General features: G+C 47.3%; 92 protein-coding genes, 1 pseudogene and 2 riboswitches (2 of these 95 running past the window's edge). Of the genes and pseudogenes, 22 read left to right on the forward strand and 71 right to left on the reverse strand.

Annotated elements, in window-relative coordinates; translation table 11 throughout:
- From thyA to NST47_RS34275, 20 genes are all read right to left on the reverse strand, one after another.
- A protein-coding gene (gene thyA / locus NST47_RS34180) for a thymidylate synthase (RefSeq protein ID WP_262682285.1) crosses the window boundary here: on the reverse strand, window positions 1-25 show its 5' portion. Its footprint begins 770 nt before the window's first position; only the first 25 of its 795 coding nucleotides appear in the window; its start codon is at window positions 23-25; the stop codon falls past the left edge of the window.
- Window positions 26-177: 152 nt separating this feature from the next.
- On the reverse strand, window positions 178-4,245 hold the full coding sequence (locus NST47_RS34185; protein WP_341159103.1) for an RCC1 domain-containing protein: 4,068 nt from the start codon (window positions 4,243-4,245) through the stop codon (window positions 178-180).
- 280 nt (window positions 4,246-4,525) lie between these two features.
- A complete protein-coding gene (locus tag NST47_RS34190) occupies window positions 4,526-5,878 on the reverse strand; it encodes an MATE family efflux transporter (RefSeq protein WP_341159104.1) in 1,353 nt (450 codons plus the stop codon).
- A gap of 223 nt (window positions 5,879-6,101) precedes the next feature.
- Entirely contained in the window at window positions 6,102-6,905 is an 804-nt protein-coding gene (locus NST47_RS34195; protein ID WP_341159105.1) for an aldo/keto reductase, read from the reverse strand.
- Window positions 6,906-6,944: 39 nt separating this feature from the next.
- The gene (locus tag NST47_RS34200) at window positions 6,945-7,655 is read right to left on the reverse strand and encodes a cyclase family protein (protein ID WP_341159106.1); all 711 of its coding nucleotides are present in this window, start codon (window positions 7,653-7,655) and stop codon (window positions 6,945-6,947) included.
- A gap of 127 nt (window positions 7,656-7,782) precedes the next feature.
- On the reverse strand, window positions 7,783-8,799 hold the full coding sequence (locus NST47_RS34205) for a Gfo/Idh/MocA family protein (protein WP_341159107.1): 1,017 nt from the start codon (window positions 8,797-8,799) through the stop codon (window positions 7,783-7,785).
- Window positions 8,800-9,022: 223 nt separating this feature from the next.
- Window positions 9,023-10,762: a hypothetical protein gene (locus tag NST47_RS34210; RefSeq protein ID WP_341159108.1), complete on the reverse strand. Its 1,740-nt coding sequence runs from the start codon at window positions 10,760-10,762 to the stop codon at window positions 9,023-9,025.
- Between the two features lies 1 nt (window position 10,763).
- On the reverse strand, window positions 10,764-11,720 hold the full coding sequence (locus tag NST47_RS34215; RefSeq protein WP_341159109.1) for a sugar phosphate isomerase/epimerase family protein: 957 nt from the start codon (window positions 11,718-11,720) through the stop codon (window positions 10,764-10,766).
- A gap of 21 nt (window positions 11,721-11,741) precedes the next feature.
- Window positions 11,742-12,764 (reverse strand): Gfo/Idh/MocA family protein, encoded by a 1,023-nt coding sequence (locus tag NST47_RS34220; protein WP_341159110.1) that lies wholly within the window; start codon window positions 12,762-12,764, stop codon window positions 11,742-11,744.
- Between the two features lie 16 nt (window positions 12,765-12,780).
- Window positions 12,781-13,869 carry a Gfo/Idh/MocA family protein gene (locus NST47_RS34225; RefSeq protein ID WP_341159111.1) on the reverse strand — a complete coding sequence of 363 codons (1,089 nt, stop codon included), beginning with the start codon at window positions 13,867-13,869 and terminating at the stop codon, window positions 12,781-12,783.
- A 249-nt stretch (window positions 13,870-14,118) separates the two neighbouring features.
- On the reverse strand, window positions 14,119-15,828 hold the full coding sequence (locus NST47_RS34230; protein WP_341159112.1) for an extracellular solute-binding protein: 1,710 nt from the start codon (window positions 15,826-15,828) through the stop codon (window positions 14,119-14,121).
- A 57-nt stretch (window positions 15,829-15,885) separates the two neighbouring features.
- Entirely contained in the window at window positions 15,886-16,758 is an 873-nt protein-coding gene (locus NST47_RS34235) for a carbohydrate ABC transporter permease (RefSeq protein WP_341159113.1), read from the reverse strand.
- A 13-nt stretch (window positions 16,759-16,771) separates the two neighbouring features.
- Window positions 16,772-17,695, reverse strand: coding sequence for an ABC transporter permease (locus NST47_RS34240; RefSeq protein ID WP_341159816.1), 924 nt, complete (start codon window positions 17,693-17,695; stop codon window positions 16,772-16,774).
- Between the two features lie 170 nt (window positions 17,696-17,865).
- Window positions 17,866-19,422: a response regulator transcription factor gene (locus tag NST47_RS34245; protein ID WP_341159114.1), complete on the reverse strand. Its 1,557-nt coding sequence runs from the start codon at window positions 19,420-19,422 to the stop codon at window positions 17,866-17,868.
- Window positions 19,409-21,217 carry a sensor histidine kinase gene (locus tag NST47_RS34250; protein ID WP_341159115.1) on the reverse strand — a complete coding sequence of 603 codons (1,809 nt, stop codon included), beginning with the start codon at window positions 21,215-21,217 and terminating at the stop codon, window positions 19,409-19,411. Before NST47_RS34250 ends, NST47_RS34245 begins: the two co-directional genes overlap by 14 nt.
- A 177-nt stretch (window positions 21,218-21,394) precedes the next feature.
- Complete coding sequence (locus NST47_RS34255) at window positions 21,395-22,150, reverse strand: MgtC/SapB family protein (protein ID WP_076229772.1); 756 nt, start codon at window positions 22,148-22,150, stop codon at window positions 21,395-21,397.
- A 162-nt stretch (window positions 22,151-22,312) separates the two neighbouring features.
- Window positions 22,313-23,056: a glycerophosphodiester phosphodiesterase gene (locus tag NST47_RS34260; RefSeq protein ID WP_341159116.1), complete on the reverse strand. Its 744-nt coding sequence runs from the start codon at window positions 23,054-23,056 to the stop codon at window positions 22,313-22,315.
- Window positions 23,057-23,095: 39 nt separating this feature from the next.
- Complete coding sequence (locus NST47_RS34265; RefSeq protein WP_341159117.1) at window positions 23,096-24,472, reverse strand: ABC transporter substrate-binding protein; 1,377 nt, start codon at window positions 24,470-24,472, stop codon at window positions 23,096-23,098.
- A gap of 76 nt (window positions 24,473-24,548) precedes the next feature.
- Window positions 24,549-25,373 carry a carbohydrate ABC transporter permease gene (locus tag NST47_RS34270; protein WP_341159118.1) on the reverse strand — a complete coding sequence of 275 codons (825 nt, stop codon included), beginning with the start codon at window positions 25,371-25,373 and terminating at the stop codon, window positions 24,549-24,551.
- Entirely contained in the window at window positions 25,370-26,296 is a 927-nt protein-coding gene (locus NST47_RS34275) for a carbohydrate ABC transporter permease (protein ID WP_341159119.1), read from the reverse strand. Before NST47_RS34275 ends, NST47_RS34270 begins: the two co-directional genes overlap by 4 nt.
- A 533-nt stretch (window positions 26,297-26,829) precedes the next feature.
- Here NST47_RS34275 and NST47_RS34280 point away from each other — a divergent pair.
- Both NST47_RS34280 and NST47_RS34285 read left to right on the forward strand, forming a co-directional pair.
- A complete protein-coding gene (locus NST47_RS34280; protein ID WP_341159120.1) occupies window positions 26,830-27,639 on the forward strand; it encodes a Cof-type HAD-IIB family hydrolase in 810 nt (269 codons plus the stop codon).
- Between the two features lie 257 nt (window positions 27,640-27,896).
- Window positions 27,897-28,019, forward strand: a complete 123-nt coding sequence (locus tag NST47_RS34285; protein WP_256711237.1) for a hypothetical protein — start codon at window positions 27,897-27,899, stop codon at window positions 28,017-28,019.
- A gap of 75 nt (window positions 28,020-28,094) precedes the next feature.
- Here NST47_RS34285 and NST47_RS34290 read toward each other — a convergent pair whose 3' ends face one another.
- Both NST47_RS34290 and NST47_RS34295 read right to left on the reverse strand, forming a co-directional pair.
- Window positions 28,095-28,742 carry a cell wall hydrolase gene (locus tag NST47_RS34290; protein ID WP_262682310.1) on the reverse strand — a complete coding sequence of 216 codons (648 nt, stop codon included), beginning with the start codon at window positions 28,740-28,742 and terminating at the stop codon, window positions 28,095-28,097.
- 43 nt (window positions 28,743-28,785) lie between these two features.
- Complete coding sequence (locus NST47_RS34295) at window positions 28,786-29,577, reverse strand: CAP domain-containing protein (protein WP_341159121.1); 792 nt, start codon at window positions 29,575-29,577, stop codon at window positions 28,786-28,788.
- Window positions 29,578-29,584: 7 nt separating this feature from the next.
- A riboswitch (cyclic di-AMP (ydaO/yuaA leader) is annotated at window positions 29,585-29,720 on the reverse strand.
- Window positions 29,721-29,961: 241 nt separating this feature from the next.
- Here NST47_RS34295 and NST47_RS34300 point away from each other — a divergent pair.
- Window positions 29,962-31,596, forward strand: a complete 1,635-nt coding sequence (locus NST47_RS34300) for a bacteriocin maturation protein (protein WP_341159122.1) — start codon at window positions 29,962-29,964, stop codon at window positions 31,594-31,596.
- Window positions 31,593-33,536: a TOMM precursor leader peptide-binding protein gene (locus NST47_RS34305; protein WP_341159123.1), complete on the forward strand. Its 1,944-nt coding sequence runs from the start codon at window positions 31,593-31,595 to the stop codon at window positions 33,534-33,536. Before NST47_RS34300 ends, NST47_RS34305 begins: the two co-directional genes overlap by 4 nt.
- A gap of 78 nt (window positions 33,537-33,614) precedes the next feature.
- On the opposite strand, the gene NST47_RS34310 is transcribed toward NST47_RS34305, so the two are convergent.
- The 12 genes from NST47_RS34310 to NST47_RS34365 form a co-directional block, all read right to left on the reverse strand.
- The gene (locus NST47_RS34310) at window positions 33,615-34,031 is read right to left on the reverse strand and encodes a J domain-containing protein (RefSeq protein ID WP_076229762.1); all 417 of its coding nucleotides are present in this window, start codon (window positions 34,029-34,031) and stop codon (window positions 33,615-33,617) included.
- 131 nt (window positions 34,032-34,162) lie between these two features.
- Entirely contained in the window at window positions 34,163-34,888 is a 726-nt protein-coding gene (locus tag NST47_RS34315; protein WP_341159124.1) for an SDR family oxidoreductase, read from the reverse strand.
- Between the two features lie 28 nt (window positions 34,889-34,916).
- The gene (locus NST47_RS34320) at window positions 34,917-35,573 is read right to left on the reverse strand and encodes a ThuA domain-containing protein (RefSeq protein ID WP_341159125.1); all 657 of its coding nucleotides are present in this window, start codon (window positions 35,571-35,573) and stop codon (window positions 34,917-34,919) included.
- A 36-nt stretch (window positions 35,574-35,609) separates the two neighbouring features.
- The gene (locus NST47_RS34325) at window positions 35,610-36,308 is read right to left on the reverse strand and encodes an SDR family oxidoreductase (RefSeq protein WP_341159126.1); all 699 of its coding nucleotides are present in this window, start codon (window positions 36,306-36,308) and stop codon (window positions 35,610-35,612) included.
- On the reverse strand, window positions 36,305-36,817 hold the full coding sequence (locus tag NST47_RS34330; RefSeq protein ID WP_341159127.1) for a VOC family protein: 513 nt from the start codon (window positions 36,815-36,817) through the stop codon (window positions 36,305-36,307). Before NST47_RS34330 ends, NST47_RS34325 begins: the two co-directional genes overlap by 4 nt.
- Window positions 36,818-36,853: 36 nt before the next feature.
- The gene (locus NST47_RS34335) at window positions 36,854-37,315 is read right to left on the reverse strand and encodes a VOC family protein (protein WP_076229757.1); all 462 of its coding nucleotides are present in this window, start codon (window positions 37,313-37,315) and stop codon (window positions 36,854-36,856) included.
- A gap of 308 nt (window positions 37,316-37,623) precedes the next feature.
- Window positions 37,624-38,493 carry a carbohydrate ABC transporter permease gene (locus NST47_RS34340; RefSeq protein ID WP_076229756.1) on the reverse strand — a complete coding sequence of 290 codons (870 nt, stop codon included), beginning with the start codon at window positions 38,491-38,493 and terminating at the stop codon, window positions 37,624-37,626.
- A gap of 1 nt (window position 38,494) precedes the next feature.
- Entirely contained in the window at window positions 38,495-39,454 is a 960-nt protein-coding gene (locus tag NST47_RS34345; protein ID WP_076229755.1) for an ABC transporter permease, read from the reverse strand.
- Window positions 39,455-39,519: 65 nt separating this feature from the next.
- Window positions 39,520-41,049: an extracellular solute-binding protein gene (locus NST47_RS34350; RefSeq protein ID WP_341159128.1), complete on the reverse strand. Its 1,530-nt coding sequence runs from the start codon at window positions 41,047-41,049 to the stop codon at window positions 39,520-39,522.
- Between the two features lie 101 nt (window positions 41,050-41,150).
- Window positions 41,151-42,950, reverse strand: a complete 1,800-nt coding sequence (locus NST47_RS34355; protein WP_341159129.1) for a cache domain-containing protein — start codon at window positions 42,948-42,950, stop codon at window positions 41,151-41,153.
- The gene (locus tag NST47_RS34360; protein WP_341159130.1) at window positions 42,947-43,960 is read right to left on the reverse strand and encodes a response regulator; all 1,014 of its coding nucleotides are present in this window, start codon (window positions 43,958-43,960) and stop codon (window positions 42,947-42,949) included. The genes NST47_RS34355 and NST47_RS34360 overlap by 4 nt, the downstream gene beginning before the upstream one ends.
- A gap of 298 nt (window positions 43,961-44,258) precedes the next feature.
- Entirely contained in the window at window positions 44,259-44,765 is a 507-nt protein-coding gene (locus NST47_RS34365) for a YfiT family bacillithiol transferase (RefSeq protein ID WP_445667427.1), read from the reverse strand.
- Between the two features lie 364 nt (window positions 44,766-45,129).
- On the opposite strand from NST47_RS34365, the gene NST47_RS34370 reads away from it, so the two are divergent.
- Window positions 45,130-45,255, forward strand: coding sequence for a YjcZ family sporulation protein (locus tag NST47_RS34370; protein WP_341159132.1), 126 nt, complete (start codon window positions 45,130-45,132; stop codon window positions 45,253-45,255).
- A gap of 226 nt (window positions 45,256-45,481) precedes the next feature.
- Here the strand turns inward: NST47_RS34370 and iolB are convergent, their stop codons facing one another.
- The 8 genes from iolB to NST47_RS34410 all read right to left on the reverse strand — a co-directional run bounded on the left by iolB (window position 45,482) and on the right by NST47_RS34410 (window position 55,059).
- Window positions 45,482-46,294 carry a 5-deoxy-glucuronate isomerase gene (iolB, locus tag NST47_RS34375; protein WP_341159133.1) on the reverse strand — a complete coding sequence of 271 codons (813 nt, stop codon included), beginning with the start codon at window positions 46,292-46,294 and terminating at the stop codon, window positions 45,482-45,484.
- A gap of 132 nt (window positions 46,295-46,426) precedes the next feature.
- Window positions 46,427-47,470, reverse strand: a complete 1,044-nt coding sequence (gene iolG / locus NST47_RS34380) for an inositol 2-dehydrogenase (RefSeq protein ID WP_341159134.1) — start codon at window positions 47,468-47,470, stop codon at window positions 46,427-46,429.
- A complete protein-coding gene (gene fba, locus NST47_RS34385) occupies window positions 47,467-48,345 on the reverse strand; it encodes a class II fructose-1,6-bisphosphate aldolase (protein WP_341159135.1) in 879 nt (292 codons plus the stop codon). Before fba ends, iolG begins: the two co-directional genes overlap by 4 nt.
- A 139-nt stretch (window positions 48,346-48,484) precedes the next feature.
- Window positions 48,485-49,930 carry a CoA-acylating methylmalonate-semialdehyde dehydrogenase gene (locus tag NST47_RS34390; RefSeq protein ID WP_341159136.1) on the reverse strand — a complete coding sequence of 482 codons (1,446 nt, stop codon included), beginning with the start codon at window positions 49,928-49,930 and terminating at the stop codon, window positions 48,485-48,487.
- A 30-nt stretch (window positions 49,931-49,960) separates the two neighbouring features.
- Window positions 49,961-50,971, reverse strand: coding sequence for a 5-dehydro-2-deoxygluconokinase (gene iolC, locus NST47_RS34395; RefSeq protein ID WP_341159817.1), 1,011 nt, complete (start codon window positions 50,969-50,971; stop codon window positions 49,961-49,963).
- A 98-nt stretch (window positions 50,972-51,069) separates the two neighbouring features.
- Complete coding sequence (gene iolE / locus NST47_RS34400) at window positions 51,070-51,972, reverse strand: myo-inosose-2 dehydratase (RefSeq protein WP_341159137.1); 903 nt, start codon at window positions 51,970-51,972, stop codon at window positions 51,070-51,072.
- Window positions 51,973-52,200: 228 nt separating this feature from the next.
- Entirely contained in the window at window positions 52,201-54,066 is a 1,866-nt protein-coding gene (iolD, locus tag NST47_RS34405; RefSeq protein WP_341159138.1) for a 3D-(3,5/4)-trihydroxycyclohexane-1,2-dione acylhydrolase (decyclizing), read from the reverse strand.
- Window positions 54,067-54,657: 591 nt separating this feature from the next.
- Window positions 54,658-55,059, reverse strand: coding sequence for a hypothetical protein (locus NST47_RS34410; protein ID WP_341159139.1), 402 nt, complete (start codon window positions 55,057-55,059; stop codon window positions 54,658-54,660).
- A gap of 28 nt (window positions 55,060-55,087) precedes the next feature.
- Between NST47_RS34410 and NST47_RS34415 the strand changes: the two genes are divergently transcribed.
- From NST47_RS34415 to NST47_RS34430, 4 genes are all read left to right on the forward strand, one after another.
- Entirely contained in the window at window positions 55,088-56,149 is a 1,062-nt protein-coding gene (locus NST47_RS34415) for a hypothetical protein (RefSeq protein WP_341159140.1), read from the forward strand.
- Between the two features lie 30 nt (window positions 56,150-56,179).
- Window positions 56,180-57,253: a hypothetical protein gene (locus NST47_RS34420; protein ID WP_341159141.1), complete on the forward strand. Its 1,074-nt coding sequence runs from the start codon at window positions 56,180-56,182 to the stop codon at window positions 57,251-57,253.
- Window positions 57,254-57,313: 60 nt separating this feature from the next.
- A protein-coding gene (locus NST47_RS34425; RefSeq protein ID WP_341159142.1) for an IS3 family transposase occupies window positions 57,314-58,455 on the forward strand; the annotation gives its coding sequence in 2 pieces (ribosomal slippage) (window positions 57,314-57,578 and window positions 57,578-58,455; 1,143 coding nt in all).
- 235 nt (window positions 58,456-58,690) lie between these two features.
- The gene (locus NST47_RS34430; RefSeq protein ID WP_341159143.1) at window positions 58,691-59,113 is read left to right on the forward strand and encodes a hypothetical protein; all 423 of its coding nucleotides are present in this window, start codon (window positions 58,691-58,693) and stop codon (window positions 59,111-59,113) included.
- 268 nt (window positions 59,114-59,381) lie between these two features.
- Here NST47_RS34430 and NST47_RS34435 read toward each other — a convergent pair whose 3' ends face one another.
- Both NST47_RS34435 and NST47_RS34440 read right to left on the reverse strand, forming a co-directional pair.
- Window positions 59,382-60,116 carry an MBL fold metallo-hydrolase gene (locus tag NST47_RS34435; protein ID WP_341159144.1) on the reverse strand — a complete coding sequence of 245 codons (735 nt, stop codon included), beginning with the start codon at window positions 60,114-60,116 and terminating at the stop codon, window positions 59,382-59,384.
- Between the two features lie 2 nt (window positions 60,117-60,118).
- Window positions 60,119-60,895 (reverse strand): TetR/AcrR family transcriptional regulator, encoded by a 777-nt coding sequence (locus NST47_RS34440; RefSeq protein ID WP_341159145.1) that lies wholly within the window; start codon window positions 60,893-60,895, stop codon window positions 60,119-60,121.
- Window positions 60,896-61,130: 235 nt separating this feature from the next.
- Between NST47_RS34440 and NST47_RS34445 the strand changes: the two genes are divergently transcribed.
- Window positions 61,131-64,241: a hybrid sensor histidine kinase/response regulator gene (locus NST47_RS34445; protein ID WP_341159146.1), complete on the forward strand. Its 3,111-nt coding sequence runs from the start codon at window positions 61,131-61,133 to the stop codon at window positions 64,239-64,241.
- Window positions 64,242-64,308: 67 nt separating this feature from the next.
- On the opposite strand, the gene NST47_RS34450 is transcribed toward NST47_RS34445, so the two are convergent.
- Complete coding sequence (locus NST47_RS34450; RefSeq protein ID WP_341159147.1) at window positions 64,309-65,703, reverse strand: MFS transporter; 1,395 nt, start codon at window positions 65,701-65,703, stop codon at window positions 64,309-64,311.
- Window positions 65,704-65,897: 194 nt separating this feature from the next.
- Here NST47_RS34450 and NST47_RS34455 point away from each other — a divergent pair, with 194 nt between their 5' ends.
- Both NST47_RS34455 and NST47_RS34460 read left to right on the forward strand, forming a co-directional pair.
- Window positions 65,898-66,530: a hypothetical protein gene (locus tag NST47_RS34455; RefSeq protein WP_341159148.1), complete on the forward strand. Its 633-nt coding sequence runs from the start codon at window positions 65,898-65,900 to the stop codon at window positions 66,528-66,530.
- Window positions 66,531-66,697: 167 nt separating this feature from the next.
- Window positions 66,698-67,759: an acyltransferase family protein gene (locus NST47_RS34460; protein WP_341159149.1), complete on the forward strand. Its 1,062-nt coding sequence runs from the start codon at window positions 66,698-66,700 to the stop codon at window positions 67,757-67,759.
- Window positions 67,760-67,896: 137 nt separating this feature from the next.
- On the opposite strand, the pseudogene NST47_RS37250 reads toward NST47_RS34460, so the two are convergent.
- The 8 genes and pseudogenes from NST47_RS37250 to NST47_RS34495 all read right to left on the reverse strand — a co-directional run.
- Window positions 67,897-68,010: pseudogene (locus NST47_RS37250) on the reverse strand (transposase); the annotation flags it as partial.
- A 262-nt stretch (window positions 68,011-68,272) separates the two neighbouring features.
- Window positions 68,273-68,641, reverse strand: coding sequence for an IS3 family transposase (locus NST47_RS34465; protein ID WP_341159150.1), 369 nt, complete (start codon window positions 68,639-68,641; stop codon window positions 68,273-68,275).
- A 358-nt stretch (window positions 68,642-68,999) separates the two neighbouring features.
- Window positions 69,000-70,493 carry an S-layer homology domain-containing protein gene (locus NST47_RS34470; protein ID WP_341159151.1) on the reverse strand — a complete coding sequence of 498 codons (1,494 nt, stop codon included), beginning with the start codon at window positions 70,491-70,493 and terminating at the stop codon, window positions 69,000-69,002.
- 390 nt (window positions 70,494-70,883) lie between these two features.
- Entirely contained in the window at window positions 70,884-72,200 is a 1,317-nt protein-coding gene (locus NST47_RS34475) for a deoxyguanosinetriphosphate triphosphohydrolase family protein (protein ID WP_341159152.1), read from the reverse strand.
- 115 nt (window positions 72,201-72,315) lie between these two features.
- On the reverse strand, window positions 72,316-72,588 hold the full coding sequence (locus NST47_RS34480; protein WP_341159153.1) for a hypothetical protein: 273 nt from the start codon (window positions 72,586-72,588) through the stop codon (window positions 72,316-72,318).
- Window positions 72,589-72,889: 301 nt separating this feature from the next.
- The gene (locus NST47_RS34485) at window positions 72,890-75,964 is read right to left on the reverse strand and encodes an Ig-like domain-containing protein (protein WP_341159154.1); all 3,075 of its coding nucleotides are present in this window, start codon (window positions 75,962-75,964) and stop codon (window positions 72,890-72,892) included.
- Window positions 75,957-77,816 (reverse strand): motility associated factor glycosyltransferase family protein, encoded by a 1,860-nt coding sequence (locus NST47_RS34490; RefSeq protein WP_341159155.1) that lies wholly within the window; start codon window positions 77,814-77,816, stop codon window positions 75,957-75,959. Before NST47_RS34490 ends, NST47_RS34485 begins: the two co-directional genes overlap by 8 nt.
- Before the next feature lie 150 nt (window positions 77,817-77,966).
- A complete protein-coding gene (locus tag NST47_RS34495; protein ID WP_341159156.1) occupies window positions 77,967-79,019 on the reverse strand; it encodes a LacI family DNA-binding transcriptional regulator in 1,053 nt (350 codons plus the stop codon).
- A 170-nt stretch (window positions 79,020-79,189) separates the two neighbouring features.
- Between NST47_RS34495 and NST47_RS34500 the strand changes: the two genes are divergently transcribed.
- Window positions 79,190-80,548, forward strand: coding sequence for an FAD-dependent oxidoreductase (locus tag NST47_RS34500; RefSeq protein WP_341159157.1), 1,359 nt, complete (start codon window positions 79,190-79,192; stop codon window positions 80,546-80,548).
- A 125-nt stretch (window positions 80,549-80,673) separates the two neighbouring features.
- Here NST47_RS34500 and NST47_RS34505 read toward each other — a convergent pair whose 3' ends face one another.
- On the reverse strand, window positions 80,674-81,498 hold the full coding sequence (locus NST47_RS34505) for a TerD family protein (RefSeq protein WP_341159158.1): 825 nt from the start codon (window positions 81,496-81,498) through the stop codon (window positions 80,674-80,676).
- A 260-nt stretch (window positions 81,499-81,758) separates the two neighbouring features.
- On the opposite strand from NST47_RS34505, the gene NST47_RS34510 reads away from it, so the two are divergent.
- The 7 genes from NST47_RS34510 (at window position 81,759) to NST47_RS34540 (ending at window position 93,388) form a co-directional block, all read left to right on the forward strand.
- Complete coding sequence (locus NST47_RS34510) at window positions 81,759-83,864, forward strand: methyl-accepting chemotaxis protein (RefSeq protein WP_341159159.1); 2,106 nt, start codon at window positions 81,759-81,761, stop codon at window positions 83,862-83,864.
- Between the two features lie 236 nt (window positions 83,865-84,100).
- The gene (locus NST47_RS34515) at window positions 84,101-86,026 is read left to right on the forward strand and encodes an aliphatic sulfonate ABC transporter substrate-binding protein (protein ID WP_341159160.1); all 1,926 of its coding nucleotides are present in this window, start codon (window positions 84,101-84,103) and stop codon (window positions 86,024-86,026) included.
- Window positions 86,027-86,262: 236 nt separating this feature from the next.
- Entirely contained in the window at window positions 86,263-87,186 is a 924-nt protein-coding gene (locus tag NST47_RS34520) for an ABC transporter permease (protein ID WP_341159161.1), read from the forward strand.
- The gene (locus tag NST47_RS34525) at window positions 87,187-88,062 is read left to right on the forward strand and encodes a carbohydrate ABC transporter permease (RefSeq protein ID WP_341159162.1); all 876 of its coding nucleotides are present in this window, start codon (window positions 87,187-87,189) and stop codon (window positions 88,060-88,062) included.
- An 84-nt stretch (window positions 88,063-88,146) separates the two neighbouring features.
- Window positions 88,147-89,682, forward strand: coding sequence for an extracellular solute-binding protein (locus NST47_RS34530; RefSeq protein ID WP_341159163.1), 1,536 nt, complete (start codon window positions 88,147-88,149; stop codon window positions 89,680-89,682).
- Window position 89,683: 1 nt separating this feature from the next.
- Window positions 89,684-91,021 (forward strand): sulfatase-like hydrolase/transferase, encoded by a 1,338-nt coding sequence (locus tag NST47_RS34535; protein ID WP_341159164.1) that lies wholly within the window; start codon window positions 89,684-89,686, stop codon window positions 91,019-91,021.
- Window positions 91,022-93,388 (forward strand): helix-turn-helix domain-containing protein, encoded by a 2,367-nt coding sequence (locus NST47_RS34540; protein ID WP_341159165.1) that lies wholly within the window; start codon window positions 91,022-91,024, stop codon window positions 93,386-93,388.
- A 36-nt stretch (window positions 93,389-93,424) separates the two neighbouring features.
- On the opposite strand, the gene NST47_RS34545 is transcribed toward NST47_RS34540, so the two are convergent.
- The 11 genes from NST47_RS34545 to NST47_RS34595 form a co-directional block, all read right to left on the reverse strand.
- Window positions 93,425-94,132: a hypothetical protein gene (locus NST47_RS34545; protein WP_341159166.1), complete on the reverse strand. Its 708-nt coding sequence runs from the start codon at window positions 94,130-94,132 to the stop codon at window positions 93,425-93,427.
- Window positions 94,133-94,146: 14 nt separating this feature from the next.
- Complete coding sequence (locus NST47_RS34550) at window positions 94,147-94,914, reverse strand: ATP-binding cassette domain-containing protein (protein ID WP_341159167.1); 768 nt, start codon at window positions 94,912-94,914, stop codon at window positions 94,147-94,149.
- Window positions 94,877-95,773: an ABC transporter ATP-binding protein gene (locus NST47_RS34555; protein ID WP_341159168.1), complete on the reverse strand. Its 897-nt coding sequence runs from the start codon at window positions 95,771-95,773 to the stop codon at window positions 94,877-94,879. Before NST47_RS34555 ends, NST47_RS34550 begins: the two co-directional genes overlap by 38 nt.
- A gap of 135 nt (window positions 95,774-95,908) precedes the next feature.
- Window positions 95,909-96,829, reverse strand: coding sequence for an ABC transporter permease (locus NST47_RS34560; protein ID WP_341159169.1), 921 nt, complete (start codon window positions 96,827-96,829; stop codon window positions 95,909-95,911).
- Window positions 96,826-97,806 (reverse strand): nickel ABC transporter permease, encoded by a 981-nt coding sequence (gene nikB / locus NST47_RS34565; protein ID WP_341159170.1) that lies wholly within the window; start codon window positions 97,804-97,806, stop codon window positions 96,826-96,828. Before nikB ends, NST47_RS34560 begins: the two co-directional genes overlap by 4 nt.
- The gene (locus NST47_RS34570; protein WP_341159171.1) at window positions 97,769-99,370 is read right to left on the reverse strand and encodes an ABC transporter substrate-binding protein; all 1,602 of its coding nucleotides are present in this window, start codon (window positions 99,368-99,370) and stop codon (window positions 97,769-97,771) included. The genes nikB and NST47_RS34570 overlap by 38 nt, the downstream gene beginning before the upstream one ends.
- 154 nt (window positions 99,371-99,524) lie before the next feature.
- Window positions 99,525-99,720, reverse strand: a riboswitch (cobalamin riboswitch).
- Between the two features lie 120 nt (window positions 99,721-99,840).
- Entirely contained in the window at window positions 99,841-102,204 is a 2,364-nt protein-coding gene (locus NST47_RS34575; protein ID WP_341159172.1) for a helix-turn-helix domain-containing protein, read from the reverse strand.
- Window positions 102,205-102,232: 28 nt separating this feature from the next.
- Window positions 102,233-103,333 carry a sialidase family protein gene (locus NST47_RS34580; RefSeq protein WP_341159173.1) on the reverse strand — a complete coding sequence of 367 codons (1,101 nt, stop codon included), beginning with the start codon at window positions 103,331-103,333 and terminating at the stop codon, window positions 102,233-102,235.
- Window positions 103,334-103,384: 51 nt separating this feature from the next.
- Entirely contained in the window at window positions 103,385-104,995 is a 1,611-nt protein-coding gene (locus NST47_RS34585) for an extracellular solute-binding protein (protein WP_341159174.1), read from the reverse strand.
- Between the two features lie 30 nt (window positions 104,996-105,025).
- Window positions 105,026-105,910, reverse strand: coding sequence for a carbohydrate ABC transporter permease (locus tag NST47_RS34590; protein WP_076229726.1), 885 nt, complete (start codon window positions 105,908-105,910; stop codon window positions 105,026-105,028).
- Window positions 105,911-105,929: 19 nt separating this feature from the next.
- Window positions 105,930-106,850 carry an ABC transporter permease gene (locus tag NST47_RS34595; RefSeq protein WP_341159175.1) on the reverse strand — a complete coding sequence of 307 codons (921 nt, stop codon included), beginning with the start codon at window positions 106,848-106,850 and terminating at the stop codon, window positions 105,930-105,932.
- A gap of 390 nt (window positions 106,851-107,240) precedes the next feature.
- On the opposite strand from NST47_RS34595, the gene hmpA reads away from it, so the two are divergent.
- Complete coding sequence (gene hmpA / locus NST47_RS34600; RefSeq protein ID WP_341159176.1) at window positions 107,241-108,446, forward strand: NO-inducible flavohemoprotein; 1,206 nt, start codon at window positions 107,241-107,243, stop codon at window positions 108,444-108,446.
- On the opposite strand, the gene NST47_RS34605 is transcribed toward hmpA, so the two are convergent.
- Window positions 108,413-108,934, reverse strand: coding sequence for a Crp/Fnr family transcriptional regulator (locus NST47_RS34605; protein WP_341159177.1), 522 nt, complete (start codon window positions 108,932-108,934; stop codon window positions 108,413-108,415). The genes hmpA and NST47_RS34605 overlap by 34 nt on opposite strands.
- Window positions 108,935-108,996: 62 nt before the next feature.
- A complete protein-coding gene (locus tag NST47_RS34610) occupies window positions 108,997-109,983 on the reverse strand; it encodes a Gfo/Idh/MocA family protein (RefSeq protein ID WP_341159178.1) in 987 nt (328 codons plus the stop codon).
- A 173-nt stretch (window positions 109,984-110,156) separates the two neighbouring features.
- Here NST47_RS34610 and NST47_RS34615 point away from each other — a divergent pair, with 173 nt between their 5' ends.
- Window positions 110,157-110,738: a hypothetical protein gene (locus NST47_RS34615; RefSeq protein WP_341159179.1), complete on the forward strand. Its 582-nt coding sequence runs from the start codon at window positions 110,157-110,159 to the stop codon at window positions 110,736-110,738.
- A gap of 27 nt (window positions 110,739-110,765) precedes the next feature.
- Here the strand turns inward: NST47_RS34615 and NST47_RS34620 are convergent, their stop codons facing one another.
- From NST47_RS34620 to sigI, 4 genes are all read right to left on the reverse strand, one after another.
- On the reverse strand, window positions 110,766-112,418 hold the full coding sequence (locus tag NST47_RS34620; RefSeq protein ID WP_341159180.1) for a leucyl aminopeptidase: 1,653 nt from the start codon (window positions 112,416-112,418) through the stop codon (window positions 110,766-110,768).
- A gap of 16 nt (window positions 112,419-112,434) precedes the next feature.
- The gene (locus NST47_RS34625) at window positions 112,435-113,454 is read right to left on the reverse strand and encodes an aldo/keto reductase (RefSeq protein ID WP_341159181.1); all 1,020 of its coding nucleotides are present in this window, start codon (window positions 113,452-113,454) and stop codon (window positions 112,435-112,437) included.
- A gap of 150 nt (window positions 113,455-113,604) precedes the next feature.
- Complete coding sequence (locus NST47_RS34630) at window positions 113,605-115,278, reverse strand: anti-sigma-I factor RsgI family protein (protein ID WP_341159182.1); 1,674 nt, start codon at window positions 115,276-115,278, stop codon at window positions 113,605-113,607.
- Between the two features lies 1 nt (window position 115,279).
- Window positions 115,280-115,343: the 3' portion of an RNA polymerase sigma factor SigI gene (gene sigI / locus NST47_RS34635; RefSeq protein ID WP_341159183.1), read on the reverse strand. The gene runs 737 nt beyond the window's last position; 64 of the gene's 801 nt are visible here — the last part of the coding sequence; the start codon falls outside the window, past its right edge — the gene reads right to left on this strand; it ends in the stop codon at window positions 115,280-115,282.

Genomic DNA, 115,343 nt, shown 5'->3' on the forward strand with positions numbered 1-115,343 from the left:
TAAGAAGATCTAAATAAGCTTTCATGATTCACCTCGTATGATTGATTGCTTGCACCTTAATACTTCCTCTTATTATATTCATTATTTCTAAAATTGAAAATCCAACCCTGATTAATAAAGAAAAGGAGCTTCCCTGTGCAAGTACTTCTACTCAGGAATAGCCCCATGATAGGTTGGTTATTGGGTAAATTTACTATCGATTAAATTGGCCGTTTCCAGCATCCGCTGAATAATTGCCGCCGTTTCCGCTCTTGTCATTTCGTTTTTCGGCATTAATCCGGTTTCGGAGCCTCTGACTAATTGACCCTTCACGGCTGCAGCAACCGCTCGCTTGGACCATTCGCCAATCGCTGCATTGTCCGCAAATCTGGATAGTATGGTTTCCGTCTCTGCAGCACTTACGCTATCTTCAAGTCCAACGAGCCTCATTGCGCGAGCGATCATAGTCAGTGCTTCTTCACGTGTGATTGTTTTTGTCGGACCGAATGTCCCATCTGCATATCCTTCGATGATTCCGTACTCATGCGCTTTGGTTACCGCACCCACATACCAATCTGTGGACAATAGATCCGTAAAAGCAGTGATTTTTCCGTTTTCGGGTAAACCGAGTGCCCGTATGATAATTGCCGCAAACTCGGCGCGGGAAATGGCTGCATCCGGTCTATAATGGATTCCATCTATTCCACTCACGATCAGGCTCGATGCCAAGTTGTTCACTGCCTCTTTCGCCCAATGTCCTTCGAGGTCCGTAAACGTCATCGGATGCCAAATAAGCGAATAGGTACTATTGGTCAGGCTGCTAATAACCGCAACACGGTTCCCGTCGCGAGCCCCAACACGTGTTGGCACGTGACGGAGCGTTCCGTCTGCTTCCAATACAACGGCAGTTGAGATTTCTCTTGCACTCATATGATCCGGCAGTGGAATTTCCCGCTCCACATAGGAACTAAACGTGCCCACTTCGATCGATTTACCGTTATACAAGGCCGTGACCATAAAGTCGATAGGTGGAACAACAACGGTAAATCGCCCTTGATTTGCCGCGTTATTGATGAGTCGGACCTTGTCGTCATCGCTCCTGGCTATGTCCACATGGATCTCAATATCAGCTAGCGATATTTGCTCTCCCAACTGCTTTGATAATTGATCGATTTGGATTTCCCTTGCCGGCAGCTTATAATTCCCATTGGGCGTTTGGACTTCCAGCAGAGCCTGCTTCTTCTCCAAAGCTTTCACCAGGTCCCCGGTTAGTACTGCAGCAACCTTGTCGACTATTTGTGTCACTGAAATAACGACTACAGGCTGTTCTCCCTCTTTGTCAAGCTGCGCTTTCAATTTATCCGAATCCACTTTAACAGTCATTACGGTTTGCCCATTTTCCTTTGTGATGGAGAATTTCGCCATCCGGTCCTGAAGCTGCCCACTCACAGTCACCCCCAAACCCGTTTGCGTTTCCTGCATGCTCTGCTCCATTCCATCAGATGGGGTGCTGGATGGACTATCGGACGAATCGTCTGATGATCCACCGTCGGACGAGTCTCCTGGCGGACTTCCAGCCGATGAACTCGCCCGAAATACCGTCACCGTGTACTTTATTGTCGTGCTATCCTGCGCGGTTACAACCAGTTCGATCCGGTTGCTGCCCACGCTCATGGGTAACGGATGACTTGCCTGTCCACTTGTCAGGCTAACCTTATCAAGTACAAGCGCATTGGTGTTGTCGTACACATTCGCCGTCACACTGGCATGACTTTCGTAAACCGCCGCGGCCACAGTAACCGACGACATGTTATTCGTCAAACTCGCTGTATATTCCGTCGTGCCTCTTGTTAGCACCGGACTGACTGCTATCTGATTTGTACCTGCATATATATTCAAAGCGATTAAAGTCGCATCACTGCTCGGTGTCGTTGTGTCCGGTCCTACCTCTGTAGTAAAGCTCCAAGCTGCTGCATCGTCAACACCTGCAAAGTGATTACCCGTTAGGTCATTGAACGCACCTTCGTCGATTTGCACGTAATATGCGGTATTATAAGATAAATTCGCTGCTGGATGGACTGTAACCGTATCCCCCGATACGTTAACCTTCGATGTATCGGTTGCTGCAATCGTCTCAACGAGACTATTGTCCAGCACCTTCTTGATCATGATGTTTCTGCCAGCAACCGCCGTTACGTTCTCGCTGAAGGCCAATACGAAACTCGTATCAACCCTCACCCCAACTGTATGATTATTGGGTGCATAGTTAGTTACGGTGGGTGCGGTCGTATCCGCTGCTTCCGACCACATAGCGTAAAGTATGACATTGGATGTACCCATGCCAAATGTCGCATTAGCAGCATAACCCATTCCGCTTCCATCCGCTTGTGTGTTCCACCCTGCGAAGGTGTATCCCGGTCTGCTCAGGTTCCCCGTGTTGCCATATACGACAACCGTCACTCCCTGCTCATAAGCTTTGCTGTCAGTCGGTACGCTTCCTTCTGTTCCACCGTTGGCACTATAGGTTACGGTGTAGGTGTTAATCGGAATGGCCGTCCACTGCGCATATAGCGTAACATTGGATGTGCCCATGCCGAATGTCGCGTCAGCTGCATAACCTGTTCCACTTCCATCCGCACGTGTGTTCCACCCTGCGAAGATGTATCCCGGTCTGCTCAGGTTCCCCGTGTTGCCATATACGGTAACCGTCACTCCCTGCGCATAAGCTTTGCTGTCAGTCGGTACGTTTCCTCCTGTGCCGCCGTTGGCGCTATAGGTCACGGTGTAGGTTGAATTTGTAGTGACCGTCTGCATCGTATAGGCGCTCTTATAACCTACGAGATCTTTGACAATGATGTTGAAGTAGTAGGTCGTGCCCGGCTGTAATCCCGTTACATCCAATCTTCCTATATCCTCAGTATAGGTGCCTAGTGCCGTTCCTTTTCTTTCCATATCGTTTACCGTTTGGATATTGCTGCTCATAGAGCGGTATACCAAATATTGTAGAGCATTCTGCTCACTCATGTTATCCTCTGCTTTCGTCCAACTCAAAGCAGCACTCGTGGTAGTCAAGGAGGATGCAGTGATCACTCCACTGCTCAAGGTTGGAGCTGTTGCATCCATCACTGCCTTACTAAGTACGGGTGACAAACGATTCGTCGATGTATTGTCTCCCAATTGGCCACTGGCGTTATAGCCCCACGACCAGACTGTACCGTCACTTTTCATCGCGTAGCTGTGAAATCCGCCTCCGGCAATTGCCTTTATCTTGCTTAGACCAGGTACCTTCACGGGTGAATTACGTTGGGTTGTCGTCCCATCTCCCAGTTGTCCATAGTTATTATACCCCCAGGTCCACACGCTTCCGTCGGTTGTTATGGCAAGACTATGATAACCACCTCCGGCAATGGTCGTTACGTTGTTAAGACCTGCTATTTGCACTGGAATCGTTCGATTCGTTCTCGTCCCATCGCCTAATGCACTATAACTATTCTGTCCCCAAGCCCAAACATTTCCATCAGCATCGAGTGCGAGGCTATGATTACCTCCTGCTGCGATGGCCGTCACATGACTGAGACCAGATACCTGTACAGGCGAAATCTGCTGCGCGGTCGAGCCTATTCCCAATTGGCCATTATCATTCAATCCCCACGTCCAAACCGTACCGTCATCTTTAAGTGCAAGACTGAAATATCCTCCTGCAGCGACGGCTGTTACATGGTTTATACCGTTGACCTGCACAGGACTTGTCCGTTGGCTTGTCGTCCCATCACCAAGTTCGCCATTATCATTCTTCCCCCAGGCCCATACATGGCCATCTTCATCCAGAGCAAGAGTATGATAAGCGACGCCTCCAGAGACCGCCTTAATATGACTTAAACCCGTTACCTGGACCGGAATAATTCGATCTGTTGTCGTGCCGTCTCCCAGCTGACCATTTCCATTTGAACCCCAAGCCACCACACTCTCGTCATTTAACACCGCGAAGCTGCTTCGTACCCCTCCAGTAATTGTCTTGACGCCGCTTAAGATTGTTGCTTTCCTTGGAACGGCACGACTTACAGTCTCCCCGTTACCCAGTTGTCCGATGTCGCCCCTTCCCCACGACCATACTGTCCCATCACTAATCAGCCCTACACTGTGGTAATATCCTGCTGCTATTTGCGGAACGACCGTACCATCTGCATGCGCCACATTCCCTGGGAACCATGAAAACCCGCCCAGAATGAGTATCCAGCAAAGTAAGAACTTCCCTAATTGCTTCATTTTTCTCTCCTCCATATGTCTGCATCCAATCGCCAGCCTATGAATTCCAACTTGGCCCAGGTTCGTGTCTGTTCATTCTCCGAAAAACCTTACACCACAGACCATGTTAGCAAATAGAAATGATTCCTACTATTAACTAAAGTTAACTCTCGATGCTTTTTCCTCTCCTCACCTATAACGATCCCTCCCAGCTTCCTCATTCTCTGGAAACAAAAAAACGATCGAACCCAGGGATACTGCCTGGATCTCGATCGGTGATTTGTCATCCTATTCGTTAGCGTTAACGGTCAAAAACACGAATCCATTTAAATCGGTTGACCTTGACAATGGCCACAAAGCATTTCAGTATCTGATCGCACTTCAGGAACATAAACGTCACCACTGGAGACAGATTAAATACAAAAGCACAAAGTGCCGAAGCCGGAAGCACAACCAGCCACATGAAAATAAAGTCATTATACAGCACGAATTTGGTGTCTCCGCCACTTCTCACAATACCCGTCAAGGATGGCATCTGATAGGCGGTTCCAATTACGGTGATCGACAGCACTGTCATAAATTGCAGAGCAAGCGCTTTGGCATCATAGGAAATCGCATACAAATTAATCACATAATCCTTGGTCACAAACAAGATGAGGCCCGTACCCAAACCGATAATAACATACAGGATTTGCAAGGTTTTGCTGTAAGCTTTCACTTTATCCAGCTGCCCTTCGCCGATTGTCTTGCCGATCAGTATGGCTGAAGCGCTGGCCGAAGCAAAGATGACTACCGATATCAGCTGGAAAATGGTCGTAGCGATGCTGTTGGCTGCAATAGCCGGACCTCCCATATGTCCCAAAATAGCAGTTTGCATAGCCATCGCACCTGCCCATAATGCATTCGAGAGCAATATCGGCGAGCCGATTTTGATATATTGCTTGAATAAAACCGGGTCGATAGAAAAGAAGTCCTTCAGCTTCAATAAAATTTTGGTATCAATACGCTTGATATACACGCAAACGACTACAGTTTCAATAATTCGCGCAATTAATGTTGCGATCGCAGAGCCGCTCACTCCCAGAGCAGGAAATCCAAAATGGCCGTAGATCAACACATAATTCAAGCACACATTAATAATTAACGTAGATAACGACACCATTAATCCGATCTTGACCGTCTCTACACTCCTTAAGGAGCTAAGCAGAATATTCGTTATTGCGAAAAACACGTAGGAAAAGCAAATAATTTTGAGATATGCCATCCCTTCAGAAATAACACTCTGATCATTCGTAAAAAGCGACAAACAGCCCTCGGGAAAGAAAAAGACGATGGCCAGCATAATCAAGCTCAAAAGAATCGCAAGGCGCATTCCGATACTGATCACCTTTTTGATTGATCCTATATCCTTGGCACCCCAATAACGTGATGCCATAATCACCATGCCCTCGCCCGCTCCCATCACCAGCATCTGCAGCAGAAACTGAATCTGGTTGGCAAGCGCCACACCCGAAAGCGACGATTCACTGTAACCGCCCAGCATCAGGTTATCTGATAGGTTAACCCCCAGGGTGATGATGTTTTGTAATCCGATCATCAGCGTTAACAACACAAATCTTTTGTAAAAAAACGTTTCACGTACAAATAAACTCATTTCAGTTACCTTCTTTATTATTATATATATTTGATAATTGCTTAACGAGACTACCATACATTAGGTTAAAGAACAATAACGCGATTCATTTCATTTCCATTGATCATACTTAAAAAGGTTAAGCAGAAATAGCCCCTGCCCAACCTTTTGTCCTACTCTACAACATTTTCAATTCTTAAGCTGCTTCTTTCACCTTCACCCGGATACCTGAGCAGGATCGAGGTCAGTTCTTGCCCAGACGTTGAACCCAGCTATCCAGCTTATCTGCTTCCTCTCGGCTTAATGCACCACGCTGAAGCGTATCGAGGTTAGTCGCAACCCATTCGCTCTTACGCATGGATACGATCACGAGATCAACAAGCTCGCTATGCGCTGCCCAGCGAAGAAGAATATCGGCCGCCTTTAATTTTTCCTCACCGATCTCATCAAGTTTCCAGCCGCGAACAAATGGCGACATGGCAATCACCTCGAGCCCCATCGTTTTTGCTTTGCGGAATGTATCCTCAGCATCGCGACGGAATGCATTATAGGGAGCGAGCACACAAGAAATCGGAGAATCGCTTTTTACATATGCGAGGTTCTTCAATCGCAGCATACCCAACGCAGCCCGCTTGATTGTACCCTCTCCTATCCAACGACTTGCCAGCTCCAGCTCCATGTTCAGCTTCACTTCATCATCATGCGTATGAATGACTAGTGTATCGATATAATCAGTGCCGAGCTCCTCCAGCATGATATCGATATGATGTGCTTCGTAAGGCGTTGGACCCACCAGATCGTTCTCCTTGCCGAGCTGCTGAAAGAAATTCCAGGTTTGAATATGCGCTTCATTACGGCGTCCGAGCTGCTTCAATACTTTTCCAAGAGCGATACGCTCCTGATAATAGGTCGTATCTATAACATCAATACCATTATCAAGGCAAGCTGCAACGATGCTGCATTGCTCCTCAAAAGATGCCACAGGATCATTGCCCAATGCCTCGATAAATGAATGTCCGCCAAGCCCTAGCTTCGGTTTGTCGTTCATGCTCGTGCTCCTTTTCACATTCAGCTAGATAAAAAACATTTATTTAAACGCCAGCGCCCGCATCGGAGCACCGGAGCCCTGCTTTACTTTTAGCGGAGCAATAACTACAAAAGACTCTCCAATGATTTGCTCAAGCTTGGTCAGATTTTCAACAATATTGACGCCATTGCCTAAAAGTGTATAATGAGCTGGCGCATTCTGTGAAACCTTTCCATCAATGGCAATCGCATCACAACCGACAACCTTGATTCCACGATCCACCAGCAGTTGCGCAGCTTCACCGCTAATACCTGGCCACGCTTTACTAAACTGCAGACTAACCGTCCGTGGTACCCAATACTTATCCCAACCAAAGCGGAAAAACACAATATCCCCTGCCTGAATACGTTCATTGTCCTGTTCCCATTGTTCAATCTCCGCCGCCGACACCAGATCGTTTTCTGTATAATGAGAGAAATCGAGCGTCAGCGCTCTCCCGTAAAATTGCGTGACCGGCGTTTCATCCATATACTGATGAGCCGGATGACCTTCCTGAATAAAATGCGCGGTCGCATCCATATGCGTTCCGCAGTGTTCATTCATGATCAATTGGTAAGCTAGTGCAATACTTCCCGTCTCGAACGAATCCCACAGCGTGTGAAAGTAGCGTGAATGCGAGAGAACAACAGGCATATCCTCCTCATATGTATGGGACAGGTCAATCACCTGCATGGATGACAACAGCGTGGATAGCTGCTTCACTTTGGACATGGATGTACCTCCAATTCAATCTATTCTTTGTATCTTTTCTATGTATCCCACTTATTTTCTATATTATAGAAGATCATGAATTTAAGCGATACCCAAATCGAGCACTTCCGACTTTCGAGTGTATATTTTAAATCCGCACCTTGCAGCCCTCTTTCAAGCTGCGAATCGCGCCGTGCAGCATAGCCAGGCTTTTAATATTATCTGTGCACACCGTAGAAGGAATATGACCCTTGTTCAATGCGTCAAACATCTCATCCAGACATCCCGCATGCTGCTCCTGACCTGCCCATGTCAGCTCTGGTGTGATGCGTCTGTGTTTATTCTCGTGAACGATTTTCTCCGTCGGTATCACAACCTCCGCATAAGGCGCAGTATGTCCGTCCCAAATCACCGTACCCTTGGAGCCGACGACACGCCAGCTGGATTGCCATGAGGTTGGAGCTCCTTCCGCACTGTAGCACCCACGATACGAATAGCAGGACCCGTCCTCATACTCGAAGGTGCAGATCGCTGCCGCAGCACCAGCGAACCAGGAACCGACAGGATTAAACGTTGTACAGTGAACAGCTACCGGATCTTTACCTGTTATAAAACGCGACTGATCGAAGGTATGAATCGCCATATCGAGCAGCAGCGGATTGTCCATCGTTTCACGGTAGCCGCCATTGTGCAGCCCCAGAAAAAAATCCGAGGTCACGAAGCCAATTGTACCCACCGTACCGGATTGTACAAGATCGCGGAATGCCATCATTTCCTTTAGGTAACGCCGGTTTTGCATAATCGCGTAGGTCCGGCCTGAATCGGCCGCCGCCTTGACCATAATTGCGGCTTCTTCCATGGATGACGCCATTGGCTTCTCACCGAAAACAGTACAGCCTTCCTTGAAAGCAGCTGTTGTTATGGCACAATGCGCTTCGGGGATCGTAAGATCAAACACGAGATTAGCCTCATTTTTCCTTATTGCTTCCCGCACATCTGTATAAACAGGACATTCCAGCTTATACTTTGCTTTTGCCGCCTTGGCATGGTCCAGATGCATATCGACGAGTGCGACGATTGAGGAATCGTCTCGCTTCAACGCGTATGCAATCCAGGCCTTGGAAATATTGCCGCAGCCGACAACCACAATACGATGTTTCGACATCCTTTGTTCCTCCCCTTATTCAGAGCTTCCCACATCTATACTATTATAGAAGCAGGGCACCTGCAGATCGTCACAATATACAACCGTTTCCTCATAAAATCCGCTGTACGGGGGAATCGTTGCTACCGGTTAGAGGACAAAAAGAAATAGACGGCCCCATGATGGCAACCGTCTAGTATATAAGCTATTACATGATATGTCTGCTTAAATGTGACCTATCCCCTTACAGCAGCCGAATCGTGAAAATCCGGTCCAGCGGTGTTATTACATTCACATGAACATATTGACAGCCTGGTGGATGATCATCATTGCGAACATCGGGCAACCAGTGCTCGTAAGCACCCGATGAAATTTCAATTGCACTTCCTGCAGCCGTATACGTAAATGATCCGCTTTTCAGCATAAATCTTCCTTGGCCTCGATCTTCAATATCACTGCCCTCGATGCTACCTTCCTCTCCAAGAATAAAGGTTAGCTGCATCATCACATCCTCTCGCTCATCGGAGCGAATATGGATTTTCCACTCCGCAGCACCTTGTGTGATGTCTACCGTTAAGGTCTGATGCTGCATATGCGTGACCGGTCGCTGTTGATGCGGCAGTAAATACCAGGGACTCAGCTGCTCACGATTTGGAAGATCGGGTAATAGAGACTTCGGTATCGGTCCGTAGTAGCCCTTTTCCAAGGTTTGGCTTAATTTGTAAGCGTCTGCCGTCTCACTTAGCTCGTCAAACTTGACGACTCCAGGCGAAAATGAGGTAGACAGCTTGACGCCAAGCAATCGCGCTTTTCCATGACGAAGTGAAAAGAAAGCCGGAGCTTTCGCCATCATCGTCACACTATCTTCAAGCTCCCTGATCCGGATAACCGGAGCACCGAACGCCATATGCATGCTGCTGTGCTCGAGCTGCACATCATTTCCTGCCGCCTTTGCCATATTCAAATGTTCACGTAAGGGATGAGACGCATTAAGGATTTTTTTATAAGATACCGGTAATTCCGCTCTAGCCAGCCCTTCCAGCTCGGATGGAAATAACAGAACACCTGTCATTGGATGGTTATTGACGCCTTCTTTGTATCTGGTCATTAGCGATGCCGCGTAATCGGACATAGCCGCAAAAAGCGGATCACGGTCATAAGCTGCCATCAAACGGTATATTAAGAAATAATTGGACATATCGTACACTTGGCCCAGATCCTGCCGACCGGAATATTCCGTGACCACTTCGCCGGATGGATGAATCAAATAAACCATCATACGCAAATTTCGCCGTACGTATGCTAATAGGTCTGGACGGTTCAAGACGCGGGCAGTATGATACAGCGAAATATCGCTCACGACATTGTAAATACCGTTACTGCGCTCGGTCCATTCCCCACCCTCCGTAATATCCATGCCTTCTGCCAACCATTCTTCCGCACGAGCGATTAACTCAGGTATTGTGAATATTTCGTACAGTTGGGCAAGCGCCGCTGTTATCACCCAACGATGATTAGGTGTATGACAGCCCCCGGTGAGCAGCGCTGGCATGGTTCGCTCCAGAAATAGCTGTATGGGTGTTAACGCGGCCAGCGCCTCAGGCCATTCCTGCTTATGCAGGAGACGATAAATCTGGGTAACCCCGCCCACGACAAATGCTGTATCCGGCGGTGAATTAAAGTTCGTGGAGCCGAGGCTTATGGTGCCGTCGGCATGCTGACGGTTCAGCATAAATACGGCAGCTCGGCTGAGCGCGCGAAGCAGCCCCGCATCACGGAAATACTGTGAGCCCGGATTGACAAGCGCTGCAGTCCATGCTGCCATCACCGCAGGGGTACCGAGATGGTTAGCCTTTGGAATACCGCTACTTAGATCCATGATCCCGCCATAATATTTGGAATTTGCATCGGTAACCTGCATGTTAAGCGAAATTCCCGTCCAATCATCATTCAATTGAAAAAGCTTCGTCACTATAGGATCCATATCAATTAACCCTTTGGGTAAGAGCTGCAATTTTGTGAGTGATGAGATTATGGCTTTCATGGATTTCGTCAGGCTGACATACCGCCTTGAGTTCATAGACCTTCACTTGTGCCAGATTGATCACTTCCAGGAAGTGGTCAAAGAAATGCAGATCCTTGCTGTGCACATACGGGCAATAGTGATCGGACAGCTCCAGCGTTTCATGGATATGGACACCGTAGATATAGCGCTTAACCTCTTGCAAATCCTGAAGATTATCGTACAAACCCATCCGGTCCATCATCATCGCGTGTCCAATATCATACCATAGGGAAACCGGGCTTCCCTTGAGATTATCGCATATCGTTTTGGCTTCCAGCAATGTTGGCATTTGATAACAACGGGCACGCGTTTCGATACCAATAGCCACATTCCATCCTCGCATGGCGGCATGGTTGCTCACTTCCTCCAAGCTGTCTTGAATCCGTCTCGAATAGTGTGCGCTCATGCGTTCGCGTTGGTCGAGCATTTCATTCCACAGCTTTTGGTATTCAGGTGAATCCTTACCATAATCCCGATACAGCTTTTTTAATTCCGAATCGATGTTATAGGCAAAAGGTACTTCTCCCGGATGCACCACGACAGCTTTTGCACCATAACGAACCGCATATTCCATAGAACGAATCAGCAGCTCTACAGAGCGTTTTCGCTTGACTTCATCATCGTATCCAAGCAGCACAGAATCCGTATCGTAATCTTTGTCATTAATAAATGGAAAGACGTTATGGACGCTGGAAATGCCGATCTCCGCTCTTTCAATCATCGGCTCTATCGTGGCCAGCAGCTCTTCAGTTACGTTGTAATTAAGCTCCACATTTTGGAAGCCAAGCTCCTTGATCTCCTCAATCATTTCTCTGCCTACCGTATGTCTCTTAATATTCCAGCACGTAGAAAAAGAATATTCCCCTTTATTCAGCATTCGATGACCTCCACTAGTTTTTTACTCAGTAAGGTGACTGAGCGGACATACAGTACCCGATCGAGCAGATATGATGGAAGCTTCCATTAAACGGGTCAAATCCAGCGCAATTTGTATATTGTCCGTTGCTGTCGTACCCTCCCGAATATGCATTATCCATTGTTCGAATGCGGAAGGGGTCTCAGACGGCATATCTGTTACTTCCTGCCACCCGCTGCCCGCATCTCCCTCAAACCTTGAGCCTCGAACGAACAGCTTATTGTCGCTTCTTGAATACGTTATGCTTCCTTCGGTTCCTTGCACCTCGACGACAAATTGAGAATAACTATTAACAAATCCGGCTTCAACAATCGCGAGTGTTCCATTTGGATATTGTAGGATGGATACCGCATGATCCTCCACCTCTTTTCCAGTGATGTACCCGAAGCTTGCGCTAACGCCTGACGGGACACCCAGGAACCAACGGGCCAAATACATCGGATGGCAGCCAAGGTCGATTAAGGCCCCACCGCCGGACTGCTCCAGATTGAAAAAATGCGCAGGCAGTGATCCATTGGGAGCTTGTTCGGTTGGCAGCGCACCGTTATGAGCAAGACGCATCCGTATAGAAGTAATGGTCCCTATCGAACCCTCCTGGATGATCGCTTGAATCTTCTGCGCAAAAGCCATGTTCAACCGAGGCAGGGAAACCATAAGCTTAACATCGGCGGCATCTACGGCAGCCACAATTTCGTGGCATTCCTTTATAGTCGCAGCCAACACTTTTTCCGTGAAAATATGCTTGCCTGCCTGTGCTGCGGCTAGGATCACCTCACGGTGCATAGTCGTCGGGGTAACCACAATAGCAGCATCAATATGAGGCTGAGCCAGTAGCTCATGCAGATTTTCATAAAAGGTAACGCCCAGTTCCTCAGCCTTGTTCCTGCCCCTCGAATGAACCTCATCCCAGACAGCTACGATTTCCGCATCCGGGTGTTCAACAGCTTGACGCACATAATCCTTGGCATGTACGTGCCAGAAGCTTAACATTGCTAATTTCAGCATACCCGATGGCCTCTTTTCAGTTAGACTCGTCAAAATAGACAGCGCGCCCTGTTCGGTTGGATTCATAGATAGCTTCCAGTACCTCAGATACTACACACGCTTGCTCTGGAGTTACAATCAGCTCCTTATCATCGATGATCGCTTCGATCCACATACGAATTTCCTTATCCGACATGCTCTCCTTCTTGCCATCATAGAAGTCCGCACCCTTGGCCTCAAACTGAAGCTGATTCACATACAATCGACCATACTTTTCACCGTTGATACGCAAGCCATCCTGCATATCGGCCCCGCCTTCGGTACCGCAAAGCGTGCATTTGGCTTCCTTCGTATCGAGTGTGTTTAACGCCCAGCTCGATTCAACCATAATGGTTGCGCCGTTTCTCATGATGACCATCGCAAATGCTGAATCCTCCACCTTGAACTTGTCCGGGTCCCAGGAGCCCCAGGAATTAGCTGCATTATGCTTGCGGGAAAGCTGATGGTAAGTGACGCCGAGCACCACCTTAGGCTCGTAATTGTTCATCAACCACATTGTCAAATCAAGCGCATGTGTTCCGATATCAATGAGTGGTCCCCCACCCTGCTTGTCTTCATCCAGAAATACGCCCCAGGTCGGCACCCCGCGCCTGCGAACCGCATGGGCCTTGGCCAAATAAATATGTCCCAGCTCGCCTTCTTCAACAACCTTCTTTAAATATTGGCTATCCGCACGAAAGCGATTGTTGTAGCCGATCGTCAGCTTTTTGCCCGTGCGCTTGGCGGCTTCTGCCATTCGTCTTGCATCCGCAGCCGTTTTGGCCATCGGCTTTTCACACATGACATGCTTGCCGGCCTCCAGAGCCGCAATAGAAATTTCGGCATGACTATCATTCGGCGTGCAGATGTGAACAACATCAATGGATGGATTCGCCAGCAGCTCGCGATAGTCATCAAATACCTTTGCTCCCGGATGGCCATACTTATCTGCGGCCTGCTCGGCCCTTTCCACAATAAGATCACAAAAAGCCACTATTTCTACCTGATCTATTTTACTCAGGCTGGGCAAATGCTTGCCATTGGCAATACCGCCGCAGCCGATGATGGCTACTTGTAATTTATTCATAACATTAATCCTCCTCATGATATAAACAATCCGATAAGAAAAGCTTCTGATCGAAGCCTATTCGACGAAGATACATCCGTGTTTTATATGTAGCTTTTCTTGCGAGATAAGAATCGTTCAGCTTTGCTGAAAACATATAAATTCTCTTATCTCTTAAGAAAAAGCCGGACACCTAAGCGATTATGGCAAGTGCAGCCAGTCCGCTATTTCATGTCCAGCTCCCCGGTTAATCTCAGCTACTCCGTTTATTTATTTCACTTGCTCCATTTGCTGCTTCACAATTTCATTAACATCCTTAGCCATGAACGCCTTGTCTTTATTTTCGGAATACCACTTGTTCATAAATTCCTCAAGCTTTTTGCCGTCCGCTTTATCCCAGGCAGCCTGTGAATCCTTAATCGCCTGTTCAGGGCTGTATTTGCTTCCGCTAATAATAGCTTTGACAAAAATGTCGCCTTTTTCTTTAAGAATGGTTGTATTGATCAAGTTAAGGTCAGCAGAATACACGGGCATATGATCGCCTAAGGTGATACCTGGGTATTCTCTTGTGGAATCAAAATACATCTTCTGAATGTCTCGATACATGTCCATACCTGCTTTTTGCTCAGGTACTTCAGGGTTAAAGCCACTCAAGACGAACGTGCACTTATCAACACCTGAGGAGAAGAACATCGTATAGTCACCAGCGTAACCAACTTCATTTTTCGATTTGGCCGGGTCAATAGCTTGCGGACATCCATTTGCAGCCTTTTTCCAGTGGGTGCCTTCATCTCCATTAATGATCTTTAATGCATTTTCCGGCTTCATCATAAAGTTCAGATATTGTCCAACCGCCTCCGGGTTTTTCGCATTCGCGTTAATCACGGTTGTCATTTGAATCGGGTTATCGATAGCGCCTGTGAACGTGCCCATTGGTGATTTTGGATAAGCAAGAGGTGCCACTTCCGCCCCGGCTACGTTTTTCTTCAGTGTCGCATAATCATTCATCACAAAATCATACCAACCGCCAGTAAACTTGACGTAGATGCCGATCTTTCCATTTAAAAAGTCCTGCTTCGCCTTGGCCCCGTCTTTATCGTTGATATAATCCTTATCGATAAGCCCTTCATCGTAAAGACGCTTCTTGAAGGTAAGGGAAGCCAGCTCTTTATCCCAGGCACGGACAACCTTGCCATCCTTGATGTCCCAAGCCAACAAAGTGCTGGATGAGCTCTCGCCGAATATTTCATTAATTGCTTGCTCTGAATAAGTGCTCATGTTCAACCCATATGTATCCTTCTTGCCATTACCATCCGGGTCCTGATCGGCAAATGCCTTGGCTACAGCCAATAATTCATCTGTTGTCGTTGGCATCGCCAGATTCAGTTTTTTCAGCCAATCGGTGCGAATTAATAAAATATGCGCAGGCGTAGCTTCCTTCACCTTGCCAATCTCGTATATCTTGCCATCCGGCTTGGTTCCCGCTTTTTTCAACTGCGGATATTGGGTCAGCAGCTTCTGGTATTCAGGCATAGACGGTAAAATATTATCAATAGGCATCAGCTGCTTTTGATCATACAGGCTGCCACGAAACGGCGTATTATATTCGTTAATAATATCCGGGGCAGAACCGGACGCGAACAATACGTTTAATTTTTTCGTTGAATCGCTGCGCAGCACGGGAACGAACTTGACATTGGCAGGCCCGTTTTGGTTAATCCATTTGGTCCAGCGATTATCCTCATAATTCCCCTCCGAAGCAGGTACGGCTCCACGATCATACATCGTAACGGAAATATCTCCGCGTTTGGCCGGCGCTGCCGGAGCTGGCGTTGTCGTCGCTGCCGCCGGTTTATTCGCTGCTGCCCCATCTGTGCTATTGGCCTTTGCCCCTTCTTTATTATCGCTGCTGCAGCCAGCCAGTGCTGTGCCTAATGCTACGACTCCCAAGGTCATTCCCATCCATAACTTTTTGTTCATACAAACGCCTCCTGAAATTATATTGGTTAGTTTTGTTAAACTGGACAACCCTCTTAATCAACCCTTAACGGAGCCGAGCATAACGCCTTTGACAAAATATTTTTGCAGAAATGGGTACACCACCAGCATCGGAACTACCAGCACAACGACGCCTACCGATTTGACCATTTCGGTCGCAACCATCTGCTGCTCATCGGAATTAAGGGAAGGGGAATTCAACAGATCGTTTTTTTGCAGCATCGCTTGGACGACTACCGTTAAATTTTGCAATTGGCTTTTGTTGATGTACATCAATACGCTCATGAACGTATTCCAATAATTGATGCCATAGAAGAGGGCCAGTGTGGCCAGCATCGGAAGCGACAATGGCAGTATGATTCGGATCAGCAGCGATACATCGTTGCAACCGTCAATACGAGCAGATTCTTCCACCTCATGGGGGATATTTTCAAAATAGCTTCGCATGAGCAGCATATTGTACGTACTGATGAATCCGGTAAGCCAGATCGCCCAGTAGGAATCAATTAAGGACAAGTTCTTGACAACGAGATAGGTGGGAATTAATCCCCCGGAGAACAGCATCGTAAACACCATGGCAAGGATAAAATAGCGACGTCCTATTAAATAACCTCTCGACAGGGGATAAGCAGCCAGTACCGTACCCAGCATACTTAGCGTGACGCCGACAACCGTAATAATAATACTATTTTTGAATGCTGTAAAAGCTGGGCTCGTAATGAAAAAAATCTTGTAAGCCGTAAACTGCATGCCTACCGGCCAGAAAAAAACATGTCCCGATTCCACCGATGAACGATCACTTAGCGATAAGGCTATGATATGGATAAAGGGCAGCAGGCAGGTTAAGGCAATTACCGCGAGCAGTACATAGTTGACGGCATAAAAAATGGTTTCTCCTTTGGTTGCTTTCATGCAGTACTCCCTTCTAAAATAAAGCCTGGTCAAATTTGCGGGCAATATGGTTGGCGATCAACACAAGCGTACAGCCAATAATCGACTCGAACAGCCCCATGGCGGTCGTCAAGCTAAACTGCGAGCTACCCAAACCGATTTTATAAATATAGGTGCTAATGACCTCGGACACCTCGGCAACCGCTGCGTTCTGCAGGTTGTACACTTGATCAAAGCCAACCTCCATCAACCGGCCCATAGCGAGAATGAGCAGCAAAATGATGGTCGGGCGAATGCCAGGAAGTGTAATATGCCAAATTTGCCGCCACTTGGAGGCACCATCCATGCCAGCCGATTCGTACAGGGAAGGATCAATCGTCGTCAGGGCCGCCAAGTAAATAATGGTGCTGAACCCCATCTCCTTCCAAATGCCGGAGCCTACGAATATCGTAATCCAGGAATTGGACTCATACAAAAAGGTGATCGGTTCTATCGACAACAGCTTGAGCACCTTATTGATCGAGCCGTAGTCAGTGGCAAACAACGAAAGTACGATACCGGATACAATGATCCATGAGAAAAAATGCGGTAAATAAATGATCGTTTGCACCCATTTTTTAAACCAGGTTTTTCTGACCTCATTAAGCAGGATCGCCAGAAATATAGGGACGGGAAATCCGATGACCAAATTCAAAAAGCTGAGCCAAAAGGTGTTCCATATAATTTGGAGCGTATTGGAGCTGGAGAACAGGATATTAAAATTTTTCATGCCTACCCATGGACTATGCAGGATGCCATCTGCAAAATTATAATTTTTGAAAGCGATAACAAGACCGCCCATAGGCCAATATTTGAATAAAATATAAAAGGCAAACACAGGAACCAGCATCATAAACAATGGGATATTTTGCTTTAATCTTCTTCTTCGGTGCAGGGACGAGGCCTTGCGAAGAGCCATTGTTGAATTGTGGGAGTCTCCTTGGGTACTTCCTCTCACGTATGTTTCACTCCTTCATTCATTCATTTCTTATAATCTAATCATAAGAGATTTAACAAAAAAAACCCTTGAAAAATTATAGAAGAATCTATAATTTCATTGGGTATCTGTTTATATTTGGTTAAAACCCATCATTCGGGTACCCGATAATTGCGATATTCTTTAGGTGTCATTTGATACTGCTGCTTGAACACATTCGTAAAATAGTTCGGTTCATCAAATCCGACAGCACAAGCGATCTCAAAAATTTTCATATCGGTGTTGCGCAGCAGCAGGGCTGCCTTGTCCATACGGGTTCGTGTGACAAACCGGGTAAAGCTCTCACCTACCGTCTTCTTGAACAATACACTAAAGTAGCTAGCATTGAGGTGCACATAAGCCGCTACATCTGTCAGTCTGCAAGCTTCATTATAATATTCTTCAATATATTTGACGGCTTTCTCAATCAAATTGTCATTTTTAAGTGCCTGCCAGTTATTGAACAGCAGCAAAAAGTTCTCTACTTGCTCGCTCGCCCACAGGGTGACCTCTTCTGGAGTCCAGTCAGCCTCCGGCATGTCACTGGGGATTTTGGGCAGCAGGCTGTTTTCATCAGGATCAAATTGCTTCTGTATCGTACCTAGCAAAGCAATGGAAAGGGATAGCGCCCCTATCTTCATCTCTTCCGGTGATTTGCTGGACAGCTCCTTAACCAGTCGATCCAACAGCTGCTGAAGACTATCCTCCTGGCCCATCAATATCGCAGACATCAGCTGAACTTCCAATTCCTTGACTCGGGCCTGGTTGGATGACAGTGTTGTACCATAACCTCCTATGCCCTCGCCTGCAGCGTGCGGGTCTGCTGCTTCGTAATCCAGCCCTTTGAATCTGCTGTATAAGCCAGCCAAATGTTTGGCAGTAGGTGCGGCTCCCATCGAAATCATTTCAATCCGAATTTTTAAATATTGTAGCGATGCATCCCGAATCGCTGCTTTCAAGCTCTCATTCAACATACCCGCTTCGGCGATCAGAACAAAGCGGTTGTGCTCAACGAGCAGTAGTCTTGCGTGAATGGCTGCTTCTTTCACCAATTCCTCGACAATGTTGGAGAAAGCAAACTGAAGCAGACTCATGTCATGTTTCCCGTAATGATGAATGGCTGTGTCCTCATAAATCCACTGCAGCAGCCACAACTCCTGGCCCCTCAGAATTTCGTCCAAACTGCTGGATATAGCCATCGAATAAGGCAAGTCCAATAAAGCCGCACGCAGCTCCTGATCCTGCTGCTGCTTGTGCTGCACATGCTGCTTCTCCAGCAGCGCAATCTTTTCATAAAACCGTTCATACGCTTTGTTCATTACCTGATGCACATCTTGCTCTGTACACGGCTTGATCAAGAGATCGAGCGCTCCATGGCGTACGGCGGCCTGGGCATACTCAAAATTTTTGTATCCGGTCAAAATGACCACCAGCATATCCGGGTAGCTGCGGCGTAAATGCCCGACGAACTCAATACCGTCCATAATCGGCATGCGGATATCGGTAAGCACCAGATCGGGCTTGACTTGGTCCAGCAGCTCCAGAGCAGCCTGTCCATTCCCGGCTTCACCAACAACCTGCCATCCCAGCTGCCCCTCCTCAAACATCTTGATCAGTCCCTTGCGAAAATTAGGCTGGTCCTCCACAATTAGCACTTTACCTTTCAGCATGCTCCTGTTCTCCCTTCTGAATGTTGATGTTGGGCAATATAAGCCGCATCGTGGTCCCGCTTCCGAGTCCGCTAACAATCTCCAGCCGATAAGGCGGACCGTGTATGAGCTCGATTCTTCTAACGACACTTCTCACCCCAAGGCTTTCCCGCCCGTCCGAACGTTGTGGCAAGGAAGTACCTTCCCGTCTAAGCAGCAAAGAAATGACCGATTCCTCCATACCGCAGCCATTATCCGTCACTTCGATCTCCAGAAAACCACCAAGACTGCGTGCTTTGATCAAGAGGATTTTATGGGATACTTTATTGCGGAATCCGTGGACAAATACATTTTCGACAAGCGGTTGAATCAGAAAACGCATAATTTCACATTCGAGGATTTGTTCATCTGCTTGGATAATGGTTTCCAAATCCGCTTCAAACAGCTCCGCCTGCAGCTTGACATAATTACGGATCTGCTGCAAATCCTCTCTCACGGTAGTTAAGGTTTTGACGGGCATTAAAGAATACTTTAACATTTCCGATATCGCTGCGATCAAGGAAGCCGTCTCTTTCTCGTCCTGCAAATACAGCTTCCAGTAGATCTCGTTAAACATATTATGCAAAAAGTGTGGATTCAGCTGCGCCTGCAGCGCTTTAAGCTCAGCATCTCTCTCGCTTAACTGGGTCATATACACTTCCTTGATCAACCGCTCAACCTGCTCCGCCATATTATTAAAGCTTTCCGCGATATAAGCCAGCTCGTCTTTCGTTCGAATCTGGATTCGCGCCTCAAAATCCCCGGACCGTACCTTGCGCAGCCCTTGCAACAAATCTTTAAGTGGTCTCAGCAAATTTCCCGTGGACAGCACAATTAAACCGCTCGTGAGCAGGATGCTGATCAAACCGGAATATACAATTCTTTGGAAAATGTCACGGTTCTTTTTCTGAATTTCTGTCAATGAAGTGCCACTAACCAGCTTGAATGAAGTCGTTTTCGATTCGCCTTGAACAAACATATCATTATGGATAACTTCCGTTTCGTTAAGGCTTCTCAGCTGCTGAAGTCTTGCCTCCGAGTCCTGCGGTGAGTTGCTGTAAAGCAGCTCCTTATTCGGATTGAACAAGTGGACATCACCTGTTCCTTCCTTCGTCAATTCTTTGAGCGCACTGGAAAAGAAAGATTCGTCTATTGTGATGACCAGCACACCGTACGTATTTAAGTTGCTGTTTTTCATCAATCGGGACGTAATAATCGTTTTCCTAAGCCCACTCGGCTCTATCGAGCTTGGCAAAGCCATATTCATCCAGATCAGATCTCCATAGGTATCGTCAAGCTTCGAGCGAATGACTCTAAACACATCTTGATCGAGAGTGTTGATCGCTGAGGTGGTGTATTTGAAATACGTAGAGTTTCCGTCCAGATCATACAGATACATCCCGGTAATGTAAGGCGCATCGGACTTAATCTGAAAAATTTGATCCTCAATTTGCTTTTTATCATAATATACGCTGAATGCGTCAGAGCCCTCATTGGAGTTGATTTGTCTAATCATCTTTTCAATTTGCGGATTAAATACAACCGTCTGCGAAATTCGCATAATCTCCTGTACTTTAAGATCCATCTTGGCCAAAGCCTCTTGATTCGTGCTCGAAAACTGCTTGCTGATTTCCTCCTCAAACAGCCTCATATTATACTGGTACGTCAAATAACCGGTTACGCCAAAAGCCAGCAAGATAATGACAGATAAGTTGAGAATCAGCTTTACTCTGAAGCTTCTGTTGATTCCTAATAATGATCGAATCCAGATCGGCATCGTAAGTACTCCTGTTATTCAAATAGTAAACCGAATTTCCATACATCAACATGCTCTATTAGTTAGCATTCTATCACACAATTTGAATACGATTGTACATAAAAATGCACCTTCCTAAAGATGTGGTTCATCGTTAGGAAAGTGCATGCAAGGGTATGGACAACGTTCAGATTAAGCTTATTCGGAAAAAACACTCATTTTGGACCCCGTGCTTTTAATAGAAGTTATATGTTGAGACTCTAACGAGAGTACGACGTCCAGCTTCGCAATATGCTCCAGAGCAATGACCAGATTCTCCTGCTTTTGAATTTTCAGGCTGAACAGGATTTGCATGGAGGGTACTGCTAATGGATCGTCCGGCGTACTTTCGTTCGGTATCATTTTCAAATTAACGATGGCAAGATCATAGTCCCCCAAGATCGTCGCAATCTTGCCGAGCGAGCCTGGATTGTCGATAATATGAATACCCACTTCATGGTATCTTCGATTGCGAAGCAAATGTTTTTCCCATTTATTCAACAAAAACAAGCTGATCAATACAAGAAACGTGCACAGCAAGGCACCCATATAAAAACCGGCGCCCACACTCAAGCCGATTGCAGCAACAACCCACACCGATGCGGCTGTTGTCAGTCCTTTGATCATATTTCCATTACGAAGGATCGCCCCGGCACCCAGAAAACCAATGCCGCTAATGACTTGTGCCGCCAAACGAGCGGGATCCATTCTCACATTGTATTCATTGGCAAACTGCGAAAAACCGTAGCTGGATAAAAGCATGATGGTAGCGGAGCCGAGACAAACCAAGATATGCGTGCGAAAGCCCGCTGCATGATTACTCCATTCTCTTTCAATACCGATTAAACCACCCAGGACTACTGCCAATATCATGCGAACGACTAGTTCCCAATGACTTATTTCCCAAACACTCATCAAATCCAGTCTCCTCTCTTGGTGAAATGGTTAACGCCGCATAGCTAAAAAAGCCTGTCTCCAGTTCATATTTGGATCAGGCTTTTTCGTAATTAAGAGTGATTTTAACATTGTCTACATAATAAGGGCAACGTTTTTTGGGGCCTGTCAAAGAATATTAGGTTATTGCGATTCCCTGTCTTGGTATAGCGCTCCCAAGCGGCCCGGATAGTCTGTAATAATCCCGGAAACCCCGTACTGGGTCAGCCTCAGCAGATCACTTTCTGCATTCGCGGTATAAGGATATACATAAAGTCCACTTTCTGTGGCTTTCTGTACATCCTCTGCATCCAGCAGTTGATAATAAGGGTGGAGCGAATACACATCGACATCAAAGCTGCGTGCGTAAGCAGTCGGGTCCAATAAATTGGATTGATACAGCAATCCAATTTTGGCTTCGGGCTCCAACAGCTTAATCCGCCTCACACACTTATGGTCGAAGGATGAAATCACAACGTTATTCAGACGACTTCTTTGCTTCAGTAAGTCTAACAGTTTATGCTCGATTTGACCTTCGTATGCATACTTAATTTCCACATTGATCATGATCGTATCGGGCACAAGGTCCATAACCTCATTCAAGGTTGGAACGGTCTCTCCCTTGTATTCGTCCCCAAACCAGGAGCCCGCGTCCAAGGTTTTGATTTCTGACAGCTTCTTCTCCACAATACGGCCTTTGCCGTTGGTCGTCCTATCTAAGGTCAGGTCGTGGCATACTACGATTTCACCATCAGCGGTCAAATGAATATCCAGTTCGATTCCTTGACATCCTTGATCCAAACCAAGCTGGAAGGCACCCAGAGTATTTTCCGGGGCCATCCCTTTTGCTCCTCTATGTGCAATAATCATAGGTTTATTGTTCGACATACCTTGCCCTTTCTGGTAGGGGCCGCAGCCCCTTTCGTTTTATTTTACCGTTTTGTTGTATTGTTGAATTTTCGAGCTGATCTCTTTGGAGGCTCCATCCAAAGCTTCCTTAGGTGACTTCTTGTTGTTCAGCACCTCTTCGATCGCACCCTCGACGATTTGTCTCGCTTCAGGGAATACACCGATGACTGCGCCTTGTGTAGCCGTGTTCAGCTTGGTTTGGTGCAGCTGATCAATAGCGGTCTGGAATTGCGGGAACTTTTTGAGGTTTTCTTTAACCGTATCGTCATCATAAGCCTTTTTAGTGATTGGGAAGTATCCGGTGTTGATATGCCAGTAGGCTTGCTCTTTGGGTGATGTCAGGAATTTAATGAAATCCCAAGTCGCCTTTTGCTCATCATCGGGTCTATTATTCATCATCCATAAGCTCGCTCCACCGACAACGACGCCGCCTTCTTTGGCATCCGCAGGTTTAGGCAGGTATCCGGTTCCGACCTCGAATTTACCGGCCGCACTGTCTACAAGCCCTTTAAGTGCTGCTGTGGATTCCAGAATCATACCCACTTGCCCCGCCGAAAATGCTTTTTTGGAATCATCTGTTTTACGTCCCAGATTGTTGGCGGCTTTCGTATCGACAAGGTCCTTCCACCAGGTCAATGTCTTCACCCCTGCATCCGCGTTCACCAGCGATTCTGTAGCCGGCGAAGTTCTGCCGTTCCCATTGTTTACATATTCGGCTCCCTGGTTAGCAAAAAACTGCTCAATAAACCAGCCATAAATCGCAAAGTTGGCACCGGTAGCTTTACCGGATTTCGTAATTGCATCAGCCGCTGTTTTCAACTCCTCGTATGTTTTTGGAGGTTTGGCGGGATCAAGACCAGCTGCTTTGAACAAATCCTTATTGTAGTACAGGATAGGATTAGACGTATTGAAAGGCATCGAATACAGCTTGCCGCCCAACGTGTAGTAACCAGCAATATTCGGCTCCAGCTGCGAAATGTCCCACTTATCGGCATCAATGAAATTTTGCATCGGCGTAATCGCCTTGGAATCGATCATAAAGCGGCTTCCGATTTCATACATCTGGACAACGGAAGGGCCCTCATTCGTGCCCATCGAAGCTTTCAGCTTACTGAGCAGGTCGTCGTAGCTGCCCTGGTACACAGCCTCTACCTGGACTTTATTCTGGGATGAGTTGTAATCGGTCACCAGCTGCTCAACAACCTTGGTATTCGATCCGCCCATAGCATGCCAGAATACAACTTTTTTCGGAGCACTACTAGCCTTGCTTTCACCTGCCTTGGGCGCTTCTGTTGTTTTTTTAGCACCGTCGCCCTCACCCATATTTACGTTACATCCAGCTAGAAAAATCATAATGGAAGCCATTAGTAAACCCGTAAACCCTTTTTTTCTCATCGTTTTTCCCTCTCCTCATTCAAAGTGATTGCATCTATGATAGGCCTGAAATAACAGCCGGATCATTAAGTCTTGTTTATCCTTTTACAGCTCCTGCGGTAATTCCGCCTACCAGCTGCTTAACGCCCATACCCAGTAAAAGAAAAGAAGGTAAAAGCACCAAGGTTACCCCTGCCAAGATCAGGTTCCACGACATAACCTCAGCATGCTGAAGCATACCGACACCGATTTGCACCGTTCTCATGGAAGGTCGATTCGTAATTAGCAGTGGCCATAGGTAGTGGTTCCAATGCGTCAGAAAAACATAAACCCCAAGGGTTGAAAGAGCCGGTCTCGAAAGCGGTAGAACAATCGAGAAAAAGTTTCTGATGTGTCCGCATCCGTCGATTTTTGATGCATCGAACAGCTCGTTTGGCAGCTGCAGAAAAAATTGGCGAAGTAGAAATACACCGAATGCTCCCGCCATAAAAGGCACAATCAAACCTTGATAGCTGTCCATCCAACCCCAGCTTTTAATCGTCAGGTAATTCGGAATAATCGTGACTTCCCAAGGAATCATCATAGTAGCGAGAAAGATCGCAAACAACGCGTTTTTCCCTTTGAACTTCATGAAGGAAAAGGCATAGGCGGCTAAGCTTGATGTAATGACCTGGCTCACCATGATTGCCGATGACACAATAAAGCTGTTCAAAATGAAACGGATAATGGGGAAGCTTTCGATAGCCTGCTTGAAATTCCCTAAATACAATTGAGATGGGAATAAGGGCGGTGGAAAGTTGGAAACTTCCTTCTCCGTCATGAACGACGATAATATGCTAAATAACAGCGGATACAAAACCGCGAGAGCCATCAAAAGCAGCAGCAGGTACTGAATAACCGGTGTGATTCTCTTTGCAATCATTGATAATGCACCTTCTTCTCCAAAACTTTAAACTGGAACAAGGTCAAGGCCAGGATGATCAGGAACAAAATCAATGCCTGTGCGCTCCCGATCCCGAAACGGAAATTAACGAACGCGTCCTGATAAATCGAATACACGACAACATTGGTTGAATTCATGGGGCCGCCTTTAGTTAAAATGTGAATTTGCCCAAAGGTCTGGAAAGCACCAATTACTGATACAATTAGGGCAAAAAAGATCGTAGGCGTCAACAGTGGCAAAACAATTTGGAGAAATGTCCGCACAGGTCCGGAGCCGTCAATTTTGGCGCTTTCATATATTTCCTCAGGAACACCCTGCAGCCCGCTGGATAACACGATAAACAGGAAGCCCATGTTCATCCATATCGTCATGAGGGAAATCGATACCAGTGCCCAGGATGGGTCGGTTAACCACGGAATGGGACCGATATGAACAAAACTTAAGAAATAATTCAGCATACCCGCCGTCGGGTGGAACAACAAAAACCAGATAATTGAACCAGTACCCACAGAAATAACAATAGGCAATGAAAAAATAAACTGAAATACCTTCATCCCACGCAATTTGTTATGCGTGATCGCTGCCAAAAAAAGGGACCAAATGATCGAAGTAGGTACTGTTAACAAAATGAACAGTAAACTTACTTTCAAATTCGAATAAAATTGACCTGAGGTTAACAAATCCGCGAAATTATCCAATCCAACGAACTCAACGACCCTTCCACGAGGATCTGTAATGGTCATGCTAAGGTATACAGATTTCAGCATAGGGTAAAATAAAAAGGTTATAAACAGAATCAGGGAAGGGGCCAAAAACAAATAGGCTAACAGGTTTTCTCCTAACTTTTTCTTTCTAAGTAATGCACTATCCGCCTTAATTAAAACGCTTTCATTGGATGACAATTTGCATACCCCTTTCTTAGAAAAGTTACGTTTATCAGTTGTGGGAGCGTTCCCTTCTCACTCACAGATGGTACCTCTGCCGAGTTGAAGCTCCCTTCCTTGATCCGGGATACTCAGATGTTCGCTGACACGTTCATTCAGCTTTCTGGGTAACACGGGTACACATTTAGAGAATAAAAAAACACATAAAATGCTTTGTTATAAAACAAGCAGTTTATGTGTATCTCCTATTCTCCTACACAACTATTAACTTGTTTTCATCATACACGGTAGTAGTCAATTTTGTCAATAAAACGTTTACAATTTCTTAACATTAAATTTTTCAACACTTTTATAGTACCCAAACTGGCCATTTTTATTGACCAATGTCTATTTATTTCATGAAATGAATAGCGTTGGATCATGCTTTCTCCAGGATCAAATGGTTTCCCATACCCGTAGTGTGTCATTCATAATCAACTTCCAAGTCAGTGCGATGTTCACGCTTCTCATGTATAATAAGAGCCGTAGACCGACAAAGGAGTGGAACCACGATGTACAAAATGCTGGCAATCGATATCGACGATACGCTGATCAACGACCGTAAGGAAATAACCGAGGGAACCAAGGCGGCTTTGGAAAAGGCTTTGGCGCAGGGCGTTACCGTGACACTGGCAACCGGCCGGATGTATGCATCCGCCAAACAAATGGCTGCCCAGCTGGGCTTGAATGTTCCGCTCATCACCTACCAGGGCTCGTTGGTGAAAAATTCCGAGGATGGCGCAACGATTTATGAACGTACTGTTCCCACTGACGCGGCACATCATATTTTTGCATATTGCGAGCGCAATGAGCTTCATCTGCAAACCTATTTAGAGGATATTTTGTATGTACAAGCAGATAATGATAAAAGCAGAGATTATGCTGCCCTATCGAAGATCCCTTATACGGTCTATCCCGAGTTCCACGAGCTGGCGGATAAGCCATCGACCAAGCTGTTGATTATCGATGATCCCGGACGATTGGATGAAGTAGCGGTTGAGCTTCGCAATGAAATCGGCCATCTCGTACATATTACGAAATCGAAGCCTCACTTCCTTGAAATCGTGAATCGTGAAGGTACTAAAGGGCATGCGATCCGCTTTTTGGCTGAACGATTTGGTTATGAGATGTCAGAAGTTATGGCAATCGGCGACAGCTGGAACGATCATGAAATGCTGGAAGCCGCGGGTTTTGGTGTGGCGATGGGTAATGCCGTGGAATCGCTTAAGGAAATTGCCGATTTTGTGACCTTGTCGAACAATGAGGACGGAGTTAAGCATGTGGTGGAGAAGTTTGTTCTGCAAAATAGCTCTGATCGATAGGCAGGTTAGAGTGCCGTTTTAATGAAGAGAATTATAACGACAAAGACGGACTCCCGAAGGAATCCGTCTTTTTTTGGGGTGATCTATGGGTTAGCATGGGAGCAGTTGGCGGCTTCTCCCACATCATATCATACGTCAATCTATCTATCTTGGAACGACTTGTTCCTCCCCTACAAACGCACATTTTTTATGAGTCCAATCCATTAGCCTTTTGCCTTCATAACATACATTAGGTGAAATGGAAGGGGGTTGGAACTATGGGATATGTAGGTGGAGTTGGCGCTTCTTGTGGCAGTTGTGGAGGTTACGGTTTGGGAACTACCACAGGTGTTATTCTGGTTCTGTACATTCTGCTTGTTATTATTTTGAGAACATTCTAATATGAGTTAGACAATAAAAAGACAGTGACCGAAAAGGGAGCACGCTCCCGTTATCGATTACTGTCTTTCATGCTCTTATTTGGCAAAAATATGATTTCCGATGGTTACGGTCTGGGGTCGAGACCAGATCCACTTGCTGGTAGCGGTTATCGGATTGAAATAATAAAGTGACTGATTCGTAGGATCCCAGCCACGCAAAGCATCCTGCGCCGCCAGATACGCGGTTGCATCAGGGGTCAGCGTATATTGTCCGTCATCGACAGCCGTGAATGCCCCCGGTTGAAATACAACATCATGAATATTATTGGGGAACTGACCGGATTGTATCCGGTTCATAATCACGGCTCCGACAGCAACCTGACCCTCGTAAGGTTCACCACGAGCCTCGCTATAAATAACTTTGGCCATGATATCCAACTCAGCCTGATTTAATGAATAGTTTTTTAGCGATTTCCACGTTTGATCGCCGACAACTCCGTCAGAAGTTAATCCATAATCTTTTTGAAACTGGCGAACGGTTGCCAGGGTTTGTGAACCAAATTGTCCATCCAGTACATGTTGATCATACCCTATTGTTCTTAAACGGAACTGCAAATCCCATACATCTCCGCTTGATATTCCCTTTGTTAGTAGAGCCGCGGCTTGAGCCTGGTCCGTATGCACGGTACCCAGACTCATAAGAAGCAGCGCGATCCCCACAACAAATGCTTTCACTCGCTTCATTCGTTGTTTATCTCCCTTCGCTTTGGCAAAAGGGGTTATATGCTTAATTCGCAATAAATTCCTGAACCCACTCGCCATTATAATAAGACACACCAATTTTTGTATAATTAGGATTCATAATATTTTGTCGATGTCCTTCGCTGTTCATCCATGAAGTCATGACTTCCTGCGGAGTCTTTTGACCCATAGCAATGTTTTCACCGGCATACGTATACTTGATGCCATACGTGTTCATCATATCAAATGGAGAACCGTAGGTAGGCGAATTATGATCAAAATAATGATTATTGTACATATCCTTCGCTTTATCCAGTGCCATAGCCGATAATGCACTGTCACTAGTCAGCGGATTCAGACCTGCCTTCGCGCGTTCCTGATTCACCAAATCGACTACTTGACTGGCAAAGGTGGATTCAGTTGTCCCTTGCTGAACTGTTGAGTCTGTACCTGAACCTGTTTCCACACCTGTTCCAGTCCCTGTATTTGCAGCTGCACCATTACCTGTATCTACGTTAGTACCTGTATCTACATTTGTATCTGTATCTACGTTTGTATCTGCGCCAGTTCCTGAACCGAAGTCCGTTCCGAAGCCTAATCCTTGACCTGTGCCTATGCCAGGAAGATTCAATACCATACCAGGCCAAATGTTATTGCCATTGGTAATCTGTGGATTGGCTTTAAGCAGATCACTTAAATTAATCCCTTGCTGCTTGGCAACCACCGTCATCGTATCGTTACCTGTAGTTACTGTGCATGGAGCAGCTGAAGCAGCTGTGGCTCCAACCACCGTACCCAGAGCGAGTAAACCAGTTAATACAGATTTCTTCAAAATCATTTCGAACATCCTCTCTTTTTTGCGGCCTATGAGGTTAGCTGACGGGTTCGGATCAAAGAGTAAGGACCCGGCCATGAATATGGCTTCACCCCAAATAATAGGTTCCCCCATGCCTCTATAAGAAGCTTCGGCCTGAATGGTGTCTCTTAAAAAAACAATATGCTCAGCTTGGAAACTAGCTGTCTTTTTAAGAGAGTTTCATCTTAACATGGGAAAACCCGAAGTACACTGATCAAAGTTTTCCAATCTATTGGGGTCGAATGCTATCATTCGTCTGTCCTTTTCGTATGTGCAAAATTAAGCATGAAGGACAAACGATCATACATACGATAAAAGATGTAAGTAGGGATGTAGATTTCTAACCTGACATTTCAGGAGGATGATATGAAAAATTCTGAATCGTTCGTCCCCTTAAAACCATATCTTCATACCAAGGTGTTGGTGATCGGCTGCGGTCCTTTTTTGATATCTTTGGCTGACACGTTGCTTGAATCAGGATGGCTCCGTTTCCACATACTAATTACGGAATCCGTACCTACCGATCGTGAACAGCTGAAGGAATTGGTCGAGCATGCTCGTTTAACAGATCCTATGGCCGTAATAGAAGAACTTTGTCTGGATCGCAGCGGGAGAACTGAATGGCACGAGACAGTCGCGCCCTTTCATTCAATTTTGTACGTCTCGCAGGAAGCTCATATCGAGGAGCTTCGGAACTTGAATGCGGTTTGCAAAGTACAGCAGAAGCTGCTGCTGCCGGCTTTCTGTATACAGCAAATAGGACTGGTCGGGCCGCTCGTCCATCCGGACATGGAGGGCTGCTGGGAGTCTGCGTGGCGTCGGCTCCACCAAGCTGCTCTTGGCAGCACCCATCTCTCGTCCGACTTCTCGTCCACGGCAGGAACCATGCTGGCGAACGTCATGGTATTTGCGTGGCTCAAAGCGTTATCGGAAGCGGCTGAATCTGCAGCGCAACAGGCTTTCTTTGTACTTAATCTAAATACGCTGGAAGGCGATTGGCATTCATTTGTACCCCATCCGCTCGTGACCGGACTCCTTACGGCCCCTGATCGTACAGCCTATGTACAAGAATTTGAAATTCCCGATGCGCTGATTAAAGAGGAAAGAGAGCCTTATGGGTGGTTTTCCTATTTCAGCAGACTAACGTCATCCACAGCAGGAATCTTCCATACTTGGGAGGAAGGGGATTTGGGGCAGCTGCCGTTGGCACAGTGCCGTGTTCAGGCTGCTGATCCTCTCTCGGAAGGACCAGCCAAGCTGCTACCCGATGTAATTCGCTCAGGTCTGACTCATGAAGAGGCACGACGGGATGCAGGACTAGCCGGAATTGAAGCATATGTAACGCAATTGTCTACTTTATTCACTTCAGAACTGCCTCCATTCCCGTATGCTCATGGAAATGGGGCTGCAATTCAACCGTTTATCGGTATTGGAGCAGGTGAAACAGTCGCAGAAGGAGTGTGCCGCGGGCTGCTAATTTGCTTGACTGACACATTGACCAAATCGTTGATCAACCGGAAACCTTTTATCCGTCAAGTGCTGCCAGATAACGTCGAGGACGAACGCTGTAAATACTATTTGCAGTCATTGACGCTTATACAGGGGGCGCCAACGATCGGTCTTGGTATGGAATTGTACGGCTTTCCTGTTGTATGGGTCGGTATAAACGGCCTTTGGTATGGTCATGTAGGCTTGAATACGACATTGGCCTTAAGAAGCGTGCTGCAGCAAGCTCTGCGGTTCGCAGCAAACACACAACTGATACTTCCGCCGTCAGTACTCGTTGCAGCCTCTGTGATACTGGAAACAAAAGAACCCTCCCATCTGATCATTCCTTCCACACAAGAGAGTACATCATCTGAAATCTTGGCTGCGGCCTTGCAAATCCTGAAGCGGGACAGCAAGCGACTGCATGTGATGGATATGGCCAATGAGCCTTTTTTGAAAGAAGGGCTTGTAGGGGTTTGGGGCGTTCTTGTGAGAGAGGAGGATTCCCGATGAAATCTGTCATCGCGATTGTCGGAGAGGGAAAGCTTGCGGACCTCGTGTACCGGAGATTGTCTCATTCCTATTCAATCGCCCTACTGAATGATTTCAAGGAGAGTGTACCGGAAGCGGCACAATTGGTTATTGTTCTGCAGGATGAAGCCAGTTCCTTCTTGGTTAACGAAATTGAACAATTGTTGCAGCCGACAGGCATCCCCTGGATCCATGTCTGTGTTCTTGGTGATGAAGGTGTGATCGGACCCTTAGTACGACCCGGCTCACCGGGATGCTCGTTATGTGCGGACACGCGTTATCAGATGGCAGGACGCAATTTGGAAATGTCCGAGCAGCAGCTGAGAAGATTGGTATACGGAGACGAGCTTGATGAATCGGGCATTTCGCTCGCTGGCTTGCTGCACATATCCTGTCTAATTGAAGCAGAAGCACAGAGAATACTCCAGAGTAAGCTGGCTCTCACGGAAGGGCGCATCTATCTCGTTAACTTAATAACTTTGAAAAGCTCCCTACACCCTTTTTTACCTGACCCCCTATGTACCATGTGCGGTCAATTACCCGATGATACTGCTACGATAGCCCAGATTAAGCTCCAGCCAAGTCTTAAGAGCAGTCCCGCTAGCTTTCGCTGTCGTTCGGTTAACGAACTGAAGGATGTATTGATCAAAGATTATTTTGATTCCCGAACCGGACTTTTTAATGTATATCAGCCAGATCTTGCTTCATCCTTTGCTGCTGTCCATGCCAACCTTCTCTTGTTTGCAGGAGACGAGGTGACAGCAGGCCGCACTCATTCCTATGTGACCAGCACGCTGACCGCGATATTGGAAGGATTGGAGCGATATTGCAGTCAGGCACCGCGCGGTAAACGAACCGTAATTCGTGACACCTATCACAATCTCGCAGAGCAAGCGCTCAATCCGCTTGATGTAGGTGTGTATACAGATGAGCAGTATGCGCAGGAGGATTTTCCATTCCAACCGTTTCATCCGAACCATCCCATCGATTGGGTCTGGAGCTATTCGTTTATGCAGGAACGTTCGATTCTCGTTCCGGAGCTGCTGGCGTATTATAGTGTGACTTATGGTGAAGGCTATGTGAATGAAGCCTCCAACGGATGTGCGCTTGGCAGCAGTCTGGAAGAAGCGATTTTGTATGGAATTTTGGAGGTTGTAGAACGTGATTCATTCCTGATGACCTGGTACGCACAGCTTCCAGTGCCCCGTCTTGATCCTTATTCCACTGATAGCAAGGAATTGCGCTTAATGGTCGACCGTTTGCGAGCGGTAGCAGGGTACGAGGTTCAGTTGTTCAACATTACGACGGAGAACGGAATTCCATCTGTGTGGGCATTGGCGAAGAACACCAGGCCAACGGGAGCGAATCTCGTTTGTGCAGCTGGTGCTCATCTGGATCCGATAAGAGCCGCGATAAGCGCTATCCATGAACTCGCCGGCATGATCGGATCGCTTAGCACGAAGCTGGAAGCCAACCGCGAAACCTACCTGCATATGCTCGAAGATTCCTCCCAGGTTCGCCAAATGGAGGACCACTCCTTATTATACAGCCTGCCGCAGGCGGAATCGCGCCTGAGATTTTTGCTCGATAACCATCAGCCCTTGCAAACGTTCGCTGAAGCGTTTAAGCAGGTAACGATCCCACACACAGATTTGACAGAGGATTTAAAGGGCATTCTTATGGTGTTCAAAAAATTGAAGCTGGATATTATTGTCGTCAATCAGACAACACCCGAAACATTACGCAACGATTTGCATGGTGTGAAAGTGATCATTCCGGGCATGCTGCCGATGACATTCGGACATAACCTTACCCGCTTATCAGGACTGGAGAGACTACTGCGTATACCGGCAGAACTTGGATATGTGGAGCAGCCTCTTACATTGGAGCAGCTTAATCCATATCCACATCCATTTCCATAAATTTACAAATGCTTCTACAAGAAAAAGCCGCTCATCTTTTGATGCGGCTTATTAACTATTTATGTGATTAATTTGTATTTATTTCTTACCTGCGTGCTCGGACATCGGCAAATCTGTCGGGGAATACACGCCGATATTGTTCGTTCCTGCCTTAAAGGCCCAATATAACTCGGTAACCCCTACACCTACAGCGAATATGAACAGCACGAGTACAACTGAATACGTAATCTCCATCATATAATTGTCCCGAACATGCTGAACCTTGTCTTTCCAGCCCAGCTCACGAAAAACAACCGGCTGCAGCGGCGCGTACCCGATTAAAAAACGGTACGCTTCATTTATTTTAGCAAAAATAGGTTCCCCAGGGGATGGCTGCTCATCTGCATCCAGGTATTTATACCTCTTCATCAGAAAAAAATATCGGTCCTCAATTTCCTTCTCAATTGCGTCCTCGGTAAGGCCAAGTACCGCGCATGCCTGTCTGCGATCCTGCATAATTTTCCCTCCTTTTGATTTAAAGGTTCTGCAATCAGAAGGGAAATTATGCAAGGGAATATGTAAAAATTTACTGTATAGAAAAAATCACCTGCATGCTTCATGTCAGGTGATCCTCTACATAAATCTGATTAACGATACCAAGGGGTTACCGTGATATTATCAATATGAACACGGGGCGGGAGATTAACCAAATACACAACAAGGCTCGCGATATCGTCGGTCTTTAGCATCGTGGATCGCTCTTCCTGTGTGATCGGCTCGGTTTTATGATTCCAGATCGTACTGTCCACGGCTCCGGGGCTAATGGAGGTCACTCTGACACCGGTACGTCTATTTTCTTCGATGATCGTTTCGGTTAAAGCCCGTGCGCCATATTTGGATGCCACATACAGCCCATTCCCGGAGCCGCTTCGAAATGATGCCGTTGATAAAATATTAATAACGTATCCCAAATCCTGTGACTTCATCACTGGGATGACTTCACGACACATCAGGTACGTACCTGTTAAATTAATATCGATCATCCGGTTCCATTCTGTAACATCCGTATCCTGAAGATTCTGTTTCTCACGCATACTGATCCCGGCCGAATTAATGAGGATATCGATACGTCCATAGGTCGATATGACCTGCTGAACGGCATGGTGTACCTCCGCTTCGCTCCTCACATCCGCTTGAATTCCGGTCACCTGATCCCGATACTGGGGGTCAACTGAATCCAGAGCCAACTTCAAATTATTGGCATCCCGGGAGACCACAGCAACAAAAACCCCTTCGCGCAGCAGTGCGTGCATAATAGCCAGCCCTATTCCTTGACTCCCACCCGTAACCAAAGCTACTTTATCGTGAAACATAGACGTTTCTCCTTTGCTTCATCCTTATTCACAGTACAGCCTGAACCGAGCTTCTGAGCAGCTCAATCATCCTATCGTGAAGCAGACCCTCTTTGTTATGCGCCGGAGTTATGCAGCAAACCTTGCCTTGACCTGACGTATGCTGCCAGCCCGCAATCGAGCTGCCATCGATGGATTCCGATCTCAGAAAAACGCTCGTATTGGCTTCATCACAGCTAACGAAGTAGTGCTCATCCATAATTTCGAATGAAATTTCCTTCGAGTTCCCTTGAGAGTTGTCTGAAGGAAGCGTACCGTGATATTGAACCATTTGATTTTTGGACGGATGGGAAATAAAATAACCGCGCAGCATGTTCACAAATGCCGAATCAGGCGGATAAGAGGCTAAACCCGAATGCCAGTTGAGGAAGCCTCCTCCCTCTTCCACATAACGGACAATAGCTGCCGATATGGGCTCCGTTAACCACTGCTGGACGATTTCATCCTTCGGATTAACCCTGTCTTCCTTGAAGAGAATCACTGCGGCAGGTTTTGTCTGCAGCCGCTCCGTCAATTCCTCAGCCGATATGTACTCCAATGTATAGGAGCCGCTGTCCGTAAGAGGCTTGATTGCCAGGTTCAGAGCTTCCCTGATCGGTTCCTCAGCATGATAGTAATCTCCAACGATTGCATAAATAAGCTTCATTTACTGCTTCCCTCCATCCTTGCCACATGATAAATGTTAGATCGGCATCGGTTCGCCTTTAAAATTAATGAAATAGTGTTCAGGAGCAATCTCCTTTTTCATTTCTACAATATCGAGTATGCCCATAGCGCTTTCCAACGGATCTCCAGGAGCCTTCTCTCCGCCCATATCTGTTTTGATCCAGCCCGGATGCAGCGCATACACGCGGATCTCTTTGGCTTTCACATACTTCTTCAGCTGCTTGGAGAACATATTGATCGCGGCTTTGGAGAGCGCATACGGATAATCTCCACCATAGGCATTGGACAAGCTTCCCGCTTCCGAGGATATGTTCAGGATGATCCGTTGGCCTCCGTCCGGCATCAAGGGCAGCAAATGTTTGACTACCCGCATCGGCCCATACAAATTGACCTCGAAGCTTTGTGCAACATCCTCCAGCGAAAGGGTTTCAAGTGTTCCCCCTCTGCCGAGCAGGATTGCAGCGCTGTTGATGATTGCATCAACAGCTTGATTGTCCGCTCGCAGCGTTTCTGCTAACCGGGCAACCGTATCTTCACGGCTGACATCCAGCTCTACAGCCTTGATTTGGCCGGGATAACGGTTGATCAGCTCAAGCAGCTGACCATCAGGATTGGCAGCGCGAATACCAGCGATAACATTGTGGCCCCGCTCCGCTGCAATCGTCGATAGATGAAAGCCGAGACCGCGGTTTGCACCAGTAATTAGAATATTCATGCTGGTTCACCGCCTGCCTGCGGCATAACAGGTGTATTCAGAGGTTTGCCCAGCTCCTGCAGACCCAGGGTTACTCCCAGCTTGCTGATTGTATCAAAATAGCTGTATCGACCGCTTCCGTATTCCCCTTTATGGGTCAGCGGATAGCCCTTACTTTCCACAAAATCAATATGCTGTTCAAAGCCAGGAACGGTGAACGTTATAAAATGAACCCCTTGGCCCTGCAGCTGTTTGAACTCGTTCCATGGACCCGGCTCATCATACGCTTCCAGCAGCTCCACAGTCACGGGTCCCATTTGCAAGTTGGCCAGCTTCACCTGTCCGCAGATGAACTTACCACGATACCACGTATATCCGCTTTCCGTGTGCTGGGGCACACGATCCGGATCAGGAACCCGAATCTTTGGCATCTCGATTCCGAACAGCTCTGCATATTGCTTGGCTGCCTCTTCGATGTCGTCTACAACAATTCCGATTTTCATCAGATTATGATTCTCTATATGCTCCATATACCCGTAGCCTCCTGTTTATATGATATATACTGGCTAGTTTTTCTTATCATTTTCCAGCAGTTCAATAATGATCTTGAGCGGCTCCAGCGAATCGATATAGGCATATCTTCCGCCTGTGTATTCGCCTTTTTGCACGAGGGGCATTTGGTTGCGATCCAGCTTCGTGACGATCTCCTTCATGCCCTCGATCCTGAACGCGATATGATGTGGACCTTCTCCATGCTCATCCAAATATTCACGCCAAGTGCTTGGATGCTCATCTGGTTCAATCAGCTCCAGCTGCAGTGAGCCCATTTTGAAAAATGCCAGCTTGGCTCTCGCTTCCGAGCGTTCTCCCCGATATTCCGTTTCAGCTACATCTACAGCTCCGGTTATTGCCCAGCCTGGATTTTCCACTCCAAAAAAGTCGGCATACGCCTGTGAAGTCTTCTCAATGTCATGAACCAATATTCCGATTTGTGCAATGACGTTCGTACCGAGCAAGTTTTTTTCCATTATGGTTAGCTCCTTTAAGGATGGGATTAAAAGTAGGGTGAATAAGAGTCGCTGCGCGGTCAAGGTGTTCCTTCGATTGCTGTTGTTCCCCTATTTTCAGATTGTATAAAACATTTAGCGGTAAAAATCGGGGAACAAAGGCACCGCTCCGCTATCTCCGGAACACCCTGACCACTCCGCTCAGTATTCACCCTACTTTTTTGAGTGTAGTAATTTAGGGCACTATGAGTACATCTTTGGTATTCAACGTATTTTCATATAGTGATCAGGACTCTGTAAGGCGGATGAAACAGATGCAAAGCAGAATCCTAGCCTTTGACCGAACCAAGCAGCATTCCTTTGTTAAAATACTTTTGCAGGAAAGGATATACGACCAGCAGCGGGGCCGCTGTGAACACAACCGCAGCCATTCGTACAGCCGGGCTGAATTCCAGCCCCTCCACGGACGCCCCCATATTTTCACTCGGTTGAATCAGCATTTGACGAAGGAACACTTGTATCGGCAGTCTGTCCGATTGGTTAATATATAAGAGAGCGCTGAAGTACGAATTCCAATAATCAACCGTATAAAATAAGGTAAAGGTTGCGATTACCGGCATCGAGAGTGGAATCACAATTCTCCACAGCATACCGAATTCCGAGCAGCCGTCGATTCGTGCCGACTCTTCAATTTCCATTGGAAAATTTTGGAACGAGCTGCGAATCACTATCAGATTAAAGGGTGCAATCGCTCCAGTTAAGAATAAAGCCCAATAGCTGTCAAGTAAGCCCAAGCCTCTTACAAGCAGATAGAGCGGGATCATGCCGCCACTGAACAGCATCGTGAACAGAACGAGGAAATTGAGAATTCTGCGTCCCTTCAACCAGGTTTTGGATAATCCGTAAGCCATTAAAGTCGTAAGCACCATGCTAATGGTCGTTCCTGTAGCTGTGATCACAACCGAATTTTGAAAGGACTTGAGAAAATTGCGGTTTTCCATCAAATAGGCATAAGCGTTAGTCGTCCATACCTTCGGTATCAGAAAAAAGCCTCGTGTTAAAATTTCCTGCTTCGTGGCAAAGGAAGCCAGCAGCACATACAGGAACGGAACCACAGCTATCAATACAACGAGAACCAGCAAAGAAAAAACGACAGTTTGGTATACAGGAGCCCTACCTCTGAAATCATGTGCTTTCATCTCAATAGACCCCTTCCTCTCCGACTTTCTTCGCTATCCGATTAGCACCAATAATAAGACACAGCCCGATTACCGATTTGAACAGCCCGACCGCTGTTGTATAGCTAAAGTCTCCCTGCACGATACCCGTACGATAGACAAAGGTATCGAATACATCCGATACTTGCAGGTTCGTTGGATTTTGCATCAGGAGGATGTGTTCAAAGCCGGTATCCATTAAATAGCCGACCCTCAGGATGAACAAAATAATGATGGTAGTTCTTAATCCAGGTAACGTGATATGCCACATTTGCCGCCAACGGCTCGCCCCGTCAACAACGGCTGCTTCGTATAAGGTGGGATCGATGGAAGCAAGTGCGGCGAAGAAAATAACCGCACTCCAGCCAGCCTCTTTCCATATGCTTTGAAATACATACACATAGCGGAAATATCCACGATCCGTGAGCAGCTGAATCGGGTCGAAGCCCCATTCCATCAATAGCTTGTTGACACCGCCCTCTTGCACCGAGAACAGCAGAATCGTAATACTGACGACGATAACCCATGATAAAAAATGCGGGATGTACACGACTGTCTGCACAATTTTGCGAAACCATGCCTGCCTGACCTCATTTAGCAATAAAGCGAGCAGGATCGGAGCGGGGAAGAACAGGAATAAATTCATCCCACTCAAAATCAGCGTGTTTTTGAGCAGCAGCGTAAAGTCCTGCTCTCCAAACAGCTTGCGAAAGTTCTCAAGGCCTACCCAATCACTGTTAAGAAATCCGTCGAAGGGATCAAACGACTGGAATGCAATCAGGACCCCACCCATGGGGATGTATTTAAAAATGATAAAGTACAACAATCCCGGGAAAATCATCAGATAGAGGGGAATCCCCCGTTTCCAGGCACGGTAGCTCCTTTTGTTCTTAGCCAATGAAAGGGTGCCTTCCAGCTTGCTCTCCGTACTTATCGCTTTCATACATCATTGTCCTTTCCTTAGCATGATGTCAGCTTGATCCTCTTCGGGACAGGCATGCTCATTGCTTATTTCGTCAATTTATACTGTTCGTTCATTTCAGATATAATATTGTCTCCGCCATTTTTCTTCCATGCATCTACGGCTGCTTCGATAGCATCCACAGGTTTTTCACCCATTATGATCGCTACCATCTCGCTCATCAGCTTCTGGTCGAGCGTAGCTCCCGATTTGGTAGACGTTTCCGAGAATAGCCCTGCTCCTTTGTCAATCACTGCATACTTCTTATTCACGTCGAACAGAGCAAGCACTTTTTTCGGCTTTTCCTGATCTTCCCATGGTCTAACCGTGTTAAGCGGATCAAGCTTATGGAAGAACCAGAAGTTAATCAACATCGGACGATCCGTTTCGAATGCCGGAAGCACCTCGTATTTCTCACCGGTTTTCTTGTAGTGAATACCTTCTACACCGTAAGTGATCAGTGAATGCCCTTCAGGTGTGACCATATAATCCATTAACGCCATAATGCGTTCCTGCTTCTTCTGGTCGATCTTGGCATTAATAACAACCTTATTGGTTGTGGCATAAGTCGTATTCCCTTGAAGTCCTGTAGGACCCTTCGGCGGTACCAGTTGAACGGCCTCAGCGGTAGGCACCAGCTTTTGCAGATTCGGAAGGCCTGTATCATAAATATTGGTGGCAGGAACATCCGTAAATCCAACCTTATTTGCCTCAAATTTGAAATCCGGATCTTGTCCTTTATTGATAGCAAAGTCCTTATCGAGAATTCCATCTTTATACATTCTGCTCATGAAACCCAGGAAATCTTTCAATTCCTTCGTTTGTGCCTGCCATGGAACAATAGCACCGTTCACTTCTTTCCAGCTATTAGCGAGTCCAAAGGCAAAACGGATCGGATCGGCAGCACGGCTGAAGCTTCTGTTATTCTGGATCGCAATGGAGTAACCTATCGTATCGTCTTTGCCGTTACCGTCCGGATCATTTTTGGCAAAAGCCTTGGCAACCTCGTACAGCTCATCGGTCGTTGTCGGAGCCTTCAAATTAAGCTTGGTCAACCAGTCCTGACGGATGAATAAGGTTTCCCGGGATTCTGGAGTCCAGTTCGGCAACGCATAGATTTTACCTTTGGGATTACCGATAGCATACGTTTCCATCGGTATTTCCTTCGTTAAATTCGGATAGTTTTTGAGGATCGGCGCTATGTCGAGAAATACGCCTTTATCGCGCCATTTCAAAAACTCAGCGCTGTTGATTCTGAATACGTCCGGGAACGAATTGGACGCCGCCATAACCCCTAATTTTTCTACATAGTTGTCGGATGGAACCCATTGAATTTTCAAATCAATATTCAGCTTTTTATTTAATTCATCGATGACCGGATGTTTGTCTGACCAAGCGCCGCCTTCATAGGCGATTGACATCATGTTAATGCTGATTTTCTCACTAAATGCGTTAGCCGGCTTGCTATCTGCGGGTTTGTCTACGGCTGCATTCCCACTTGGAGCTCCTTGCGAGCACCCTGTAACGATGCTGGCAGACAGTGTAATTGCGGCGGATATTTTCATCCATTTAACCATTCTACGTTCCCCCTCAGGCAATATGAATCTTACATAACCAACATACTGCATGTTGAAAGCGAATACATTATCTGATCCTATGATTTCCGATTCAATCTTACTTACTCGAGGTGAATCGGTATTCGAATCGATACGACAGCCCCTCGTCCTGGGAACGAGCTCAGCTTGATGCCATATTTATTGCCATACTGAAGCACCAGCCTCGCGTGAACATTGGCTAACCCAAGTGAATCCTGCTGCGTGTAATTTTGCTCAACGGTGGTCGAAATCATCTCCAGCTGCTCGGTAATTCTTTGTAATTCCTCGTCCGCTATTCCGGGTCCGTTGTCCGCAACCTCGATGATCAGATCGCGCCCTTCATCGTAGGCACTAACGATGACGACACCTTCCCCGCCTCTCGGCTCAATCGCATATTTCACGGCATTTTCCACAATGGGCTGAAGAATGAACTTCACAACGCGGCAGCGGGTAAACTTTTCATTAATAAAATAACGGCTCTGAAAATGCTTCGGAAAACGGACATGAATAATATCCAAATATTTGCGAAGCTGCCCCAGCTCCTCCTCCAGATATACTTCCATATCCGTGAATTGGGCTGTATAGCGGTACACATCGGCCAGATTGCGAGCCATTCTCTCGATTACCGGTACCTTTTCCAGATAGGCCATACTCGTAATGATGCCTAACGTATTGTAGAGCAGATGCGGATTGATTTGATTTTGCAGCGCCTTGATCAACGTTTCCTTTTGCTTCAGCAGCGCCTGCATTTCCTTCAGCTGCAGATTTGAATTGGTTACAATCAGCTCATCAAGCCGCTTGACCATAATATTAAAGCTGTGAAACAGCTGCTGCAGCTCGTCCTGACCAGGTACTGATTCTGTTTGCACACTTAGATCACCCTTGGCTACCTGTCTCATCAAGCCTCTTAAAGTAAGGATCGGATCGACAAAGCGATTGGACAACAATGGAACCACCAGAATGACAAGGCAGGTAATAATAGCGAGCACAAGCAGCATCGAAATTCTTGCCGAGCTTAAGCCTACCGCCACTTCTGCAAAAGGGACTAAGGATACGATCCGCCAGCCGGTTACAGGTGAAAGTGAGCTGCCAATCAAATAATCGTCTCCATGAAACCGTTGAATCGCGGTCTCTCCCTTATCCGGAATCTTCAGGCCTGCAAGCTCAGTCTGTCTCTTTTGAAGCCCGTTCAATTCCTCATTCGGATGGTACACAATAGAATCGTCACCCGTCAAAATAAAAAATATCCCCGATTTTGCCAGCTGCGAGCTTTTGAATGCACGATCTATTTCCTGCAAAGAGATGTCTACTGCCAAAGTCCCGATCAGTTCTATCGTTTCCTTATCATAGATCGGCAGCAATACGGACATGACCGGCCGCCCATAGGCTCCTTCATATTTGGCTGTATGAGTCGGAAGAATAATAATATTCGGGGATACCGGTCTGCCATACCAAGGCTCGTCCTCAAAACGGTCCAGCTTGCCAAAATACTGTGCCATCGACACGATCTGATTCGACTTGGAAATAATAAACATGCCCTGAATCTCCGAATAATTCAGAGCCAGATATCGCCTCAGCTCCTTCTCCACATTCTGCTTATCGACATTCGTATAGCTTTTGCTGATCAGCCATTCCTGAATAGTATCATTCTGGATCAAGTACTGCGTGGACTGCTGAAGCTGCTGGTAATAGTAATCGAGATGGTAATTCAAACGTGCTGTCGCTTCATTGGATATATTGAAAAATTCTTTCTCAACCGCTTTGCTGTAATAATAATTGGACAGCAGTCCCAGCAGCAGAACCGATAATACACTGACACTGAGAAAGGCGAGCACCATCTTCATTTTGATCGAAAATTTCCGCAGCATCACGAAGGCTTTCATAGGCCCATTCTCTTTCTGTATTCCACTGGGGTAATCGTAACAATTTGTTTGAAAATCCGATTAAAATAAGGCAATGAGGAATAACCGACCATATCGGCGATTTCATATATTTTCAAGTCAGGCTCCTGCAGCAGCTCCTTGGCTTTACGAATCCGAATCAGGTTCAAATAGTTTAAACACGTCTGGCCTGTCGTTTTTTTGAACAGCATACTAAAATGAGAAATGCTCATATGTGACATCTCGGCCAGGCGCGCCAGAGCAAAATTCTCAAAATAATGAACATCCATATATTCGCATACCCGTTTAATCGAGGCATTACCGCTTTGATCCGCATATTCGGGATAGATCAGTATCCATGCTTGTATGAGCTCTGTGAAGTGCTTACGAATCGATTGCTCATCCTCAGTTGCCAAGGACATATGCGTCTGCTGCGTACCAAATGCTTGCAGCAGCTCGTTTAATTTGGATGATAAAATAGCGAATACGCTCTTGCGATAGCTCGGGGTTGTCAGCTTGAGCTTGAAGATGGCTGTTAACAAGTTGTTCAGCTCCGATTGCACGGTATGCCGGCTCATTTCTGGCAAATGCTCGACAAACTTTTGGATATTAAGTACACCTTCATGGATTTCGGTCATGCCCTCCAGCCGTTGGATCGATCGCTTCAGAGCACCATGCAGCTCCTCCTCATCAAGCGGCTTCAATAAATATTCGGTAACTCCATAACGCATGACTTTTTTGGCATACTGAAAATTATCGTAACCGCTTACAACAATCGTAACGATGGGGAGATGAGCCTGATCGATTTTTTCACACAACCAAAGACCGTTTTTGTGAGGCATCATAATATCTGTGATTACGATACTGGGCCAATGCTCCTGAATAAAGCTCCAAGCCTCATCCCCATTACCCACTTCGCCTGCTACATTGAATTGAGGCGCAAGTCGCTCGACCATTTCTGCAACCGCATCACGAATCCATATTTCGTCTTCAGCTATCAGCACCTGAAACATATAACGAAACCTCCTAAGAGCGTCCAAAAGAACGCTAGCATCGTAATCATTCATCATTCAACGTTACATCGCAGCCAACCGGCATTTCTCCACGCCGCGGTGTGCAACATGCTGTAATACCCATATCCTACTACCTGAATTGTGACTTGTCGATACATTACATGTAGGTAACTGACTTGGGTAAATTAGGATAAAGATGTACCATTTGGGGTGAAAATGACACAAAAAGCCGTGTCCCACACAGCCATCAGCCAAGCAGAATACGACTTTTTACAACAATAAGCACTTTCAATGAGGCTTATATCCAGCCCATACGTGCTTTGAGTGAATCGATTTGTGCGATATGATGCCGCCCATGCCAAGCGTATCTTTGAGCAGCGATATCCAGCGTCATGGTGCCATGAGTCGGACTTATAAAGGTACGCTGAAATTGTTCCGGTGATAATGAACGAAGCAGGACAACAAATCGCTGATGAAGCGATTCCAAAAGTAGCAATGACGTTTCTATGGGCACTTCTTGATAGTCGCTTAATTCAACCCATAATTCTTCGCGATAGGAACCTGCAACAGGAGCTTCCTCTGTTAAAGCTCTTTTAAAACGAATATAAGCATTCATATCGTTATCGGCCACATGATGCACGACCTGTTGGGTATTCCAGCCGCCAGGCCGATAAGGGGTCAGCAGCTGCTCAGCATTGAGGTTCTGCACCGTCAGTCGAAGCGCTGTGGGAATATGAGCGATGTCCTCCATCCATATGGCACGGTGCTCTGAGGTTGGATGCATCTCCGGTTTAAATGTACCCAAGGGATAAGACCATAAGTCCATATTGTCACCTCTACCTCTATTGATTATGGATCTCATTTTCATTGCAGAAATGGTTTCCTACTATTTACACAGTGTACAACTTTTCATTCATCGAATGCTAGCTGCGCGTTTGGGATACCCATAAGGAAATAGACGATCCCCTAAAGGCAACCGTCCATTGTGGAAGTGATCTATGGGTTGTATGGGAGCCGTTGGCGTTGTCTCCCACATCATAGCTTATGTAAATCTATCAACCATGGAACGACTTGTTTCTCCCTACCAAACACACATTTTCCATGAGTCCAATCCGCGAACCGCTAACCAACATAACATACAGAAGGTTAAATGGAAGGGGGTTGGAACTATGGGATATGGCGCTGGTCTTGGTGTAGGTTGCGGTAGTTGTGCTGGCTTAGGTTTGGGAACTACTACAGGTGTTATTCTTGTTCTCTTCATTCTGCTTGTTATTATTTCGAGAACATTCATCTAATATGAACCTGTAAAATGATATCACTCATCAAGACAGCAATCGTAAAGGGGTTTAAGTCCCTTAATCGGTTGCTGTCTTTTATAGTGTGATTGGGAACACGAACAATTGTGCTTTCTATTGTCTTAAATATCGTTCAAAAAAACATCACTGTCAGCTTCTGCAAGCTGCACAGTGATGCTTCATGTGATGAATCATCAGTGATATTGATATTCAACAACGTATAGAATTAACGTGGTTTCGGCATCAGCCATGCATGATCAGGATCATTATGAAACTTCCAAATCCGGTTTGGTCCAGCCATTACATTCAAGTAATAAACCTCATAGCCCGGAGGCGCAGAAACCGGATGATAGCCTTTTGGCACCAGAACCGTCTGACCGTCTTGAACAACAAGCGTCTCATCTAGCGAACGGTCGTCTGTATATACACGTTGAATCGCAAAGCCCTGCTCCGGCTGGACATGGAAATAATACGTTTCCTCCAGCAGAGACTCCTCAGGAAGTGCATCCCGGTCATGCTTATGCGGCGGATAGCTCGACCAGTGGCCATTCGGCGTAAATACCTCCACGACTAACAGGCTATCGGCAGGCTCCTGCTCAGGCAAAATATTATGAATCTGCCGCTCCATGCTGCCAGACCCACGGGTTTCTGCGCCTACTTGATCAGGTCCGATTAAACGCGCCGCGTGATTGCCATGTCCTGGTGCTGAGCATATCGCCAATTCTACCGCGGTCAACGCAAGAACCTCATAATGATCAGCGTTGGGCACATATACGGAATAAGGTCGTGTCTTTTCGAATACACTCATCCGCTGCCCGACCCCCTGCCATGCCTCATTATGGGTAGCTACATCCGCTTTTCCACTGAGCAGTACCAGGCATACCTCCTGATCTCCGGTTTCGCGTTTCACAACCTGACCCTCCGAGAGCTTCAGCACTTCAAAACCAACATACTCCCAACCGGCCGATTGCGGAGTAACCGTCAGTACGGTCCCTTCAGCGTTAGGCGCCTGCTCCGGCTTAACTATCAATTTGGACATGGTGGATCCCTCCTTCAAGTTTTCGTTAGAAAACTACTTCGTAAGCGTTACTAGGCTTCCGTAGGAAGCTGACTTCGTAAGCATAAACTTCAAGTTTTCGTTAGAAAACTACTTCGTAAGCGTTATATCAATTTATTCCGATCTCAACGGCTGAATAAGCAGGTTTAACGCTTCACTTACCTTTACGGGACGGCCCAATTGGCTGGACAGCTTGGCAGCCAACGCAATTCGCTCCGCCTGCAGGCCATCATTGCCTTCAACCGGCAGCGGCTTGTCGTTGACGATACAATCAATGAACATTTGTGTCTCTTCCACGTAAGCGGCGTTATAGCGTTCCAGGAAAAAATGCAGCGGTTTGTCGCGTGTAATCCCGTCCGCTGTGCTAATTTCTACTGTAGTCGGATGATCATTGGTGGCTGCTGTGCTGCCTTTGGACCCAAATACCTCAACCCGCTGATCATACCCGTATACAGCTTGGCGGCTGTTGTCGATAACGCCGAGCGCTCCATTCGCAAAACGAAGTGTCACAATAGCCGTATCCACATCGCCATACTCGGCAAATACAGGATTGATTAACACGTTACCGATCGCATGGACTTCCTCAACCTCACTGCCTGACAAAAAACGGGCCATATCAAAATCATGAATCATCATATCCATGAAAATCCCGCCAGACACCTTAATATAGTCCGGATGCGGCGGATTCGGATCGCGCGAAGTAATTTTCACGATATGCGGCTCACCGATCAAACCTCCCTGCACATGCTCACGAACACGCTTGAAATTGTGGTCGAAACGGCGATTAAAACCGATTTGCAGCTTCACTCCAGCTTTGCGTACAGCTTCGAGCGCTTCCTCCGTTTGTCGAATGTCCATACTCACCGGTTTTTCGCAAAAAATATGCTTGCCCTCCTCAGCCGCCTGCTTGATAAGCGGTACATGTGTATCTGTCGAGGAGCAAATAAATATCGCGTCAATCTCCGGATTAGCAATGACCTCATTGCTATCCGTAGTGACAATAGCGATTCCCCTCTCGCTAGCCCAAGCTTGCAGCTCGGGGCCAGCGAACAAGTCGCTTACAGCTACAATTTCCGTTGCTGGCAGTCTCAGCAAATTATCGGTATGAATTTTGCCAATACGCCCTGCGCCAATGATCCCAATTTTGACTTTTTTCATGATGCACTTCCTCCCGCTTTACCTGAACTTCCGAATAAACGAATCTTTTCTTGTACCTTTGCCTGAATGGCTGCTTTCGCCGGTATCAGGTAATTACGCGGATCATAAGCAGCCGGATTGTCGTTCAAAAAGCTGCGAATCGCCTCTGTGCAGGCCATTTGGTTATCCGTGTTCACATTGATTTTACTCGTTCCAAGCGCAATAGCCTGACGAATTTCCTCATCCGGTAAACCGCTTCCCCCATGCAGTACTAGTGGCAATCCGGTCAGCTTTTGAATTTGCCCCATGCGTTCAAAGCCAAGCTTCGGCTGGCCGCGATAAGGACCATGCACAGAGCCAAGCGCTGGCGCCAAACAATCAATTCCTGTAGCACGAACCAGCTCCACGCAATCCTCAGGTACGGCATACATCCCATCGGCATCATCAACCACAAGATCGTCCTCGCGGCCGGTAATCCGTCCAAGCTCCGCTTCTACCGTAGCACCAAGTACATGTGCTGCCTGCGTAACCCGCTGGGTCACATCGATATTGTACTCAAGCGAATGATGCGAGGCATCAATCATGACTGAGGTAAAGCCTGCATGGAGCGCCCGGACGCAAAGATCATAGGTGGAACCGTGATCCAGATGAAGCGCTACAGGAACGGTGATATCATAATGCTCGATCAACGCTTTGACCATACCTGCAATGCAGGGAAGACCGCCCATATAAGGAATGTAAGCCTCGCTGACACCCAGAATAACAGGTGCACGCTCCGCTTGAGCTGCCTGCAGTATAGATTGAGTAAACTCCAGATTATTTAAATTAAACTGCCCCACCGCATATTGTCCTTCCAATGCCTGCAGCAGCATCGTTTTCATGGAAACCAATGTCATGTGAATCAACTCCTTCGGTAAAGCTTGCTTCAACTGTTGCTTCTCAATATATCTGTGTCATCTCAATTATACCGACTTGACGAGGCGAACAGGCTTCTACGCGAGGTTCCACCTGTTCACACCGCTTATCGGATAGCTGTTACCAGCGGGCAGTAACCATCTTCTTGCGAGTATAAAACTCGACTCCATCTGTACCGTTGGCGTGAAGATCGCCGTAAAACGAATTTTTCCAGCCTGAGAACGGGAAGAAAGCCATCGGCGCAGGCACACCCAGATTGATGCCCAGCATGCCGGATTCGATCGTTTCGCGGAACTGACGAGCACTGCTGCCGCTTTTCGTAAACAGGCAGGCGCCATTGCCCAGCTCCGAGCGATTAGCCAATTCTACAGCTTCCTCGAGCGTAGCGACTCTGACAATAGACAATACAGGAGCAAAAATTTCATCCTCCCAAATTTTCATCTCGCTCGTCACCTTATCAAAAATCGTCGGCCCGACAAAGTACCCTTTGCCGCTTGCAGCCTCGTCCTTACGGCCATCACGAATGAGCAGTGCGCCTTCATTTTCGCCAGTTTCAATATAGGATAAGGTGCGTTCCTTATGAGGTCCGCGGATCACGGGACCGAGGAACACGCCGTCGTTCATCCCATTGCCAATCGTAAGCTGATTAGCAGCCTCGACGAGCTTGTTCACCAATGTATCACCTATCTCACCGACGGCTACGACGACGGAGCAGGCCATGCAGCGCTCTCCCGCTGAACCAAAAGCAGCATTAATAATTTCTTTAACCGAACCATCGAGATCTGCGTCAGGCATTACTATCGAGTGATTTTTTGCGCCAGCCAACGCTTGTACGCGTTTGCCATGGGCAGAGGCAGTTTTGTACACGTACTCGGCTACCGGCTGTGAGCCTACGAACGAGATCGCGCGAATATCCTTATGTGTCAGCACCCCATTAACCACATCATGTGCGCCGTGAACAATATTGAATACACCGTCAGGCAAGCCCGCTTCCTTAAACAGCTCTGCCAACCGATTCGCGAGCAGCGGCGTACGCTCGGATGGCTTCAGGATGAACGTATTGCCGCAAGCGATCGCCAGCGGAAACATCCAGCAGGGAACCATCATCGGAAAATTAAACGGCGTAATTCCGCCAACGACACCTACAGGATAGCGGTACATACCGGATTCCAGGTTAGAGGCAATATCCGGAAGCTGCTTGCCCATCATCAGATTCGGAGCACCCGCTGCAAATTCCACGCATTCAATACCACGCTGTACCTCGCCATAAGCCTCGTTGTAGCTTTTGCCGTTTTCCTCTGTGACGAGAGCAGCCAGCTCCTCCCAATGCTCAACCAGCAGCTGCTGGTATTTGAACAGAACGCGTGCCCGGCGAGGAACCGGTGTGCGGCTCCACGTTTTAAAAGCTTCTTTTGCCGTTTGTACGGCCAGGTCCACATCCTCCAAAGTAGAAAGTGGAACATATGCCAATATTTCTTCTGTTGCCGGATTGTAGACGGGCTCGCTTTGTGTGGAAACGGACTCGACCCATGCGCCGCCGATCCAGTTTTTTAAGGTTTGTGCCATGTTAGTTGTTCTCCCCTCTGATTTTAAAGCTTAAGATGCTGTAATTTCGCCGCCGTTGCAGCGTTCGATATAATCATGCACGGCTTCGGCCGAAGGCATCGCATCCGAGCAGCTGTGGCTGGAAATAACGATACACGCAGCCGCGCTGCCAAATTCCATACTTTTTTCGAGTGTCCATCCTTGCATCACGCCATATAAAAAGCCTGCCGCATAAGAGTCGCCGGCACCGAACGTTTTGACTACCTTGGCTGGAAAGCTCTGTGCCCGGTGTCCTTCGCCGTCCTTCGTGTACGCAATCGAACCGTCCTTGCCGTGCTTGATGATCACGATCTTGGCTGAGTAATCAAACCATTTGGATGCAGTCACATTATCGCTGTGCTCCGGATTGGCCTCAAATCGCTCCATCATATCAAACTCTTCACGGGTACCTAGAATAATGTCGCATTTCTCTGCTGCCAAATTGTAATAAGCGGCTGTTTCTTCAGGCGATACCCATGTATAAGGGCGATAATCCAGATCGAATACGATGACGGCACCATGTTTTTTGGCATACTGCAGTGCCTGGAATACAGCCTCTCGTGATGGACTTTGAGCAAGTGCCGTTCCCGAGATCAGCAGTACCTTCGCCTGCGCGATGATATCTTCCTGAACCTCCTCCGCAGTCAACCGCAAATCAGCCGCATTATCACGATACATCAAAATGCTGCATTCTGTCGGGCTTTTGATTTCTGTAAAAGCAAGCCCCGTCACCGCACCCGTATGGTCCGTCACAACATTCGTGGTGTCAATGTGATTTTTTTGCAGGTAATCGGCAATAAACCGTCCCATTTGATCATCGGCAATTTTTCCGATAAAAGCGGTTTTTAACCCGAATCGCGACATCCCGATCGTAATGTTGGCCGGAGAGCCTCCCACATACTTGGTGAAAGTCATTGTTTCTTCCATCGGTCGATTAATTTCGTTAGCGTTCAGATCGATGCACAGCCGCCCGATTGCTGTAAAATCCAGTGATTTTCCTGTTGGAAACGTAACATAGGTCATAGCTTGATTACCTTCTTTCCTGGTCATTGTTATCTGCACTAGCTTTCTTATTGGCTTGATTCTGATTCGTTTTATGCTTACTGGCTTTTGGCTTATTATCATTTTTTGATGATCAAGGACTCCATATGCTCCAATGCTTTCTTGGCATACTCATATGCGGGATGTGCTGCCGGGTCCTGCTCACCTTCAAGCATCGCCCATCCATCGTAACCACGTGTCAGCAGTTCATTTAAAATCGGCCCAAAATCGAGACATCCGTCACCCGGAACGGTGAACACGCCTTTGCGAATACACGTAACAAAATCGACTTGTTCGGCACGTGCCTCATCCAGCACCTCCTGACGAATATCCTTGAAATGAATATACGCAATACGGTCATAGTGCTTGAGCAGCACCTGCAGGGGGTCAGCACCTCCGTAATAAGCATGACCCGTATCATAGAGCAGATATACCTTAGCAGGATCGGTCAGCTCCAGCAATCGATCGATTTCTTCCGGACTCTCAACTGCGGTTCCGCCGTGATGATGATAGGTCAGCTTTAAACCATACTCCTGAGCAATGGCGCCAGCTGCATTCAAGCCTTCGGCGAGGCTCTGCCAGCCTGCTTCATCCAGCCGCAGCACCTCTTTTTCGTTCGGTGTGCGGCGCGGGTCAAAGTGCAATGAGCCTCCGACCTCGCAGGTGCTGATCACCGTACTGCCCATTCCATGCAAAAATTCTACGTGCTTACGGTAAGCGGCCAATTCCGATTCCCGGTATGCCGGGTCAGAAAACAGCACCGATTTCCATTGTGAGACGAGCTGAATGCCCCGCTTGGACAGCTCCTCCTGCAAAATCACGGGATCAGTCGGGTACTTTCGGCCCATTTCCGTTCCTGTCAAACCCAGAGCCTGAATATCATCCAGAATTTGCTCATAGGTCGTATCGTCACCGTGCTCCTTAACGTCCTCGCCTACCCAATTGATCGGATGGATGCCCAGCTTAAATGGCAGTTCCAGCATGCACAAACTCTCCTTTTATAAATTCGATTAGATGTTTTCTGTTTATTTCTCTTTAGTTAAATTCGGTGAATAAGGAGCGGAGGGATCAAATTATCCTGGAGAAGCGTTAGCGTTCGCCTTTGTTTCCAGATTTTTACCGCCGAATGTCTTACAAATTCAAAAAATAGGGAAACAACAGCGATCATAAGGATATTTGACCACGTAGCGGAGACTTATTCACCGAAAACTTTAAATCAGCTTGACCGCCTGAATACGCGATTTCATTTCCTGATGCGCGGCAAGCACTTTATCACTGACCGAAACCTCGGGCACGCCCACATTCCACCACGATTCGTAACCATCCGTATTCGTTCCAGCAACAACCGGAATTTCAATCAAGGTCGTAATCGTCTCTTCCTTGGCTTGCAGCAGCGCGGCTTGCAGCTCCTCGGCAGTATTCGCTTTGTACGCTTTTGCTCCCAAAGCACGCGCATGTGCAGCAAAATCGATCGGCATCACATTACCTGTTAGACGACCTGTAGTTTCGGAGCGATAACGGAATTCATTACCGAAGCCGTCGCTTCCATGACCTCTTTGCAAATTATGAATACACTGGAAGCCGTGGTTATCGAACAGCAAAATCGTAATTTTGCGACCTTCCTGCAGGCTAGTAACGAGCTCGGAATGCATCATCAAATAGCTGCCGTCTCCCACAACCGCATACACCTCACGTTCTGGCTCGGCAAGTGCAGCCCCAAAAGCACCAGCTATCTCATACCCCATGCACGAAAATCCGTATTCCATATGGTATGTCTTTGGCTCAAGCGTCCTCCACAGCCGATGTAAATCTCCGGGAAGGCTGCCCGCCGCACACACAATAACCGAGGAGGCATCCAACGTTTCATTAATGACGCCGAGCGCACGGGTTTGGGATAATCCGTCTTCATGCTGGGCAGCATACAATCGATCAACCTCGCCATCCCAACGTTTCTTCAAGTCCGCAATTTCTGAAGAGCCATAGCCATTCTCGTAGTGCACGGCAGCGAGCTTTTCCTGAAGCGCTTTCAACGACTCACGCGCATCCCCTGTAACTGACGCTCCACCGAGCTTTGCCGAATCGAATCCATTGATGTTGAGATTGATAAACTGTACATCAGGATGCGCAAATGCCGATTTGGACGCCGTTGTAAAGTCCGAATAGCGAGTTCCTACACCAATGATCAGATCCGCATCCTTGGCAAGCAGATTGGCAGCAAGTGCTCCTGTTACCCCGATCGCTCCCACATTCATAGGATGATTCCACGGCAGCGAGCTTTTCCCAGCTTGTGTCTCTGATACTGGTATGCCGAAGGCTTCAGCAAATGCAGCCAGCTCCTTTGTAGCGGACGCATACAGCACACCCCCACCTGCAACGATCAACGGTCTCTTTTTGCCCTTCATAAGCTCCAAAGCTCTATGCAATGAATCGGAGGCCGGTGGACGGCGGTCAATAAAGTGTACCTTTTTCTCAAAAAATGAAAGTGGATAATCATAAGCTTCTGCCTGGACATCCTGAGGTAGAGCCAGTGTGACCGCACCTGTTTCTGCAGGATCGGTGAGCACGCGAACAGCCTGAACCGCTGCTGTAAGCAATTGCTCGGGTCTCACGATACGATCCCAATACTTGCTGACGGTCTTGAATGCATCCGTAGCGGATACGGTATAATCTCCCTGTACCTCGAGCTGTTGAAGCACCGGATCCGGTTGTCTGGTTGCAAAATTATCTCCTGGCAGCAGCAGTACAGGTATCCGGTTGACCGTTGCCGTTGCAGCAGCAGTAACCATGTTCAGAGCCCCGGGACCAATCGAGCTCGTGCAGGCAAATATTTGTTTGCGATTCATTTGCTTGGCATAGGCAGCGGCGGCGTGGACCATCCCCTGTTCATTTTTCCCTTGAATAAAGACAAGGTCTCCTGCACTCCGCTCCAGTGCTTCTCCAAGACCCGTCACATTGCCGTGACCAAAAATGCCCATAACTCCTTTAAAAAGCTTGGTTTCTTCACCATCCTGCGAAATGTATTGCTTATCCAAAAAACGAAGCAGAGCTTGAGCCATAGTAAGTCGAATCGTACTCATTTCACGTGTCTCCCTTCCATCGTTCTTTCAATTAACGGCTAATTCGGTTCGCCAGTTATAGTGGCGAGTTTGTGGTGATCATGGTTTTGTCAGAAATAAGAAAAGCTCTTCATAAAATAGATTAAGCGCTTAACCTGTAAAAGTCCAACGCTTCAACCTCATAAGGTTAAGCGCTTAATTCAATCTTACTATAGATTTTCAACCCCGACAATACTTTTTACAAAAATTCAAAGGTCGTGCATTAATTATACCGGAAAGCTATAAATTTTCTGGAAATTGATCGTGCTTAAAACCAACTATCGGATGGTGATGTGGAATGACTGAGGGTATGTTCTAAGGGCTTTTTGCAAGAGCTCGCGATACTCAATCTGCATCATTGTATTTAGACCAGATGATTTATTACGAGAGGTAGTGGGTAATTTTCTCATGTAGTGATCTTAGTTCACTACACTAACGTTTTGATAGATATAATCTTCACTACCTCGGATTTCTGGATTGGGGGTGAGACAGTATGTATATTGGGGCCTTATCCAAGAGGCTGAATGTTTGGATAGCAAGTATGGGGATCATTATTGTTCTCTCGCTTGTTTATCAAATAATGTTACCGACTAAGGCCGAGGCTGGTTTATTGGATACAGTCACGCAGGTTACCGAGAAGGTGACTGACGTAGTAACGCCATCCAGCGAAGCTCCAGCAGCTTCGAGCTCTTCAAGCGTTCCTAGTTCTTCGAATACGCCAAGTGCGCCTGTTGAAACGCAGGGTGGTTTAACTTCGATAACGAGTACAGTTTCTAACGTGGTATCGGAAGTCACCAATGCTTCGCCTGCAAACGATAGCAGCTCGTCGCCTTCAAATGCTTCGAACCCGGCAGTTGCTTCTCCAACCGCAAAAACGGAGAAAGTTTCTATGGATTCGAGTGATGAATCATCCAAAAGCAGCGGCGGATTACTTCCCGGATTGCAAATCGAAGCGCCTTCGATCTCTATTGACACTCCAATAATTAAAACGGAAGTTCCTTCTGTGAGTGTTAATATTTCAAAAGATCGGGTATCCGATACATCCATAACAATTCCTACAGTAAAGGTTGAAACCCCGGTTGCTGGATTGCAAACCGATACGCTTAATATATCTAACGATCAAAGCAAGGGTGTTTCAATCCGTATACCAGAAGTGAAAGTGGAATCCCCGATTGTTCAAGTGCAAACACCTTCCGTGCAAGCAACAGTTCCACTTGTACCAGGTGCGTTGCCTGACCTTCAGGTTCAGTCCCCTTCCATTCAGGTTGAGACGCCTGTAATGAATGTTGAAGTGCCGAGCGTGCCAATACAAACTTCACCGGATATAATAATAGTACCTCCTCCAACAAAGGTGGAGATACCTGTTAGTTCGGTAGAAATCCCTACTTTTCCTATCGATAAAGATGAAGATGTAAACGTGGGTAATTCTGCTACCGATGTATCTGTGAAGCCCCCTTCTTCCGAGCCTTCATCCAATAACAATAGCTTAACAGCTTCTGGGGATGGCGGTAAACTTTCAGTTTTGGGGGAAGAAACAAGTTTAAATCCGACAATAAAAGACATGCCAAGTCGTGTCGAGGTCGGGGGTAACGAGCCTGTGGTCATCCCGAAGCCGAACGGAGCAGCGATTGAGCCGGAGCAAAGGATCGCATATCCTGAAACCTTTATCGACAAACCCTTATTTGATCAAAGTCATGAAGATACAGGACAAAAAATCAAACCGGATCAGCACTACCCTGCTCCAACAGCAAAAAAGAATGCTCCTATTGAACAGACACTGCCATTGCCACAGCCGAGAAATCAGTTACCTATACCATTGTTATACGTAGCATCGTCAGTTGGACAAGCAGGAGCGAGTTCAAATGCTGGGGGATCAGCCTTCGGATCAGGTAACGGTTCTTTTAATGGAAAACCGATGTCACTGTATTCGGAATCTGCATTGCCTAGTCCAGTCGAGCTCAATTTATCGTATGCTCGGTTGCAGCTTCTTGGGTCAAATCAATGGTCACAGCCACCACCTGGTCAGCCTCCACAAACACTTTCTTCTCATTCAACTGTTTTCTAAAAAAAACAAATTGAGAAGGAGTGTTTTCAAATGAAAAACTTAAATCAATGGGTGAAAATATCTTTACTTTCGGGTTCTTTAATCGCAGGTTTACTGACAGTGTCACAATCGAGTTATGCTTCCAGTCTCTCTAGCCATACCTTAGACCTTGGTGTAGATATTAACGTTGGTGTAGCTATACAATCATCGAGTCAAAACCTTGACAATGGTGGAGGTTCCAATGGACTGTCGGGAACATCCCTGCTTTCTGACAACAATAACAACTCCACTGGCAATTCCAACAGCAGCTCGAACAATGGACATAACGGCAATGATTCTAGCTCGAATTCTAATTCTAGCGAAGGTAGCTTGGATTTAGGACTGAACGCGAATGCGGCGGGCAGCTCACAAAACCAAAGCAGCACTAACTCGAACTATTGGCCTAACGAAAGTGATTCCAGCTTGAATTCTAGTTCTAGCGAAGGCAGCTTGGGGCTAGGGCTGAACGCGAATGCGGCGGGCAGCTCACAAAACCAAAGCAGCACTAGCTCGAATGATGAGCGTAACGACAGTGATTCCAGCTCGAATTATAGTTCTAGCGATGGCAGCTTGGGACTGGGGCTGAACGCGGATGCTTCGGCCAGCTCACAAAACCAAAGCAGCACTAGCTCGAATAATGAGCGTAACGACAGTGATTCCAGCTCGAATTCTAGTTCTAGCGATGGCAATTTGGGATTGGGTCTGAACGTGAATGCGGCGGGCAGCTCACAATCTGATAACAGCAACAGCTTGAACAATGGGCGTAGCACCAATGAATCGAACATGAATTCTAGTTCTAGCGAAGGTAGCCTAGGCTTTGGACTGAACGCGAATGCGGCGGGCAGCTCACAAAATCAAAGCAGCACTAGCTCGAATAATGAGCGTAACGACAGTGATTCCAGCTCGAATTCTAGTTCTAGCGATGGCAGCTTGGGACTGGGGCTGAACGCGAATGCTTCGGGCAGCTCACAAAACCAAAGCAGCACTAGCTCGAATGATGAGCGTAACGACAGTGATTCTAGCCCGAATTCTAGTTCTAGCGAAGGTAGCTTGGATTTAGGACTGAACGCGAATGCGGCGGGCTGACCCTGCCCCGAATAGATAGACACATAGAAAACCTCTATAATAAAAGTGGAGGGATATACTATGGGGCAACGGAAGAAGTTTGATAAGGCATTTAAGGAACAAGTTGTATTGCGAATACTAGCCGGCGAAACAACATTTGCGGATGCGGCCAAGGAACTGAATGTTCATTACACCACAGTCCGAGACTGGGTAAAATTTTATAAACAAGACGGAGACAGTGCGTTTCCAGGCAGCGGTCACCTTAAGGCTGAAGATGATGAGGTACGTAAGCTTCGAAAGCAGTTAGCGGATCTCAAGGAAGAGAATGATATTCTAAAAAAGGCGGCAGCCTACTTCGCGAAAAATCAGAAATAATGAGGTTCAAATTTATCTTTGAACACCGCTTCGAGTTTCGGATTGCGAAGATGTGCCAGGCTCTTAGCGTCTCAAGAAGCGGCTATTATGCTCATATCAAGCGACCGGAAAGCAAACGTAACAAAGCGAACCGAGAATTGCTTGATACGATAAAAGACATCCACACGAACAGTCGAAGAATCTACGGATCACCGCAGATTACTAAGAATTTACCGTCAGATAAGAAAGCCAGTCGGGGCCGTGTTGCGCGGTTAATGCGAGCTAACGGGATCCGATCGAAAGTGGTAAAGAAATATAAAGCAACAACAAATTCAAACCACAATCTGCCTGTTGCAGATAACATCGTGAACCAGGACTTTACAACGAGCAAACCCAATGAAAAGTGGTTGAGTGATATTACCTACATAGCAACTGCTGAAGGATGGCTTTATCTCGCTGGCGTGTTGGATTTACATGGCCGAAAACTCGTAGGCTGGGCGATGGATAGTCGTATGAAAACAGAGCTTGTCTGTGCTGCCCTGAAGCAAGCAATTGGCCGCACAGGTGCATCCAAAGGACTTATTGTACATTCTGATCGCGGCGTTCAATACGCCAGTAAAGGCTACCAGAAACTTCTTGAGAAGAACGGATTTATCTGCAGCATGAGTCGCAAAGGAAACTGTTATGATAATTCTCCAATGGAATCCTTTTGGGGAAAGTTGAAAATGGAATGGCTCAATGATTACACATTCAATACACGAGCTGAGGCTAAAAAAGCTGTGTTTGAATATATCGAGCTCTTTTACAACCGTCGGAGAACGCATTCCTCCAACGATTATGTCCCGCCATTCCTGGTCGGAGAAAGTTAGGCTAATTGGGTTCACTGAGGCTTTCTACGTGTCTACTTTTTCAGGGCAAGGTCAGGCAGCTCACAAAACCAAAGCAGCACTAACTCGAACTTTGGACGTAACGACAATGATTCTAGTTCGAATTCTAGTTCTAGCGATGGCAATTTGGGATTGGGTCTGAACGTGAATGCGGGGCAGCTCACAATCTGATAACAGCAACAGCTTGAACAATGGGCGTAGCACCAATGAATCGAACATGAATTCTGGTTCTAGCGATGGCAGCTTAGGGTTAGGACTGAACGCGAATGCTTCGGGCAGCTCACAAAACCAAAGCAGCGCTAGCTCGAATGATGAGCGTAACGACAGTGATTCTAGCTCGAATTCTAGTTCTAGCGATGGCAATTTGGGATTGGGTCTGAACGTGAATGCGGCGGGCAGCTCACAATCTGATAACAGCAACAGCTTGAACAATGGGCGTAGCACCAATGAATCGAACATGAATTCTGGTTCTAGCGATGGCAGCTTAGGGTTAGGACTGAACGCGAATGCGGCGGCAGCTCACAAAACCAAAGCAGTAGCAATTCGAACTATGGACATAACGATAATAATTCCAGCTCGAATTATAACAGTAAACAAGATTGGAACAGAGGGTACAACAACTTTAGTTATCATACTTTGAGTCAATCCGCTTTTCAGCTAGGTCTAGATTTAAATCTGGACCACTATTATGATAACAATAGCTATGACATCAATAAAGATAATTATGATTGGCTTGGCCTGTAAAAGCGAAATAAAATCTCCATTGTAGAAATTGTTAAGGAGGGCGCAAGCCCTCTTTTACTTTTCAGCTCTACTGCACCGAACCGTTAGTAATGCCCACCTTTATTCGTCTTTCCAATTCTGTTGGATTTCCGGGTTAAGTCCTTCTGCCACTTTGTTCAACAGTATTATTTGAACCCAAGTCGAAATGATTCATACTGCTCATACGGAGAGTCTACCTCTCCACCGTGACAAACGCTGAGTACCTTAGGCTTAAGCTGCTCGATAATGGAACTGCTCTCTATCGCTTGCTGCATATCGCCCGTGAACATCGCCATTGGCTTTTTGAGCTTGCCTCTGTTTGCAGTAAACAGATCTCCCGCCAGCAATACGTTATCTTCTTGATGGTAATACGCCACATGACCCGGCGAGTGCCCGGGTGTCAGATAAGGTGTGAGTCCTGCTATGATATCCAAAGCATGCATATCACCTGACCGTGCTTCTTGTCCGATACCTGTATCTGAAGCCTGCTCAGCTTGGAAAGATGCAGTTCTTTCACTAGAAACAGCAAGCGGCTGGGCCAAGCCGATTTCTACAGATGCCTCTGCTTTGGATCGGCGCGGGTAGGGAAGCTTGCCCTCCATATATGGAATTTCCTCGGCATGAGCAAATACAGGAACCTGTAGCTGCTGTCGGATCTTTTTGATACTGCCAACGTGATCGGAATGACCATGGGTTAATAATATTCGCTCCAGTGGTGCGTCCATGCGCTCAATTTGCTTAAGCAGACCGCCCGCCATTAAGGAAATACCTGTATCAACCAGCGAAAGCCCCTGTTCCGACTTCACGATCCATACTGTGATCGGGATGACTAACCATATTTTGCACGCCCAAATATGCTCGGAAATCCTTACGATTTTCATCGCTATTTCTCCTCCTGCTTTTTCGACTTTTTGTCCTTACGCTTTTTATCCTGTTTTTTGTCCTGCTTTTCTTGCTTCTCCCGCTTACCCTGCTTCTTATCCTGCCGCGTTTCCGGCTTCACGGCCGCCATCAACTGACTACTGTCCCTCTTGTGCAGCATACCTGCCAGCAGAGTCTCAATTGCTTTATCCAATATGGGTAAAATCCGCTTGAGCAGCGGTTCCAGCTGCTCTTCACTGTTCATATAAGTGAAAACCATACCATATAGCATGAAAAAATAGACTCGTGATTGATCGGTTCGTTCCTGCTCATTAACCGCTGGTACGATTTGCTCAATGCCTTCAGTCAAATAGCCGAATATCCGATTGCGCAGCTTGTTAACGTCCCACTCAGGATCCTGCTCATCCACCCTCACGGACTTCACACCGAGAATAACGGACACCATGCTTTTGTGTGACAGGCAAAACCGTAAAAACTGACGGCTCTTCTCCTCCAGCTTCTCAACCGTTGACCATTCCTCATGCTCCTGTATCGATAGCAAAAGTGTCTCTAACGACTGCAGCGGCGGTATCGCAAGCTGCTCCAAAAGTACTTCTTTATCCTTAAAATATAAATAAATGGTGGTATGGGAGCAGCCCGCATCCTTCGCAATTTCCCGCATAGTGACTGCATCATAGCCTCTTGCTGTAAACAGTTTCGCTGCTGATTCGGCTATATTGCGCTTCGTTTCCTCCGCTCTCTCGCCCTGCTTACGAATGCTTTTATCGCCATTTTCCATATCCATTCATCACCTTTCTACTCATGTAACCACTGGTTATTAACTACATAGTAACCAATGGTTACTTAAAAATCAAGCTATTTATAAAACCTAAATTTTAATCAAATCCCAAAAAACCATTATTAAAATAAGACAATTAAAGTCAGGCAAAAATCAAACTGCTCAGGTATTAAATGGCAACTTTTTTAACATAAATAAAGGAATAACGTCGTTTTTGTCGAATTATATTTCAATTATGATGACAAAACGAAAAATACTTTTGACCACCTTCACATTCCTGATGATTCTTACCAGTGTCCGTTTACTCTGGATTACTCACTTTATGACACCCGAGCATCCTGATGCCATTCAGGGCCATTTGAATTTGCAAAAATGGGACTTTTCCAAGGAACGTCCTCTTACCTTGGATGGACAGTGGGAATTTTACCCTAACACCCTTCTTCAACATGACGCTGCCCATATGCCTGGAAGGAGTGAAAAGGGCGGTTTTATTCAGGTGCCTGGAAACTGGCAGTCCAACTTTTCCAACCTACCCTCCTATCAGGGCACGGCCTACGGCTATGGTTCCTACCGTTTACACATCGAGGTCCATCCCGATTCCAAGCTATCCTATAGCATTCGAATTCCTAATGTGACCAGCGCATCGCGAGTATTTGTTAACGGCGAGCTATTGGGGGAGTCCGGTTATGTTGCTTCTAATAAAGAGGAGTATGTGGCCCAGAACATTCCTTATTCTGTATCCTTCAAAGCAGATCAAGGCACAATCGACATTGTGATAGAGGTCGCCAATTATGTTAATCCCCTTAAAGGCGGTATCACACAATCGATCAAATTCGGAAGCAGTCAGGCAGTGGACAAGGAAACCTGGTTCTCCATAAGCATGCAGGTAATGCTGGTTTCTGTTCTTCTTATCCATGCGATCTATGCTTGTTTGCTGTATGTAATCGGTACTCGCCAGAAAGCGCTGATTTACTTTTTCCTGCTCGTATCTTTTTCCATTCTCCTGTCGCTGCTCAGTGACGACAGACTGTTATTACTCGGGGTATCCTTAAGCTATGAATGGTTTGTAAAGCTCGTCCAAACTTCCATTCTCGGCAGCGCGGCTTTTCTGCTATTTTTTATTAGGCATCTATTGCCCGAATATGCTGAATTAAAATTGCTTCGTTGGTTTTCCAACCTTTACGTCGTTATCATCATTACCCTATTGTTTTTACCTGTTTCTATCATATATCTATCAGGCGTTGTATTTCTTGTCATGTTCCTTTCCGCTTTTCTCATTGTTCCCGTGCTTACCCTGCGATCGGCGATTAAGGGTGAAGAAGATGCCATTTTCCTATTGCTGGGCGCAACTGCGATTTCGGTCAACGTCATTTGGGCTTGTACTAAAAGTCGTGTGGAAATACTCCAGCTTGGCTTTTATCCGATCGATTTTATTATTACTTTTTTTGCCTTTGCCTCATTTTGGTTTAAACGGCACTTTCGCATTACGGCCGAAATGATGAAGTTGACGGGGAAGCTGCAAAAAGCAGACAAACAAAAAGACGATTTTCTGGCGAATACATCACATGAATTGCGCAATCCATTGCACGGAATCCTGAGTATTGCCCAGGTAGTACTGGAGAATGACAACCACGCCATGAGCAAAAAGAATACCGATAATATGGAGCTGCTTATCTCGATAGGGCGGCGCATGACCTTTCTCTTGAATGACCTGCTGGACTTGACCCGGCTCAAAGAAAAGGGAATAAGCTTGCAGAAAGCAAGTTATCCTATTCAAGCCATAGCTTCAGGGGTATTCGATATGCTCCGTTTTATGAAGGAAGGCAAGCCCATTCACTTTATTAATAACATTCCGGATACGTTCCCCCATGTCCTTGCCGACGAAAATCGGTTGATTCAAATCCTGTTTAATTTGCTGCACAATGCAGTGAAATACACGAATGAGGGCAGCATTACGATCGACAGCGAGATTAAAGCGGGTATGGCTCATATCATCATTACCGATACAGGAATCGGGATGAATGAGGAAACGCAGCTCAAAATATTTCAACCCTACGAGCAGGGCGTCACAGAAGCAACCTCGATAAGTGGAGGCATCGGGCTGGGATTAAGCATTTGCAAGCAATTGGTTGAACTGCATGGCGGCACGCTGGAAGTCAGCTCTGTCCCCGGAAGTGGCTCGATATTTACATTTACTTTGGAGTTAGCCACCCCCTCTTCACAGTTCGAAAATATTAAAAGCTCCGATACCGTCGCAAGCTTGAATATGCTTGCCGCCATCAGCATCGAACCGTTAGTAGCCGCGGCTTCCGAACCGTTAATTGCAAGGGATGCAAACAATGCCGTTTCTTCTGGAGCAGATAGACCCCATATATTAGCTGTTGATGATGACCCCGTTAATCTGATGATCCTTAAAGAGGTTCTTACACACGAGGCCTACAACATTGTCACCGCTACAAGTGCCGTTGAAGCATTAACGATCCTGGACACTCAGGAATGGGATTTAATTATTGCCGATGTCATGATGCCGCAGATGTCCGGTTATGAATTAACGCAGACCATACGCAAACGTTTTTCCATGTCTGAGCTGCCCGTACTGCTTCTCACCGCGCGCAATCGACCTGAAGATATAGAGTTCGGTTTCCTTGCAGGTACCAACGATTACGTTACTAAACCGATGGATACAATGGAACTGATGTCCAGAGTGAGAGCTTTAACCGCATTAAAAAAGTCCGTGCGTGATCAGCTGCGCATCGAAGCGGCATATCTACAGGCACAAATCCAGCCGCATTTCTTATTTAACACGTTAAACTCGATAGCGGCTTTAAGTGATATTGATACTAACCGCATGCACGCGCTGCTAGAAACGTTTGGCAATTATTTACGGGCAAGCTTTAATTCACATAATCTGGATCGACTCGTTCCGCTCACCCATGAACTGGATCTCGTACGTTCTTATTTATATATCGAAAAGGAACGCTTTGAAGAAAGGCTGCACATTGTATGGGAAGTGGATAAAAATCTATCCTTGCTTATCCCTCCCCTCTCTATTCAGCCATTGATTGAGAACGCAGTCCGACACGGCGCATTAATGCGCTCCCAAGGCGGAACGGTGCGGCTCCAAATTATCGAGCATGCCATGCATGTGGAAATATCGATCATCGATAACGGCGTGGGAATGGATGAGAAGACGCGGCTCCAAATACTCGACAGCTCCTCCAACCTTAGGGCCGGAATCGGTGTGCGTAATACTGACAGACGTTTGAAGCAAATATATGGCAAGGGACTGCACATTCAGAGTGAGCCTGGTCAGGGAACAACGGTTACCTTCTTGGCTAATAAATAAGTTTGTCCTGAACTCAAAAAGTCCTCTTCCAACAGATGGAAGGGGACTTCATACATAGCTGCCGATCTTATTGAGATTTAAACTTCATTGTTCCGTAGCTGCGAAAAAACACGGTCGCACCAACCACAACTGCCACCGCACAAACGAGCAGCAGGTTACTGTAAAGGTATCCGTCCACCTCGTGCATCAACGGATTAAGCGGGAAATTCATCAGTTTTTTGTCCAACACTCTGGCCACTGCCGCTGCCCCTACAGCTCCCGATATAAATCCGACCAGATTAAATAAACCCATACCGACACCGGTTTGCTCCATATCAAGCGTCAAAGACACGCTATTAGCCAGCGCCGTCTGAATAAATGAAAACCCAATGTACGTTAATACCATAGCGCCCGATATAAACCAAACATTCACTCCCAATAACGACGATAGCATAATCAGGCTGCAAGCCAATAAGGTGGCTCCAATCGCTATAACGAAGTTATTGCCTCTTTTATCCGCCAATCCCCCACCGATCGGACCAAATACAACAGCACTAATCGCACCAGGGAACAAAATCCAGCCGATAGCGCTCGTATTCAATCCTTTAAGATCACTTAGCAGAAGCGGCATCACAAACATAATGCTCATCACGGTACAGTTGAGGATGAAGCTAACAATCAACCCACTGCGAAATAAGCGGTTGGCCAGCAGCGATGGCTCGATGAACGGATGATCCACCCTTCGGATGTGCACGATGAACCCAACCATTAAAGCTGCACCGATAATAAAGTAATACCACATAGGATCGGTACAAAATAAGACGAGCGAAGCGATACTAAGGCCAATCATAGCCGCACCGGGAATATCGACCTTGCCGCCGTGCAACTCGTCATCCGGCAACACCTTACGAAAAAAGGGAATTGAAATCAACGTAAACAACGGAATCAAAAACAAAAATGACCAATGGTACGCTGCAGAGATAAACCCGCCTAGCACCGGACCGATCCCAATCGCAAAAGCTACGGTAGAATTCAAAATTCCGAATACTTTGCCCCGATCAGCAGGCGAAAAATATTTGGCGACCACAACCATGATCAGTGCCGGAATTGCAGATGCGCCTGCTCCCTGTATCGCCCTTGCCGCAATGACCGCCGGATACCAAGCCTGACACACGATCCCCACAATCGATCCAATATTGTACACGATAATACCGATCACGATGAGCTTCTTAAGACTGTAGACGTCAGAAAGCTTGCCATAGATGACCGAACCAATTCCGAAAAAAATAATAAAGATCGTTACAACCCAGCTAACCCCCGAAGGCGTCAAATGATACTGTGCAGCAATACTTGGTGTGGAAACATTAAAAACCGTTTCATTGAGGACACCGAAAAAAATAATAAAAATAATCCATGGTGCCGTTTTGCGCAAATCCAGCGCTACGCCTGAAGATGCTGGCGAATGTGATGAAGCTTCCAGCATGGTAACACTCCTTTTCTCTCTATCCTTATATATAGGGCTGCTTTCAACTTATCACATCAGATCTATAGGCAGCTATGGAAAGCTTTATTTCAATCAAATTTGGCAGCAGCACGCAGAAGAGCGTTCAGGACAAGTAACGCATGGGCGTTTGTAGCATATGTTGTGATGAGAGCCAACATAAGGAGCTGCTGAAGATGAGTCGAAAGCAAATAGTTTCAAAAAAACCGCAAAAAAAGATAAGTAATAACAAATTACCTGTAACGGCACAGACATCCGGCACTGGTAGCAGTTCGCTTGATTCCAAAGGAATCGGAGCAGGCTTTCCACAAGGAACTGGTGGCGGATTGTCCACTCGCTCATTACAAGGGCCTGGCACCGGTTTTCCTGGTTCACCATTTCCGGGAGGTGGCGGTGGAGGATTTGCTCCGTCTTTTCCAGGCGGCGGTGGTGGCTTCCCTCCGTCTTTTCCCGGTGGTGGCGGTGGCGGCTTTCCTCCATCTTTTCCAGGCGGCGGTGGTGGCGGCTTTCCTCCCGGTGCACCTCAAGGAGGCCCTGGCGCAACTGGCGGACCGCAATCCCCACCTCCTTCCTTCATCCCGCAGCAATCAGGCGTGTCTGCCCTAGCGGTTGACCCCGGCAGTATCCGCAGATGTGTCAATCGGTATGTGTACATTTGGCAAAGAAACGGTGACGCCTACTGGATGTTCCTCACTCACGTCGGCCGTAATTCCATAGCTGGTTACCGTTGGTATGGTTTTGGACCTGCAGGCTTCTGGTTGTATTTCGGTTTGGATATCCAACGTATTGAGCAATTTAACTGCTTCTGATCCTGTCAGAAGGCTTCTAATCAGGGAATGGTTCCTCATGCGGTAGGTTCATTATTTTAAGCTAAAATTCAGCTAATCTTCATTCTGTTGTCATCATATTTTCACTTTCAGATGAGATGATAACGTCTCAAGATAACAACCAAATATTAGGAGCTGAATTTGAAGTCATGGACAATCGCTTAACCATTCCCCTGATTCAAGCCGCTCGGGGTATTGCTGTTGTACTGGTGATGCTTTTTCACACCTCACAGTTGGCACAGAAATATTTCCATATTAACTTTTTGGCAGTTAGTGGCATGGACCGATCTGGTGGCTATGCTTATTTTTTTGTGCTGACCGGTTTTTTGATGTTTACTCTCTATCATCGGCATTTCGGAAAAGCACATATGTGGGGTATCTTTATGCTCAAAAGGCTGCTGCGCATTTATCCGCTTTACTGGCTGGTCAATGCCGCTGTCATTCCGATCTATTTTCTAGTTCCTGCGTTTGGTAATGGCTATGAAACCAAGCCCCTGGAGATTATTACCTCCTTGTTACTGCTGCCTTACAGTCAAGTACCTATTCTTGGCGTCGCCTGGTCGCTCATCTATGTTGTATTTTTTTATTTGATCTTTTCACTACTGTTCGTTCTGAATAAAAAAACGATCCTTGCCCTATTTTCATTGTGGCTGCTGATCGTCGGCTTCATCAATTGTGGTTGGATACATATGAAGGATAACGCATGGCTGCACTTTCTGTTTGACGGGATGCATTTGCAATTTGTGCTGGGGATGCTGATTGCGTGGACGATTCGCCGATTTAATCTTGGCAAAGGAGGCTACTCACTTGCAGCAGGATTGCTGGTTTTCCCTGTTGTCTGGGTGCTGCGCTATATCGACCCGACCTTCGCTTATCCGAATGTTCTGTACACCATTGGATCGTCACTCGTTCTGCTTGGCATCGGATCTATGCGTTCAGCGGCTCCCTCATGGCTGGGGTTCGCTCAATTTCTTGGCAATGCTTCCTATTCAATATTGCTAACCAGTCTTGGGTTTCTGTCTGTCACGCTAAAGCTCGCCAAAGCAGCTCACCTTGACGTATGGTGTGGTCCTACCATCACGACTGTGCTCTGCTTTACGATAGCGTTATTATTATGCTGTATTTTTTATTGGTATGTGGAAAGACCGCTCGTTCAGCGTCTTAAATCGATGATAGCTGCACCTGTCTATTCTGCTTCGACGACTCGTTAACGCTTAAACCATGTATATGGGGCTGTCCCAAAAGTAGGTAATTTACTATAAAGGAGTAGCCCGCTCATCTGAAAATGATAAAAAAAGATTGGACAGATGATATTTCTGTCCAATCTTTTCCGTTTTTCGTCCACAATAGCTACCTTGAGCAGATTGCGGACAAGTGAACGCCAACCTATCTCCAAGCTAACTTTGGGTAAGCCACTAAGCAGGAACTGCCTATATCCCCAATTGCTTTTGATCTGGCCAACACATCGAGGTCGGTCATGCTGTAACTGTTCCAGGTTCCGAGTATCTGCTGATGGACCACAAACTTGTGTGGAGGCGGGTCAGCAAGCCTTTGATAGCCGCATTGACGGTACTGTTGATATGCCCTAATGGAACTAGCTCCTCGAGACTTGGAGGGAGGAGCCATTGCCGATCCATTTCATAGGGAATAAATGAAAAAGAGGCTACCCCATTTTGAACTGAACTGCACCCCGTCAAGTAGACAAAACAAATAAATAAAAGCAATTAGACGGCCTTAGCTCTGAATTCTACGGGACTGAGGTCGTTTAATTTTGCCTGCAACCGCTCATTGTTATAAAAATGGATGTACGCCTCAATATCCCTCTTTAGTTCTTCAAACGTGTTGTATGACTGGAGGTAATACATTTCGCATTTCAGGGTTCCCCAAAAGGCTTCCATGGGTATATCCGATTTAGAGCTGCTATGACTATTATACTTGTTTATCCAACTTTTGAGCTGAGTTCGGCTTGTGATTTTGTATGTATCGATGACTTCATATTGTGAGTACTGACCGGAAAGATAATCTTGCACCGCCTGGAGCTTCAGTTCTACGGAGTAACTTCGATTACGAATCCGAATCTCCAATCCGTCCATTCCGTAAAGCTCATAGCGGTACCGCTATTTCACAAGGGTGTTAACGTTGATGTTGTATTTATGAGCCACCTCCTCCCGAGTGCCTCTACCTGCAGCCAGTTCATCTATGATCGCTAATTTCTCTATAGCGTAATACTCATTCTTCTTTGACAAAGAAATGCTCCCGTTTAAGTAGCCGGTTTATTTTTTAAACCTGTCTACTTAAACGGGAGCATATCATGTAATGGGACAGCCTCTTTGTTATACGCTGCTCTTCATCCCTTCACCAGCTCTGAGGTTAATTGCCCAGGATGTGCAGAACAAGGTGCAAATTGTAGCTAATCGACCGCGAATTGGGGCATTCATATTTCATTCGAACCTAATTTATTTTTTTCAAAACAATTGAAGCATTCACATTGCTTTGTGTGCCACCAGCCAATGTCTGGAGGGTAACTGCGGCAGCTGAACTATGGTTTCGTAACGTAATTACATCTCCAGCCGACATAGCGATAATAGCATGCCCTGTGTTTTGTTGAGTTCCGGCACCAGACCCGTATCCGCCTCCTGAAACCGCAGCACCATTCAAAAACAGCGCAAATTGGCTAGGCTCTACTGCGGATATGGAAAAATTAATCTCATAGGTTCCCGCAGTCATTATCGTCATCGTAGAGCTCCCAGCGGCATGCGTAACCCCATTTAAAACACCATTTGCATCAAAACTGATATCCGCCTCAATAGCTACAGTTTGGGCACCTAAGTTATAAATATACCCGAACTGGGAGAGCCCACTGCCCGCTGCTCCTGCCGGTCCCGCCGGCCCTACTGCTCCTGCCGATCCCGCCGGCCCTACTGCTCCTGTCGGTCCCGCCGGCCCTACTGCTCCTGCCGGTCCCGCTGGCCCTACTGCTCCTGCCGGTCCCGCTGGCCCTACTGCTCCTGCCGGTCCCGCTGGCCCTACTGCTCCTGCCGGTCCCGCCGGCCCTACTGCTCCTGCTGGGCCTTGCTCTCCGGCTGGTCCCTGCTCTCCTGCTGGTCCCTGCTCTCCTGCTGGGCCTGCTCCTTCAGTTACTATAATTCTTCCTGACGAACCTGTTGGTCCTGCTGGTCCTGCTGGTCCTGCTGGTCCCGCTGGTCCCGCTGGTCCTTCAGGTCCTGCTGGTCCTTCAGGTCCTTCAGGTCCTGCTGGTCCTGCTGGCCCTACTAACACTGTTGCTCCTGTTGGCACCGTTGATCCCTCAGGCTTACTCTCAGCAGCCGTTTTATATGAGGCAGCACTATACAGAGCTGCAACTGCTTCTGCGCGAGTAATTGGGCTTGCTGGTCTAAAGCTGTTGTCCACTTCGTAAACAATCATAATTTTGTTTGCTACAGCAGCATCAACTGCTTGCTTAGCCCACCCGGCGACTGCGCTTGTATCTTTGAAAGTAGCCCCGCTAGCTGGAGACAGGTCGAGCAATTTACTGATAATGACAGCAACCTCCTGTCTGCTAATCGATTGGCTGCCACCGAACGTACCATCCTCATAACCTGTGATGTAACCCGCCTTAACGGCTTTGGCTACTTCTGTATAGAACCAGTTATTCGAATCCACATCACGAAAAGAAATGGTTGATCCTTCTGCAAATCCAAAAGAACGGTTAACCAGAGCACTAAATTCTGCCCTTGTTAATGTACCATCAGGCTTAAAGCTCCCATCCTCGTAGCCTTTCACATAACCTTTATCAATCCATATACGGATTTGTTTTTCTGCCCAATGCCCTTTAATATCCAATGCTGCCGATGAGGCTTCACCAAATGCCACTCCAAAAGATGAGAATAACATAATGGCAATAACAAAGGATGATACCCACTTCTTAACTGTCTTGTTCTTCATATTTCGCCTCCGAATGATAATTAGTTTGTTTTTACTGCAATATTACACATCTATCCTGTATAACCTACCATAATTTGCTTGATAATAATATCTCGAATCTTCCATTTCTGAGCACAGCTTTATATGGCGATTTAACAAGACTAAAAATCCGAATCTCAATAGGAAAAAGCTGCGTGCTTATTGTATTTTTATTCATCAGTTTGTTTCGACCAGCAGATCCTGAACCATCATACGTATTGCTGTATGTAAACTATTCTTCCGTCAAACTTAAAGCTTTAATATTTTACGCTGGGCGGCAGCATCAATTCTAACAGCAAGCCCGCTCCCGACGGAGCGGGCTTCTCCTTTATAGTCAATGATCTACTTATGGGACAAATCTACACCACGAACTCAATCCATTTCATAGATCGATCCGGATTTACTGGCAAACAGCTCGGCATACACCTTCTCAGCATACGCATCGGTCATCCCGGATATATAATCAGCTACCATACGCGGCCAGCTCCATTTATGCTTATGCTGCTCATAGCTTTGGGTCCAATCCGGAGGAATAATCATTCTTCCGGTTTCATACACCTTGAAGCTGCCCCATAGTCGTTGAAGCATAATTTCACTGCGCTTTTGCAAACGCTGAACCCGAAAATCCTTGATTAATGTTACCCACGCCAGCTTTTTTAAGATTTCCATCGTCCGCAGCAGATGCAGATCCTCCTGCCCGTCACGCACGAAAGTGACTCTTTTCCAGCCTTTTGCCGGATCATCAATAATCCCTACCTTTTGGGCAAACATGCTCACCCATCTTGCTTTCATTTCACGCCGCGTGCGCGAGGATTCATATTTGCACTCGGAATAAATCATTTCCCATTGTGTCAAATAATCAGCCAACACCTGCTTGACCATGGCATGCATATCGACCTGATCCCATCCAACCGCTCCATTGCCTTCGTCATCAAGGATTTCCTGGATTAGATTTTCAAGCAGCCTGTTATCTGCAAAAAATGTCGGGTTCATCAATATTTTACCGGCCCGAATCCCATCTTCGATATCATGGGTGGAGTAAGCAATATCGTCGCACAGATCCATCAGCTGCGCCTCTAATGTTGCGCAGCCCTTTGGCATGGCCCAAGCCTCGCGCAAGTAGTTGATGGCTTCCCACTCCATCGCGTACACGCCTTTAAGTCTGCCCTCCTCTTCCAAGGAGTAAGGGTACTTATTAATACCGAGCAGCACAGCCGCTGACAAATCCAAACCGCTGCCGCTGCCTGCCCGTTTTTCCAGGAACATCAGAATACGAAAGTTTTGGGCGTTCCCCTCATAAGCAAGACCATGCTCCTCAGCCAGCAGCCGATCCAATACCTCTTCTCCCTTGTGGCCAAAGGGCGGGTGCCCCAAATCATGAGCAAGCGCCGCGCATTCCACAACAGCCGGGTCCAGCATCAATCCAGGATGCTCGCGCGCAGCGAGAAAAGGGTACTCCTTTTGCATCCGTCTGGCTACTTCACGTGCAATCTGCGAAACCTCGAGTGAATGGGTCAGCCGTGTCCGATAATAATCTCCAGAGCCCGCACCAAACACTTGCGATTTGCCCTGTAAGCGCCGAAAAGCAGGTGATTGTATCAAGCGTGCATAGTCTTTCTCGTATTCGTCCCGCTCTTCACTTGAATGTGTATGTTCTGTATCATAAATTCTCATTTTGCGTAAATCCATATCATTGCTTCACTCCTGTCTGTACACAAACGACGTTCCTTAAGGGAACGCCGCCTGAATTCGTAGCTATCCAAATCATACCTTAGTTTATGCAAAATGTCATCTGTGTGTCAGCTTAGCTCTTGAAAGTATCGATTTTGGTTTGCAATTCCTCAGCCATGTAAGACAATGCCTGTGCCGAGGCTGTTATTTCCTCCATAGAAGCCATCTGCTGCTGCGCGGCGGCGGAGATTTGCTCTGTGTTTTCCGCTGTTGTATCCGTAATTTCGGAGACGATCTTCATTACAGCTCCGAGCCTCTGTAGCCTTATTATTTTGCTCAGAGCTGCACTCAATTGTTGGGGTGAGGCCGCTAATGAAACCAAGGTTTCCCTAATATCCACAACCATCGTTTTAAGGGGACCGACCATTCTGTTGCAGATATCCCCCAAGCTTGTAATAATCTGATAGCTCAGCAATTTTCATTAGCAGGTTTTCTAAGGCAAATCATGATTATTCTGCTTCATAAAGTGTTAAATCGATGTTAGTTTAAAATCGATATTCAAACAAATTTTCCTAACAGATTTATAACAAAATAGACACTCTTTGCCGTCAATATGACCGCAAACAGAGTGTCTATTTACTTAAGCAGCAGCTTATTCAAGTTGTCCTAACAGGAACTGACCAACCTGGCTGAAGCTGTCATTTTCCTTAGTTAACGAATTTTAAATATTTGAGTACTCTCTTCAATACCGTTGCAGCTTGGGCTCTGGTTGTTTGTTCGAGAGGCTCCATTCGATTGTCTGTAACTCCCGACATTATTCCTGCATCTAGAGATTGACTAACTGCCTCTTTAGCCCATGGGGAGATGCTATCCTTATCGATGAATGAATCGGCAGCCATTGAAATAGAATTGCTGTTGGCTGAATCACCCGCTAATTTCAAAGCTCTGGAAACCATAACAGCCAGTTGTTCACGTGTTATAGGAGCATCCGGCTTGAATAAATTATCATCAATCCCCTCCACCAATCGAGCTCTCACAGCAGCCTCTACCGGTCTACTGAACCATGCCGTCGGGTCAACATCCGCGAACTTATTACCTGAGGCCTTTTGTTCAACAGCTAGCGCCCGGACCAGCATCGTTGCAAACTCCGCTCTTGTGACTGCCCGATCCGGAGCAAACTCCGAATTTGAGACACCCTCTACTAATAATTTTGAATTCATAAATTCAACATCTGCCTGCGCCCAATGATTTTTAAGATCGTAAAACGAACTCTTTTTCGTCTGAAGCACTGTGTACAAGCTGTTATGAGCAGAATAAATCGTGGCAACCTGTTTGCCTCCGTCAGCTGTAAAGGTTGCCGGGACAAACGATACCGATTGAGTAATCGGATCAAAGACGACTGCACTCATAGTGGAGGAATCCCCCGGTTGATTCAATGCAATAGTTCGCGATACATACACCCCCCCGAAGCTGGTGATTTCTTGTGCTTTCCCATTGGCTTCTACCATAATCTTAAAATCCACAATGCTGCTCAGTATCCCCATTCCCAGTGCATTTGCTGCATCTTCTACAGACTGAGCCGCGGTTGACTCTAATTTCTCTATCGAGATCAGGACGTTCATTTCGCTCAAACTCACACCGAGATCGGCAGCCAATTGATTTAAATTTAATGCACTGACCGGAAGCTGAAAACTGGCAGCATCGGTTTGGATACTGATACCTATGCCTGTCTGGTTATTCGCAGCATTAACCAAACTCGAAGCCGGAAGCTTCACCTCAACCTTTGGCTCCGTCTGCTGTACAGGGATGACAATGTAAGGGACACCATTAATGCTTGCAGCCTTATCTTCGAATATTTTGTTAAGAGCATCCGCACTGATGACAACGCTCTGCGTTTTACCATCCTCAGATTTGGTAATAGTACCCGTCACAGTGGATGGGGCAATTGCAGCTGTATTTTGTGTTGGCTCCACTTCGGTTTTCTGACCATTCGAGGATACTGTACTACCTGTATCGTCTGATGAAGAAGATGACTCAGAAGGCTGTATAGATCCTTGATTACCGCCCCCCGGTATCACGACTGGAATCTCAGGCAGAGTCACTGTATGGAAGGCATTCCAGCTATCATTCACACCTGACATCTCGTAGTTACCTGCCGGATCCCGGAACGCTCCCGAAGATATATTGATGTAGTAGTCCATATTTGATTGTAGATCCAAAGTCGGATTCACGATCATAATAGATCCGCTCATCCGGTAGCTGCCACCCGTCATTACACCACCGGATATATGCAGCATCTGTTCCGTCACATGATCACTCACACGCCGAATTGTGATCTCTCCAGTATCCGCTGTCACCGGTTCGTTGAACGTGAAGTACAGGTCCGTATCCACCGCAATTCCACTTGCCTGGCTCGGCCATACATTAGTAAGATACGGCGGTGTCGTATCCTGCACTGTAAAATCCCACGTCGTTTTGTCCGTGATTCCTGCAAAGGTATGGTTTGCATAGTCCAGAATCGTTCCCGAGCTCACCGTTACATAATAAGGAACACCTTCTTGCAGGTTTTGATTACTCAACCATATCCTGACGGTGCTTCCGCTCAGCTCATAGTATCTCCCCACTACGGTTCCACCCGATACTTGTATCGTTTGCTCCACTCCGTCATCACTTGACCGATGCAATTCGATCGTTCCGTTCCCCAACATCACCCGTTCACTCAACGTTAGGGTCAGCATACCCGATGCCATCGTGACCCCATTACCTTGCGGGGTGAATCCTACCAATGTTGGGCTTTGCGTGTCCGCTGTAACAAAAGCGTACCCGCTTTCATCCACACCCGACATCATATACAACCCTGCCCCATCGCGAAAAATTCCCGACGGGATATTCAGGTAATACCCCGTGTTTTCTTGTAAATCAACGGCCGGATCCACGATCATCATCGTACCGCTAATCCAGTAGCTGCCTCCGGTCATCACTCCACCCGACAGATGCAGCGTCTGCTCTGCTACATTGTCGCTCAACCGCCGGATCGTAATTTCCCCGTTCCCCACTGTCACCGGTTCGCTGAAATTGAGGTGCAGGTCCGTATCCACTGCGACTCCGCTTGCTGCGCTCGGCCAGATCCACTGTATATACGGTGCTGTCGTATCCTCCACTGTGAAGTCCCACGTCGTTTTGTCCGCGATCCCCGTATAGCTGTGTCCCGCGTTATCCTCGAATAACCCCGAGCTTACCTTCACGTAGTACGCCGTATTTTCCTGCAAATCTCTGGCCAGATCGATCGTTACCGTGCTTCCGCTCACCTGGTAGCTCGCTCCACTTATGATCCATCCACTCGAGATCCACAGGCTTTGCTCTTCCACGTCATCGCTCACCCGATGGATCGTAATCTGTCCATTTCCCATTTGCACTGCTTCGCTAAAGGTTAGTACCAGGTTGCTGTCTTTCCTGGCTCCACTGCCTTGCGGTGTGAACCCTGCCAACGTTGGGCTGCTTCCACTCAAACTACTGAAGATTGATAATTGGTTACTAACCGGAATTTTTCCATAAACAGAGCCATAGACTGACCCATAAACTGAACCATACACACTACTATTTACCGATCCGTCTACAGATTGACTTTTCGGATTTAGTATCGAGCTAACCGTTGGTGCAGCAAGCACTGAAACATAAGGACTCGAAACCTGATAAACCACCATACTAGTTGCTATCACTCTATTAATCATATCTACTTTTCTGCTATGTACAGGTTGTTTTGTTTTTTTTCTTTTAGACATACAGACCTCCATTGTATACATTTATTTTCTCGATTATTTGGCTCAGCTCTACCTCTAGCTGCATATGATCATCCCGACATTGCACTATAAAATCACCAAACATCTCAACCAATTTATGACCTTTCGGAACCAGGTTGACTTCGAGCCTAAGTGTTTCAATCTGCCCATACAACACTTCATATTGCACTTGATTCAACGGCATAAGAATGATTTGAAAAACTATATTTTTTTGTAAACTTTTAAATTTAAGATCAAATAGATTCAAGAGTGCCTTCATTCGATCCGTACGAAGTCTTTTTGCTGATAGCTCGATTTCAAACAAAATAGACATCAATTCCTGAAATAGCCCCGTTAACATTTGGTACTGGTCCATCAATAGTTGTCCATTATTTTTCACGGTCATCTCATCATAAATTGATGTCTGCTCCAAGCACCAATTCATCTCGACTACCTGTTCCCGGAGCTTTTCGTCCAGTACTGATTTCAATTGTTTAAAAGGAGCACCTTCAATTCGAGCACCATCCTTCGTGCAGTTGATTACCTCGCACTTGGGATGCATTTTGATGTAGGTCTCTATTTCCTCCCTCATGAGCTTCATAGACGGACTGGTCTCAACTTGATCTCCGTTCACACTCTCTACAAGAATTAGTTCGTTCATTTCTCTCTCCGAGAGTGTCTTGGCGTAATCAATCCCGGAGGCATAATGCTTCTTATTCCGATAGGCACAATTCTGTCCCACCAAAATAACCGTGCTGCAACCTAGCCTGAAAAGTAGTTGAAGTGCAACAATGGCAATGGAGGAAGCATCATTTACAAATGCAGGCATCTGCCCGCCCTTCGTGCGAAGCAAAAACCGAGATATGGAATCCTGGCTTGTAATCATATGTAATTTGGGCCCTGGGTACTGTTGGATCGTCTGAAGATCGACACTGGTACCGAATAAAAGCGGAATCGTTGAAATGTTACGGTCAATGACCTTCTGGAACACCTTCACATTATGTGGTGATGGGTCGTAGGTGCAGGCCGCATCGGGATAAATACCGCGTTCGACTAACGTGTTGATGGCAGAACCCACGGAAAATATGTAAGCTGAGCCTTTGCTTTTAATTTCTTTAAGAACCTCAAGCTCATCATCCAGCGAAGGCCCTGCCGCCACCAGAATGACCGGACGATTATAAAACGGGTTATTGCGCAAATCCAAAATATTCGGTGTAGTTAAGGTATAAGGGAAATTTGCGATGCAATTTTCCGTCCAATTGCGTTGAAAGCCTCTGCTGATTTGTAAATTGATCTTTTTTCGGGTGATCAATTTTTCTAAAGTAGTGGAAAATTGATGGGTACGCTCCTTATAGATCTGCTTGTAAGATGGTAATGCTACAACGAGCACCTTGCCTGAACACTTATCGATAAAATGCTTCAAATGCATGGGACATTCCACAGCACTTTTTTCCAGATAAATATTTCGCAGTAATCCCGGATTCCAGTTTCTAATTGAACGATGAGATAACATATAATGAAAAATTTCGCCATCAGGCTCATAAATGGAAAAGGGCATCGACGGAAACTTCCTCACGAACTCATCGATATGATAACCAAAGCCTACTCCGTAAAAAAGCACATGCTGATAATCGGACGTCTGGGAAAGCTGTGCTATTAAATCCCGTGCTTCCTGTAGGGGATGGTCGGGATGATGCAGATCAACAATACATTGATCTTTTTCAAAACGTAAGGTCGACACTCGCTCAGAGGTTTCTTTTATCGATAAATATGCACTTGGCTTTACTGCTTCCAAATACCTAATTAACAATGGAAAATTTTGTAAAACAAGCTTGTTTTCGGTTTCATACGACATTTTTAGTTCCTCACTCTGTGATAAAATACTCAATTTAAATACATTAGTCCTATTTTTATCGGAATTTGTGAATCCATTTATTAGCATTAATTAAAGCTTATTACCATCTGTCCAGCTACATGTTATCCATACTCCTCAACATAGCTGAGTTTAATCTCTTAGAATGTTCAAATCTGCTCTCATCATCGTCTCCCCTCCCACAAAATCCCCCTTCAATCGAATATGCTCATAAGGCTGCTGCGGGTTCGCAATGCGCCAAAGCATTCGGTCGGCAGCACGATACCCCGTTTCCCTGATCAGCAGCGCAGGTCGGTCGACAAGCGGTAGATAATCAATCGGCTCGTTCAAAAACCCGACTAGGGAGCAGTTTTCCGGTACCTTCGTCCAAGTCTGCAACCTATAGTAAACTGGCGCTACCTCTTCATCAATTCCGCAAATCACAGCTGTAGGCTTATAGATTTCGTATTTGACTGCAAAATCGTCCAGCCACGGTTGTCCGGAATCTCTGTGCGCAACCGCATGCTCTTCCTCCGTTACGTGCACTCCGATTTCCTTCATTGCTTCCTGGAATGCCTGCCAACGCAAAATAAAGCCGCGCTGCAGATGAATATCTCCCACATACAGAATTCGTCGATGTCCAGCCCTGACAAGCGTTCGAACTGCGATATACATCGCTTCGTACACATCCCAAACCACACTGTCTACCTTGGTCTCAGGTGGCGGATAATTAAGCAAAATCCGCGGCAGCTGAAGCTCCAGCAGGCTTTGCTCCATGAATCCCGGCACAATCCGCGGTGCGATAAAGATACCATCGGCGTAGCCTACATTATGCAACTCAAGCCAATGACGGAATTGCTCGGGTGAGGTCGGCTCGGGAAGCAGCAGCGTGTCAATCCGATGGCCGTACTCAGCAAACCGCTCGTGCAGTCCTTGAAGCAGCAGCCTCAGGAAACCAAGTGACCGCTCGCTTTGCACAAGAATAAACCGTCGTGTATACAGAGGAAACGGTGCGATTCTTTCCTGCTCCAGCTGACGCAGCTGCTCCTTTGTGCGATATCCAAGAGCGGCAGCAGTTTGGATGACAAGCCCTCGGGTCTCCTCCGACATCCCCGGATGTCCGCGCAGCGCCTTGGAGACGGTTTGTATCGTTAATCCAAGCTCCTGTGCAATGTGCAATAATGTGATGCTTTTTTTCCTTGCCATTCACCTTCACCCGATCCTTATATAAAATTGGATAAATCGAAAATGATTTAAATGATTGCATTCATTTTTTAAACTAAATTTAAACTCAACTTAAAGTTATTGTTTCTTTATAATAAGCCCTAGATGAGCGATATGAAAACCATTCTACACAAACGGGAGCGATAACCATCATGGCGAATACGATTCAGAATAACCGGATCGAGGCAGATATTGTTGTATGTGGAGGGGGACCAGCCGGGGTTTGCGCAGCAATTGCAGCGGGACGAAGCGGTAAAAGAACCATTTTGATCGAGCGGTACGGTTTTATCGGAGGCATGTCTACAGCGGCGCTCGTCTATCCGTGGATGACATTCCATACGGTGGAGGGCAAGCAGGTGATCAAGGGCATCGGACAGGAAATCATTGATCGTTTGATGGCGCAAAATGCTTCACCCGGGCACCTCCGCGACACGGTAGGGTTCGTCAACACTATCACCCCTTACCACCCGGAGGTTTACAAAATTTTGGCTGTTGATATGCTTCAGGAGGCTGGGGTAAAACTGCTGCTGCACAGCTTTGTCGACCACGTACAAGTGAACGGAGATCGAATCGAAGCGGTTCATATCACGACCAAGTCCGGCAAAATAGAAGTAAGTGCACAGGTGTTTATCGATACGACAGGAGATGCGGATGTCGCTCACTTATCCGGGGCACCCTGCCTGACGGGTCGGGATGAAGACGGCAAAACACAGCCGATGACGATGAAATTCCGCATGCGCGGCGTCGATTTGCCTAAGGTGAAGCAGTATATGCTGGATCATCCTGATGAATTTTATAAAAAAACACCCTTCAGCGAGCTTGCTGAGCTGCCGCTATCCGGTGTATTGGGTTTTTTCAAGCATTGGAAGGAAGCCGATTTGCCGATCAATCGTGATCAGGTACTGTTTTTTACAGGTCCTAATGACGATGAGGTACTGGTCAATACAACGAGGGTGCAGGGGTTAAACGGAACGAATGTCGAGGATTTGACCGAGGCCGAAACACTCGGTCGCAAGCAGGTGATGATGGTAGCCGATTTCATGCAGCAAAACCTGCCTGGCTTTGAGCGTGCCTCGATCTCTCAAGTGGGGGCACAGATCGGCGTGCGGGAATCGAGACGGATTGATGGCCAATACGCTTTACAAGCGGACGATGTTGTTGGGGGACGCAGGTTTGAGGATGTCATCGCCCGCAGCGGGTATCCGATTGATATCCACGACCCCTCCAATAAAAGCGTGACAGCCGCTTGGGTACAAGGAGATGGCGCTTACGATATCCCCTACCGCTGCCTGCTGTCCAAGAAAATTACGAATCTGCTGACCGCCGGACGCTGCATCTCCACAACTCACGAAGCTCTGGCGACAACGCGTTTAACACCCAGCTGCATGGCGACTGGGCAAGCAGCGGGAACTGCGGCGGGTTTAGCAGTAGAGTATGGAGTAAGTCCTCAGCATATTAATGTACAGGAGCTCCAGAATAGATTAAGAGAGGCCAATGTGGTATTAGACTAGCAACAAGCAGGACATACTCGGGAATCATCGACAGCGATTATTATACTATGATGCAAATAAACACGAGGCAGCCCTTACGGACTGCTTCGTGTTTATTTATTGATTATACTTACATTTTCTCAACCTTAATTAAATACTACGCCTCCCGATTTGGCATCAAACACGGATATCCGAGATCGTTGAGCATCAAATAGGGATGTCGCAGCTGGCTGTAAAGCAAATATCGAGGCTGACCTCGATTGAAAGGAAAACACAGATGTCAATGCGGCTTGATCTGCAAAAGCCGAAGTCGGCTTGGTTCCATGTGCAGGAGTATTTGCAGGTGCTGGTGTTGGTACGGGTGCAGTTGCCTCCCTCCCTGCTTGTGCCACTGCTGGAGCCGGGCTTGACGCAGTGTCCTCTACTTCCACCACAGCTTCATTCTCCTCATCTGCCACACTTACACCATGAGCCTCTGCCAACGGTTGGAGCCCTCCGTTAAACCCTCTGCCAATGGCGCGCAGCTTCCACCAGCCTTGATGGCGATACAATTCCATTAAAACCAGCGATGTTTCATCGCCCGCCTCTTGGATTTCATACACGATGTCTGCTTGAGAGGTGTGGCCTGTCACCTTGCAGCCGTTGACACCCTTAAAGGTTCCCGGCCCATCCAATGTTGCGGCGAATACGCATTTATCAATTTCAGTCGCCAAAAGCTTGTCCAGATTAATGGAAAAAACGACCGCCTTCGCCTCTGTCGCCTTATATTCCACATGCTGCTGCGGATCGGCAGGCTGGTTATAAAAAATAAAGTAATCATCCGAAGGTACTTTGCCATTGCCACCTGTCATAAAACAGCTCATATCCAGCTCGGCCGGAGCACTTTCCCAAGAAACCGTGACTTCAAGTAAGGGTTCCTTGACCAACGTCGTGTTGGCCCCTGTAAGCAAATTCGTTATGGGATTAGCCATTGGATCTACCCTCCATCTTGGTTCCAAATTACACATTTAACCACATATCTATCATACTACAATACCATGATCACACTCTACTTTCCTATACCAGACGTTCCACCTGGTAATGATTGCACAAGATATGAATAACATTAAATAATTTCTAATCTGAACCGTACACTTTCCTAACAATTTACGTTTAAAATAATCCTATACACCAGCTGCCTATGTTAATATGTAGTCAGACAAATCATCTATGTATGAAGGGGACTTCTATTATGCAATGGTACAAAAACTTAAAACTTTCGTTGAAGCTTTCCTTAACACTCGGCTTTTCTCTTCTCGTCGTTTTTGCTTGTTTAATCGCTTTGAATCTGAAGCAGCTGTATACCATCAGTCTGGACAAGGGCATGTTAAGCGCTCACCAGGCAGGACAAGACTTTTCCATCTCCATGGAGGAGGAATTGGTCAGTATCAGCTCGGTTCTCAAGGGCTTATCCGTAGTCGCTCTGGATGCAAACACACAAAAGAAGCAAACTCGTGAGGACATCATCCGAATTTTAGGCAAGGAACTGGAAAAGCAGCCATCCATTCTCGCTCTTTACACGCTGTGGGAGCCCAATGCTTTTGATGGTAATGATAAAGCCAATGTAAATAAAGCACCTTATGACGATGCAACAGGTCGTTTTATCCCCTATATTGTTAGAAGCAACGATAAACAAGTGATAGAACCACTGAAGGACTACGAGAAGGAAGGCACCGGGGATTATTATTTATTAGCAAAACGCAGCAAGCAGGTCACTATTATCGAGCCTTATATTTATCAGGTTGACGGCAAAGAGGTATTGATGACCTCTGTTATTCTTCCCATTCTCGATGCCAAAGGAGATTTTAGTGGCATATTAGGTGCGGATATCGCATTGGATACGCTGCAAAAGCAGATCGAGAAAGAAAAACCATTAGGCGGCTACATCACTGTTATATCAGGCAAAGGCAAATATATTGCTCATGGTGGAAAGTCTGACCTGGTTGCCAAAAATTATGCGGATAGTCCGGCTAAGCAGCAAGTGTGGGACCAACTGCAGAACGGGAAAACCCAGACGTTTGCCAACAACGTAAACGGTGTACCCTCCATTCGCGACTTCGATTCAATTACCGTTCAGGGCAGCAAGGACAAGTGGTACATAGAAACCGTTGTTCCTCTAACGGCCGTACTTCAGGCCTATTACGACAGCCTTTACATATCTGTAGGGATTGCAGTCGCTGCCTTAGTATTGCTTGGGCTGCTCTTGGCCTTGATTGTATGGAAGGTCATTGTGAATCCACTGAACATTGTGATCAGCATATTGAAAAACTTGGCAGAGGGCGATTTCACCCATACGGTTCCTGTCAACAGTAAGGACGAATTTGGCGTCATGGCTGAGCATTTTAATGTCATGATCCAGAAGCTTCGCCAGCTCCTTCAGCTGGTCAGCGATTTATCCATGTCAGCTGGAGCTACTTCACAGGAGCTGGCAGCCAGTGCTGAAGAGACGACACGCGCTACCGAAACGATTGTGGAAGCGATCCAGGAGGTAGCCATGGGCTCCGAGACGCAAGAGCAGCAGGCTTACGATTCTTCCAGAGCTATGGATGAAATGACCCAAGGCATGAATCGAATTGCCAATTCGACCGTCAACGTTGCAGAGGCAGCCAAAGGAATTATGGATCAAACGGAAAAAGGAAACCACAGCATTCATGAAGCGGTTCAGCAAATGGAAGTCATCCGTTCCTCTGTTGACCAATCCGAGGCCTCTATTATCCGTCTGAATGCCAAATCAGAAGAGATCGGCAGCATTATCGGAGTCATCACCAACATCAGCACACAAACCAATTTACTTGCATTGAATGCATCCATTGAGGCTGCACGTGTTGGCGAGCAGGGAAAAGGTTTTGCCGTCGTTGCCGCCGAGGTCCGCAAGCTGGCCGAGCAGACCAAGCTCGCTGCGGAAAATGTAGCTCAACTCATTCATGATGTGACTCAGGAAACGAGCCTGGCTATGAGCGCCATGGGTCAAAGCACGCTTGAGGTCGTCAAAGGTGTAGCATCCGTGTCGGAAAGCGGACAGTTATTTGAAGCGATCACCAAGGAAATGAGCGGCGTCAATCAACAAATTGATGAGGTTTCGGCCGCGGTACAGCAAATATCTGCAAGCTCCGAGCAGGTGGCTTCATCAATCGATCGCTCTGCCCGAATTGCCAAGGACTCCTCGGCAAATTCGCAAAGCATAGCAGCCTCCTCCGAGGAGCAGCTGGCGTCCATGGAGGAAATCTCCTCCTCTTCCGAAGCGTTAAGCGCAATGGTACAAGAGCTCCTGGATCAATTATCCAAATTCAAAGTGTAGCCTCCGCCTTGCTCTATGCCTTCTCATATTCAGCTTCTTCATAAGCTGTTTAAATTGTATTTACAAGTCATTTCCATTGAGGAAATGGCTTGTTTTTATTTCAATTGACAAATAAATACAAGCGTGATAAATTATTCATCAATTATTCCAATGTGAATACTGTGTTTTAATCTATTACATGTTAGATAAGTACCGCACATGATTATTTTTTTTATTATTTATAGGAGGTTGATTCCATGACACTGCTCAGTAAAAGCCTACATTTTATCCATTCTTTTAAAGCCTTGGAAAAAGCAGATTCCGTCCAGCCAAACCATCCTGTAGAACAATTTAAAAAGCTCTACCAAACTAGCGGCACCTTATCGGATTCTACAGACTCACTTCTTCATTTTGTAAAGAATACGATAGAAAATATGGAGACCGTCTCGTTATCCATTCATGAAATTGTTAACGCTGCTGCACTTCAGTCCGAAGAAACCGAGAAAAGCCTGGTCCATTCCGAAGCGTTGGGTGAGGTTCTGAACACAGCCGTCCAACAGATTCAGCACGTGGAGACCGCTACGGTCCAATCGCTGCATGCAGCGGAAACCGGCAGGTCCACGGTTGATTTACTGGCTCAGCAATCGATACATAATAAGGAAATCTCGAATAAATTGCATACGACCATGAAAGATCTGGAGCATAAGACAGAAGCTATTTCCCAAGCGATGGAATCTATTTTTCAAGTCTCGCAAAGCATTCAAATGCTTTCCCTGAATGCTTCTATTGAAGCGGCCCACGCCGGTGAGCAAGGTAAAGGCTTTGCAGTGGTTGCCCAGGAGGTGAGAAAGCTGGCCGTCGAAAGTGCAGTCAATGGACGGACAATTACCGGATTGCTTCAGGGTATGCAGCAGCAAGTGAGAGCCTTCAGCGAAATAGTAGACGAGACACGGAAATCCTCACAAAATGTCTCGCAGGCGGTTATAGAAACGAAGCAGCAGTTCGATTCGATCCATTTGAATTTGTCTCATATCACGGAACACTCAGCCGAGGCCAGTCAGCTGCTGCATACGGCCAACCATCGCAAGGATCTGCTGATTCAGCATCTGCATACCGTAACTTCATTAGCCCAGCAATCGTTGTCATCCGCCTATGAAGTAGCACGTTTATCTGAAAAACAAGCCTCCTCCGTACTCACTGTTGCCGGATCAACGCAGGACCTACAAAGCATTTCTCAGGATCTCAGAGCTGGTGTCGTTGAAATCATCGGAGATGCCGCTTCGGAAACGAAACAAACCACACAACAAATCCGTATCGGATTTATACCCAATTTAACTCATGCTCCGGCTTTGCTGGCAATTCATCATCAGCTATTCGAACAACAATTTGACGGGCAGTTCGAAACGCGTGCTTTTTCGGCGGGGCCTGCGGTTGTCGACGCCTTATTAAACAATCAGATTGATATTGGATATACAGGTCCAGGTCCGGTATTTGAGGCTTTTTCCAAAAAACAAAATATTCAAATTATATCCGGTGTCAATCAAGGAGGAGCCGCACTTCTTGTGCGAGCAGACTCAAGTCTTCGGCAGGTTGGACAGTTACGAGGAAAAACCATTGCGATTCCGCAATATGGCAATGGCCAGCATATACTGCTCCGACAGCTGCTGGGACGCCACGATTTGAAGGATGTCTTTCGTGGAGGCGATATTCGTATTATTCAAGCGAAGCCGTCCGCCCTCATTTCCATGTTTGCAAGCAATCAAGTCGATGCGGCCCTGGTACAGGAGCCATGGGTAACCCTTCTGGAAAATAAAGCGGCAGCACGTGTACTCGTCGATTGGCAGGAGCTGTATAATGGAGGGCTGTACCCGAATACAGTCATTGCCGTTAATCGCGATTTCGTTCACCATCACCCTCAGGCCGTCTCCCGATTCCTGCAAGCACACAATGCGTCCATGTTGTCCATCAGCGAGAAAAGACCGGACACCTATCACACGCTTTCCCAATCCCTTGAGCAGTTGACCGGACAATCACTATCCGTAGATGCAATTGAGCGCGCGCTACAACGAATAATCTGGAATTCCACAACCGATCTCTCCACGCTGCGGGGCTTTGCCCAGCTTATTAAACAGGAAGGCTTTCTGAACAAGGACATAGACTTCGATCTCCTGCTGGTCAAATAATCCAGAGACGTTACATTTGAAGCTCTCCTATTCTCATACACAGCACTCAACCGTCCGAAGCATTCCTTCTGGCGGTTTTTGGTATGTTTATCGATTGCTCGCCAATATAGTGCAACCGGTCAAGAATGTATAAGTGCCCCTTCGGCATGAATCAAATAAGTGTTATTGGCGGGAAGTACATACTGGTTTACCTTGAGTACAGGCCAATACACTTACATGCGAAAGGAGGATGCACAATGATTGGAGGAAGCGGGTACAGCAGGAGCCTCAAAGCTTTAAATAAGGACAAATACTTATACCTGTTAGCTCTTCCGGGAGTGATTTATTTTTTACTTTTCAAATATGTACCGATGTGGGGAATCGTCATTTCGTTTCAGGATTATTCTCCCTATGCTGGCGTCCTAAAAAGCACCTGGGTCGGATTGGAGCATTTCCAACGTTTTTTTTCCAACCCCGATTTTATCAAGCTGTTTCGTAATACGATGGCGATTAATGTGCTGAATCTTATTTTTTTCTTCCCGCTGCCGATCGTGATTTCATTACTGCTCAATGAATTGCGGGGGGAGTTTTTCAAGCGCTCCATTCAGTCCATTGTCTATCTGCCGCACTTTTTATCCTGGGTCATTATTGTCGGCATATCCTTTTTACTTATGTCACAGACGGAGGGAATACTGAACAAGCTGCTGATTGCGTTTGGTTTTGGTAAAATAGATTTTTTGACCAATCCCGATTATTTCTGGCTCTTGCTCACGGTCCAAACCATTTGGAAAGATGCAGGATGGGGTACGATTATTTTCCTTGCAGCCATTGCCGGGGTGGATACACAGTTATATGAGGCAGCCAAAATGGATGGAGCAGGCCGTTTTCGCCAAATCTGGCATGTGACGCTTCCCGCCATCCGTAACGTAATTATCATCCTGCTAATTTTGCGTATCGGTCATATTATGGACGTCGGCTTTGAGCAGGTGTACCTGATGATGAACGGTGCCGTTTCCGAGGTTGCTGATGTTTTTGACACCTATGTGTTCCGTGTCGGTGTGAAGCAGGGACAGTTCAGCTTCAGTACCGCTGTCGGGCTATTCAAGTCGGTGGTTGGACTGATCTTGGTCATAGGCGCGAATAAGCTGGCCAAAAAATTCGGAGAGGAGGGTGTATATTAGATGAAGCAAAGCTTGGGGGATCGTCTATTTACGATAAGCAACATCACCATTTTGTCTTTGGTGGGGCTCATCACTTTGTTTCCGCTGTATTACGTATTCATCGTGTCCTTTACCAACCCGGACGAATATATGGCCAAAGGACTTGTTTTGTTTCCCGAGCACTGGAGCCTGCAGTCCTATCAATATATACTGTCTACCGATGCCTTTGTTAAAGCGATTGGGATCAGTGGTTTTCTGGCAACAGTCGGGACGGCTATGAGCCTGATCGTCACCTCTACCTTTTCTTATACGTTATCACGTAAACGTCTTAAATTCAGAAAAATCCTGATGCTAATGGTGCTCTTAACCACCTTGTTCCAACCGGGGATTATCCCGAACTATTTGTTAGTCCGAGAATTGGGCTTAGTGAATAGTGTCTGGTCCTTAATTATTCCAGTGCTTTCGAGCGGCTGGTATGTCATTCTGATGAAAGGGTTCTATGATAGTATTCCGGAAAGCCTGGAAGAGGCGGCTACGATCGATGGCTGCAATGACATCGGTGTCTGGATACGGATCATTCTCCCGCTCTCCTTGCCGGCTATGGCCGCCTTCGGACTGTTTTATGCAGTTGCTTATTGGAATACGTTTTTCCATGCTGTCCTTTATATCAATGATCATAACATCTGGCCGCTGCAAATCCTTTTACAAAACATGCTGATCGATTCGGCAACCTCAACTGGAGCCGCCGCCGCTGAAGCAAGTGCAGAGCAGTATATTCCGCCGGAGACAATTAAAATGGCCGCTATCGTGGTCGCAACCGTGCCTATTATCATGGTATATCCATTCCTGCAAAAGCATTTTGCAAAAGGCGCAATGGTCGGCTCCGTAAAGGGATAACACAATAGTAATGTCATCCTAAGTCATGAAATCCTACCATCCACATCTTAAAAATATTGAAATGAGAACAGGGAGGCACTCCATATGACAAAAAATAAACGAATGACCGTGATACTGGCATCCGCACTCAGTTTAACTACCGCATTGGCCGGCTGCAGCACAGATGCTGGCTCGACAGGATCGGGAGGCACGGCTGCTCCTGACAAGGAGGCCAAACCAACGGCTCTCAACATCATGCTTGAGCTTACGCTGGCAGACCCGCCAGGTGAAGATAATCCTGTAAAGCTGGAAATCGAAAAGCGGACAAATACAAAGCTTAATTTTTCATGGGTCTCATCCAACAATTACGGTGACAAGCAGAATGTTACTTTAGCGTCCGGCGATATTCCGGAAATGATGCTCGTGCTTGACCCCTATCATCCTCAGGTTCTCTCCATGGCCAAACAGGGCGCATTCTGGGACCTTACAGCCCAGGTGAAGAATTATCCGAATTTAAGCAAGTTCCCTGAGGAAACCTGGTCAGGCATTGCGATTGACGGCAAATACTATGGCATCCCTCGTTCCAGAGCATTAATAGGCGGGGAAAATATTCCGCTAATCCGTAAAGATTGGCTCGACCAGCTTGGACTGAAGGTCCCTGTCACAATGGACGATATGTACAATGTGATGAAAGCCTTCACAGACAAGGACCCCGATGGTAACGGGAAAAAGGATACTATAGGCTTTACCGGTTTTGTCGCTGCAGAAGGCATGGGGCAATTCGATTGGGTTGAAAATACGTTTAATGGTTCAAATGGCAGATGGAAGGCAAAGGATGGGCAATTGCTTGATACCTACACAGGAAAAGAAACCCGAGATGCCCTAGTATGGCTGAACAAAGCTTATGCCGAGGGCATTATATCGCCGGATTTCCCAACCCTCAAAAATTCCCAGGTGAGGGAAAACATTACCACCAATAAAGCAGGAATGTTTGCGGATGCGATGAATCCATCCTGGCTGCTAACGGGACAAATGCGAAAAGCGAATCCTAAGGCGGATGTGATGCCACTTACTTACCTGGAGGGACCAAACGGCAAGTACGCTCCGAAAAACATCGGTTCCTACGGGATGTTTGTTATCCCTAAATCCGTACCGGAGGCCAAGGTCAAACAAATATTGCAGTTCATGGATTACGGCGCGAGTGAAGAAGGCTGGGTACTCGCCAATTACGGATTGAAGGACATTCATTATACGGAAAAAGACGGTTTAAAAACGACAAATGAGCAGGCTATCAAAGATAAAGTGAATGCATACGGCTGGATTTTTGCGAATTTGGATAAGTATCAACGCGGCTATCAAAGCGGGATTCCAGCTGACTTTATGGATCGCAATCGGACCATTATTGATGAACGGGCCAAGGTTGCCATTCCCAATCCGGCTATCGGGCTTATTTCCGATACTGCAACTAAGGTCGGCAAAGAATATGACAAGAAAATACAGGATATGAAAACCAAAGTTATTATGGGCAGAGAGCCCATCACTGCTTGGGACGATTTTATCGCTAAACTGAAAACGGAGCCTGATTACCAGAAAATTGTGAAGGAAATCAATGAAGAGTATGCGAAAAGGGTGAAAAAATAATATGGGTAAGAAACCTAACATTTTATTTTTGATGAGCGACGAGCATAGGGCAGATGTCACCGGATATGAAGGTAATTCGGTCATCCGGACTGCGAATTTGGATTGGCTAGCCCAAACAGGCGCGGTGCTACTCAACGCCTACACCCCATCGCCGATTTGTATTCCTGGCAGACAGAGCTTAATGGCCGGGCAGTTTCCCCGCCATACCGGCTGCGAAGTGTTTGGCGCTGATTTACAACCAGGGCATATGACGTTTGCCCGGCGCTTTGCGCAGTACGGCTATTCCACCGTAGCTTGCGGCAAGCTCCATCACTATGGAAGCGATCAGATGCAGGGCTGGACGCAGCGTATTGGCGACGATACGGAGGTTGGTCTTCCTTTTATCGAGGGACGTAATGAAGAAGAATGCCGCAGGACGCTTCGCCCGATGAGCGATATGAAATGGACGCAGGAGAAGGAAATCAAACGGGCTGGCATTGGACGTGCACCGCACATAGTCAAGGATGAGTACACGGTGCAAGGAGCTTTGGATTTCATAGATAATTATTTTCTCAATCCTTATTATGACCGGGAAACTCCTAACAAACCGCTGCTGCTCAAGGTCAGCTTGCTACAACCGCATTATCCCTATACGGCTGATGAGGATAAATTTCGCTATTACCTAAACCGTGTCGAGCCTTTTCAACAGCAGCAGGTTACGGATCACCCTTTTCTAAGCAGGTTTCAAGTGCAGCCCGGCACAGATGCCAGCGAAAGGGAAATACGCCGGGCCGTTGCTGCCTACTATGCGATGATCGAAACGGTGGATGATCATTTCGGAACGGTGCTGTGGGCATTGGAGCAAGCAGGCCAGAATCTGGATGAATGGATCATTGTCTATACAAGTGACCACGGAGAAATGCTGGGTGAGCATGGAGTTTGGGAAAAACAAAAGTTTTTTGAAGGCAGTGCGCGCGTCCCTCTCCTTATCCGCTGGCCTCAACATATCGAGGGTGGACACAAGGTCATGGAAAACGTCAACTTGTGTGATCTCTTTGCGACGTTGTGTGACATGGCCAACATTCCTGTGCCGCCTGATCTGGACAGCCGCAGCCTGGTACCCTTGTTGACAGGGGCCAGCAGCAATTGGGATAATGAGAGCGTCTCCCAATTTGGCGGCACCCATATTATGATTAAGCAGGACCATCTTAAATATCAATATTATGGTACGGAGATGCCTGAGGTATTGTTTGATTTGAATCACAATCCGGAAGAAACCTTAAATTTCATTGATCATCCCGACTATGCGGAGCAGCTTGAACGATTCCGTATGCGTCGAAAGGAGTTAGGATTTCACTAAATGAAGACACCTTTATCATGGCTCGGACTCAACTCTAAACAGCAGCATTTTTACCGAAAAGGGCTGCTGATCATTCTGCTTGTCACCTCCCTGCCTATCCTTTTTATTGGAGTCGCTGTCAATTGGATCGGCACCCAGCAGATTGAAAAGGAAGTCATCGGAACGCATCAGAAGCAGGTAAAGCAAGCGTCCGAGCGTATTGATGAATACTTGTCCCATTTGGAAAATACGGCCACACAATGGTCATTCAATCCTATCTTTGGCTCCAACATTCGTAAACTTGAACAAATCTACGATTATGAACTGATATTGGATATATACAAGACGCTGTTTCTTATAAAAGGCTCTAATCTGCTGATCGATCAGGTTGTGCTCTATCTGGATAAACCCGGTAATGTCATCTCGGAAGCGGGGGGTGTCGTTGCTCTTAGTAATGACGATGATAAAGCCAGATTACATGCACTGCTGCAGCATAGCGATACCACGTACTGGCTGCCCGCTTTCGAAAAGATTGGCAGCAAGGATACGGTGAATTCTCCGGCATTGATCTACAAATTGCCGCCTGGCAGTAGTGATCCCTATGCTGCGTTAGTGATGTATCTTAAGACCGATACGCTAACTAAAATGATTGAAGAGCTTGTCCCCTATGAAAAAGGAGGGGCTATGCTGATGGATGCAAGCGGACAAATCATTGTCCCTGTACACGGCGATACCGGCTTACAGAACAAGTTAACTGAAGTACTGAATGCGAAAGCAACAAATTCGGAGTCCCTTTTATCGACGGATGTTTTTTCGTTTGATGGAGACAAGTATTCCGTCATGAGCGGGAATTTGCGCAGGCTTGGCTCTACATGGCATTACGCTACCGCTTCCTCCATGTCCAATCTGCTGATCCCGGTCGTGATCGTCTCCAGACTGATCTATGCCATCAGTCTGTGTGGCCTGCTTGTTGCGGCTGCTCTATCACTCGTCGCTTCCAAAAAGCTGTACCAGCCTATTCATCATCTCCTCGGACTGTTTCGTATGAATAAGTCTGCGGGTCATTACGGAGATGGTCATGACGACAGCAACGAAATCCAATTTATTGAACGTCAGTGGGCTTCGATGACAAAGGAAAGCGAAAGCTTGAATCAAAGGCTGGAACAGCAGCTCCCTTCCCTCCGGGAGGGCTTTTTGCTGCAGCATTTGCAAGGGCATTTGTACCATCTATCTGAGGATGATTTGCGTGAGCGCATGCTTCAACTAGGCTGGGATGTTGAGCACAAGGGTTTTGCAGTCATTGTCGTTCGTATGCATGGTTTATCCAATATAAACGGCCGGTTTCGTGAAGGCGATGAGCAGCTTATTACCTTTGCAATGGCTAACATTACGAATGAAGCCGCAAGCCGTCGGTTCCAGCAGGTGGAAGTGATCAACTTTCAAGACTTGTCTGTAGGTCTTCTTGTCATATATCCACTTTCCGAGCTTAAGACTGGACAGATGAAAACGGCTTTGTTCCAATTTGCCGAGGAGCTTGTCCATGACCTGGAATCTTTACTGAAAATGAAATTAACGGTAAGTCTGGGCCGGCTGACGTCCTCCATTCAGGAAGTACCCGATGTCCTTCAGGAAGCACAGCATGCCCAAAGATTCCGCAATGTAGATGAATCCAACCAAATTCTGGACGTAGCCGACTACCTCCCGCAAGGAGAAGCCAAGGTGAATTATCCTTTTAACACGGAAAGTGAGCTCATTCAATCGCTGCGGGCCGGTCAGGAGGAAGAATCGCTCCGTCTGCTGGATCAGTTTTGCAATGAGCTTGAGAAAAATGCAGGCAAGGCCTATGTGTTTCAACAAGGTTTACTGCAGCTGCTGGGCAATATCCAGAATGCTTTTCTCAAGTCAGGGTATCCGATAGCGGAATGCAAGGAAGACACGAATTTCTTTGAGCAGCTGTCGCAGATCCGGGTAAAGCCGGAGGCAGCCAAATGGTTTGAAACTAAAATTGTCATCCCCTATATTGAGGAGGTTAGGAAAACCTCCGATGCACAGGACCGACGGTTAATCTGGTTGGTGGAAAAAGTGATTGAAACCATGCACCGGAAATATAGCGACGGTACCATTTCCTTGGAAAGCTGTGCTGATCTGTACCATGTGAACCCTTTTACTTTAAGTAAAGTTTTCAAGCAAATAACAGGCGTCAATTTTATCGATTACTTGACCGGATTGCGGATCAGCAGATCGAAGGAATTATTAATTCAGACCGACTTGAGAATTAGTGAAATTGCCGAGCAGGTTGGCTACCAGACCACCTATTTCAACCGGATATTCAAGAAGCATGAATATGTCACACCGAGTCAATACCGGGAAACGAATCAGCACAAATAATCGCAGCGATCTGATCCGCTCAACGCTAGTGCTGATCTAATCGGTAGATACAGCCTGCGGCTCCCAATGAATAAGAGCGACATCATGCACAGCACCGTTTTTACGTTGTATTGGAAAAGTTCGATATTGATGCTTGATCCCAAGCTCCGTTAATATATCAGAGATTGCAGCTGCACGCTCCCGCTCCGTTGCTGCTCCATCCAGCTCGACCTGCAGCGGCCCGGCACAAGGTCTTCCGATCGATTGCACGAGAAACACATGGCGTGTAGCTGTCTGGTTCATCTGGATCAAACATGCCTTCATATCACGAATCCGGTAAACCGCATTTGCGCTGAACAAAATGTCTGCTTGAAGCGGAGGTGTTTTCTCCCACTTCACCGCCATCGCTTTCGGCAGCGGATAGCTCATGCTTGCCCAGCTGAGACAGAACTCCTTATACATGGCGGCTGATGGCTCAACCAACGTGATCGAGGCTACATAAGGAACCAATAGCTGAGTAAATCCGCCTGTACCCGGCCCAACCTCCAGCAGATGATCACTTGGCTTCAAGTCCGCTATTACTTGCTCCATAATAACCTGAGTGTAAGGCGCCAGTGGATTGCGCTCATCATAGACGGATGCATGCTCCTGCCAATACTGCTCTTCCTCCTCATCGCTTGCGGTACGCGTGTTGGATAACACAGCCTGCTCCCAGGCCTTTATCCAGTAGGTAGATGGGGCAAGTTCATGTGGTTTATCGTTCATTCGAAATCGCTCCTTTATCTCATATTTCCAAAAGCTTGTACCAATTGTTTTGTATAAGGATGCTGCGGCTGCTCCATGATTTCCTTACTACACGCCTGCTCTATAATTCCCCCCCGATGCATGATGGCCATATGCTGACAGACATGGGCAACGAGCTCCAGATCATGAGAAATGAACAAATACGCCATCTCGAATTGACTTTGCACCTGCTGCAGCACCTCTATTACTTGCGCTTGCACAGATACATCAAGCATCGAGGTTGGCTCATCCAATACAAGAAACCTCGGATTCAAGGTCAAGGCTCTGGCAATTACGACTCGTTGAATTTGTCCACCACTGATCTGATGCGGATAGCGAATCAGCATATCGCTGCCCAAGCCTACAAGCTCCAGCAGCTCTACAGCTTTATACAGGGCTTCGTCCTTGCCCATCAAACGATGCAGCAGCAGCGGCTCAATCAAACTTTGCTGCATCGTTTGGCGGGGGTTGAGTGCAGAGTCAGGGTGCTGAAATATAATTTGCATCTGCCTTCGCAGCGGAAGCATCCGCGTCATTGTATAATTCGTAATATCTTGATCTTCCATATATATACGGCCTTGATCGGCGGGCAGCAGCTTGACCATTAGCCGTGATAAGGTCGATTTCCCGCAGCCGCTCTCCCCAACCAGGCCCAAAGTCTCTCCTTTGGCTATGGAAAAGGAAACGTCCTTTACGGCCTCCACCCTTCTTCGACGCAGCCAGCCGCTAGTGAACGTCTTGCACAAGCCCTCCACTCGGATCATGTAACCAACACCTCACCTTGCCCGATTGTAACGTGACCAGCTCAGGAATACGGCTGCTGCAAGAGGGAACACCTATCGAGCAGCGCGGATAAAATCTGCAGCCCGGCAGTACATCCGAAAGTCCGGGGCTCGACCCCGGAATCGGCACCATCCCATGAACAGGCATCGAACGCAGCAAGCCTTGCGTATACGGATGCTGCGGCTGTTGAAACAACTCCCGCGCAGGACCCATCTCGACCACTTGTCCGGCGTACATGACAGCAACTACATCACATAACGACTTGGCTACCTGCAGATCATGGGTAATGACGAGCATACCCGCTCCCGTATGCTTGGCAGTCCTCCGCAATAGCTCAACCATCTGATAGCGTACCAAAGCGTCCAGTCCTTTGGTTGGCTCATCGGCAATCAGGAGCGACGGGCTTCCTGCTGCCCCCATTGCTGCGAGAATTCGCTGCTTCATACCGCCGCTCAGCTGAAAAGGATACTGCCTTAGCTTATGCTCAGGATCTGGCAGCTGCAGCTCCTGCAGCAGACGCAGCGCATGCTCACGCTTGCTTGCCTGTGATCCACGACCCTTGATCGCTTCGATCAATTGTCGGCCTATTCGCATGACCGGGTTCAAGGAAGAAGCAGGATTTTGCGGGATGAAGGCAATTTCCGTTCCACGCAGCCTGCGCATACGCTCCGAATCCAAATCCAGCAAATTACGTCCCTTGTAATGAATCGCTCCCGCTATGGATGCATGATAAGGCAGCAGACCGGGAATCGAGAGCCCCAGCACCGATTTACCGCTGCCCGTTTCCCCGATCAGGCCGAGAATTTGCCCCTGCTGCAGCGCCAGGGTAACATTATCCACTGCCCTGACTGTACCGGCCGCTGTCTGAAATCCGACGGATACCTGTTCAATCGATAAAAGCGTGCTGATACGTTTCCCTCCTCCTTCTGCTACCCCCGAGCTCCTGACGCCGCAAGTACTGCTACCCTGTCACCATCAGGAAATCCAGAATTTATCTTTTTCTGCCTTTGTGTCGAAAACATCTCTTAATACGTCACCCAAGCAGTTAATCGCCAAAGAAACAAGTGCAATACAAAGTCCAGGCGCAACAATCAGATGAAAATAACTGCGGAAGTAGGGTCTCGCATCGTTCACCATAACTCCCCAGTCAGGGGTTGGCGGCTGCAGCCCCAAGCCCAGAAAGCTTAAGGACGCGATAGACAGAATCACCCGCCCAATCCTTACCGTAAACAGTACAATCATGGGACCTATCATATTCGGTACTACATGCTTAAGCACAATATAGCCATGCTTTCCACCCATCGCCCGAATGCCCTCGACATACGATTCCTCACGTATCTTCATCACTTCGCCACGCACGACTCGGGAAAAGTCAGCCCATGAGGTGACGACTAGCGCGATAAACAAGCTGTTGACACCCGGCCCGAGCGTACCGGCGATCGCGATCATAAAGCTCAGTCCAGGCAAGCCCTGGAATATGCTGATACCGATCTGAATACAATCATCCAACCAACCGCCAAAATATCCCGCTATTGTCCCGATAATAAGCCCGATCAGCATTGTGGCAATCGTCACTACAAGGGCCAGCACAATAGAAATCCGCCCGCCATACAAAATACGACTGAACACATCCCTGCCCAGTGTATCCGTACCGAGCCAATGGCTGAAGGACAGCGGTGCAAGCCGCTCAGACATATGGATCTGATTCGGGTCATACGGAGCAATCCACGGTGCAAGAATGCTCGCTGTCAGGATCGTGAACAGAATAACAATCGCAGCGATACCAAGTGGAGACAGCGTGCTGACAATGGCAGACAACCGACTCTTCATCACGGAGAGGCTGGATGCAGCTGAGGCATGACTCCGGGATGCTGTGCTGTCAGGTTGTAAGGTCACTTCAGCTTTCCTCCCAGCCTCATCTGCGGATGAATGATCAAATATGAAAAATCCGTAAGCAAATTAAATACGACATAGACAAGCCCGGTAAACACGACATACCCTTGAATGACCGGGTAATCCCTGCGTAGAATCCCCTCAATCGCAAATCTGCCGATTCCAGGCAAAGCGAAGATGACCTCCACAATGACAGAACCGCCCATGATCGCGCCAAAATACGTACCGATTACGGTAACTAACGGGATTAATGCATTGCGAAGCGCATGCCAGGTAACGATATTTCCTTCACGCAGCCCCTTGGCCCTTGCCGTCAAAATATAGCTGTGGTTCATCGTTTCCAGCAAGGTAGACCGTGTTAACCGCATCAATACGGCACTCGTTCCTGAAGCAAGCACAATCGCCGGCATGACTAGATGCTTCCAAGTACCGTATCCGCTGGTCGGCAGCAGATGGAGCTTTTCCGAAAATAACGTAATCAGCAGGATGGCCAGCCAAAAGCCGGGAATCGATACCAGCAGCATAGCAGCGGCACGTCCAGCATGGTCGATCCAGCCATTTTTCTTTAAGGCCATCAGCATGCCTGCCGGAATCCCTGTACCGACCGCTAACACAACAGCAAGCAGAGCTACAGAGAGTGTGACGGGCAGACGGCGAATAATTTCACCGCTTACCGAATCCTTTGTCATGTAGGAGGAGCCCAGATCGCCTTGTACAGCTCTGTTAAGCCATCGCACATATTGAACGGGGATCGGGTCGTTCAACCCAAGCTCCTCCCGCTTCACTGCAACCTCCTGCTCGGTAGGCTCTTTCATTCCGCTTAAGCTCAGCGCCTCTACAGCAGGATCGCCGGGAGAGACCAGGTTCAGCATGAAAGCAATCAGCGATATGCCGATCAGCACAGGAATAGCGGCCGTTATTCGGCGGAACACATACAGCATGCTACTTAGCCCATTCCAATTGCGGCAGCGTAGTGCCATAAATCGTCGCTTGATAGCCTTTAATCTTCTTGTTGTAAGCAATCAGGCTGGCATCATTGAACAATGGAATTGTCGGCAGGTCCTGTACCGCCAAAGCTTGCAGCTCATTATAAATCTTGGTTCTCTCATCCATGCCAAGCGCATCCTTAGCCTCTTTAAGCAATTGATCCACACGATCATTTTTGTAGCCCAGACTATAGCTCTTGTTGCTTGAACCTGTGCTGCCCAGATAATTAGTGAACAGTGTGAACGGATCACCGTTCGGAAGTCCTTGCGTGGCCAAAGCCAGATTATATTCGCCCTTGCTCTGTGCTTCCTTGAATGCAGCGCCATCCAGAATACGAATGTCCACATCAAGAGAAAGCTCCTTGAATACTGCCTGCAGCAGCTCGGCCTGCGCTTTGTAAGGGTAACGATCCAGCCCATAGGTCGGTACGATCAAATCAACCTTTTCACGTTTGCCGCCAAGCGCTTCAGCAGCTAATTTCTTGGCCTCCGCCAAATTATAGTCCACTTTAAAATCCTTATAGAAAGGAGACGTTGCATTCAGGAAATTAACCGTAGCGGTAGGGTAGCCCAAATAAAGCTCCTTTACCAGCTGTTGGCGATCGATCGCCAGCGAAATCGCTTGCCGCAGCTTTGGATTGTCAAAAGGCGGCTTTTGGCCGTTCGGGTGCAGGTAGTGGGAAATCGTCGATTTCGCTACTGAAACCTCAAACTGCTTGTCCTTCAATAGCTCCTTGGCCAAGGCAGGAGGAATTGCACCCAAATCCATAACACCCATAATTTCACCTGATTTCAGAGCCGACAATCTTGTATCCGGGTCGGGAATGACACGAACTCGAATCGTCTTCGTTTTGGCTTTATCGCCATAATATCCATCATAAGCTTCCAGCAGCGCATATTGATCCTTCTCGTGCTTGATCAGCTTGAAAGGTCCGGTACCTTGCGGCAATCCGTTAAAATCACCTTTTTCGGTAAAGTTTTTGGGACTGTAGATCGGACTGGAAAAGTTAACCATCGAATACAGTAGAGTAGGCTGCGGTGTTTCGAAGCTCAGCTTGAACGACATATCGTCAACCTTCGTTACCTCTTTTAATCCGGGGTACGAGCTTTTAATGTCCAATGTATAAAAGGGTGAGCTTTTGGGACTGGCAAGCTTATAACGGTTAAAATTGGCGATAACTGCATCGGCATTCAGCTTTTCTCCATCATGAAAAGTCACATTGGGACGAAGCTGGAACGTCCATTCTTTGCCATCCTCGGACATTTTCCAGGAAGCGGCGAGCTTAGGCGCAGGCTTACCGTCTTCACCGGCTGTAATCAGCGGCTCCCATACATAGAGAATGGTGCTCGTGTAATAAGCATCCTGTGGACCCGGAGCCAGGTCGCGTGGAGCTGCCAAGACAACCTCAGTTGGCTGTACCTGGCTGGGTGCTGCTGGTGGCTGCTCCGCCGTTTGCGGGCTTGGACTGCTGCAGCCCCATAAAGCAATTGCCATGCTGGCGCTTAACAGTCCTAATTTTGCATATTGTCTTGCTTGCTGGTACAACTTGCTTATCATGTTTTATAAACCTTCTCTCCATTATTTCAATTACATACAGATGCAAAAAAGACATCGTTAACCTCTGCCGTACAAAGGTAAAAGATGCCCGTGATCGTATAGACTATTGCTAACGATGGCTGTCTTTAACACCTCCCTATCTCCCGTAGGTTAAGCAGTGTCTGTCGAATAGGCAGGTCTCCTGGCTCCAGATTCATAATCGACAAGCACCTTCCCGATCCTGCGATCAGTGGCATTTACGCTTTGACTCCTCTGTTACAGTAGCGGGACCTCATCAGTTTTTCACCGAACTTCCCTATTAAGCTCTGAGCGAGATTACGATACAGAGCACCTATTCACTTAATATGTAATTATTACTATTAAGAATATACACTACTATTCCCTATTAATCAATGGAAGACGTAGAAGTATTATAAGAAACTACAAATAGGCCAGCCATATAACAAGCCGACCTGGTTCTTGCCATAACCTCATGTGGGATCGGAGCTATTGCCGAATGGCTCCCCCGTTGTTGACAAAAGCTTGTATTGCTGAGGCGTAATCCCCTCCCTTTTCTTAAATTTACGGATAAAATAAGTCTGATCAGCGTAACCAACCTGCTCTGTCACCTCTTTTACCGTCCAGGTGTTCGTTTGCAATAGCTCCTTCGCCTTTTCCATTCGGAGCTCGTCTGCATATTCACTGATGCCAATCCCCATCTGATTCTTGAAATAACGGGACAAATAGGAGGGTGACAGCGAGAATTGCTCTGCGATTTTACTCAGACTGAGCGTACCGTCCATGTAATTATCATGAATGTACGTAGACAGCTTGTCGCGCAGCTCAAAGTTTTTGCTTTCCTTTTTCATAGAAATGTCATCGGCCAGCCGACCGCAAAACCTTACAAAGGCTCGCTCAAACTCATCCAACGTCTCAAATTCAAAGGCACGCAGTGCAACCTTTTCCCTCTCTCCTTCATGATTAAGCGGCAGGTTGATCTCCTCCAGCTGCTTAACTACCCCATCGAATAAGCGAAAACAGATGCTTTGCACAAAAGAAACCGCAAGATCATACCTGCGAATTTCAATCATCTCGTCATGAATGGCACGGACGGCCCCTTCTTTACTCCCCTGCTTTAGTGCTTTAACAAGCTGTTCCTCAAATTCATGCATAGGCTGAGACAACGAAGTCGGGGAAGGAAGATCCTGGTATTGAATCACACAATTGTGTCCCTTCATAAACCGGTATTGGGCCGATTCATACGATTGCCTGAAATATTTAGGAATAGCAAGCGCATCCTCAAAAATATCACTGACCCCTACCGTCACCGTAAAAGGAAAGCTCTGCTCGAAAAATTGTCTCGTTTTCTCGGCTACCTCCGTTATCATGTGCAAGGGATCAACCATCGGCTCCATGCCGACCAGCACCACGACACCGTTATTTTCTGTCATATCGATACCATACCCGTATCCGGCTTCAAGCGAAATCTCTTCCGCTACATTAATAATGCTGTATTTGAGCAGATTTTGAATAATAGTCGTATTCATTTCCTCGAACCGCCGATAATCATCAATGATGAACAACAGCACGGCAAAATGATCATCTCCCAGCTTCATACCCGCTGTATCCAACAGCTCTGCGATATCTGCCTTCGATTTCACATTGCCCTTCAACAGATCGGAGAGCAGCTTCTCCTTAATCATCGCCGACTTCGTCCGCAGTCGTGAACGCAAACCGCTGTTTTCAATGCTCATATCCTCTATCGTTCTGGAGATCCAGCCCAGCTCGTCTTTGCCTTGGTAAGAATCACTTGTACCTTTATTGCGGAGAGATTCCAGCAGCCGTTTGATCGGCTTATAGTTATGGGTAGCCAGCATGTAGGACAGCACAATACCGAGCAGCAAGGTCGTAAGAATCGTCACATAGAAAATCATTTGCGTATGGCGTACCCGATTGAGAAATTGCTCCGTCGGCATCACGACATAATACGACCACGGGACAACGCTGGAATCGAGTCGGACCGAGGAGTAGCTTCCCTCCGATAAACGAACGGTCTGAACCGAAGCGGAAGGCTGATCGGGAAGGTAGGCCAGAAGCTGTGCAGAATCGAGACTCCCAACGGTTTCACTGGATACGGACACGATAGGCTTGCCCTGTTTATCGATCACAACCGCCATGCCCTCGAATTGCTTCAGTGCGCCTCCGACTGTTTTTTTGATCTCCGCACCATTAATCACATAAATAATAACCTCATATGGCTTCGTGCTGCCGTTATTGGGAACGGGATACAAATAGAGTGTTGCATCCGTATTGTTGGCACCGTTGATAACAATCGATTGTACGGGCATGATCAGCGGACCCTTTAAGTCCGAGACCAGTTTTTCAAATGCACTTTGGTTCAAGCCTTGAAATGGATAAATCTGCTCCAGGAAGGTATCGAGATCATACACACCGCTGGCAGCATATACTTTGTTCGCTTGTGCCTGCGCGTAATACACGCCGATATCGAGCAGGAATGAGCTGGTAGAGCCGTACGATCTCAGCTCCTGATTGGCCTGAGCCGCTTCAAAGCCCCCTTGGGTTATCATATAGGGCAGCAGCTTCGTGTTGCGGGATATCTGCACGGACATCCGCTGCAGCTCCACGAGCCGTTGATCGATCTGATCGCGAATTTGCTGCAGGGAAGCCACATTCGATTGCTCGACAACTCCCTGCAGCGTATGGAAAAAACTCGTATTCATATACCCGCCAATACCCACCAGCAGAAGCACGACCAGAAGCATATAGGAGAAAAAATAGGTTTTCATCCGTGAATACAGACGTGGGGAGATACCGGATTTTTTCGTGTCTGCCATAGTCGCGCTCCTCTCGGGGGAATCCTTATTAGGCTTTATTAACGATTGCCTGTAATACGGAGTGCGGTGTCACGCATGCCCCTTGAACAATGTCCTCTTCCGTAAAAGAAGCCATCAAAATCTCTTTGGCCTCTTTGCGTTCCCGATCATAAATGATATAAATGCGTCCATCCTCGGCCTGAACGCCATCTGGATAAGAGACGTGCGGACGTTCATCCAGCAGCAGATTCCCTGTCCAGGTCAGTCCCTCATCCTCAGATAACATCGCCGTCAAGTGGCTTCTGCCCTTAAATCCATAATGGTTCACCAGCAGCAGACGTCCTGAGAGCAGCCTGCGGATAAAAAATCGCGAGTCGGGCCCGCCAAGCGTTGTCGGTTTCCCGGGAGACCACGTCCTGCCACCGTCAACAGACACGCTCTCACCAATCCCGTAAAAGGTGCGTACCAGCATCCACAAGCTGCCGTCCCTGCGCTCGACGACCATGTGCTCGTCGAAGTGGCGATTGGGAATGTCGGCCGAGCCCCACTTGTGAAAGGTTTCACCTTGATCGTCTGAGCGATATACATTCGAATACCGTTCCTCCGGCAGATGGTTCACGTCCGATTCGTTGCATGCCCATACTGCAATCGGCAGCAGCCAATCACCACTGCTCAGTACGGTAGGCTTGTTCATCATTATCCCGTCTGCGATGCGGCGCGGCTCGGTCCAGACCGGATCAGCCTGGGTGGAGTCGCTGCAGATGGAAGCCCAGACGCCGCAGCGTCCGTCGAACCAGCCGAAGCTCTGCGCCCAGAACAACCACAAGCGTCCGGACGGATCCTGCCACAGGCAGGGATCATAGGCTCTCGACTGTCCTGGAGGATCAATCACCGTTTTCAGATCCGACCAGGTTTGACCTCCGTCCATGCTGGTGACAAGCGTTACATAATTATCAGGTCCCTCATCCTCGCCGCCGCTATAAAAGGTAGCCCACAGTCGTCCGTTCGGTGCCATTTCGATTCCCGGAATGCCCTGCCATGCCCTGTTTTGATAAGCTTCATCCTTATTCGACACCGCTTTAACCGGTGAAGAAATCAAGGATACGTCCTTGTCTATCATTGGGTTATCAATCGCGTTGTTATCTATCATTGTATACGATATCCTCCTTCAAGGTATAGATGATGGAAACTAATCGAAATGTTATCGGCTCTTATATCGATCATAAGCCGCTTTGTTGATTTTCATGTACTCATCCAGCCCCATCTTCTTGATGGTCGCTACATATTCATCCCACTTTGTAAAGGGAGCCTTGCCTGTAATGAATTGGGTCTGCATTTCAAAAATATAAGTGTGGATATCGTTGCCGAGAGCAATCATCCGCTCGTTCTCTTCTTTTGTGTACAGGAATGCCGGCCATATTTCCTTGGGGACAAATGGCTGCAGATTTTGGGCCGCCTGTATAACCTCGGGTAGTCCTTCTCCTGTATCCCAGGCGAACCTTTCCTCACGTACAATCGGGTGAGTCGTGAAAGGAGCTACCAGATCGCGGGAAATCCCCTGATCCAGCGTGAGACCATTCGGATTATTAACAATATCCTGAACGAAGCGGTATTTGCCGTCCTTCATCTCATACGTTTTACCCTCTACACCCATCCAGTACAAGACAGCGCCTTCACCATCAATGAAATAATCGGCCCAACGCATGGTTGCTTCCGGATTTTTATCTTTCTTGGTAATGACAAAAGCACCCTGATTTTGAAGAACCGATGTCATTCCCGACCACAGCTGATCCCCATATGGCCCCTTTAAAGCTTGTGGCAGACCTGCATAATCCGTCCGTTTTTGACCTGCAGGTACCGTATTAATCGATGGAAAGCCACCGATGATTCCTTTATTGATTTTGGCGGTCAGAATTGGAACGGTATTCGTGAAAATCTCCGAATCCAGCAAGCCCTCCGCATACAGCTTGCGCACATACTCCAATACTTCCTTATAGTTCGGGTCCGTCGGAAAAAAGCGCAGCTCATTCGTTTTTTCGTTGTAATCCAGATAAGAATTGGATGAGCCGCGGTTTTGCAGCCCCCATGCTCCTGTCAGCGTGCGGATAATTCCACCGATATCTGTACCGCCGAGCGGAACCCGCGCCGCATCCTTTGCTTTGAATGCTTTAAGCACCTGGTACAGCTCATCCGGGGTCCCAGGCATTTTCAAAGAGCCTTCATCCAGCCACTTCTGATTCAAAAACAGCTTGTTGTTGAGTCTGTGCGTGGGATTGGTCGACATTTTGGGCAGCGCATAAATTTTGCCGTCAGGTGAAGTAATTCCCTTCAGCACCTCGGGGTACTGCTGCGTTATTTTTTTGAAATTGGGCGCATACTTGTCGATCAGATCATTTAACGGCAGGAATACACCCTGTTGTCCATACGAAATCATATCCTGTGACGTGATGCCGCCCCCGTAAAAGGCGTCGGGGATTTCACCGCTCGCGAGCAGCAAATTCTTTTTCTCCTCCAGATTAGCCTGCGGCACCAGTGTCCATTCGATATGAATCCCGGTCCGTTTCTCGGCTTCCTTCCACAGCAGCTTATCCTTCCATTCCCCGTGCAGCGGAGATTGTCCAGCCAGCATATTCAAGGTCAATGGCGCTTTGACAATCGGCAGCCCTGACGTGTTCAACGTACTGTCGCCCTCCTTCACCGGAGCCTTGGCAGCAGGCTGAGTATCCTGCCCATTCGTGCAGGCGGCCAGTAGAACCAGACTTGCACAAAGCACCGTACCCAGCGAAGAGAACCTTCTTTTTGTTGGTTTCATTCTAACCCATCCTCTCTGATTTCCAACCCGTTAGCCCTTAATAGCGCCGATCATAACACCTTTTACAAAATAACGCTGCAAGAACGGATACAGTAGCAGCACCGGCAAGCTGGAGACGACAATGACCGCATATTTAATCCCTTCGACAAGCAAAATTTGATCCGTCGAGGTTTCTGAAGCGCTGACCATGTCACCCATCTGATTTTGCAGCAGAATTTGCCGAATAATCAGCTGCAGTGGATATTTATGAACATCGGATACATACATAAGCGCATTAAAAAATGCATTCCAGTGACTGACTCCATAAAATAACACCATGACCGCGATCACCGGTAACGACAGCGGCAGTATGATACTGAACAACGTCCGTGTGTTCGAGCAGCCGTCGATTTGCGCCGATTCCTGCAGCTCTATCGGGATGTTTTGAAAAAAAGTTCGCATAATGACAATGTTCCACATCGATACCGCATTTGGCAATATAACGGCCCAAAATGAATTGATAAGACCCAGATCCTTGACCAGTAAATAGGTCGGTATAATCCCTCCGCTGAAAAACATCGTGAAGGCAAACAGCAGCGTCAGTGTGTAACCACCGGCAAAATCCTTGCGGGACAACGGATAAGCCGCGCATATCGTCAATACAATATTTAACGTAGTGCCTACAGCCGTATACATAAACGTATTTAAATACCCCTCCATAATGCCGCGGTCCTGAAACACGCGGATATAGGATTGCACGTTCCATCCCTGGGGCAGCAGCCAGACTCTCCCTTCGATCACAGCCGCCGGGCTGCTGAATGAAGCACCGACCACGAACAGCAGGGGGTACAGGACGATGCAGGTTACGGCGCTCAGAACGATCAAATTGACGATATCGAACAGGGTGTCGCCTTTGGTTTGGGCCAGCTTGGCCATAATAGCTTCCCCTCCCTTCTCACCACAGGCTCGTCTGGGTCAGCTTTTTGGATATCCGGTTGACGCCAAACAGCAGAATCAGATTAATGATTGAATTAAACAAACCGACGGCAGCCGAAAAGCTGTACTGCGCCCCGAGCACGCCCGAACGGTACACATACGTGGAGATCACATCGGATGCGCTGATGTTAGCAGTATTTTGCATTAAAAATACTTTTTCAAAGCCTACCGCCATAATTTGTCCGCACTGCAAAATAAACAGGATTGCCATCGTCGGCAGCAGCGCGGGAATATTAATATGCCAAATGCGCTGCAGCTTGCTTGCTCCGTCCAGCATAGCCGACTCGTGCTGCTGTGGGTCGATACCAGCTAAGGTAGCTATGAAGATGATCGAGTTCCAGCCTGTATTTTGCCATACCCCGGAAAATACATACAAGCTTTTAAACCATCCGGCCTCCGCCAGAAAATCAATCGGTGTTCCCCCCGACCAGGCAATCAGCTGATTGACAAGGCCGCTCTTCGGTGCGAGAAAGATCGACAGCATCCCGACCAGCACCACCGTCGAAATAAAATGGGGAGCATAGGTGACGAGCTGGACGGTTTTCTTAAATGCCGCCAGCCGCAGCTCATTCATCAAGAGCGCCAGCAGGACAGACAGCGGGAAGCTGATCAGCAGGTAATAAACGCTCAGTAAAAGCGTATTCAACAGCAGCCTTTCGAAATAATAGCCCTGGAAAAAGCGTTCGAAATGCTTCAGTCCTACCCATGGGCTGCCCCAGATTCCGTTGACTGCGATAAAATCCTTAAAAGCGATCTGTACCCCATACATCGGCAAATATTCAAACACTGCATAATAAATCACTACCGGTAAAATCAGCAGGTATAAGTCCCAGTTCCGTTTGATGATTTTAATGGATGGCTTATTGCCTGTTGCCGCCATGGTCCTCCCCCTCTCTTCATCCATTCATCGATTCGTTTGTTCGCGGCTATTGGACGAGTCTCATTAACATGAGTTCCGTCTCATAGTCAGCCTCTTACCTCCTTTCACCTCTCCTGGCTTTAAGCTTAAGGCGTATCCGCGTGTGCTGTATATCGGACTCTGTTGACCTGGGCAGGGTGATTTTTTACAATGATGCCGTAAAGGGGCTGATTGGGCCGCAGAGTTTCTTGTCATGCATCGGATTTTACTTACATGACCCTTTTGCTTCCATTTTCAAAACAAGGTTTGTCCACAAATCGTTGCTTTTTGATGTGGTTCAAATCACAAGTCTGCACTTTCGCAGTATGTATACTTAGCCCATAACCATCACTCACAAGGAGGACAACCGATATGTTAAGTCAACAAACGATTTCCATTATCAAATCTACTGCACCGGTTCTGGAAGTATATGGGACTGAAATTACTACAACCTTTTACAAGTCGCTGTTCAGCGCGCATCCTGAGCTTCTGAATATGTTTAATCATGCCAATCAACAACAGGGTAAGCAGCAGGCCGCTTTGGCGAATGCCGTCTATGCCGCGGCGCTTCATATCGACCGGTTGGAAGCAATCCTGCCCGTCGTCAGGCAAATTGCCCAGAAGCACCGCAGTCTCGGTGTTCAGCCCGGGCATTATCCAATTGTCGGCCAGCATTTGCTGGGCGCTATCAAAACCGTGCTGGGTGATGCGGCAACTGACGAGATTATTGAAGCCTGGAGTGAAGCCTATGGGGTGATAGCGAATGCATTCATAGGGATTGAAAGGGATTTGGAGGTCCAGGCGGCGGAGCAGTCAGGAGGCTGGAGCGATTTCAAAGCTTTTCGCGTAGAGCGTAAAGTGCGGGAGAGCGAGGTCATTACTTCGTTTTATTTGATGCCGGTGAATGGTCAGCCTATAGCTGATTTTGTGCCTGGACAATACGTCAGTGTAAAAATTACTATTCCTGGCGAACCGTATACGCATATACGCCAATACAGTCTTTCGGATGCGCCAGGCAAGCCTTACTATCGGATTTCGGTCAAAAGGGAGGAAGCGCTTGAGGAACGCCCAGCGGGGAAAATCTCCAATTACCTGCACAAACATATTGAGGAAGGCAGTGTGCTGTGGCTGTCCGCACCGGCAGGTGATTTTATTCTGGAATCGGGAGACACCAAGCCAGTCGTACTCATCAGTGGCGGCGTAGGGCTGACCCCGATAGTCAGCATGCTGAACACACTGGCTGTAACGGAGCCCGACCGGCAGGTAACGTTCATTCATGCTGCGCACAATGAGCAGATGCATGCCATGCGTGAGCATGTGGAAAAGCTTGTCAGCAATCACGCCCAGCTATCAGCCTACTGGTGTTATGCCGCGCCGCTCGGCGACTCTGCTACCTATCATAAAAAAGGTTACCTGGATTTGCCTTGGCTTAAGAGCGTAGTCCCGTCGAAGGATGCCAGCTTCTACTTCTGTGGCCCCACACCATTTATGAGAGCAATCAATGGCATGCTCAAGGAGTGGGATGTACCCGATACCGCTATTCATTATGAGTTTTTTGGCCCTGCCGATGTTTTGTGAGCTCTCAGCAGTCGATTCACGGTTTCGCGGCGGATGCCGAGAAACTGACCGATTTCGTCTTGGGTCAGCACATCCGTGATGGCATCCGAACCGATATACAGCTGAAACCAGCGCTGCAGCTTGCTGAGCTTCTCGGCAGGTGCAGCCTCGGTAAGCTGGTCAATACGCTGCTGCATCATTCGCAATTTATTTTGCAGCTGAATGGCTATATGACGAAATTGCTCCGGATTGCGCTCCAACTCCCGGTACCAGTCCGCTGCCGGAAGTACATCAACCTCACAGGAGGACAGTGCGACCGCCGTTCCATGATAAGGATTAGGGCTGATCAGAGAATGATGCGGAATCATTTCATCGGGTACGATAATATTAAGCAGAATCGAATTCCCGTCCTCATGAACACGAACGATTTTCAATATCCCGCTTTTCAGATGATACAGCGGACCCGATTCGCCTTGACGAAATAAGGTCTCGCCTTTATGTATAATCATAACAGCCTCCTGAATCCAACTTTGCCAATGGCCTTCATACCATATACATGTATAATCATAAATCAGACCAAAGCTTGTGTCAGCCGTTCCACCAGTCGATGTACAGGCAGCACCTGATCGGCGCGAATCGAACAATCCCCCGGTTGTTCCAGGCTGCTGAGAAAATGCTGAACGACTCCGGCAAAGCCCCGGCGATGCAGAATCGTATCCCAGCTTCCGAAGCCGATATGCTGCGGCTCATGAGAGCGTTCTGAAAGGATGAGCGATTCCATATTGAGCACCTCGGCAGAACGATAAGCCCCATGCAGTTCCAGCTTTTCCAGATCGGCCCCTGCGCGGCGCACCATACTGAACTGGCCAAGGCGATCCAAACCTGAATGGGCTTGTACAGCTTGTTCTTCTGTTAGTTTGGCTGCTTGCGCATTGGCAAACAGCAAACCCCCCGCTCCAACCAGCAGCTTGCCTGCCTCATCCACACGCTCGTAATAATGCCCGATCTCTGCGTGATCTCCACCGAGCCAGAGCAGCAGGTCAAGCATATGAATCAAATCGTCATACAACGTATGCCTGGCACTGTGCGCCTGAAGCTTGGTTCGCTGCTTTTGGACCACAGATAGCTCAAAGCCCCCGGCCTCTTCAAGCCACGTACGTGCTTTCATATACATCGGTGCAAACCTGCGGTTAAAGCCTACCGCGAGCAATACGCCCTGCTCCTGGGCGTAGGACGCCATGGCCTCCGACTCATGCAGCTCGTAGGAGAGCGGCTTATCGACATAAACGGCTATTCCTTTTTGCAAACAAGTCATTACCAGTTCATAATGGGTTTCCGTCGGGCTATGTATAAATACGGCATCCGGTCTGGCCTCCAGCAGTGTCTCCAATGCATAAAACCGCCCACTAATCCGGTACTGATCGGCAATCCGGTTCACCGTAGCTTCCGTACGGCTGGTGACGCCTATAAGCTCGACCTGCTCATGAGCAGCTAATAGCGGCAAATATACTTTTTGGGCAATATCGCCTAAACCGATTAAACCTATTCTTTTTTTCATCTGGGCACCCCCGAACTCTGATATAAGATCATAATGTGGAACATAACGGCAGCAGCTATGTTAAAAAGCAGCTATGAAGAAACTACTATTTAACTTGTCGCCTGTCTTATGGTAAAATAGAAATAGTATGTCGATTTATCACTCTATATTTCATCTGGGGGATTGCTGGTTCCATGTCAAAAAAGCAAAAATGGAGTTTGGTTGGATCTATTTTATTATTCGTCGCTCTTCTTGGTTTGGCCCTGTTATTTGAATCCGAGCTTTTCATATATGCAGCAAGTGCGATTCCGATTCTCATTGTGATGGTACTGCCCGATATCAGACAGAACCAATATGTTCAACGAACCAAGAGTGAAAAGGGTATTCAGGTATACAAGGTTGCCAATGAGGAGGACCCTCTGCTCGTTATTTCTTTTCAGCCTGGCTTTGTTCGCTGGCACTGCCGAAAGCTGTATATCGATTTAAATGAACTGCATGCTGAGCCTATTGATGTGCTGCCTGCAGCTGAAGACGCAGCATCGATACCGGTACTCTCGTTCGATCTGTCTGCACATCCTCGCCGCACCGGCTGGTTCGGTATCGATCTTGCCCAATTATCACAACGGATGGTGAATCTTTCTTATACCACCCAGGAAGTGAACCGCTTTATCATTCAAATGAAAGATCTCGAAGCAATTGCGCTGCTGATGATGGCTTCAGCCACACCTTTGGTTGCAAGCAAAAGCAGCAGCAAAAGCAACAGCCTTTCCGCTTAAGCCGCTCTGCTTGCTTGAAGGCTACAATTAAGACTTGCACAGCCAATGTGCCAGTGTGCGTACCATCGCGCCGGTACCTCCCTTGGGTTCCGTCCCGCGCTCGTTCCACAGCCAGGCTGTGCCGCCCGTGTCCAGATGCAGCCAAGGAACATTACCGGCAAAAAATCCAATAAACAGTCCACCTGTTATGCTGCCCGCCCATCTATCGCGCGAGGCAGCATTTTTGATGTCTGCCACATCGCTTTTGAGCATGTCATGGTATTCCGGATAGTTGGGGAATGGCCATACCTTTTCTCCGGCTTGCTTGGCTGCGTTCAAAATTTCCTGCTGCAGCTCCTCATTGTTCGCTATCGCGCCAGTTGCCACATCCGCGAAGCTAACCAGCACGGCTCCTGTCAAGGTCGCGATATCCACAATCCGCTTCGCCCCAAGCTGCAGCGCGTAATGAACACCATCCCCTAACACGACACGTCCTTCCGCATCGGTATTTAATATTTCCACGGTATGCCCGCTCATCATCTTAATCACATCACCCGGTTTAAAAGCGCTGCTTGAAGGCATATTCTCTGCAGAAGGTATCACAATTTGCAGATTCAGCTTCGGCTTTAATCGGCCGATTACATGCAGCAGCCCAAGCAGCACAGCGGCACCGCCCATATCACTGATCATTTCCTCCATACCGTCCGGCTTCTTCAGCGAAATGCCTCCGGTGTCAAAGGTAATCCCCTTGCCTACCAATCCAATCACTTCACTTGAAGCATCGGAACCCTCGTAACGAATGGCAATCATTCGCGGCGGATTCGCACTGCCCTTGCCCACGGCATGAAGGCCGCCCATGCCGTGCTCAACGATTTGGGCTTCGTCCAGCACCGTGCAGGACATGCCATAATGGGAGGCCAGCCGTGCAGCCTCCTGGGCCAGTGTATCCGGCACAAGCACATTGCCGGGCAGGTTGGTCAGATCGCGCGCATATTGCGTCGCGATCGCGAAAGCCCGCGCAGCTGCCAGCGGCTGCGCAAACGTCTCGACTGCGCTGCCGCAGCCCGCCGCCGCGAGTGTCGCCTGATCGATGATCAGGGCGACCTCGCGAAGCGCGGTCCGGGGCGGCTGCGCAGTCGCAGCGGCATAGCTCGGCATGCGGTAGCCGCCGAGCAAGAGCCCTTCCGCCAGCGCGTGCACACGCTTGCGCAGGTTTACAGCCGCGTTGGCGCCCGCATCGCCGGCGCTCGCTGCTTCACGCGGCAGCGCCACCGCGAGCCGCTCAAGCCCGCGGCCCAGCGCTGCGCGGACCGCGTATACGCCGGCGTCACGCCAGGCGTCAGCGCCGCCAGCCGCGGCGCCAAGGCCGCTCAGCACCAGCGAGCGGCAGGAGAGCAGGCCAAGCGTCGGTATGACCTCCGTCTGGCCAAGACCAGCCGCGAACAGCCCACGTTCGCGCAATCCCTGAACCTCGGCTGCCAGTGATGCAGGCAGCCTCAAGCTCCACGCCGCGTCGTCCAGCTCCGCCGGCGTCAGCAGCAGCACCAGCGCATCGGCTTCCGTGACGGTATCAGGTATCAGCAGAGCAGCATCTTCAATTGCATCCTGTACGACCATATGTATATGCGTTTCCAGCTCATTCTTTAACAATTGCTGCACATCCATAAGCGATAGCCTCCAAAGGTTCCCATAATTAATCATTCACCACACGAATAGCTTAGGCTCCAAAGTAAGAGGCAGACTCCATGACAACCTTACGCATCGGAAGATGGTAAGGACATTTTTCCTCGCACAGAGGCCGCTCCTTACAGGGCTCGTAATCGGCACAGGACATAATATTCCCCTTCTGACGTTCATAAAATCCATCGCCCTTAGGCAGCAAGCCAAATGTGTTACGAATCTGACTGGATATCATAATATCAGGAATCGTTACGCCAATCGGACAGGAGCAATAGTTGCAGCGGCGGCAGTTATGGCTGCCCAGCTCTGTGGCCAGATTTTCCAATTCATTACGCTCGGCATCTCCAACCTCAAGCTCAAAAGCCGCGAGATTCTGCTTCACCTCATCCACACTGATCATACCTGATATAATGACATCCACATTTTGACTGTATGGATACCGCAGCGCCTTTTCAACAGGTTGAATAAATCCACCGGATAATGGCTTCATCGCAACTTTGCCCATGCCCATCTTTGTAGCCATTGGAATCAGCTCGTCAAGAGAAAAAGGCTGTGCCAGATTTAAATGAAACAAGACCTGGGCAAACTGCCCTTTGCTGATCCACTTGGCCAGCAGCTCGGGACGATGACCTGTAATTCCGATGTGGCGTACCTTGCCTTTGGCCTGCATCTCCAAGGCCGCCTCATAAGCGCCTTCATTTTGCATCGCTGCCTTATATTCACTTACATAATTCACATAATGAATTTGGAGCAGGTCAATCACATCGGTCTTCAATCTGACAAGGCTCCGCTCGATTTCTTCCTTGGCCTCGGCATAGCTTCTTTTATTCGTTTTCGTTGCCAAAAAATATTCATCGCGGCGATGCGAAATACTTTCCCCGATAATTTCCTCGCTATTGCGGTAGCCCGCGGCTGTATCGATATAATTAATCCCATGATCAAGCGCATAATTAAGGGTTTCCCTTGCCTGCTCCAATGAAACTCCTGGCAAATTCATCGCTCCGAAACCTAATGCAGACACCTTGAACCCCGTTTGTCCGAATGTACTGTATCTCATTACTCTATTCCTCCTCAGCTCTCTCCCTATAATTCTCCCATTTGATCTCCTTGATATTATAGAACAACAGACCTTAAAAAAACAGCCTATACGGTCTCCCGCACAAGCTGCTCTCCTATACCATATAGAGGTTCTCCCCCCTATACTACCTTATCTTTTAGTGGAATCGTCCCGCTTGTAATCATCCTTTTTCGTGGAGTCCGAGTCCTTCTTGCTGTCACTATCTTTCTTGTTATCGCTATCTTTCTTGCTATCATCCGATTTTTTGGTACCGTCTGTCTTCTTATCGTCATCGTTCGTTCTCTTGTCCTGTTCTTTCTTCTTGTCTTCCTGCTTCTTGAGGTCATCCTCACGCTTTTTCTGATCCGCCAGACGCTTGGCTTCCTCACGCTTGCGATCCTCTTCGGCCAGCCTTTTTTTCTCGTCTGCCTTTTGAAGATCATCGGACTTTTTTACATCATCATCTTTTTTCTTGTCATCATTTTTTTTATCATCGTTCTTTTTATCATCGTTCTTTTTGTCATCATCGGCCTTATCGTCATCTTTTTTCTTGTCATCGTCCTTTTTCGGATCGGACTTGCTGCTGTTGTCACCCGGACGGGCTGCACCTGAATTTGTCCCTGCTGGCTTGGCTCCACCGGTCATTGCCGCGGGTATGTTCGGTTTGATCGTAGGCATTGACGGTTTTTTGTCATCCTTGCGATCGTCGTTTTTATCGTCGTTTTTATCCTTCGTGTTGTTTGAATTCGAATTCGCATTGTTGTTTTTATTATTATTGTTACTACTGTTGTTATTGTTGTTGTTACTGCCGTTATTGATGCTGTTCCCACTACTGCCTATACCGTTGGCATTCGAATTGCCAGACTTCTTGGGATCATTTTTGCTCGTATTATTATTATTTTTTTCGTTGTTTTTGTCGTTGTTTTTGTCGTTATTTTTGGCGAGCTGTTCTTTCTTTTTATCGTCCAGCTTCTTGTCCAATTCTCCCGACTTCTCTTCTTCGACCAGCTTCTTCATCGATTCCTTGGTTGGAACCTTGTTAGGCTGAATAACTGCAGACTGTTTATCTGCATTATCCTTCGCATTATCCTTAACGATCTGATGAATCGATTCCTTCTTCAAGTCATCGACTGTCACTGCTACCCCATTATTTTTGGCATTCAAATAAACCGAGTATTTCCCCATGGAAACCCCACTCTTGTTCGCTTCTTCACGAACCTCCTGAGGTGCTGCAAACGCTTCTACCTGATAAGCATTGACTTGCTCAGGATGGGTTTGCTTGATGTGGTCGGTTACCTGCTGACGCAGTTTTTCAGCGATTTTCGTGTCATCCACGTTGCTTTTCTCAAGAACGACCGTGCTTGCGATTACAATATCCCCTTCACCCTTGGCTAGCGATTTCTCTTCAGCTTTATTCAAAAGCGAGGCTGTAACGGTTTCGAGCGTCAACCCCTTATAATTCATCGCTTCAATCAGTTCCGTCCCATCATTATTTAAGCCGCGAAGCTCGAGCACCTGTTCCTTTTCATCGATGCCCATTTCTATAGAGGGATTGATGTCGAGCGATACATAAGCAACGACCTCGGAGCTGCCAATTTTGCCTGCGAAGCTAGCCATAACTACCAGGCAAAATACAACTGCCGCTACTACTGCTGAGCGGCCGGCTATAGACGGACTTGCCCATTTGAGTCTGGTGTCAGCATAGATAATTTCTTCACCCAGTTGGCAGGAATGCCGTTGACGCGAGATTTTATCGAATCTGCCGTCTTCACGCATCACAATAATGTATTTGTCCGTCAGCTCCATGACGATGCCTTTATTCATGCTACTCTCCCCCTTTGTTGGATTCCTCTTTGATATGCAAATAATCACGGAGGTATGGATAAGGC

The organism is Paenibacillus sp. FSL H8-0034 (assembly GCF_038000305.1).
In the GTDB taxonomy this organism is placed as follows: domain Bacteria; phylum Bacillota; class Bacilli; order Paenibacillales; family NBRC-103111; genus Paenibacillus_S.

What these genes read in the sequence shown, in the direction of transcription:
- NST47_RS34440 (WP_341159145.1), bottom strand. Translation starts at nt 60,895, where the DNA reads ATGGAAAATGGCGATAAAAGCATTCGTAAGCAGGGCGAGAGAGCGGAG.
- NST47_RS34530 (WP_341159163.1), top strand. Translation starts at nt 88,147, where the DNA reads ATGACAAAAAATAAACGAATGACCGTGATACTGGCATCCGCACTCAGT.
- NST47_RS34525 (WP_341159162.1), top strand. Translation starts at nt 87,187, where the DNA reads ATGAAGCAAAGCTTGGGGGATCGTCTATTTACGATAAGCAACATCACC.
- NST47_RS34300 (WP_341159122.1), top strand. Translation starts at nt 29,962, where the DNA reads ATGAAAAATTCTGAATCGTTCGTCCCCTTAAAACCATATCTTCATACC.
- iolC (WP_341159817.1), bottom strand. Translation starts at nt 50,971, where the DNA reads ATGACCTATGTTACGTTTCCAACAGGAAAATCACTGGATTTTACAGCA.
- NST47_RS34535 (WP_341159164.1), top strand. Translation starts at nt 89,684, where the DNA reads ATGGGTAAGAAACCTAACATTTTATTTTTGATGAGCGACGAGCATAGG.
- NST47_RS34345 (WP_076229755.1), bottom strand. Translation starts at nt 39,454, where the DNA reads ATGAAAGCGATAAGTACGGAGAGCAAGCTGGAAGGCACCCTTTCATTG.
- NST47_RS34220 (WP_341159110.1), bottom strand. Translation starts at nt 12,764, where the DNA reads ATGCTGAAATTAGCAATGTTAAGCTTCTGGCACGTACATGCCAAGGAT.
- NST47_RS34595 (WP_341159175.1), bottom strand. Translation starts at nt 106,850, where the DNA reads ATGGCGGCAACAGGCAATAAGCCATCCATTAAAATCATCAAACGGAAC.
- NST47_RS34335 (WP_076229757.1), bottom strand. Translation starts at nt 37,315, where the DNA reads ATGGAAAAAAACTTGCTCGGTACGAACGTCATTGCACAAATCGGAATA.
- NST47_RS34585 (WP_341159174.1), bottom strand. Translation starts at nt 104,995, where the DNA reads ATGAAACCAACAAAAAGAAGGTTCTCTTCGCTGGGTACGGTGCTTTGT.
- NST47_RS34490 (WP_341159155.1), bottom strand. Translation starts at nt 77,816, where the DNA reads ATGTCGTATGAAACCGAAAACAAGCTTGTTTTACAAAATTTTCCATTG.
- NST47_RS34540 (WP_341159165.1), top strand. Translation starts at nt 91,022, where the DNA reads ATGAAGACACCTTTATCATGGCTCGGACTCAACTCTAAACAGCAGCAT.
- iolB (WP_341159133.1), bottom strand. Translation starts at nt 46,294, where the DNA reads ATGTCCAAATTGATAGTTAAGCCGGAGCAGGCGCCTAACGCTGAAGGG.
- NST47_RS34545 (WP_341159166.1), bottom strand. Translation starts at nt 94,132, where the DNA reads ATGAACGATAAACCACATGAACTTGCCCCATCTACCTACTGGATAAAG.
- NST47_RS34260 (WP_341159116.1), bottom strand. Translation starts at nt 23,056, where the DNA reads ATGTCGAACAATAAACCTATGATTATTGCACATAGAGGAGCAAAAGGG.
- iolE (WP_341159137.1), bottom strand. Translation starts at nt 51,972, where the DNA reads ATGCTGGAACTGCCATTTAAGCTGGGCATCCATCCGATCAATTGGGTA.
- NST47_RS34200 (WP_341159106.1), bottom strand. Translation starts at nt 7,655, where the DNA reads ATGTCCAAAGTGAAGCAGCTATCCACGCTGTTGTCATCCATGCAGGTG.
- NST47_RS34320 (WP_341159125.1), bottom strand. Translation starts at nt 35,573, where the DNA reads ATGAAGCTTATTTATGCAATCGTTGGAGATTACTATCATGCTGAGGAA.
- NST47_RS34630 (WP_341159182.1), bottom strand. Translation starts at nt 115,278, where the DNA reads ATGAATAAAGGCATCGTCATGGAGCTGACGGACAAATACATTATTGTG.
- iolD (WP_341159138.1), bottom strand. Translation starts at nt 54,066, where the DNA reads ATGAGTACGATTCGACTTACTATGGCTCAAGCTCTGCTTCGTTTTTTG.
- NST47_RS34330 (WP_341159127.1), bottom strand. Translation starts at nt 36,817, where the DNA reads ATGGAGCATATAGAGAATCATAATCTGATGAAAATCGGAATTGTTGTA.
- fba (WP_341159135.1), bottom strand. Translation starts at nt 48,345, where the DNA reads ATGACATTGGTTTCCATGAAAACGATGCTGCTGCAGGCATTGGAAGGA.
- NST47_RS34625 (WP_341159181.1), bottom strand. Translation starts at nt 113,454, where the DNA reads ATGAGATACAGTACATTCGGACAAACGGGGTTCAAGGTGTCTGCATTA.
- NST47_RS34435 (WP_341159144.1), bottom strand. Translation starts at nt 60,116, where the DNA reads ATGAAAATCGTAAGGATTTCCGAGCATATTTGGGCGTGCAAAATATGG.
- NST47_RS34370 (WP_341159132.1), top strand. Translation starts at nt 45,130, where the DNA reads ATGGGATATGGCGCTGGTCTTGGTGTAGGTTGCGGTAGTTGTGCTGGC.
- NST47_RS34210 (WP_341159108.1), bottom strand. Translation starts at nt 10,762, where the DNA reads ATGGATCCTATAGTGACGAAGCTTTTTCAATTGAATGATGATTGGACG.
- NST47_RS34460 (WP_341159149.1), top strand. Translation starts at nt 66,698, where the DNA reads ATGGACAATCGCTTAACCATTCCCCTGATTCAAGCCGCTCGGGGTATT.
- NST47_RS34620 (WP_341159180.1), bottom strand. Translation starts at nt 112,418, where the DNA reads ATGATTAATTATGGGAACCTTTGGAGGCTATCGCTTATGGATGTGCAG.
- NST47_RS34185 (WP_341159103.1), bottom strand. Translation starts at nt 4,245, where the DNA reads ATGAAGCAATTAGGGAAGTTCTTACTTTGCTGGATACTCATTCTGGGC.
- NST47_RS34340 (WP_076229756.1), bottom strand. Translation starts at nt 38,493, where the DNA reads ATGAAAGCACATGATTTCAGAGGTAGGGCTCCTGTATACCAAACTGTC.
- NST47_RS34225 (WP_341159111.1), bottom strand. Translation starts at nt 13,869, where the DNA reads ATGAATAAATTACAAGTAGCCATCATCGGCTGCGGCGGTATTGCCAAT.
- NST47_RS34315 (WP_341159124.1), bottom strand. Translation starts at nt 34,888, where the DNA reads ATGTTTCACGATAAAGTAGCTTTGGTTACGGGTGGGAGTCAAGGAATA.
- NST47_RS34350 (WP_341159128.1), bottom strand. Translation starts at nt 41,049, where the DNA reads ATGGTTAAATGGATGAAAATATCCGCCGCAATTACACTGTCTGCCAGC.
- NST47_RS34195 (WP_341159105.1), bottom strand. Translation starts at nt 6,905, where the DNA reads ATGAACGACAAACCGAAGCTAGGGCTTGGCGGACATTCATTTATCGAG.
- NST47_RS34430 (WP_341159143.1), top strand. Translation starts at nt 58,691, where the DNA reads ATGAATTCTGGTTCTAGCGATGGCAGCTTAGGGTTAGGACTGAACGCG.
- NST47_RS34480 (WP_341159153.1), bottom strand. Translation starts at nt 72,588, where the DNA reads ATGGTTGTGGATATTAGGGAAACCTTGGTTTCATTAGCGGCCTCACCC.
- NST47_RS34515 (WP_341159160.1), top strand. Translation starts at nt 84,101, where the DNA reads ATGACACTGCTCAGTAAAAGCCTACATTTTATCCATTCTTTTAAAGCC.
- NST47_RS34325 (WP_341159126.1), bottom strand. Translation starts at nt 36,308, where the DNA reads ATGAATATTCTAATTACTGGTGCAAACCGCGGTCTCGGCTTTCATCTA.
- NST47_RS34455 (WP_341159148.1), top strand. Translation starts at nt 65,898, where the DNA reads ATGAGTCGAAAGCAAATAGTTTCAAAAAAACCGCAAAAAAAGATAAGT.
- NST47_RS34295 (WP_341159121.1), bottom strand. Translation starts at nt 29,577, where the DNA reads ATGATTTTGAAGAAATCTGTATTAACTGGTTTACTCGCTCTGGGTACG.
- NST47_RS34390 (WP_341159136.1), bottom strand. Translation starts at nt 49,930, where the DNA reads ATGGCACAAACCTTAAAAAACTGGATCGGCGGCGCATGGGTCGAGTCC.
- NST47_RS34510 (WP_341159159.1), top strand. Translation starts at nt 81,759, where the DNA reads ATGCAATGGTACAAAAACTTAAAACTTTCGTTGAAGCTTTCCTTAACA.
- NST47_RS34550 (WP_341159167.1), bottom strand. Translation starts at nt 94,914, where the DNA reads ATGATCCGAGTGGAGGGCTTGTGCAAGACGTTCACTAGCGGCTGGCTG.
- NST47_RS34240 (WP_341159816.1), bottom strand. Translation starts at nt 17,695, where the DNA reads ATGGCTCTTCGCAAGGCCTCGTCCCTGCACCGAAGAAGAAGATTAAAG.
- iolG (WP_341159134.1), bottom strand. Translation starts at nt 47,470, where the DNA reads ATGAAAAAAGTCAAAATTGGGATCATTGGCGCAGGGCGTATTGGCAAA.
- NST47_RS34190 (WP_341159104.1), bottom strand. Translation starts at nt 5,878, where the DNA reads ATGAGTTTATTTGTACGTGAAACGTTTTTTTACAAAAGATTTGTGTTG.
- NST47_RS34495 (WP_341159156.1), bottom strand. Translation starts at nt 79,019, where the DNA reads ATGGCAAGGAAAAAAAGCATCACATTATTGCACATTGCACAGGAGCTT.
- NST47_RS34245 (WP_341159114.1), bottom strand. Translation starts at nt 19,422, where the DNA reads ATGCTGAAAGGTAAAGTGCTAATTGTGGAGGACCAGCCTAATTTTCGC.
- NST47_RS34580 (WP_341159173.1), bottom strand. Translation starts at nt 103,333, where the DNA reads ATGATAGATAACAACGCGATTGATAACCCAATGATAGACAAGGACGTA.
- NST47_RS34230 (WP_341159112.1), bottom strand. Translation starts at nt 15,828, where the DNA reads ATGAACAAAAAGTTATGGATGGGAATGACCTTGGGAGTCGTAGCATTA.
- NST47_RS34450 (WP_341159147.1), bottom strand. Translation starts at nt 65,703, where the DNA reads ATGCTGGAAGCTTCATCACATTCGCCAGCATCTTCAGGCGTAGCGCTG.
- NST47_RS34605 (WP_341159177.1), bottom strand. Translation starts at nt 108,934, where the DNA reads ATGATTATACATAAAGGCGAGACCTTATTTCGTCAAGGCGAATCGGGT.
- NST47_RS34255 (WP_076229772.1), bottom strand. Translation starts at nt 22,150, where the DNA reads ATGAGTGTTTGGGAAATAAGTCATTGGGAACTAGTCGTTCGCATGATA.
- NST47_RS34355 (WP_341159129.1), bottom strand. Translation starts at nt 42,950, where the DNA reads ATGAAAGCCTTCGTGATGCTGCGGAAATTTTCGATCAAAATGAAGATG.
- NST47_RS34590 (WP_076229726.1), bottom strand. Translation starts at nt 105,910, where the DNA reads ATGGCCAAGCTGGCCCAAACCAAAGGCGACACCCTGTTCGATATCGTC.
- NST47_RS34615 (WP_341159179.1), top strand. Translation starts at nt 110,157, where the DNA reads ATGTCAAAAAAGCAAAAATGGAGTTTGGTTGGATCTATTTTATTATTC.
- NST47_RS34610 (WP_341159178.1), bottom strand. Translation starts at nt 109,983, where the DNA reads ATGAAAAAAAGAATAGGTTTAATCGGTTTAGGCGATATTGCCCAAAAA.
- NST47_RS34485 (WP_341159154.1), bottom strand. Translation starts at nt 75,964, where the DNA reads ATGTCTAAAAGAAAAAAAACAAAACAACCTGTACATAGCAGAAAAGTA.
- NST47_RS34310 (WP_076229762.1), bottom strand. Translation starts at nt 34,031, where the DNA reads ATGCAGGATCGCAGACAGGCATGCGCGGTACTTGGCCTTACCGAGGAC.
- NST47_RS34290 (WP_262682310.1), bottom strand. Translation starts at nt 28,742, where the DNA reads ATGAAGCGAGTGAAAGCATTTGTTGTGGGGATCGCGCTGCTTCTTATG.
- NST47_RS34465 (WP_341159150.1), bottom strand. Translation starts at nt 68,641, where the DNA reads ATGGACGGATTGGAGATTCGGATTCGTAATCGAAGTTACTCCGTAGAA.
- NST47_RS34360 (WP_341159130.1), bottom strand. Translation starts at nt 43,960, where the DNA reads ATGTTTCAGGTGCTGATAGCTGAAGACGAAATATGGATTCGTGATGCG.
- NST47_RS34205 (WP_341159107.1), bottom strand. Translation starts at nt 8,799, where the DNA reads ATGTCGAAACATCGTATTGTGGTTGTCGGCTGCGGCAATATTTCCAAG.
- NST47_RS34445 (WP_341159146.1), top strand. Translation starts at nt 61,131, where the DNA reads ATGATGACAAAACGAAAAATACTTTTGACCACCTTCACATTCCTGATG.
- NST47_RS34235 (WP_341159113.1), bottom strand. Translation starts at nt 16,758, where the DNA reads ATGAAAGCAACCAAAGGAGAAACCATTTTTTATGCCGTCAACTATGTA.
- NST47_RS34280 (WP_341159120.1), top strand. Translation starts at nt 26,830, where the DNA reads ATGTACAAAATGCTGGCAATCGATATCGACGATACGCTGATCAACGAC.
- NST47_RS34505 (WP_341159158.1), bottom strand. Translation starts at nt 81,498, where the DNA reads ATGGCTAATCCCATAACGAATTTGCTTACAGGGGCCAACACGACGTTG.
- NST47_RS34285 (WP_256711237.1), top strand. Translation starts at nt 27,897, where the DNA reads ATGGGATATGTAGGTGGAGTTGGCGCTTCTTGTGGCAGTTGTGGAGGT.
- NST47_RS34520 (WP_341159161.1), top strand. Translation starts at nt 86,263, where the DNA reads ATGATTGGAGGAAGCGGGTACAGCAGGAGCCTCAAAGCTTTAAATAAG.
- hmpA (WP_341159176.1), top strand. Translation starts at nt 107,241, where the DNA reads ATGTTAAGTCAACAAACGATTTCCATTATCAAATCTACTGCACCGGTT.
- NST47_RS34215 (WP_341159109.1), bottom strand. Translation starts at nt 11,720, where the DNA reads ATGCTGAATAAAGGGGAATATTCTTTTTCTACGTGCTGGAATATTAAG.
- NST47_RS34500 (WP_341159157.1), top strand. Translation starts at nt 79,190, where the DNA reads ATGGCGAATACGATTCAGAATAACCGGATCGAGGCAGATATTGTTGTA.
- NST47_RS34475 (WP_341159152.1), bottom strand. Translation starts at nt 72,200, where the DNA reads ATGGATTTACGCAAAATGAGAATTTATGATACAGAACATACACATTCA.
- nikB (WP_341159170.1), bottom strand. Translation starts at nt 97,806, where the DNA reads ATGGCACTACGCTGCCGCAATTGGAATGGGCTAAGTAGCATGCTGTAT.
- NST47_RS34570 (WP_341159171.1), bottom strand. Translation starts at nt 99,370, where the DNA reads ATGATAAGCAAGTTGTACCAGCAAGCAAGACAATATGCAAAATTAGGA.
- NST47_RS34250 (WP_341159115.1), bottom strand. Translation starts at nt 21,217, where the DNA reads ATGCCGATCTGGATTCGATCATTATTAGGAATCAACAGAAGCTTCAGA.
- NST47_RS34470 (WP_341159151.1), bottom strand. Translation starts at nt 70,493, where the DNA reads ATGAAGAACAAGACAGTTAAGAAGTGGGTATCATCCTTTGTTATTGCC.
- NST47_RS34420 (WP_341159141.1), top strand. Translation starts at nt 56,180, where the DNA reads ATGAAAAACTTAAATCAATGGGTGAAAATATCTTTACTTTCGGGTTCT.
- NST47_RS34265 (WP_341159117.1), bottom strand. Translation starts at nt 24,472, where the DNA reads ATGAGAAAAAAAGGGTTTACGGGTTTACTAATGGCTTCCATTATGATT.
- NST47_RS34305 (WP_341159123.1), top strand. Translation starts at nt 31,593, where the DNA reads ATGAAATCTGTCATCGCGATTGTCGGAGAGGGAAAGCTTGCGGACCTC.
- NST47_RS34575 (WP_341159172.1), bottom strand. Translation starts at nt 102,204, where the DNA reads ATGGCAGACACGAAAAAATCCGGTATCTCCCCACGTCTGTATTCACGG.
- NST47_RS34270 (WP_341159118.1), bottom strand. Translation starts at nt 25,373, where the DNA reads ATGATTGCAAAGAGAATCACACCGGTTATTCAGTACCTGCTGCTGCTT.